This is a genomic window from Arthrobacter sp. UYCu723 (genome assembly GCF_054059215.1).
Genome location: NZ_JBSSBW010000002.1, coordinates 1 through 114294 on the forward strand (window position 1 = coordinate 1; position 114294 = coordinate 114294).

Consider the following 114294-nt stretch of genomic DNA (forward strand, 5'->3'; position numbering starts at 1 on the left):
CTGGTGGTTCTCTGGGGGTCGTTCATTTTTTGGGCGCTCGTTTTCAATATCGTCGCAGGTCAGCGTCTTATTTGGTGGCATAACGTGCACCGTTGGTGTGGTGCACGTTTGTCCACGCATCCTATTTTTTGGTGTTGAGGCGGGTCATGAGTTCCCGGTTCGCGGCTCGCGCGGCGGTAAGATCCTGATCCCGTTCCTCGAGTTGCAGTTTCAGATCGAGGTTCTGCTGCTCGAGCCCGGTGATGCGCTGGTTCAGTTCGTCGAGGTCCAGTGGCGCGCCGAGTCCGGATTCGCGCCAGACTTGTTCGCCGAGCGTCTCGGATAGCCGCCGTTCCAGTGTCTGTATGTGGGTTGCGAGGCGGTTGCCGCGCTCGTGGGCGGCGAGCAGGTCCGCATGCAGCGAGGCCAGGCTGACCGCTGCCCCCTGTGTGGAGTCGTGGTTAGGCTGCGCCTGGATTGTGTGCAGCTGTGCCAGCAGGTCGCGGTGTCGGTAGAGGAATGTGCGGTCAACGCCCGCGGCGCGGGCGATGGTGGCGACGCTGATCTCGTTGCCGGAGGAATGGGCCTTGGTGAGGGCTGCAACGACGCGTTCGCGGCGCCGCGTGGTGTCGGCGCGGCGGCCTTCGATGGCGGCTGCGGTTTTCACAAGCGCGGGAGCCTTGGGATGCTCACGACACTGGCCTCGGGCGGACATCGGGTACCGGCTGCCGGATCTGGGGCATGCCCAGAGCCGTGGTGCGGTGGCGTCGCACGATGGTTACGGCCTGCTCGATCTCTGTCCGGTCGGCGGGCGCCAGTTGGTCCAGCCCGGCTTCGACTTTAGAGATCAGCCGGCGGATGCGGGTGATCTCGTTCTCCGATGGCAGGGCTTCGGTGCGGGCCCATTCCTCCAGGTCCTGGGTGGCCAGGAGTTTCTCCCGGTTGCGGAGCAGATCATCGAGGTGGGCCTGCAGATCGGGCAGGTAAGAGACGTCGGTGCGGAAGTGATCACAGCCGACGCAACGGAACCGGTAGGGGCAGGCGTTTCCGCCGGCCTGGACGTTGGACGGTTCGGTGCAGAGGCCGAACGGAACAACGACCTCTCCGACAGACCGGCGGGCGTGGTCAGAGTCCAGCAGCTCCTGGGCCTGACGCCAGATGCGTTCGCCGTGCCGGTTGAACTGCATGGCGGTGACCCGGTCCACGGCCTCGCGGCGGCGGCCCTGGCCGACCTGGTAGTAGCCGCTGGTGGTGTCGAGTTTCCGGTGGTCCATGAGCTCACGCAGCACATCGATCGGCACTCCCGCGTCGGCGTGCCGCTGGGCGTAGGTGTGCCGGTAGGCGTAAAGAACGATGAGGGCCTTGTCGAATTCGGTGTCGTCAACGGTCCTCAGGACCGGCATGTTCGTGATCCAGACGCGGTGGTGGAACGCGAGGCTGAACGCGCTGAGGGACCTGTCACCGCCGGGATTGCGCCGGTCTGTGGGGAGCAGTTTCAGCTCACCGACCGGTGTGTGGGGGTAGCGGGCCCGCACCCACTGCTGCTGGGCGGTGATCACCTCTGCGGTGTTCGCGTTGATGGGGAGCCGACGGCCGAGGCGGCCGGCCTTGTGATTATCAAAGACCAGCACCGCAGATCCATCGGCATCGCGGGCCAGGCAGTCGAACGCCAGTGCCGCAATTTCCTCGGGTCTTCTGCCGGTGTCGATGGCCAACTCGATCCCGGCCCTCATCGGCGGGGATGTCAGCCGGTCGAGGTGGGCGCAGATCTGCCGCATGATTTCCGGCGGCAGATCCCGTCCGGATTCGGCGGCTTCGGGTTCAGCGGGGATGTCGGCGGCGCCGATGGTGAAGTCCTCCCCGAGGCCGGCGGCCAGGGTGCCGGGGCGGGTCAGACCCAGGGCCCGTATCGTGGAGAGCACGTGCCGGACCTCGCGGATGGTGCGGAGCCGGGCATCGGTGCTGATCTGACCCGTCGAGGCCAGATAGGCAAGCCGGTTCAGGAATGTCTCGATGTCGGCGCGGCCAAGACCGGCGGGAATCCGGCCTTGGTCCGGGCGCATCCGCAAGGCCTCCGACAGCCGGACCAGGGCGTTCACGTGGTGACGCACCGACAGGCCCGTGGTGCTCCGCCGGCCGGGGCGGATCCGTCTTCTGGGCAGGTCATCGATGGCCCAGCGTTTGGCGGCTTCCCGCAACCACGGCTGGCTCAGGCCGGTGAATGACACGGTGCCGGAGTTGCCGAAGACCGCCAGGTCCCATTGGTCTAGCAGGATCTCGGCTGCAGGGGTGCTTAAAGCGCGGCGGGCGTGTCTGGCCAGGGCATGGACCAGCCCGGCGAACTCCAGTGAGCGGGTGGGTGCCAGGCGGTAATCGGCGATCGTGTCGACCTGCTGGCGGCGCAGGTCATCCCCGACCGCGCGCAGCTCCGCCTCTTTGGTCCGCACCTGGTCCAGACGGCACCGTTGCTGCAGCCCGAGCAGCACCTCGATCACCACCAGCGGTTCCAAGCCGCGCAGGCTCACCTGCCCGCCGGTCCCGATCGGCGGCTCGATCCGCCGCCATAGCGCCTCGTCGGCTCCGGGGTTCTTGGCTTTGAAGACGCGCAGGCGGATTTGGTGGGCGTCACAGTAGCGGCCCTCGAGGTGGCGGCGCTGTCGCGGGCAGGCAGCCACCGCGCACGGCGGACAGGCCTCCAGCGCCCGGGTCCGCGGACCGGTGAGGAACTCTGCCAGCCCCAGGCCCAGGCTCTGCTGCTGATCGAGGTGCCGACGACATAACCGGGCCGTTCCCGAGGCCCATTCCCGGGCGCACCCGGCCACCCCACACATGCCAACGCCGCGGTCGGGGCGGTCCTTGGCCGGAAGCAAAGCGATTTCCTCAAGGACCAGCCCCTGCCGGGCGAGCCGGTGCCGGCAGCCTGTGCAGATCCCACCCCGGTGCGGGGCTGTCACCGCGCAGCCGACCGCCGCGCAGACCGGGCGGCCCAGCAGCAGGTGCGCCGGCGGCAGGAACATGACCAGGGAAACCGGATCCCAGCCGATCTCAGCCAGGAATTCCGGTGCGATCAGATCCGCGAGTTCAACGGCGGACTGTCCCAACCGGTACGGGCCGCTGAACACATGCCCGGTACCGCCGGAAATGTACTGCGGCGGGGGCGTCTTTGCCACGCTGATTGCAGCCGTCACCGGTTTTCTCCTGCCTGTGTCCCGCGGGGGCCGGGCACCCGTTCGACTGCATCGCGCAGTCTGGCCGGATCCGGATGCAGGTAGACCTGGGAGGAGCTCATCGAAGCATGCCCGAGCAGCGCCGCGATCTCATCCAGGGTGCCGCCGGCATCGGCCAGATTGCTGCCGAAGGCGTGCCGCAGCTGGTGCGGGGTAACCTGCCGGCGCAGGCCTGCGCGCCTTCCGGCTGCAGTAATCAGCGCATTGACCGCGTCCGGCGGCATCGGAGCACCGATCGGGGCACGGAACAGGTTGACCAGCAGGAAATCGCTGCCGCCCGCCTCAGCGACGGCCAGCCGCTCAAATACATAGGCATCCACGGCCTGCACGGCCAGTGAATCCAGCGGCACGACACGTGTCCGGCGGGACTTCGCCCAGGCCCCGTTCATGTTTTCGCGGCGCAGCACATGCAGGTGTGCCCTCGGCACCGGGCAGCCCAGAAGCTTTGAATCGGCGAGCATATGCGCGTCTGAACGGCGCAGCCCGCAGAGCTCGCCGCGGCGCAGTCCGGCTCGCGCCATCAGCAGCACGATCAGCCGGTCACGGGCCGACAGGCAGGCGGCGATCAGTGCCACGATCTCCGCGTCACTGGCACGGTCCACGCCGGCATCAACCTCGTGGAGCCGGTGACGGGCGCGCATCCGCCAGGCCATGGCCCGGTCCTCGCCCCGTGCCTGTCCGGGCAGGTCACGATCATCGGCAAGTTCGTAGATCAGCGGCAGCAAACGGCCGGGCGCGTCACCACTGGTCACCGCATGCACCACGAAGCCGCGGACGGCGGTCAGCACCGTGTTGATCCGGCGTGCCCCGCGTGCCGGGCGGTGGCCCGGACCGGCCAGCACCACCGCTGTCCGCTCACCGTCCCCGGCCTGCGCCCCGGTATGACGCAGCCAGATGATGAATAATCCGAGCTCTCCGACGCCGGCATGCCAGTGCTGCCCTTTGGCCAGGCACCAACGCAGGAAAAGTACGATCCCGCCGGCATACGAACGGGTCGTCAGCTCCGAGCCGTCACGGCCCAGGCGCAGATGCCGCAGGAAAGCGTCCGCCTCCGGCACGACAACCAGATCTTCATCGAGGACAGTCCAATATCGAATGCCCGAAGGCAGAAGCACCGCGAAGACCCGCACGATTGTCCTTCCAGAGAACTGGAAAACCTAAACGCGACTATGCGCCACGTGCACCGCACCCCCGGGGATGTGTGGCGCCACGGCGAGGCGTGTCGCTCTATGCAACGTCCCGCAACACCTCTGAGACCCCCAGAGAGAATCTGGCACGGTTGTAGAACTCCTCGATCCAGCGGCCCGTAGCCCGTATTGCCTCGTGTCTGGTTGCCCAGCGGCGGCGGTCGTAGAACTCGGTCTTTAGAGTGGACCAGAATGATTCCTGCATGGCATTGTCCCAGCACACCCCGGTGCGTCCAACGGATTGGCGGATGCCCAGGCCGGCGCAGACGTCGTTGAGCTGGGTGGAGGTGTACTGGGTGCCGCGGTCGGCGTGGAACACGAGCCCCTCCGGGCCTCCGCCGCGAAGGATGTAGGCCATGCGGAGTGCGCGTTCGACCAGGTTGCTGGTCTGGGTCGAGTCCATCGCCCAGCCGATCACCCGCCGCGAGCAGGCGTCCCTGACCGCACACAAATATAGCCAACCCTGGCCGGTGCGCAGATACGTGATGTCCGGGATCCAGACCGCGTCCAGGGTACCTGTATCCCACTTCCTTGCCACCAGATCCGGGATCGAATGGACGGGTGCGTCACCGATCGGCGCGACCGGGCGGAACCGCCGTGGGGAGATCCCTTCCAAGCTTTGCCGGCGCATGGACGCGGCCACGGTCTTCCGGTCAACACCGGTCCCGTTGCGGGCCAGTTCGGCGTGGATTCGCGGCGCCCCTTAAGGCATCAAAACCGTAGAAACTTGTTCCGTGTCGGGGAACATGCTTTCCGCCCTCTCAGGCCCTGAGCTGGTAGCCACGAAAGCGGTGGGCCTGACGTGGCCGCAAAATGAACATGGTGGGCGACAAAGTCGCCCACCATGTTTTTGATGCTTTCGAGTGTCACTCCGTGGCGCGGGCGACCATCCTGCCGCCCTCTCCACAGGTGCTACACCCGCTGGTTCCGCCTATGCCGGGGAACCGGTGGCCGGTGGCACCGGAGGGGTGAGGAGGGATGGGAGGTCGTAATCGCTCGTGTAGGTCAGGAAGCCCAGGTGGGCCTCGTAACGTACCAGAATGTCCTCCATGATCTGCTGCTGCGTTACGCCCATGAGGTCATAGCCCTCCGAACCGGTCTGCGCAAAGACCTCCAGGCGGTAATAGAAATCGGTTTCGCGGTTCTTATGCCGGCCGAACTTCGGCACTGAGGCTTCTACAGCCTGGAGTTGATAGTGGAAGTCGCGGTGGTCGGGGATGGTGACAACGAGCGCATGGCTGGGGACACCCGTGTGTTCATCCGGGATGGAGTGCAGGTTTGCGTCAAGGCCTTGCTTCGTGAACTCCTCCAGCGCTTCGGCCAGCGCCGGTTGTGCAGTGACTTCCAGAAACGCCGCCACCTCGTTCTTGGGCGGGTAGGAACGAATTTTTGCCAGCCGCTGCCCCCAGGTGCGCGCTGGCACCTGGCTGCCTTGCACCGCCGTCGAACTCCGACGCAGCAACCGGCCCTCACGTTCTGCCCGCTCCATCCGCAGCGCCTTGGTGAATGAGGCCATCACCAGCCAGGCAATAATCGTCACCGGCAGGCCGAAGATCAGCGTGGCGTACTCCATGGTGGTCACGCCGCCGGCCACCAGCATCGCGATGGTCAGCAACGCGGTAATCAAGGCCCAGAAGATCCGCAGCCACTTGGCGCCATCCTGGGTCGCATTGGTGATGGTGGAGGAGAAGTTGGACATCATCATGGCGCCGGAGTTGGCGCTGGTGAGGTAGAACAACATGCCGGACAGCGTGCCCAGCCCGATCAGGAGAGGCGCTCCGGGGAACATCCCCAGCAGCGCATACCAGCCCTCTTGCGGGCTGCTAATGGCCAGCTCCGCGAATTCCGTGTTGCCGGCCAAAACCTCATGCAGGGCGCTGTTGCCGAAGATGCTCACAACCAGGAAGTCGCACAGTACCGGGAAGGTGATGGCGGCGATGACGAACTCCCGCAGGGTACGTCCACGTGAGATGCGGGCCAGGAACAGCCCCACGAAGGGACCCCAGGCCAGCCAGAAGGCCCAGAAGAACAGGGTCCAGCCGCCCATCCATTCCGAACCGCCCTCCTGGTACGCGAACGTCTGGAGCGTACGTTCGGGCAAGGTGAAGACAAAGCGGCCGATGTTCTCCACCAGGGAGTTGAGCAGGAAGGACGTCTGGCCGGTCACCAGCATGTAAAGCAGCAGGGCCGCGGCGCTCCAGATGTTCAGCTCCGCGATCCAGCGGATCGCTTTGTCCACACCGGACGTGCACGCGGCGATGGTGAGGACGACGGCGACAATCACCAGGGCGATCTGCAGTGCCAGGCCCTGTTCCAGGCCAAACATAATGGCGATGCCTACGTTCAGCAGCACCACACCGATACCCATGGCGGTCGCCACACCAAAAACGGTCCCTACCAGGGTGATGATATCGATCGTGTCGCCGATGCCGCCGCGGACGCGTTTGCCGAGCAGTGGATACAGGGCTGCGCGGATGGACAGCGGCATGCCCCAACGGTAGGCGAAGTAGCCCATGGCCATGCCGAGCAACGCGTACATGGCCCAGCCCGCCACACCGTAGTGGAACATGGTCCACACCACGGCCTCGTGGGCTGCCTCGGCCGTCTGGCCTGCTCCCGCCGGCGGTTTCATGTACTGGGTGATCGGTTCGGTCACGGAGTAGAAGAGCATGTCGATGCCCACCCCGGCGGCGAACAGGTAGGCCACCCATGTGAAGAGCTTGTACTGGGGACGGGAGTGGTCCGGGCCCATCCGGACCGAGCCCACCTTGGACAGGGCAACCCAGAGCACAAACCCGATGACTACGGTGACGGTGAGGACGTAAAACCAGCCGAGGTTCTGCGCGATCCAACCCACCACCGTCTTCATGGTGGACTGGGCGTTTGAGGGCACCAGCATCGCCCAAATGGAGAAAGCAATAATAACGGACGCAGCGATGATGAAGACACGCCAGTTGACCTTGGGCGGGCTTTCCTTTACGGGCTCGGCGGACGCCGTTTCTGGCTCTTTGTCAGTGATGATGGTACTCAAAGGTCCAACTCCAATTCTTGGTCTATGCCGCGTGAAACGCAGCACATCATGATGGTGTTCGCGGCCTTCTGCTGGTCGGTCAGGTTGAGATCCCGAGGCTGAGGTGCCGCTCGAAGTACTGACAGGGAACAACCTCCGGCGGATGCCTTCAAGGCACTGGCTGGGGACGTTTTTCCTTCTTTTTCGAGGGTCTCCAGCAACGGAATGCCGGCCGGAACTTCCAATCTGATGCCGCTACGAGCCAGGTTCACAGCGAACCGTTGGCCCTCGTCAATTTCGGATACGCCGAGGGTGTTTGACTTCAGCGGGCCATTCGGCCAGCCAAAATCCCGGACATGCGTCAGGACACTGTCCAGGAGGGCAGGCCAGCCCACAGACGTAGAAGTGGGTTCCGTCCGGGTCACGAACTCCTAATGCGGGAGGTGAAAATGAACCCGGTCACAGATGGCGGGTTGACCGCCGGTGAGTGCCCAGCACCGCCTTTGGTTGTGAGGACGGAGCTGATCTATTCGGAAGGGGGCTAGCTGAACCGTGAGTGAGTAGGCACGTAATACGGAACAAAAGAAGGCCGCGGATTACGGCTACCCGATTCGGGCCCCGCGCCTGTCGCCGGCGGCATGGGCGCCGAACGCGTGGGTGGATGCTTACGGGTTGAAGGTGCGGTCGCCGGCGAAGAACCCCAGGCCATACTCAGGGGTCTCGAACTTGACGGTGGTGCCCTTGGGGAAGAACAGCACATCGCGTTCCTTCGCGTGCGTGACTTCTCCTGTGGTCTGGTCCGTGAGGATGAATTCACCCTTGATGACGACCTTCATTTCGTCGTAGGTGTACGTGTACACCAACGGCTCCGAAGCCTCCAGTTCGAAGAAGCCGGCACACATGACCGACCCCTCGGGGTTGTGGAGGGAGTCGCCGATCGCAGCGACCGTCCCCGGCTCGTTCATGGACGGCAGTCCAATGAAGCCGTTTTCCACTTTGTGGATGGATCCGGCCTTGCTGAGCGCACCTACGAGGGTGGTTTCCATGGTTTCTCCTACTAAAAGTGTTGTGAAAGATTCGTCAGGGCTGTTCATCGAAGTCAGAGCTGGTTCAATCTTTGTGCATACAAAACTGCGTTGAAGAACCGGGCCGGAACGCCGCTGGGGCTCCGTGAGGGATCGCCCGCGAACCCGAAAGTTTTGATTTTCATCGAGTCGGTCGAGCTCTGCTTTGAGCCCTATCGATGTGATGCCAATCACCTTGTTCGTCCCACAAACTTTGACATGGACAGAGGTTCAAGTCAATCGTTCAATCCGAAGATTTTTCAAACTTTTCTGCCCAAACAGAGGCGGGCGGGAAGGCTGCAGAGTTGGTGGGGCCACATCGCGGATGGATCCGACTCCGCTCGGCCGGTTGCGCACAGGAGTCCACGAATTGACGCAAACTCTGCCGCCGAGACCATTACGTTCCGCGAAAGGCCTCCGGATTTTGGCGACAACAAGGGCAGCCCCTGCAGGACCCCGATACGAGTGAAGACTCTAAGCCGTTGTGTTTGGGCGCCTCTTCAGCCGATGTCATGACTCGCCCTGTTCAGCCTTGCAAGCGAAATCCAGGAGCGGCGGGCGCGGCCCGCCGACGCTCCTGCCGACGTTGTTCCCACCGAACGATGTAAAGCAGACATGACCACTGCAGCATGAGCCAGACCGCGTAGCGCCCTGCCCAGCGTGGCCCACCCTGGGCGATGGCGCCGGTGCAGCACTGAAGATGGCGATGGCCGCGGTGCTGGATCCGCGAATCACCGCCGAGTGGCCGGCCCGTGTGTGGCGGTCGTGCTGGTGGTGGCCGAGCAAACCTCTCCAAACGAGGGGTCTGCGCTGTATTTCGCCGAGCAAGTCCTTTCGCCCCACCAACAATCAAGAGCGCTGCAGCAACCGCACGCGAGCCAACCCAAGCTTTTCAACTGCAGGTCATTTTCAAAACATCTAACATGAACGCTTGACTTGAACACATGTACATGTAACGGTTGTCACAGCACGGTGATCCACCTCACGGTGACGCGATGTAACTGACATTCACCGGGCATGTCTTTGTAAAAGATTTCCGACTATTGAAACGGTTGAAGCCATGAATGATGCAGGCACCATTCAGGCCCCGGCAGTGTCGACGGGGCCTGCAATTGATTTCTGGGCAGCGAAGCCCTTGGAAGCCTTGGGAGGCGATTATGGGCGGCTGCGCTGCCGGTTCATAAACGCCCATCCGGTGGGCAGTTGGGATGACTTTGTCCTCTCGGAGTGGACGCTGGATTCCTGTGCCTGGGAAGACTTCCACCCGCACAGTGAAACTGCTTTCGTACTGGAGGGCGAACTCCATATTGAGAGCCAGGGCAAGACTGTCATCCTGAGGCCGGGCGATTCGGCGCGAGTCAATCCGGGCGGCCTGGGACGGTACTGGGCACCCGTGTATGCGCGGATGATCACCATTTATGGCCCCAACCCCGAAGGCCTGGAATCGCACTCCTTCCGGTACTCCGAAGTTTGATCCCGACGTACCACTAATGACGGGACGCCCCGCCTAACGCCGAAACCCTTCAGCGCCGCGGTTCAGGGCGATCTGGTCCGTAATGAAATAAGACCTCTGTCAGCAGTAGAAGTTCGATAGCTCCTTGAAAGGCAAAACAAATGACGCAACAGACAGCCTCAATCTCCGCAACCCTCATCCGCGATGCGAAGAATGCTACGGAGCTGGACGATTGGGGCCCCTGCCCTGAAGCGACCGGTCAGCAGATGGACACCCGCGGAATCTACCTGTGGAAAGACGAGAACGGTGCCGAATCCGGCATCTGGGAATGCACCGCAGGACCCTCCCGCTGGGTACTGGAAACGAACGAATTCGTGCACGTTCTTTCAGGCTCGATGACCATCACGCCGGACGGTGGCGAGCCCGAGTTCGTTAGCCCCGGGACCACCGTGTTCATCCCCCGCGGCTGGAGCGGTAACTGGGAAATTCACGACACGCTGCGCAAGCTCTACGTAATTTTCTGACACCGACGAGAACCGGCCTACCCAGGCGAAAACTCAACTAATAGCTATCAAAAACGAACAGTTCCAAAACAAAGACGAACGGTTCTGGCCGATATATACAGTTCTGGCAAAGATAAGTCAGAGTTTCACAACACTATCCACAGGAGAGATCATGGAAACCACAACACTAGGAACGTTCACCAAGGCCGGATCCATCCACAAGGTGGAAAACGGCTTTATCGGACTGCCGTCAATGAACGTCCCGGGCGTCGACGCCGCCATCGGCGACTCCCTCACTCACCCCAACGGTTCGGTCATGAGCTCCGGATTCTTCGAGCTCAAAGCCTCCGAGCCGCTGGTCTACACGTACACCTGCGACGAAATGAAGGTTGTCGTGAAGGGTGAATTCATCCTCACCGACCGGGCGACAGGAGAAGTGACCCACGCCAAGGAGCGCGACGTACTCTTCTTCCCCAAGGGAGCAGAAATTACCTTTGAAACCCCCGACTACGGCCTGGGCTTCTTCACCGCCCACGGCTCCATGTCATCCTAGGGAGCCTTCAGCGACCCGGTTCAAAGCTGCCGCCATCAAGCGGTGATGAACCAGCAGATCACAGGAACCGCTCCTTGCCCCTGCAGCAACAGCTATGCACCCACCTGCTTGTAGCTGCAGGGGCAAGGACGTCCGCGGCGCGCATCTGGCGCTGATCTTCGCTAGGGACTACAGAAGAACAATTGACTTGACCGTGTGTCCACGTCAAGGTAGTTACAAATTAGTGATCCACATCACAAGGAAGTGTTGACCGTGACTAGTCAGACAATCGAGTCTTTGGAAGTCCTCATCGACAGGCCTGAAGAACTTTACGAAGTGCTCAATGAGGCAGAGGCCCTGCTCCTGCAAGCAGCAATGGCCCATGGGTCCGCCGGCATTAGGGTCACCCGGCATGATCCTGCCCGGTACACATTCGAACTCAGCGACACGGTTCCGTTTGGCGAGACCTGGGAGCAGACAGGCCAGTGACCGGCGTCGCCGGCCTCGCTATCGGATTGGTCCGTGCAGCAACAATGTCTCGTCCTAGCGGACAAGCCCGTGCTCGGCCTGCGTCCCGTCAACCCCTCAGCCATCGTCCTCGAACTCCAAGCAGGCAAGTTCCAGCCTTCAGACACTCACCAGTATTACGCTGACTGACTCAACTTTCGCTCTCAGGGGGATTGACCGTGACGCAGCCATGACCCATTTCACCGTCAACTCGTCCATCGAGAGGTTCCCCGCCTTCCGCTTGAGTCAGTCCACTAGATGCTGCTGCTAAACAAACAACGAGGAGAGAATTGTGACTTCAGGGATGAATCGAGTAGGAGGGTCCGCCTGGGACGATGTCCAAGTTGGAGACAAGGTGCAGCTGGTCGGCAGCGGGCGCCCAGAGTATGTCGGATTAGTGGACGCCCGGACAGCGGACGGTGACATCATTTGGGTCCACGACCCTGTTGATGGCCGCCGTCTGTTCCACATTCAGGATGGCTTCGAACTACAGCTGGTCGCATCGTGACCGAACTGTGTTCTGATGACTGTCACTACTGCTCAGGACCGGACGCCGACTAGCAGCCGCCGGTTAACGGGATGCCTATTTCCGGAACAGAATAGATTATGGCGTATCGCCAAAGCTTAGGCAGGCCCTGAGAAAAATTTCAACAAGAAAGTCGGAGAAGCCGGGATCGGTTAATGCCCTGAATGAGGGCCGGTGGTCGACGTGGCTTCCTTCGTTGATGCAGTCGTTAACCCGGATGCTGGAGGGCGCTGGCTCAGCAGTTCTTACTACCGCAGCGCGGGGTAAGGACGCCGCGAAATGAGGGCGGGAAACAGCCCCTTCTGTAGGTACCCCCTATTTCGAAACGCCGATAACAGCGCATATGACAACTGAAGTCGTGGCTGTGGCCTGGAATGCGAGATCGCCGCCCATCTGCTCAGCCGGGCGACAACCGTTGTCCGAATGCGTAACCCTGCTCTGCCCTTCGGAACTGCTACTCCGCAGCGCCCTCGTCAAAATCTTCCGGCACAGGAGGGCTGCTAGCCTTCGCACTCGATGCAGTAAGAGTGGCCGTTGCTTTCGCGCGCCAGTTGGGACCGGTGCCGAACGAGAAAACAGGAATAGCAGGTGAACTCGTCCGCGGCTTGAGGAATGACCTGAACGACGAGCTCCTCAGCGACGATCTCTCCCCCGGGAGTATGGCCCTCATCAAGCGCATCGGATTCGTCCAGCTCACTGACGACGCTGCGGGCATCCGGGGCATTGGCAGACTGCAGTGCCTCCAGCGAACGGTCTTGGGATTCCTTGACGTCGGAACGGACTTCGTCGTAATCGGTTGCCACTTTGGTAATTCTCATTTCTGCTTTGCGTGTTCGTTTCTGACGAGACTGCAACGTACACCAATTCGCCGATGTTCCCGCACTCGGCGCTTTCGAGTCTATCTATCGCGAGGGTGACACGCAGCGTGGGGTGCTCCCGTCCCGGAGTCTTCTGGCTGGCCGCGTCCTCAATTGGCGAAGCTCCGGTCAAATAGCGGTTGACCGGAGCTTCGGTACATTATGCATCCCTGCACCTTAGGACTACCTGTGAACGCCCGAAACAGTTCTATTGGTTCGGGTCCGGTTCCGTCCATTCGAGTGCGGCGACGATATGACCCTCGTTGGGGAGTGCCTGTTGCTCCGCCGGAGGAAGCTTGTCGTAGGTATACGCCGCGACGGCCATGGGTGATGTGGAGCGGCCGAGGCTGTACCGGACGCTGCGGTCGTTCTTGGTGCCGCAGATCAGGATCCTGACGGTGACGGCGGTGGGCTTCGCGGCGGAGTTTGTCATCGACCAGGGCGATGGAAAGTTGAGCTTGCCGGGTATTCCGGCTGGAACTTTCCGGTCTTAAGTTCGATGACGAAATAGTTCGTTGACCGCACTAAACCGAGTGTCGCTGAAAATCATCGCCTGCACAGGACCTGGAACAGGCTCTTACTTCTTCGGCTTCGTGCGTCTCTTGTGCACCGGGGGGACGTCCAGCTGCGGCACAGCCCGAAGCATGAATCGGTCGAAGTGGGGCACCGTGAATCCGGCGTAGCCGTGCGAGGGAGTGTACAACAATCCCATATTGATGAGCTCTGACCGGGTGGGGGCCAGCTGGGTGGATTCACGCCCCATGACTCCGGCCACATCCGCGGCCTTCTGGGAGTCGGGGCCGAGCTGCGCCATGGCACGCATGTAGGCAATCTGAAGCTGTGTAGCTCTGTCCAGCCGGACCCGGAAGAACGAGGAGTCCAGTTTTGCCTCGTATGCGTCTTTCGCGTCCTCAACGTCTTCCAAGGTGATGGAGTCGCCGTCTGCGACTGCCCACACCTGGTACCCCAGTTCTTGCACGAAGTATGGGTAGCCTTCAGTGAGGTCGAACGCCCGGACCAGTGCATCGTCTTCGAAGTGCACATGTTCGATGTGCGCTGGCTCGGCCAGCGCTTTCTTGGCATCTTCGAAATCCAGGGATCCGAGTTTCGGGAACTTGAAGAGCCGCTCGGCGTAGGATTTTGCGTCGCCGGCAAGCTCGGCGATCTGGGGCAATCCTGCACCGACAAACGTTACCGGGAGTTTTCTCTGCACCGATTTGTGGATCGCTTGGATGACGGCTTCGAGTTGTGATTGGCTCAGGAACTGGACCTCGTCGAACAGCAGCACCAGGCCCGTCCCGTGTTCCCTGGCGGCTTCGCCTATCGAAACCAGGACGTCCGTCAGGTCCAGGGTAAGACTGCCGTGATCGGCAAATCCTTCGGCGGCGTCGACATCGAGTGACAGGGTCGGGATACCCGAGGAAGGATCGATGGAAAGGCTGAAGGACTGCAGGACTTGGGCAGCCTTCCGTGCTTTGTCTCCCCACTTGGCTCGTGGTGAAATCTGGTAGAGCGCGGCCCGCAGCTGCGAGTAGATAGTCCGGCGGAAGTGGTCGTCATCGTGTTTGCTGGCCTCGAGCTCCAGCACCTTCCATTTGAACTCTTCTGCTATCTGACGGAACTCCCCCAGCAAAACGGTTTTGCCCACACCGCGAAGGCCGGTGACGATCATGGATTGATTGGTGCGGCCCTTGTCGAGCCTCCGCAGGAGGATCCGGAAGTCCTCCAGGAGATCGTCACGGCCGATGACAATCTCCGGCGTCGCACCCGCGTTCGGAGTGTAGGGGTTGTTCACTGGATCCATGTCACGAATCTTACAAGATTTACTTCACTTTATTGGTTTCTAATAAAGTGCGTATTTTGCAATAAAGTAATCCGGGGCCGGGCTCGAAGCTTACCCAAATGCTGTGCGGCGTGGCTTCAGTGAGTCCTCGGTGTCCTTACAGAATCACTGGTTCGGTGGTTCAACGGCGGATGGAAGCCGTGGATGCTTTTCACGGGAGAGAAAATCCAAAAGTTCAACCAGGCCCGGGTAGGCGTTGATCAACTGCGGCGGAAGAGGTTGGCCCCGCTCCTCGATGGAATAAGTCCACCCTGCTGGTGTTGCGCGGATCACATTTGATCTATGGTTATTCGGGGTCGCCACAGCGTCGTGGCACCCAACATAGAGCGGAGAATTTTCGTGACGACAGACAAGCTTCGGGTGCTGGTCCGGGTGGACCTCGACTGCGCACAGGCCCAGGTTGCCGCGCAGGGTCATGTGACATCCAAAAGCGTGCACGGCCTGTACGACGTCATGAAGCGTGCCAACTCGCTCACCGAGGGCATGACCCTGGAGCTTGATATGACCCGGGCCCACATCGAGCCCGACGCGCTGGAAGAACTCCGGGCCTGCTCGAGGTCCCACCATCTGCCTGCCCGCGTCGATCCATTCCAGTCCGACTACAAGCTGAGCATCCTCGCCCCTGAGACCGCGGCCCTGGCAGCAACAGCAACGGCTACCCAGGCAGCCTGACCGGCAACAACCAACTCCCCACATAAGGGCAAGAAATCCAGATGACCCGCTGGCTACTGCGTCTTGAGGAATGGATGCCCTACCCTTCGCATTCGATGCAGTACGCGTGCGAGTTGGGACCGGTGCCGGACAAGGAAACAGGAGTAGCAGGTGAACTCGTTCGCGGCCTGGGGGATGATCTGAACGATGAGCTCCTCGGCGACGATTTCTTCCCCGGGGGTTAGGCCTCATCGCCAGTGGCGGGGCCTTTTCCGGCCGTTCCGCGGCGGAACGTTCGCCCAGGACCGACCGCCTGCCCGGCAGGCGAGGCGGGCTGTCCTTCGGTATGCGCAGCCGGGACCATCGGAAAATCATCGCTTACGCCCGGGCCAATGGCACGACATTTCGCTCGTTCATGGATCACTCGCGACGCTGAATCGGCGGAGAAAATCGAGGGAGTGAACCCGCAACCTGCACCGGGACGACCCTGGAACCGCGCTGGACCTCACGATCGGCCTGCTCAGCTGCTCCACGGTTGAGGGCATGTGGCGGCACGTCCTTGCGCCGGCGCTGACCGGGCCCGGCTCTCGTCAGCCCACGCGGATGCCATTGTCAGCGAGGAACTCGCGGGCACGGCCCATCTGCCGGTCGGTGGAGAAGGCGTACCACTGTTCGCTAAGGTCCTCGCCGTGGACCACGTCGCGGAACCGGCAGAAGGCGCCTTTGCCCTCGATCGCCCGCTCCAGCCGCTCCCGGAGTGCCTCATCCTGCTGCTGCTCGACGAAGGCAGCCATATCCCGCCAGCCGTTCCGCGAACCGGCGCGGTCGAGCCGAAGCCAACGGTCCGTCTCCTCCTCGACGTCGATGGCGGAGTCCTCCCCGACGATCATCGGGTCAGTGGCGGTGTCGTCGTACACCTGCCCGGTGCGCAGGTCTAGGTAGCCTCCGGTCGACAGGTCGGGATCCCCTTCCAGCACGGTGCTGAGCATGTCGAGGTCTACCGGCACCACACTGCCTGTCAACGGCACGCGGCGCAGAGACGCCAGCAGGTCCTCGGCCAGCACCCGGTCACCAGCGCCGCCGCGCCAAGTCAGCCGGTTGATGACCGACAGTGCCACCGGCTCGGCCTCCTGGCGACTGCGCTCCAGCGCCATCGGTATCCCGGCCCCAACCTGTTGCAGAGCATCATCGATGTCCCGTCCCGTCACCGCCGCGAGGAAGCGAGCCGCATCTGCCGCCGCGATGGCTACACGCAACTCGGACAAGTCCAGCCCAGGCACCTGCACCTGTGCGGGCCACGCGTGCAGCAGCATTGGGTGCGGCCGACCCGGTTTCCCCGGCGCCCGGCCCTCCCCGTCGTCGGCAGCCCACCGGCGCCCATACTGGTCCGGGATGCTGCCCCAGCCCCAGTACGGCAGGGGGACATCAGGACGAACACCCAATACCTCCAGCGGGTCGACCTTCACCTCCCCGACCAGCCATCGGTGCGTCCAGGCGTCACCGAGGTCGAACGTGAACTGAAACTCGGCCCCCGGCTCCAGCGTCCGGACGACCTTGGCAGCAGCAATGTCAATCGGTGCAATGATCGGCCCGCCGATCGATCCGGCCATCTCGGCTCCCGTCTCTTCATCAGTGATTACCCGGCCGTCGGCCAGGGTGAACATTGACAGGTGCGAGCGGTCCCATCGGGCGAAGGCATCGTTGATGGCATCGGCGAGATCCATGAAGGTATTCGACGGTCCGACCGCGAAGATACGCCCGGGCCACGGCCACAGCTCCTCACCACGACCACCGAGCAGTTCCACCGTCACCGACAACCAGTTTCGTGCCATACCCCAAGAATGACACGCACCACGGCCCTTCCGCAGTCGCGTTACTGCATGGCCGCGGCCGCCCGCATCCGTATGTCTCCCGCCCGTCGAGTCTCAAAAACTACCGCGATAGCATCTCCTGGATGGACAAGGTGCAATCGCGGAAAGGTGCGATCCCCACCCCGACCGCGCTGCTAAGCCGTCGGTATCCGCATGAGGCTCGTGAAAACAAACGTCATCGCGGGCTTGCCAGCCCCGGCAGCCAGGGCGTTCCTGCGCCGGACCAGGTTCGCAGACTTCGATGAGGAGTGGGCCTTGTCCCTGCTCTCATCACATGGCGCTGCCGGCCCGCATTCCACCCTCCTGGGCCTTGAAGCCGCGGGGTACATCGAGCGTGCCACGCACTCCCACGGCAACCATCGGTGGTGGAGAACAACAACGCTCGGGAATGCCCTCGCCATGGCCAGCTTCGGGAAACCGATCACACGCAAAACAGCGGACCGGCTGGTCGCCGAAATGGTCGAGCGGGCCAAAGCCTACAACGCCGATCCCGCCAAACCCTGCTTCGTGCAGCGCTTGAGGATCTTCGGCAGCTACCTCGACACAGCGGTCGATCCCCTCGGCGACGTGGACGTGGAACTCGTCCTCGGCCAGCGCACCACTGACCCGCAAGAACTCCTGAGATACGGCACCGCCAGCGGACGCTCATTTTCGACCTTCACTGATCATCTGCTGTGGCCACGCAAGGAAGCCGCACTCATCCTGAAGAACCGCTCCACGGCCATCAACATCACCATGGAGGATATTGATCAACTCACAGACAAGGCCACAATCATCTACTCCATAGCCACCGATGAAACCATCACCCCTCCCCCGCCCCTTGGTAACAACCACCACGGCGACGGCGAGCCAAGTCACCGAGCCGCCGGACCTGCGTGTCAGCTGCATCCAACCCGCCCGGCCCACTACAGTCAAGGCATGCCGAGAGGACGAATGGAGAGCACAGCAGGGGCTGCGCCCCTGCTGGCAGGCCAAACATCGATCGATGACGTCCTTGAGCAGCCGTACGACCTGACTCCCCAACTCCCCCTCCATTGGGCCGCACTTCTCACAGGCCAGCGTCTTCACGCCGCCCGAAACTCTGGAGGAGCCCCGAACTCTTCTCCGAACGCGGAAGCCGGGAACGACCACGCTTGAGGTCGCACCGCCCGCCATGTTGTTGGAGGCCGATGACCACCCCGAGGTCATCGGCGGCCGCGTCCCTCGCGGTCGCCCCCGTAAGCGGCACCAAAACAACGGCACCGGACCTCCGAAGGTCCGGAGCTGTTGTGCTTTCGGTTCAGCGCCTTACAGGGTGGGGCCGCGTCGTCCGTGGTCGGGTCCGGCGCTGGGGCCGCGGTGTGCAGCCTTACGCCGTGCTTGCTCCGCGGCCTGTTCTTCCTGGGCCTTACGGATTTGGGCCAGTTTCTCGGCAAAGTCGTTGCTGGCCGGGGGCCGCTTTTGTTGTGCATCGGCCAGCCGTTCCTGCCACGACTCCCTGGCGTCCGGGCCGGCAGCTTCGCGGGTGGAGCGCTCTGCCTCCCGGCGTGCGGAAATGTCCTTCAACGCCTCGTCGACGGCTTCCGGAGCCTCCGGCGCCGGTGCACCGTGGCGGCCGGCCAGGGTCTCACGGACCTTGCGGGCCGTACCGGCAATCTGTTCTTCCCGTTCCTGTTCCGGGGTCAGGGTGAAGTCCTGTGAGCGTTCCTCGCGCAGGACGTCCACGACGCGCTCTGCCGGTGTCGGTTCGGTGGCCACCGTTGCCTGGACCTCGGCGGCATCGGCCATCAGTTGGGCGTCCTCGGCTGACAGCGGTTCCTTGGAGGTCTGTGCGGAGTATTTGTGCATGGCGGTGACGCGGGCGGCCAGCTCGGCACCGGTTCCCTTTTCGGTGTACTCGGCGGGCAGAACCGTCGTTTCCGTTTCCGGGATCCGGTAGGTGTCCCGGAAGGCCTTGACCTCCACGGCCAGGTCCCGCCATTGCTGCTGCTTTTCCGTGTCGGAGGGCACGGGGCCAAGGGCTTGGGCCCAGGCCGGCGGTTCTGCGGCCAGCTGGGATCCGAGACGCTTGACCTCCTGGGCCATGACCTCGCGGCAGTCTTCGAGCTCCTTGCGCCAAAGGGCTGGGGTGTCCTTGTGGGTGATGACGTCGGCCGGTGCCATCCATGCCGGCAGGCCATCCGGGGCGGGGGCCGTGGTCACGGGTTCGGACAGTCGGCGGCGGAGCATCTGCTCTGCCTCGATCCGGCGGAGGATCTGGTCGGCTGCACGGATCCGGGGCGTGTTTTCGTCCCGGGTGTAGTTGGTGACCGCGCCGCGTTCGTAGGCTTCGTCGGCACGGACGGGCTCAGGCATCAGCTCCCGCAGTGCATTCTCCTTCTGCAGGGATCCGGCGAGCCAGCGGGCCTTCGCGGCCGCGGAGGGATCGTTGATTGTGTCCTCGATGCGGAGCTGTTCGTTGGCGCGGGTGATCCGTGCCTGAAGGTCATCGTCGCTGACGTGGCCGTGAAGCCGGGACTGCCAGGGGGTTTCCTTCGTCTCGGCCAACCAGGTCCGAGCCAGGTCCCGCCTGTCCGGTGCAGGGGCTCCGGGGTTCTGGGCTGTGTTGGCCTGGGCGCGGATCATTTCACCGGTTGCCCGGCGCTGGAGGCGTTCGAGTGCTTCATCGCTGATGGCTTCCAGGTGCCGGCGTACGGGTGCTTCGGCGCGGGTGGGCCAGTAGTCCAGTTTGTCCTCCACGCGCCAGGCCAGGACGGCTCCGGCGTCCTGGGATTCCTCGAAGGGATCCCGGGCGGCGTCGGTGAGGAGGTGGGCGATGTTGAAGTCTTCGTTCTCGGCTTTGCGCAGGTGGGTGGCGATCGCTCCCCAGGCGTCCGAGTCGATGAACGGCTCTGCAGCGCCTTCGCCCAGGATGTTGCGGGCGGTGTTGGCCATCCGCAGTTCGTTGGCCTGGTCCTCAAGGTCTTTGTAGACGTTGACCATGTCCGGAAGTGCCCGGGCGGCTGCGTGGGCGGCGTCGATCTGCTCGTGTGCGGTGAGGTTCCCGTCGACTGTCACCCGCCGGAAGGCACTGATAGCCCGGATCCAGCACTATTTTGAGGAGTCCGAAGGAACGTACGGGTATCGCCGAATCCACGCGGACCTCGCGGCGGAACAGACTGAATGTTCGCCCGAGCTTGTCCGGCAGGTCATGCGCCACCAGGGCCTGATGGCCTGCCAGCCGCGGCCATTCCGGGTGACCACCGAGGCCGACGCGTTGGCCGCGGCCAACATGCCGGACCTCGTCAAACGTGACTTCACCGCCACGCGTCCCGGGGTGAAGTTCGTCGGCGACATTACCTACATCCACACCTGGCAGGGGTTCATCTGCCTGGCCACCGTCATCGACTGCTACTCCAAAAAGGTCGTCGGCTGGTCGATCGCCGATCATATGCGCACCGAACTCGTCGCCGACGCCCTCAACAACGCCGCCGCGACCACCCTGATCGAGCCCGACGCGATCTGGCACCCCGACCGCGGCAGCGTCTATACCTCGGCCGCGTTTCGGACGTTGGTGACCACTCTGGGAATGCGCTCATCGATGGGACGCACGGGCGTGTGCTGGGACAACAGCATGGCGGAATCGTTCTTCTCGATGCTCAAGAACGAGCGCGTTAACCGGCTCTCCTGACTCATCCGTGGGCTTTTTGCGCGCGCCTTAACGGAAGCACGCCGCTTTCCGTCTAGGTTTCTGACTGTCTAAGGAACAGAAACTTTTGGAACGGGAAAACGGCGTGCAAGATGCAAGACTATGGCGAACTCTGCTCGGTGTCGAGAAAACGGTTGTGGAGTCCATTGATTTGGATGACGGTGGCGGGTTCTTGATCGCTTCGGTCCGGCCTACCGGCTCTATGCGGAACCGGTGCGGCATCTGCGGGCGCCGGAGCCCGAAATACGACCAGGGTCAGGGGAGGCGCCGTTGGCGCTCCCTGGACCTGGGCACGGTCCAGGTATGGCTCGAAGCCGGCGCCCCGAGGGTCCGCTGCCGGGACCACGGCGTGAGCGTGGCAGCCGTCCCGTGGGCCCGGCACCAGGCTGGCCACACCCATGATTTCGATGCTCAGGTCGCCTGGCTCGCCACCAAGTCCTCCAAGACCGCGGTCACCGCCCTGATGCGTATCGCCTGGCGCACCGTCGGGGCGATCATTACCCGGGTCTGGGCAGATACAGAGAAAGAATTCGACCGCTTCGCGAACCTGAAAAGGATCGGCATTGACGAGATTTCCTACAAGCGCGGACACAAGTACCTGACAGTGGTCGTGGACCACGATTCCGGTCGGCTGCTCTGGGCCGCACCGGGCCGCGATAAAGCCACCCTGCGCACCTTCTTCGATGCTCTCGGCGATGAACGCTCCGCAGCCATCACGCACGTAACCGCGGATGCGGCCCCCTGGATCGCCGCCGTTGTCACCGAACGCTGCCCGGACGCCGTCCAGTGCGCGGATTCATTCCACATCATCAAGTGGGCTACCGAGGCTCTCGATGAAGTCCGCCGGACGGCTTGGAACGAGGCCCGCAGAGCAGCCCGGGCCAACGAGCCGGCAAGAGGCCGGGGACGGCCGCCGGCCGGGTCCCCGGCACGCCCCGATAGCGCCCTGGCCGCCGGGGTCAGGAACTCCCGGTACGCGCTATGGAAGAACCCTGAAAACCTGACCGAGAAACAGCAAACCAAGCTCGCCTGGATCGTCCAGACCGACCCCCGGCTCGGCCGTGCCTACTACCTGAAGGAAGGACTTCGCACGGTCTTCAAACTGCCCTTCGACGAGGCCGCCGAAGCGCTCGACAAGTGGGTGGCCTGGGCGCGGCGGTGCCGCATCCCATCCTTCGTGAAACTGCAGCAGTCCATCGTCAAACACCGGGCCAGTATCCTGGCCGCCATCGAGCACAGGCTTTCCAACGGGCGCATCGAGTCCATGAACACCAAGATCAGACTCATCACCAGAATCGCCTTCGGCTTCAAATCCCCAGACGCACTCATCGCCCTGGCCATGCTCAGCCTCGGCGGTCCCAAACCAGTGCTTCCCGGCCGAAATTAGCCCACGGATGAGTCAGGAGAGCCCGTTAACCGGACTGTTTACGCGACCAAATCACAAGCAGGCAGCGACGTTATCCGCTACATCGAGGGGTTTTACAACAGCCGGCGCCGACACTCCGCGCCCGGTTACCGACGGCCCAACGAAGTCCACTATGGTTATCAACAGCCAGCCCTGGCAGCGTAGAAGAATCCACCAATTCCGCTGTCCCGAAATCCTCGCAGCAGCTCACACGGCTTCCCTCCGTTGTGCTTGCGCTGCAGGCGCTTCACCTCCCGCATGCTGGCCCGGACGATGAAGTCCGACACGCTTGCATCCCCTTCTCCTCCTTGCCCGCTGCTACAAAAGCGGCACGGACCTGCCCCGCCTGATCCTCCGTGTAGTAGGGCGTGAACGCCGCAATCTTCTTTGGCTTCGCCATCAGCAGGGCACGTTCTCAGCCATGGGGGATCCTGTCGTCGGAGGGTGGGGCGGGGCCTGTCGGTGCCAGCGTATCTGCTGGCCCCGGAAGGTGAAGTGGTTAGAACGGGGGTTCGGTGTCCGGGCCGGCGCCCCAGCCACCGCCGGCGTTGCTCGTCGCCGGAACGCCCCAAGGGTCATCCTGCGGGACCGCCTGTGCAGGTGCGTTGCCGTTGCCCTGGTAGCCACTTCCCTGCCCACCCTGGTTGCTGCGCTGGCTGCGGTTGACCTTGGCGTTCGTGTACCGGAGGGACGGACCGATCTCATCCACTTCGAATTCGATCACGGTGCGCTTCTCCCCCTCCTTTGTCTCAAAGGACCGTGACTTCAGCCGCCCGGTGACGATGACACGCATGCCCTTGGTCAGGGACTCGGCCACGTTCTCGGCCGCTTCGCTCCACACCGCTGCCCGGAGGAAGAGCGTTTCGCCGTCCTTCCATTCACTGGAGGCCCGGTCGAAGGTCCGGGGCGTGGAGGCGATCGTGAAGTTCGCGACCGCGGAGCCCGCTGGCGTGAACCGCAGTTCGGGGTCGTTGGTGAGGTTTCCGATGACGGTGATTGTTGTTTCCCCGGCCATGATGGTGGGTGCTTTTCGGGAGGTCTTCCGGGTGTCGTGGTGGTCCTCAATCCCCGTCCAGTCCGGGTACGGGAGATACGACCGGCTTAGGTGTTTTGGCTGCGCCGGGTCTTGGCGAGGGCGCGGTAGGTGGTGATGTAGGGCCTCGAACGGTCCGGGAGGTCAGGTGGGGCCCCTTCCTCGCAGCTCAACGCCGGGGGGTTCCGCTAATGGTTCGTTTGGCCCCGGTCATCCTTGTCCAGGGTTTCCGGCACGATGCGCTGCAGGAGCGCGTCGTGGGCCTTTTGCAAGGTCTCTGCCCGGGCCTCAGCCGCAGCCACCCTGGCCGATGCATCCGCGGCTGCGGCGCTGGCCTGTTGCTCGGCCGCGCGTGCCTGCGCCAGTTGCGACTGAATCGCTGCAGCGTGGGTTTCCAGTGCGGTGACCCGGGCGGTGAGCTCGGTGACGGCGGCGTCTTTCTCGCCGGTGACCTTGTCCAGGTCAGCGACGAGCTCGGAGATCTCCAGGCCCAGATCCTTCCTCTCCTGCGCCCAGACCGCTTCCGCAGCGGCGTGCCGCTCATTCGCCAGTGCGGATGCTTCGGCCCAGCAGGTCCCGGCCAGCCGCGCGGCCTGTTCCAGCACCGTTGCCGGCGTCGCGGCGACCTGACCTCCCGCGGCCTGCTTCTCCTCCACCCACTCTTTCAGGTAACGGGTGGCGTCGGCGTTGCTCACACCCGCCGCTGCCCGCACCGTCGAGACGGTAGGCCGGCGCTCGGCACTGATCTGCTCCGAAGCAGCATACACACGCTCTTTCACACTCAACGCCACGGCGATAACCTCAAAAAGTAGTAGTAGGAGTAGTAGTAACAAAACTACTATTCCTACTTCTCGATGGCAATACCGCCCCCAACTTCGACGGCTTTGTCAGCCCTTCCGCCCCCCGGCAGCTCATCGGCCCGGGCGGCGGGACCCAATAGCTCCGCCGTCGTTGGGATCCACGTTGCTGGCCCGTCGTGCGGGGCGGCCGTGGCAGGATGGGCTCCATCATGGACAGGCGGTTACGGCGCGCTCCGGACGCAGAATGGGTGTTGATGTACCGGCTCGGACTGAGCCGGAAACGCATCGCTGACCTCGTGCGCGCCGAACCTGCCACCGTCGGGTATCACCTGGTCGTCGCCCGCCGCCAGGACCCGGGCCTCGAACCCGCACACAAGTTCCTCGTTGGGTGAGTCGCCCGCTGGCTGCACATAATCGGGACACTTCTTGTATCCAATCAGCTTGGAAGACAGGGAGCAGACCGATGAATATTGATGATGAAATGACGGTGGGCACGCTGCTGGCGGCCTTGGATGAGCATCTGCGGCGGGTCCGCGGCGTGTGTCCGGGAACGCGGCGCAACTACGCCAAGTACGTTGGTGAATTCCTGGTGACCGTGTTCGCCGATGGTGCGTCGGATCCGAGGCTGATCCGCCCCTCAGACGTGATCGCTTTCGTCGGTGGGGCGCCAGCCCGCTACCGGTCCAGGACGGTGGAGTCGGCAGCAACGTCGTTGCGTTCGTTCTTCAGGTTCCTGCGCTCGGAGGGCCTCCGTGAGGACCGGTTGGACGATGCGGTTCCGATGGTGCCGCGGCGCTAAACGGGTCTTGTCCGGCACCTGGATTCGGGGACCTTCGAACAGTTGATTGCTTCCCTGGACTCCTCTTCGCCTCGTAGGCTGCGAGACCGGGCCATCATCCTCTGCTTGGCCCGTCTGGGACTGCGGGCAGGTGAGGTCGTACAACTGCAGCTGGAGGATCTCAATTGGTCCAACGCCACTTTGCGGATCCGTGCCCGAAAGACCGGTCAGGGCGCATTGCTGCCGCTGACCAACCAGGTCGGCACGGCGCTGGCCGGATACCTCGCGGTCGCCCTGAGACCGGCTGCCGCGAGGTATTCGTGCTGCATAGGCTGCGCCCCGGTGCCTTGGTGCCCCGAACAGTAGCAGCATCGTGAGACGTGCGGTCGAGCATGCCTTGGACAATGCGGGCATCGACGTACCGACACGTGGGTCCAATCTGCTGCGTCACTCTCTGGCCACCGAGCTGCTTGAACACGGGGCCGGGCTGTCAGAGATCGCTGACGTGATGGGGCATTCCTCGCTGTCCACCACCAGGATCTATGCAGCGGTCAATGTCGCTGCGTTACGCGAGGTCGGCCTGCTACGCCACCTTGTTCGGGCTGATCGCCTGCACCGGTCTGCGGATCAGTGAAGCGTTGGCCCTGGCCTGTGATGACGTGGACCTGGCGGGAGGCGTGTTCACCGTGCGGGCCGGGAAACGCGGCCGGAGCCGGCTCGTGCCCTTGCATCCCAGCGCGTTGGGATGCAAGGGCGAGTAAGCCACCGAGCGCGAACGACGCTACGGCCGGCCAAGCGGGGATCAGGCGTTCTTCCGCACCGACCGCAGCGACCGCAGCGACCGGGTCAGCTACAACGCCGCCGAGCACACCTTCACGTCTTGCGCCGGCAGCTGGGCTGGACCGCCGTCGGGCGCACCCCGGGCACCGCGCATCCACGACCTGCGGCACCGGATGGTGGTACGGCGCATCGAGGCCTGGCACGCCCACGGGGTCAACGTCGATGCCAAGATCCCGGTGTTGGCTACCTATATGGGTCACGCGGAAGTGCGGAGCCTCTATTGGTATTTCTCGGCGTCCCCGGAACTGATGAGCATCGTCGTCTCTAAGCGTTTCGAAGCATTCGCCGCCCCAGGGCGGGTGCATCATGAGGACCCCGCAGATCGGATTCCCCATCTGGGCCCGGACCCGGGACGGCGCCGAGTTTCGGGCCTACGTAGTGGTTCCGTTTGGCGGTTTGCTGGTGTTTTTCGGCGGCCAGCGGGAGCGTTTGAGGGTGTGTTCCGGGCAGGGCGGCTGCGCCCAGACCAGATGGGTGAGCAGGTGCCTGATTTCGGGCAGGGTGAGGGCTATGAGCTCACCATCTCCGAGACGGGAGCCCCCTTTTTGACCGGGTGGCGGTCAGGAAGGCGTGGGCGAGCATGGACAAGGTGATGTGCCGGTGCCAGCCCGTCCATTGCCTGGCCTGGTAGTGGTCCAGCCCAGTTTCGCCTTTGGAGGTCTGGAAAGTTTCCTCGATCGCCCACAGGGCGCCGGCGACCCGGACGAGTTCGGCCAGCCCAATGCGCTTGGGACCGTGGCGGATGTAGTACGCCAGGATCGGCCTGGGTGCGCCGGGCGAGCAGCCAGTGCTCACTTTTCGGGTCGTTGCCGCCGTTGATCCGGGCCCTGGCCCAGGCGTAGCGGCGGTCCCCCTTGGCGCCTTGGCCGGCGGACCGGGTCCGCCAGGCCCGCCAGGACAGGGAGGCGATCAGTTCATCGGGCACGGAACTCGGCGCCGAGGGCGCCGGTTTTGGCAATGACCCGTTGGTTCATCGGCAGGGAACAGAATGAAAGCGACTGTAGTACTACGCCACCACAGGCCTCAGGCTCCAACCCACCTACTCACCTTCTATTTTCCGATCAGGAACAGGCACTTGGCGCTGTTCAGTTCTTACTCAACCCCCGGTTTCTGTACTTACACCTAAACAGAGGTTCCACGGGACCGATGGAAGAGCGATTCTCCGTTCAATCTGACGGGATCGGGAGAGGGTTCCGCCGACCAGGCTGGCCGTGTTGGTAGCGATAACCACTTCGTTCTGGTCCACGATGCACGTGTTTGACGGCAAGGACCGAAGGAACGGGTCGAATCCAGCCTGGAGCCCTCTGACGAGGATGTCAACGGCAGCAACACCAACCATCCTGCCGTCCCTCATGACTCGCTTGGTGAAGGTGACGAGGTGCTCGTTGGATCCGAGGGCGTCCACGTAAGCGTAGCTGGCGTGGACCTTGTCATCAGCGTCATTCCCGGGCCACCACGGTGCTGTCGTGTAGTCATAGAACTCCAGATCCAGTTCCATCCGCTGCGGCGATTCCGGACCCGACGGGATGTAGCACCAGATGAAGCCCATTTCGCCGAAGAAGGACGGATCGGCCACGAATCCCGTCCCGTACACAGCCGGCATGGCCCTCGCTAGACTCCGGCGCGCCGCGTCGTAAACGTTAACCAACTCATCTAGCTTTCCGTTTTTCGCGCGGTCAAGGTCGGCCTGGACGGCCTCTTCGACGGTCTTGATCGACGCGGCCACGTTCCCTTCGAGGCTCACAGCGAACAATTCGACGGCTGAAACCGAGCGATCAATGTCTTCGTTCCCGGGCGGCGACCCTGGTGGCGGAGGTTCCATGGACATCCGCAGGTCGATGAGGCGGTTCATGTCCCGGCGCACATGGTCTTCGGCGAGGGCTCGTGCTCGAATGGTGTCCCCGGATCGGATTGCGTTCACGATCACAGTGTGCTCGTTCCCCGCCGCGCGGCGGCGGTCAGAATCGCTGGCCCATACCAAGGCCCCGACTTCAGCCTGCATGGCCATCTCCTGACGGGTGAACAGAACGGATCCCGATGTGGCCGCAAGCTCTATGTGGAACCGACTGTCCGCTCGCGTCATTTCGGCGGGTGTGCGTGCGGTCTCGATCATAGCCGCCATCGAAGCGAGGCGCCCGGTGGAGACCTGCTGCGACCGGCCTGCCGCTGCCGTGGCAGCTGATCCCGCCAGGAAGGCGCGATATTCTCGGATGTCGCGCAGGTCTTCAAGGGAGTAGGCGGCAAGGGCGTCCAGCTGAGCCCTGGCAATGTCTCCGATGTTCGCCCTCACGAAGCTGCCGCCGCCTTTGCCACGCCGTGTTTCGAGAAGTCCCAGATGACGGAGCTCGGCGAGGGCGGCACGCAGCGTCAGGGTAGAGACGCCCATCCTTGCAGCCAGATCGCTTTCGCTAGGGAGCTGGGCTCCGTCTTCGAGTACACCCAGCTCAATCGCATAACGAAGCCGGCGCCCGATCTCTTCGCCACGCTCCAAGGTTTCCAAGGGTGCGAATGCGAGTTGCTCTCTCCAGCTGGCCATGGACGACGCTCCGAGTCTATGTGGTGAGCTAATACATTGACCTTTAACCTTCAATGTCTATTGACATTTAACATTAAAGGTCTACAGTCAAGTGTATCAGAAGGGAACGGGACACCAGTCCCGGACCGCACATTAGGAGTCGAGGGTCATGATGGACAGCATTCCCCAGCCTGGCCGGATTATCGGCCGCACCTGGGTGCCGGAGCAGCTGCACGCCTTGGCCTTAACGGACAGGGAAGCCCAGCGCCATGTCGAACACATGAGCGCACGGCTCGCGCTGGTTGACCGCGCCCATCTGGTTGACGCTAACCGCATCAGGGCGATGGTCGTGGAGAGCATGGGCGGCATCGCGGGAACCTACTACATGGTCGCCGCCCTGCTCTTGGCGGAGCTGGCCATCACCTACCCGCAGCAACTGACGGACGCCCAGTACAATCTGCTGCTCTCTCCCCTGGAGGCCGCGGAACAGGTAGCTGCTGCGGGTACTCGTCTCCCGGTGGCCGCCTGAGAACAGCGAAGCCGGTGGGCATGCATAGTTCTTAGCCTGAATCCACCGGTTGGGTTTGGGCCGGTCCGGCGTTTTAAACCGGAAATGCCCTTCTGATCAGGGAAAATAGGACTTGTCTAGAGTTCCGTTTTCGCCTTGCAGAGGAGCATTCCGTAGATGCAACTTTTCCATACCCAGTCGGCTATTTCCAGCGCTTTTGATGATCCGAATCTCGTGTCGGCCGCGGGGCTGGTCCCGGTCATGGGTCTGGCCGGGAAAACCGGGCTCGGGGAACTGGTCGATGAGCATCTGAAACTGCCGGACTATTTCGGTGCCAACGCGGGGTTGAAGGTCACGGCCCTGGTCGCCGGGATGGTTGCCGGCGCCGATTCCATCGATGATATGGGACTGCTGCGCCACGGTGGGATGGGGAAACTGTTCAAGGGCGCCTACGCGCCTTCGACGCTGGGATCGTTTCTGCGGACGTTCACTTTCGGCCATGTCCGCCAGCTCGACGCGGTCGCCTCCCGCTGGCTGCCCGCATTGGCCAGGGCCGCCCCGGTCACGGCCGGGATCGACGCTCTGGCACTGGTCGATATCGACGACACGGTCAAGGCGACCTACGGCTATCAGAAGCAGGGCGCCGGTTACGGGGACAACGGCGTCAAGGGCCTGAACGCGCTGATCGGGACCGTCACCACCAACGAGGCCGCACCGGTCATCACCGGGGCGCGGCTGCGCAAAGGCGCCACCAGTTCGGCGCGGGGCCGGCAAATTCGTGGCCGACACCCTCGCCACCGTGAATCGGCTGCGTTCGGCGGACGCGGACGGCATGGTGCTGCTGCGCGCGGACAGCGCGTTCTACAACCACGCGGTTGTCACCGCCGCGGCACGGGCCGGCGCGAAAGTCTCGATCACGGCCCGGATGGACCCGCACGTGAAGAAAGCCATCGCGAAGATCCCGGACTCCGCGTGGGAGAAGATCAAATACACCAATGCGATCTTCGACGAGGAATCCAACACCTGGATCTCCGATGCCGAGGTCGCCGAAATCGGGTTCACCGCGTTCATTTCCAAGAAATATGAAGACCGCGTTGCCGGCAGGCTGGTGGTCCGCAGGGTTCCGGAACTGAACCCCAAGGCCGTCACGGGTCAGGAAACCCTGTTTCACACCCACCGGTTTCACGCGTTCTTCACCACCGTCGCCGCAGACGTCCTGGACACCGTCAAGGCGGATAAGACCCACCGCGCCCACGCGGTGATCGCGCAGGTCCATTCCGATCTGCGCGCCGGTCCGCTGGCCCACCTGCCCTCCGGAAAGTTCAACGCCAACGCCGCCTGGCTCGCCGCCGCGGCCATGGCGTTCAACCTCACCCGCGCCGCGGGCACCCTCGCCGGAGGGCATTTCGCCAAAGCCACCACCGTGACGATCCGGACCAAAATCATCAACGTCGCCGCCCGGACCGCATCTTCGGCCCGGCGTATCAGACTGCATCTGCCCGAAAACTGGCCGTGGCAGGACGGTTGGGAAAAGCTCTTCGACACGATCTTCCCGCCGCCCAAACCGGCCTGAACCCTGTCAATCCAGCCGATACGGCGCAACCGAAAGAAACAGTGGAACACCACCGGACAGCGAGGTCCTGCCATCCACCCTGCCCCCGGCCCGAAAACAAGACTGAATCAGAATCCGGCCATCAGCGACAGCCGACCGGTGGATTCAGGCTTAGCGGCGAGCAACCGGCATGGCCAGCACCTGCGGCCGGAAAGGTCCAGTGAAAGATTCCGCCGGGCCCAGACACCGGCGAATACAGACCACTTGAATATCGGCCAACACCAGTAAGTGACCCCGAGTGGATTTCGTGCAGCATACGGACTCGGCGCCCCTGCGAGACCGCCGTCCCATTTCGGACAACAAAGTCCACCCGCGCCCTGGCCGATGAACTCAGCCGGACTGGACATCGGGTCTCGGTGTGGACGGTGGCGAACCAGCTCCAGGGGCAGGGATTCAGCCTGCAGGGTAACGCGATACAGGTCGAAGGAACGGTGCACGCCGACCGTGACGCCCAATTCAACTACATCAACAACCAGAGCGCGGAACATATCAACGCCGGGGTGGCCGGCCATCAGTGTCGGCACCAAGAAAGAGGAACTCGTCGGCCCGTTCATCAACGGTGGGAAGACCTGGCGCTCCGGCCGGGGGCCTGGTGTGACGATCTAGAATTGGGACTCCAAGAGCGTCGGGGTGCGCCCTTACGCGGCGGTGCTGGATGTGATGGGCATTCCGGCCGTGGGCACCATCATGAACTTCATCGTCCTGACCGCCGTACTCTCCTGCCTTAACTCCGCGTTGTACACCACTTCGCGCATGCTCTTCGCCCTGACCAAAAACGGCGACGCACCCAAGTTCTTCACCAAGCTGTCCACGGGTGGTGCCCGCCGGGCCATCCTGCCGGGCACCACGGTCGGGTATGTCTCCGTGATCTGTGTGTACCTGTGGGGCGACGTTGTGTTTGGGTTCCTGGTGAACTCGTACGGCGCGGCGGCACTTTTCGTCTATCGCGTGATCGCCGCTTCACAGGTGGTTCTGCGCAACAGGCTGGGCCGCGAGGACCCCACTGCCTTGAAGCTGAAGATGTGGCTGTTCCCTTGGCTGAGCTACGCTACGATCGCGCTTATGCTGTCGGTGATTGTGGCCATGGCCATTCTTCCCGGTACCCAGTCCCAGTTCCTGATGAGTGGCGTGACACTGATCGTGGTTCTGCTCAGCTTTGAGGTCCGCAGAAGTTTTGGCAACCGTCCAGGAGATGACGACGATGCTGCTGCCGCGCTGTCCGAGACCAAGGAACCGGTCCCGGGAGCAGCAGGCCAGCGAAACGAACCTCACGCTGATTCGGTGAAAATCGCCGGCTGACTCCTGCCCGGAGCAGTTCCTCCCGCTGGCGCCCTCAATCCCAGAGCCAAATGTGATTAACTGAGGCACATGGCATCGCGTATCGAGGACTATGCGCTTCTTTCCGACATGCACACCGGTCCGCTTCTATCGCGCACTGGCAGCTTGGACTGGCTCTGTTTCCCCCGCTTCGACTCTCCCTCCGTTTTCGGGGCGCTCCTGGGCACCGAAAACCACGGCCGCTGGCTGTTGGCACCCGCAGGCTCGGATGCCCACGTAGTCAGACGGGAGTACCTCAATGGCACCTTTGTACTGCAGACCGAGTGGGATGCCGACGGCGGACGGGTGCGGATTACCGAGTTCATGCCGGTGGAAGGCCAGCGTGCCTCGGTGGTACGGAGGGTCGAGGGTCTAGTCGGCAATGTCCGGATGTACCAGGAACTGAAGATCCGGTTTGGCTACGGCGCGGTCCGGCCCTGGGTCGGCCGGATGGCGGACGCTCAGGGCATCGAGGTGCTGCTGGCGGTAGCCGGACCGAATGCGCTCATGCTGCACGGGGATGTGCTGCCTAACGCCAGTGGCGATATGCATACTGTCGATTTCACTGTCGCGGCCGGAGAAAGGGTTGATCTGGAACTTGCCTGGTACCCCTCCTACCGCCCGGGCCCGACCCGGATCGACGTCGACGCGGCACTCGCCCAAACCGTGCATTTCTGGTCCGACTGGGCCTCCAGGTGCCGTCAGGAAGGCGACTATGCGGCGGCCGTCCAGCGCTCTCTGCTGGTCCTGCGCGCACTCACGCACGAGGAAACCGGGGGCATCGTTGCCGCTCCTACCACCTCCCTTCCGGAGGAGTTCGGCGGCGCGCGCAACTGGGACTACCGCTACTGCTGGCTACGTGATGCGGCCCTGACGCTGGAGGCGATGCTGGCCCATGGTCAGGCGCAAGGGGCCCTGCATTGGCGCAATTGGCTGTTGCGCGCCGTCGCCGGGGATCCAGAGGACCTCCAGATCATGTATGGCCTGGCAGGGGAGCGCGAACTCGAGGAGCGACAACTGGCGCATCTGCAGGGCTATGAGAATTCCGCTCCGGTGCGCATCGGCAACGGTGCCGTCGGGCAGTTCCAGGCGGACGTCATCGGCGAGGTGATGGTGGCATTGGAGAAGTTGCGGCGTGCCGGCGGCACGGAGGACCTTTTTTCATGGCCCCTGCAGCGTGAATTGCTGGGATTTCAGGAAAAACACTTCGAGCGGAAGGATCACGGCATTTGGGAGATGCGCGGGGAACCGATGCACTTCACGCATTCCCGGGTGATGATGTGGGCGGCCTTCGACTGCGGCGTCCGTGCGGTGTGCGAGCACGGACTGGACGGGCCGGTGGAGCGCTGGACGGCAGCGCGTGAACGGCTTCGCCAGGAAATCCTGAGGGATGGGTTCAGCACCCGGCTCAATTCCTTCACCCAGGTCTATGGCGGCTCTCAGGCGGACGCCTCGCTGCTGGTTATTCCGCAGGTGGGCTTCCTCCCATACGACGATCCTAAAATGCTGGGCACCGTGGCGCAGCTGGAACGCGAGCTGATCGATGACGGTCTAATGCTGCGCTACCGCACCGAAACCGGGGTAGACGGCCTGGAACCCGGTGAACATCCGTTCCTGGCCTGCTCCTTCTGGCTGGTGGAACAGTACGCGCACAGCGGGCGGAAGGCGGAAGGTAACGCGCTGATGGACCGTCTGGTGGGTCTGACCAACGAGCTGGGTCTGCTCAGCGAGGAATACGCGATCAAAGCCGGCAGGATGGCCGGGAACTTCCCGCAGGCGTTCTCCCACCTTGCCCTGATCCGGGCTGCGGATGCCCTCCACGGAGCGGAGCGGCTCAGTGCGCCCGCTGCCGTGCCCGCAGCGGGCGCTTAGCTTGTTATTTAACCTTTTGGACGAGGATGAGTTGGGCGGCGTGTTCGCAGACGCGCGGCATGTCCTTCAGGATCACCTGCAGTGCGCAGTCGTTGGCGATCCATTCCGGGAAGAGGTCCGCTTCCTCCGGACTGAGAGTGAGGGTGACAGTCTTGCCGCCGGTCTTGGCGGTCCATTGGTAATAGGGCATGCGGCCTGCCGGGTTTTCGCTGCGGTGGCGGACCACGCTGCCGCGCTGGATCAGACCCAGATCCGCCGATGAACCCCCCGCCGGGGTCGAAGCCGTTTGGAACAGTTGAATGAGATAAGGCCTCCGGCGAGAAGACTCTCCGCGACCACCATGAAGACATACATAACAGCGAGAACGACCCCTCCTGGGTGTCCATGCCGCCGCCGGGTGTTAACACCGGGTTCCGGACCGGGCAAACAGTCACTGCCTGACTCCTGGCCTGCTCACTCCTTGATGGTGTCGTCCGCGCTGTCGTCGTCTGCCGCAGGCGCCACCGGCGTGATGGGACCTGCGGCCCGCGCTACCGGCGGGGTGAGTACGGAAGTGCTGTCGTGCTGGCCCAAGGAGGTAAGGAAGCCCAGATGGCCCTCGTAACGGGCCAGGACATCGTCGATTATTTGCTGGTGGGTTACGCCCATCAGGTCGTAGCCCTCGGAGCCGGTCGGTGAGAAGACTTCCGCGCGGTAGTAGACGTCCGCTTCGTGGAACGTACGCCCACCGAACGTCGGCACCGGGGCTTCCACGCCTTGGACCTGATAGAGGAAGTCGCGATGGTCCAGAATGGTGACCACCAGCGCGTAACCGGAAACTCCCGTGTGTTCGTTCGGGGCAATGTCCAAGGTGGCCTGGTGACCCTGCTCGATGAACTCCCCTACCAGCTCGGCCAGGGCGGGCTGCACAGTGCGTTCCATGAACTGGGCTAGCTCCTTCTTCGAGGGGTAGGACCGGATCCCTGCCAGCCGCTGGCGCCAGGTGCGGTCCGGCCCGTGGCTGCCGTGCACAGCCTTCGACTGCTGACGCAGCACCTGGCCCTCACGTTCTGCCCGCTCCACCCGCAGCGCCTTTGAGAAGGAGATCATCACCAGCCACGCGATGATCGTCACCGGCAGGGCGAAGATCAGCGTGGCGTGCTCCATGGTGGTCACCCCGCCTGCCACCAGCATCGCGATGGTGAGCACCGCGGTGAGTATGGCCCAGAAAATGCGCAGCCATTTAGCCCCGTCCTGGGACGGGTCCTGGATGGTGGAGGAGAAGTTGGACATCATCATGGCGCCGGAGTTGGCGCTGGTGAGATAGAACAGCATGCCGGACAACGTGCCCAACCCGATCAGGAAAGCGGCGCCCGGGAACATCTCGAGCAGCGCATACCAGCCCCGTTCCGGGCTGTCCATAGCCAGTTGGGCGAACTCCGTGTTCCCGCCCAGGACCTCGTGCATGGCGCTGTTGCCGAAGATGCTCACGACCAGGAAGTCGCACAGCACGGGGGCGGTGATGGCGGCGATGACGAACTCGCGCAGCGTCCGGCCGCGTGAGATACGGGCCAGGAACAGGCCCACAAACGGCCCCCAGGCAAGCCAGAACGCCCAGAAGAACAACGTCCAGCCAGCCATCCACTCCGAACCGCCCTCCTCATACGCGAACGTCTGCAGGGTGCGGCCGGGCAGGGTAACGGTAAAGCGGCCGATGTTCTCCACCAGGGAGTTGAGCAGGAACGAGGTCTGGCCGGTCACCAGGATGTACAGCAGCAGGGCCGCGGCGCTCCAGATGTTCAGCTCCGCGATCCAACGGATCCCCTTATCGACGCCGGAGGTGCACGCGGCGATGGTCAGCACGACGGCGACAATCACCAGAGCGATCTGCAGGGCCAGGCCTTGCTCCAGACCAAATATGATGGCGAAGCCGACGTTCAGTAGCACCACGCCGATGCCCATGGCCGTGGCCACCCCGAAGACAGTGCCCACCAGGGTGACGATGTCGATCGCGTCGCCGAGGCCGCCCCGGACACGCTTGCCCAGCAGCGGATACAGGACTGCCCGGATGGACAGCGGCGTGCCCCACCGGTAGGCGAAGTACCCCATGGCCATGCCGAGCAGCGCATACATGGACCAGCCCGCCACACCGTAGTGGAACATAGTCCACACCACGGCGTCCTGGGCTGCGGCCGCCGTTTGACCTTGTCCTTCTGGCGGGTTCATGTACTGGGTGATGGGTCCGGTCACGGAGTAGAAGAGCATGTCGATGCCCACCCCGGCGGCGAACAGCTGGGCCACCCATGTGAAGAGCTTGTACTGGGGACGGGAGTGGTCCGGGCCCATCCGGACCGAGCCCACCTTGGACAGCGCCACCCACAGCACAAAACCGATCACTACAGTGACGGTGAGGACGTAGAACCAGCCGAGGTTCTTCGCAATCCAGGCCACCACCGTTTTCATGGTGCCGTCCGCGTTGGCGGGGAACAGCATCGCCCAGAGAGAGAAAGCGATGATGATGACTGAAGCGATGATAAACACGCTCCAGTTGACCCTGGGTCCGCGGTTCACAATGAGTTGGGCGGACACCGGGTCACGGTCTTTGCCAATGATACTCAAGGGTCCAACTCCAATTCTTCATCGTGGCTGCGTTATAAACGGCACATCATGGTGGTGTTCGCGGCCTTTTCCTGGTCGGTCAGGTACTGATCCCGGTGCTGAGGCGCCCCTCGAAGTACTGACAGGGAACATTCCCCACAGATGCCTTGCCCCTGCCGCAACAAGCTGATGATGCATAGCTGTTGCGACAGGGGCGAAGACACTGCGAGGGCGCGAAACCTGAACACGATCACCGCTGGCGAGCCCGATGTATGGCCAGAGAGTCGCCAGCGCTGTCTTCAACTTGGAGGACCGAGATGGTGTATTTGGATGGGGCGCTGCCTCAACCGGTGATTAAGTATGCCTTGGCTCCCCGGCACATAGGAAGGCAGCGGGTCCGTTGATCCGGTTCGTAGCCGCCGCCTGCTGGCGGCGTCTACGAACCGGATCGCTTAATGCTCCTTAGGATGACATGGAGCCGTGAGCGGTGAAGAACCCCAGACCGTAGTCGGGGGTCTCAAACTTCACTGTTGCTCCCTTGGGGAAAAACAAGACGTCGCGCTCCTTCGCGTGCGTCACGTCCCCTGTGCTCTGGTCGGTGAGGATGAATTCACCCTTCACGACGACCTTCATTTCGTCGCAGGTGTACGTGTATACCAAGGGCTCGGAGGCCTTGAGCTCGAAGAATCCGGAGCTTATGACCGAACCGGCGGGGTGGGTGAGGGAGTCAGCGATGGCGGCGTCACATCCAGGGATGTTCATTGACGGCAGTCCGATGTAGCCGTTTTCTACTTTGCGGCGGCAACTTCCTTGACCAGTTCGTACGGGGCCTGCAGTTCCTTGGCCGCGAAGTTGAGCTCGTCCTCGGGCAGGGCGGCAAACCTGGTATCTGGCGCATGTGCCCGGCGGCGTTGGAGACGTCGCCGGTGCCCGCCTCGCCCTTGGAACGGATCATGGCCGCGCCTTCGTTGATGCGGCGCAGGGCCTCACCGAGGTTGGTGGCGCCACAGACGAACGGAACCTTGAAGTTCCACTTGTCGATGTGGTGGACGTAGTCGGCCGGAGTCAGGACCTCGGACTCGTCAATGTAGTCCACGCCCAACGACTGCAGGACCTGGGCCTCCACGAAGTGGCCGATCCGGGCCTTGGCCATGACCGGCACGGAGACGACTTCGATGATCTTGTCGATCATGTCCGGATCCGACATGCGGGACACGCCACCCTGGGCACGAATATCGGCCGGAACGCATTCCAGAGCCATGACTGCAACGGCACCGGCGTCTTCGGCGATGCGGGCCTGTTCAACGTTGACGACGTCCATGATGACGCCGCCCTTGAGCATCTAAGCCAAACCGCGCTTAACGCGGTTGCTGCCGGTGCTCCGCGGAAGAGGTATCGGGTGATTAACGAAGGGTCTCTTTCCTTCAAACGTCGTGCGGTTGGCGGAAAGGTCCACGACCTGGCCTTCGCTGTCCCCCACGGCACCTACGAGTGACTGGATGAGGTCCCCGCCGAAGGAATCATGGGCATCTTCCGGCGCCGTGACGAGCAATTCCGTGGGCCCGAGCCAAAGGACGCGGATTCTGTCCCCAGCGACGGTTTCTCCACTGTGCAGGGGCAACCCGCCGGTTACGAACCCAATCCGGCTGCCGGCGTCGGAGTCCGGGTCGACCCGGATCCCCACCATCGTTTGGAACGGGCACTCCTTCAGCGTCACACTTCCGGAAATGGAGCCTGCGGCCATGGCACCTGCGAGGTGTGATGCGGGGCTGCGGCGGACTTCCCGGAGTCCATTGATATCTGCAAGAGCTGCGGTGTCAGCCATCTTTGCGGGTCCCTTCAGCGTCGAAAAGTACGGTTTCAGCCACCACTACATCAACCAGCTGGTCGCCGGCGGCGGCCACGAGGGTTTCGCCGATGCGGTTGCGGCCGTTCTTGATCAGGGCGAGGGCGAATGATCGGCCCAGGGCCGCGCTGTGGTAGCTCGAGGTTACGAAGCCCTCCATGGGGACGGGGCCATAGGCGGGGTTGACGGTGATGCCCGCCTCCACCAGCTGGGTGCCTTCAGGGAGCCGGATGGTGCCGTCCACGGGCAGGACGCTGACCAGGTGTTTCCGGTCCGTGCGGCCGGCGTCCTTGCGGGCGAAGGACCGCTTGCCGATGAAGTCTTTGGCCTTGGAGACCACCCATTCCATTCCGGCGTCCTGCGGGGTGACGGTGCCGTCGGTGTCCTGTCCGACGATCGGGTAGCCTTTTTCGGCGCGAAGGACGTGCATGGTTTCGGTGCCGTACGGGGTGATGTTGAATTCCGCGCCGGCGGCCGCCACGGCTTCCCAGGTGTTCAGCCCGTACCAGGACGGGATGTTGATTTCGTAGGCCAGTTCGCCGGAGAACGAGATCCGGCAGATCCGGGCCTGGACGCCGGAGGCGAGGGTCGTTTCCTTGAAGGTCATGAACGGGAACGCTTCGGCGTCCAGGCCGCCGTCGGCTGCCAGTTGGGGTGCCAGCTTGGCGAGAACGGCGCGGGATTTTGGCCCGACGACGGCGATCGTGGACCATTGCTCCGTGACGGAGGTGCAGTGCACGTCCAGCTCCGGCCATTCGGTCTGCAGCCATTCCTCGAGCCAGTCCAGGACCTTGGCCGCGCCGCCGGTGGTGGTGGTCATGAAGTACCGGTCTGGGTCGAGGCGGAGCGTGACGCCGTCGTCGAAGATCATGCCGTCCGGGGTGCACATGACACCGTAGCGGGCGGAGCCCGGCGCGAGCTTCTTGAACGCGTTGGTGTAGATCCGGTTCAGGAATTCACCGGCGTCCTTGCCCCGGATTTCGATCTTGCCCAGGGTTGTGGCGTCCATAAAGCCCACGGATTCACGCACCGCGGCGCACTCGCGGAGCACGGCGGCGTCCATGTCTTCCCCGCCCTGGGGGTAGTACCAAGGCCGCTTCCACTGCCCGACGTCCTCGAACAGGGCACCGTGGGCGACATGCCAGGGATGGATGGAGGTAAGGCGGGCCGGGTCGAAGAGCTCCCCGCGTTGGCGGCCGGCCAGGGCCGAGAAAGCCACCGGCGTGAACGGTGCCCGGTACGCGGTGGTGCCGATCTCGCCAATCCCGGCAGTTTCTCCTGTGCCTTGCTTCAGGGCCGCGGCGATGACGCCGATCGCGTTTACCCCGGAGGTCTTGCCCTGGTCGTTGGCGGTGCTGATCGAGGTGTAGCGCTTGACGTGTTCCACCGAGCGCATGCCGACGCCGGTGGAGCGCAGGACATCCGCCACGGACTGGTCGCGCTGGAAATCAACAAAGTGGTGGTGCCACTCCCCCGGGCCGTCCTCCTGGCCGGGGACCAGCCAGAGCTGGCGGGTCGGCGCCGAGGCGCACGGCGCCGTCGGCGTTGACGGCTCGACGTCGGATTCGAACCCGACGGCAATGACCGCCGCGGCACCGGCGGAAATGCCTTCTGCCAGGCAGTCGGCAAGTTCGTAGCTGCCACGGCCAGAACCGGCCACCTGCTGGTTCGGGACAACACTGTTGGGCACGAACGCTGCCAGGTCCTCGTCCCAGCGCAGTCTGCCTTGCCGCTGCGAGTGCAGGTGGACCACCGGAGACGGCCAACAGATCGCGAGAGCAGTTGGTTCGGCGAATCAGCGCAGCTCGTCTACTACCTTTTGTCTCAGGCGACTCTTGAAATTCCGAGGCGGTGCGGCGCTAAATACTTTCCAGGCAGTAGCCGGCGAGGGCCAGCGATCACCACCAGCAAAGAAGAAGACTTGATAACGGCTTGGGAAATGGAAAAGATTCAACATCTTCATCTAGAACGGTTGACTTGAACGTCTGTTCATGTCAAAATATTCACAATATCGTGACATATATCACAAGGAAGGTGTTTATTGTGCCAAGTCAGACCATCGAGCATTTGGAAGTCCTCGCTCCCACGCGGGGTCAACTTCACGAGTTGCTCAACGATGCAGAGGCCACGCTCCGGCAGGTGGCAATGGTGCAACGGTCTGCCGGCATTCTGGTCACCCGCCATCATCCTGGCCGGTACACGTTAGATCTCAGCTCAACGGTTCCCTTTGGGGAGACCTGGGAGCGGAAACTCTCGTGACCGTCGGGTGACGGCCGCCCTGCCGGGCCGTCACCGTGGATCCATTCCACCTGGTCTAGTTGGCCACCGACATGCTCACCGGGGTCCGCCAACGGGTTTCCCGGGAACAAAACCGGCGGCGGTGGCGGGGGCTGAGGACGGACAAGGCCTGGGCCTGGGAAGGCACAGGGCCGCGCCTTCCGCCGGCCGCCTGTCATTGATGAACCCCTCTCCTTCTCAGGCGGGGTAGGCATTAGAAAAGGAGAGTTCAATGAGCGAGAAATTGCGTTGGGGCGTCCTGGGCAGCGCCCGCATCGTCCGCAAGACAATTCCGGCGTTGCAGGAAACGAAAAACGGTGAGGTCGTAGGTTTCGCTTCCCGCACCTTGGAAAAGGCTAGGGAGTACGCCGACAAGCACGGCATCCCACAGGCGTTTGGCTCTTATGAGGCGCTGCTCGCGTCCCCGGACATCGACGCCGTCTACATTGCGCTGCCGAACGCACTGCACCTCGAGTGGATCCTAAAATCCTTGGACGCAGGCAAGCACGTCCTCTGTGAAAAGCCCTTGGCGATGAGCGCCGCGGAGTGCGAGGAGATTACGCGCAAGGCCGACGAGACCGGGCTCAAAGTCCTAGAGGGCTTCATGTACCGTTTTCACCCGCGTTTCGAGAAGATGCAGGAGCTGCTCGCGGCCGGTGCCGTGGGCAAATTGACATTTGTCCACGTTGGTCACTCCTTCGATGCGGGCGGGGACGACAACATCCGCTGGTATGCCGGTCTCGGCGGCGGCGCACTTTTCGATACGGGGTGCTATTGCGTCAACATGAGCCGAATGGTCACGGCGCAGGAGCCTGCTCAAGTCGCCGCCTTTGGCAACTACCGCGACGCCAACGACGGCGGCCTAATTGACACCAGCATTGCGGGCATGCTGCGCTTCCCCGGCGGCGCAACCGCGCTTTTTGATACCGGAGTGAACCTCGAGCGCCGTAACTTCTTAGAAGTGACGGGCACCGAGGGCCGGCTCTACCTCGACAATCCTTTTGGGCTGTTGGAGGAAGAGTCGGTCCTGGAGGAGCATCACTTCGGGCAGGACACTACCCATCACAAGTTCAAAGGCGAAAACCATTTCGTACGGATGGGCGAACACTTCGCCGACAGCGTCCTAAACGGTACGCCGCTCCGCTACCATCTCACGGACGCGGCAAACAACGCGCGGGTGTTGGAATCTCTCAACAGGGCGGCGCGGAAACACGAGGCGTCTGAACCGAAACCGCATTCTGGCGCTGGCCCAGGCGTCAGCTGACAATTTGACGCTCGAGCCGGAGCAAAACTGGTTTGCGGCCTCCGCTGATCCAGCAAATCGCCCCAAACTGCTGTTGATGCCACAGCCAATCTTCCTTTCGGACATCCTCGGGCAGTCGGGCCCTGGAGAACTTCGCCTTGAGCCGAGAAGCGTGAGCCGTGCAGGGGGCAGTCCCAGGATTTTCGGCAACGTTCCAGCCGAGGAGTCCTCCAGAGTTACATTTATCTTTTGACGGGCGATTCCACAGGCGATGGGCCCGAAATCCATTCCAGAGTGCCGAGCAAGAAAGAAGCCGCATCCATGACCCAGCTCAATGAACGCACCATCCTTGTCTCCGGAGCCGATACCGCTGACGTGAGCCGACCTTTGCGACCCGTGATCGGGCAGACGTTTGACGCTGTCCTGTTCGATATGGATGGCACTCTCATAGACTCGACCCCCGCGGTGCGTCGGGCCTGGCTCGCATGGTGTGCCGAACGTGGACTCGATCCATCGTTCCTGGACGGCGCCCACGGCCAGCCGGCCCGGGACATTGTGGCTTCCCTGGTTCCGACCGAGGACTTCGACGAAGCCTTTGAGCGCATTCAACAAATCGAGATCGCCGAGGTCGGCGGCATCACCGTCCTTCCGGGAGCCGCCGAAGCGCTCTCGGCCATCGGGGAATATCGCAAAGCGATTGTCACCTCGTGTACGCGGCCCCTGGCCACGGCACGAATCAAGGCTTCCGGGCTGGTGCCACCCCGCGTGGTAGTCACCTTCGACGATGTCGTGCGCGGCAAACCGGACCCTGAACCCTTCGCGCTAGGCGCCCGGCGGCTGGGTTTCGACCCCGCCCGCTGCCTCGTCGTCGAGGACGCAGCGGCTGGTCTGCGCTCCGCGCATGATGCCGGGTGCACGACCCTGGCGGTGGCGGGTACACACGCAGCGGCGGATCTGAATGCAGACCTCGTCATTACCAGCCTGGTTGAGCTCGAATTCTCGGCAACGGCCGGCGGCATCCACATCGCGCGGCGCGCGTCCGCAGGCGAGTAATTCCCCCCCGTTACCTTCTTAGTAGCCCCTCAATAAGCAAGAATCGGGGTTGTTGGCCTGTCGGTCCCGGCATGATTATTTCCCCCAGTCATTAATGATCCGGGGGGTGTTGTCACCGGGGTCCGATAGGCGCCAGGGGATCGCTAATGGGGACACGACCAGCGCCGTAGGGATGGGCGTCAGCCGTAACGTGGATGCCGGACCTTGCCGCCGCAGGACAGACCAACACCGTTTGATTCGACACAAATTCTGGGAGGTTTGCGTTGATCAAAGAACACGAACTCGTCGACGTCTTCATCGGCGTTGACGTTGGCAAGAGCAACCATCATGCGGTGGCACTGGACCGGGCCGGGAAGAAACTCCTTGACCGGGCGCTGCCCCAGGACGAGGCCAAACTACGCTCCATCATCGCCTCGCTGGCCGGGCACGGGAGGCTGTTGCTCGTCGTGGACCAGCCGGCAACCATCGGCGCCCTGCCCGTAGCCGTGGCACTGGCCGAAGGCATCATGATCGGCTACCTGCCCGGGCTGGCCATGCGCCGGATCGCGGACCTGCACCCGGGCGAGGCCAAGACAGACGTGTTAACCGAACTAGTCGGGCCCTCCCGGGAGAATCGTAGGCGGCGCCGGTTTGCATCGGCTAGGTTCTGTTCTCATGGTCAACGACGAGAACGTTCCGCGGGTACTGTCCGGGCTGGTGGTGCCGCCTTCGGGTTCGCTGAAGGCAACCGGCAATCCGTTCGAACCGTATCGGCTGGTGGACGGCGCCGGGGAGACGATAGGGCCGGCGGCGGCATTCTTCGCCGAGCTGGTAGCCTGCGGGCGGCCGGCGACGACGTTGCGGTCATATGGCATGGACTTGTTGCGTTGGTTTCGATTCCTTTCGGCGCTCGGAATGGTGTGGGATCAGGCAACCCAGGTCGAAGCGCGTGATTTCTGCCGTTGGCTGCAGGTGGCGCTTAAGCCGGTGCGACCTCATTGGCGATACTCCGATGCCGGCGGGCCGGGTGCCGACGCGACGCCCGGTGCGGAGAAAGAGAATCCCGGGCCAGGTAAGGCCCCCGTCGGCGACCGGTATGCCGCGGTAACGGTTGCGCATTGTGAGAGCGTGCTGCGTGGCTTCTACGACTTCCATTTGGAAGCGGGCACCGGGCCGATGCTCAACCCGTTTCCCCTGGCCCGTGCCCGTGGAGGCACCCGGGCGCGGGCGCATCACAACCCGATGGAACCGTTTTCCGGGCAGCGCCGCGGCCGCTATCGGCCCAAAGTTATGACCCGGGCCCCACGGGCGATCCCCGATGACCAGTTCGATCAGTTGTTCGCCCGGCTGGGGTCGCATCGGGACCGGGCATTGGTCGCGTTCTGGGTCTCGACAGGTGCCCGGGCCTCGGAGCTGCTTGGGGCCACGGTGGCTGACGTTGATCCTGGGCAGCAATTGATCACCGTGCTGCGCAAGGGCACCGGTGCGTTGCAGCCATTGCCTGCTGCGCCGGACGCGTTCCTCTGGTTGCGTCTCTATCAGGCACAAGTGTCGGGCCTTGTTCCGCCGGGCAGGGATGAACCGTTGTGGTGGACGTTGCGGCGCCCGTTCCGTGCCTTGACCTATGACGCGGCGCGGGCGATGTTCGATCGGGCGAATGCATCGCTGGGCACGGACTGGTCGCTGCATGACCTTCGCCACACGGCCGCCTACCGGATGGCCCAGGATCCGAAGATGCCGTTGACCGACGTCCAATGGGTCCTGGGTCATGCATTTTTGTCTACAACGCAGCGGTATTTGAACCCGGTGACTGAGGACGTGATTGCCGGAGTGCTTGCCTTTCATGCCCGGCAGCTCCTGCGTGACCCGGCGCCGACACCTGCACCGGGTTACCGGCCTGAGAGCCTGCAGATCCTGTTCGGAGGGAACCAGCCGTGACGGGCAGCGGGCAATTACTCGCCCCGCCGGTGGTCAGTGGTGCGGCGGCCACGGCAGTGGGGCAAACGGGGGCGCAGCTGATGGCCGCGTTCCCCGCGCGCGGGGTTGACCCGTCGTGGCCTTCCACCTGTGATGATCGTTCTGCTGTGCTGGCCCGTGTGCTCGCTGCACCGTTCAGGCTGGAGAATCCGGACAGCCAGCGGATTCGCCGGACGGGAGTGCTGGCAGTGCTGGGCTGGCTGGCCGATTTCCCCGGCGGGAACTGGCAGCAACGGTGGCAGGCAAGCGGCGCGGAGGCTGTGTCCGACTGGCGGGACTTGTTCATCGGCGAGGCCGCCGGCCGGGGGCGGAACGCTCCTGGTGAGCCGGCACCCCACCTGAGTATCGGCCTGATGGTGCTGATCTGCGCTGACGTGATCCGTCCGGGCCTGGACTGGCTGTTGCGTTTCGCCCCGGCGCGTCGGGGATTGACCACCGAGATGGCCCGCACCCGCGACAGCAAGGCGTTCGCCGACTTGAACCAGGCCTGCACCGAAGCACACCTGGAGCCGCAAACCAGCCAACAGGCCCTGACCCGGATCGCTATCATCATGGCCGCCAAGGGCGGGCCGGTCTCGGCGGTGAGAGTCGGAGACTGCGTTGAGCTGCTCGCCACCGTCACCGGTATCGGCACCAGTACCCGGCTGCAGACAAACGCGCGCAGCCCACTGTTCTATCAACTGCTGCGGCACCATGTCTGGGGCGAGGATGCGCCCGCCGCCATTGAAATGTTCTCCGGCAACGGGCAACCCACGTGCGAGCAGCTGATCGACCGCTACAACATCAAGTGCCGACCGGTCCGGGACGTGCTCGTGGACTACCTGCGGGAACGCCAGATGGCGATGGACTTCTCCTCGCTGCAACGCACCGCCTACCTGCTGGGCAAATTGTTCTGGGCCGACCTGGAAGCCCACCAGCCAGGGATCGATTCACTGAAGTTCTCGTCCGAGGTCGCCGCGTCATGGAAAAAGCGGGTCATGACCCGTGCCCGCACCAGCACCTCCCCGAACGGCGAGCAGATCCACAGGACGTCGGCACGACTGGATGGGCGCAGCGTCTTTTCTGCCGTGCGCGCCTTCTACCTCGACCTGGCCGAGTGGGCCGATGACGACCCTGCACGGTGGGGTCCCTGGGCCGTGCGTTGTCCGGTCAGCGCCACGGATGTCTCCCACAAAAAAGACCGGCTGGCCCGTAAATCACGCACGGACCAACGCACCCGCGAACGGCTGCCGGTGCTGCCGGCACTGATCTCGTGGGTCCAGGCCGAACGGGCACGCACGAGGGATCTGCTGGTGGCCGGCGAACGCACCGCACCCGGTGGACTGTTCACCGCTGCAGGCCAAACGCTGCGCCGCACCGCTATGAAGACCGAAACCACCGGTCGGGTCTGGGCCGAGGACCCGGAGGGCGGACCACGCCGCGACCTGACCTTCGAAGAGCATCGTGGTTTCTGGACCTGGGCCATGATCGAGGTGCTGCGCCACACGGGCATCCGCATCGAAGAACTCGGAGAGCTCTCACACCACAGCCTGATCCAATACCGGCTGCCCGACACGGGGGAACTGGTTCCGCTGCTGCAGATCGCCCCTTCCAAGACCGACGCCGAGCGAATACTGGTCATCTCACCCGAACTCGCTGATGTGCTCTCCCAGATCGTCTCCCGGATCCGCGCCGGGCAACCCCACGTCCCGCCGGTAGTGTCCTACGACAAAAACGAACGCGTCTACAACCCGCCCTTGCCACTGTTGTTCCAATGGCGTCGGCGCCTGGACAACCGGGCGGTTTCCGAACGGGCGCTACGCAGTTACCTCGACCACGCGCTGCAGGAACTCGGCATCAACGACGGCGGCGGCAGCCCGATGCGCTACACCTTCCACGACTTCCGCCGCATCTTCATCACCGATGCGATCATGCACGGCATGCCACCGCACATCGCCCAGCTCGTCGCCGGCCACCGCGACATCAACACCACCATGGGATACAAGGCTGTCTACCCCGAAGAAGTCATCAACGGCCACCGTGAATTCATCGCCCGCCGCCGCGCGCTACGTCCCAGCCAGGAATACCGCACCCCCACCGATGCCGAATGGGCCGAGTTCATCGGCCACTTCGAACACCGCAAGGTTTCCGTCGGTGACTGCGGCCGCTCCTACGACACGCCCTGCATCCACGAGCACAGCTGCCTGCGCTGCCCGCTGCTGCGTCCCGATCCCACTGCCAGGCCCCGCCTGGCACAGATCCGCGACAATCTCATCGAGCGCATCGCCGAAGCCGAGTCTCACCGCTGGCTCGGAGAAGCCGAAGGCCTCAAAGTCAGCCTCGCAGGGGCACGGGCCAAACTGGCCGAAATGGACCAGATCACCGAGCGCCGCAACACGACCCAACTCGGCATGCCCACCTTCACCCAAGCCGCCGGCCGCATCAGCCAACCCGGCCCCCGAAAAGGCCCGTAATATGCAGATTCCCATGCAATTTCTTAGTTCGGAGAAGACGTCTCTGACGCGGCCTGGCTCGCTCAGCTCGGCGCGCACGGGCTGCTCCGGGCCTCGTTCGTCCCCCCGGAGCCGATCCGTGAACTGCGGGACCTGACCCGGGCCCGGTCGATCGCCACCCGTGACCGGACCCGCGAGATCCAGCGCCTGGAGAAGTTCCTGGAAGGCTCCGGGATCAAGCTCTCCTCCGTGGTCTCGGACCTCACCGGTGTTTCGTCCCGGGCGATGCTCGAGGCCCTCATCGAGGGTCAACGGGACCCGGAGGTCCTCGCCGGCCTCGCCAAAGGCACCCTCCGCTCCAGAATCCCCGAGCTCGTGGAGGCCCTCACCGGCCGCTTCAAAAGCCACCACGCGTTCATGGCGCGGTTGCATCTGGACCAGATCGATGCCCAGTCCCGCATCATCGACGCGCTCACCGAGCGGATCGAGGAAGCGATGGAGCCCTTTCGTGCCGCCAGGGAATTCCTGGCCACCATCCCCGGAGTCTCCCTCAAAGTCGCCGACGTGATCATCGCCGAAACCGGCGCGGACATGTCCCGCTTCGAAACACCCGGCCGGCTCGCGTCCTGGACCGGTGTCTGTCCCGGCTCCAACGAATCCGCCGGACGGATCAAATCTGCGCACATCCTGCCCGGCAACAAATACCTCAAAGGCGCCCTGGGCATCGCGGCCCTATCCGCTTCCCGGAGCAAGAACACCTACCTGGCCGCAAAATACTGGCGCGTCGCCGCCCGCCGCGGACCCATGAAAGCCATCGTCGCCGTCGAACACTCCATCCTCACCGCCGTCTGGCACATGCTCGCCGACGGCGAATGCTACGAGGACCCCGGCGCCGACCACTTCACCCGCCTGGACCCGATCAAAGCCAAGAACAACGCCATCAAGAAACTCAAGAGCCTCGGCTTCGACGTCACCATCACACCGGCCGCCGCAGCCTGACAAGCCTTACTTTCGTATCAGACGGGGTGGAGCGGACGCCTAGAATCCGGAGGAATCTCAATGATGTTGTCAACGGATGTTGGCGGTGCCGATCGGGTGTCCCGGCCGATGCGTGACCGGGCAACCCGAGGCGACAGTCGCGTAGTTTCTTTTTGGTTAGGCAACCGCGGGAAGCGGTTTAGCTGGTCCACCCCAGTGGCATGGATGATGTTGTCGCGGTGCCGATCGGGTGTCCCGGCCGATGCGTGACCATGATGTTGTCAACGGATGTTGGCGGTGCCGATCGGGTGTCCCGGCCGATGCGTGACCGGGCAACCCGAGGCGTTTTTAGCTGGTCCAGCCGGGGTACGGTTTCCGGTCTTTCCCCGGCAGCTCGGCGGCCGTGGCGGGGAGGTTGTCCGGGCCGTGGGACTGTCCGGACTTCCAGTGGAAGAAGACTTCGGCGGTGATCGCTTCGAAGCAGGCGCCCTGGGACCGGAACCAGTGCGTTGAGGTGTCTCCTTCGACGTAAGTGCCGTAGCCGAACAGGTCCCGGTTCCCGGCGCGGGTACGGGCGAGGGCGAAGATGATGTAGGGCCAGGATCCGGCGTCCCATCCCTCGCTGCCCCAGTTCGGCAGGACCGACCAGGCGGTGCCTTCGAGGGTGTCCATCCAGTCGTAGCCGTCCCCTGACCGGTCGTCGGAGGAAAGGTCCGGGGCGGTGACCGGCTCGGCGGTGTCGGCCGTGTGGGTCATGGTTGTTGTGCTCATGAGGTGATGCTCCGTTTCGCTCGGGCGGGGCGGGTGCCTGAAGAACGGGCTTCTCTCTCCCCCACCATGTTTTTTTGCCTGCTGGCGGAGCATCGCGTCGCTGTGCCCGACGGAGCCGGGGCAACCCGAAGGGCAAGCAACGGATGAGTTGTGGGAGGAAATAAGCGCAGCGCCGAGCACAAGGCATCCGCTGCGCGGCCGTCCGCAGGACGGTTGAGCCGGTGGAGCGGGCACGTAGAATCCGCAGGACAGCAGCAAAAAAGGTCAAAGAAATGCTTGTGCTGTCCGAGCGCAGTGAGGCTCCTTCGATTTCGTCGCGGCCCTGGCCTTGTCCTCGATGAGGACTCGAAATGGTGCAACTATGCGGAACATGAGCTGCGGGAGAGCACCAGCACCCGCCGGCAGCTGAGGTGGCACATATCTGGCAGCCCGGATGATTTCACCTGAAACCCCCTCTTCGACTCCGCACTAGCCGGTCTCCGGTGCTCCCATCGTATGCCGGCAGGCGTCCCTGACTTTGGCGACGAGGGGTGAGTCTGTCATGTCGTTGCTGTAGATCAGGCTGACGCGGGAGATGGCGCTGGTGTCGTTGATGTCCAGGTAGGCCAGGCCGGGGATGGCGAAGGCACGGAGCGATTCCGGGACGACTGCGATGCCCAGGTGGGCGGCCACGAGCCCGAGGATGGTGGGGAACTGGACGGCTTGCTGGGCGAGATCGAAGTCGACGTCGGCGGCGTGGAGCAGTGCGGCGATGTGGTCGAAAAGCCGCGAGATGCGGTCCCGCGGGAAGGCAATGAACCTCTCACCCTTCAGTTCGCTAAGCCCGACTGAGGTGCGGGGCGCTAGGGGGTGGTCTGTCGCGACGGCCACCACGAGGCGTTCATTTTGCAGGAGCGTCGTGCCCAGGCCCGGCACGGTCCGGACTTCCCGGGCGATTCCGGCGTCCAGGGCTCCGGCGGTTATGAGCTCGATCTGGGCGTCGGTGGTTTCCTCGCGGAGCTCGAGGTCGATGCCGGGCCAGTGGGACCGGAGTTCCCGCACCACGGGTGGAAGTGCCGAAATGGCCGCCGAGGAGACGAAGCCGAGACGCAGCTTGCCGATTTCGCCGTCGCGGGCCTGCCGGAGGGCCGCGGTCATGGCCCCGTACTGGCTGAGGACTTTACGTGCGTGCTTCAGGAGCATTTCGCCGTCGGCGGTGAGCTGGACGTTGCGGGAGTTGCGTACGAACAGCTGGGTCTTGCATTCCTCTTCGAGCTTGCGGATCTGCTGGCTCAGCGGCGGCTGGGCCATGTGCAGCCGCTCGGCGGCGCGGTTGAAGTGCAGTTCTTCGGCCACTGCGACGAAAAGCTCCAGGCGACGAAGGTTCATAAGAACAAGACTAAACGCATATTGATGAGCGTCAAATAGATACTTCAGCAGACGGCCTTGCGGGTCTACCGTTGATCGTGAGGACAGTCACAGATCAACAAACACTAAGAGGTTCGAGAATGCCCGTCATGACCAAGCCCGCCAGCAGCTTCATCAACGGCAGTTGGGTTGAAGGAACCGGGGACACGACGTCCCGGTTCAACCCGTCGGCACCGGAGGAAGCGGTCACAACGTATCACCAGGCCGGTTCCGAAGAGCTGGCGCAGGCGATCCAGGCCGCTACCGACGCCGCACCGGCGTGGGACCGGCTGGGGATTCTGGCCCGGGGCCGGATCCTATCGGCTGCGGCCGCACTGATCCGGGAACGGGCCGAGGAGATAGCCCGGGTCATGACGGCGGAGCACGGCAAGACCCTGGCGGAGTCCAGGCTGGAGGTCGACGCGTCCGCCGACACGTTCGAGTACCACGCGGGCTCGGCCAGGAACCCTGTCGGCACCGAATACCCGTCCAGCCACCCCGACGAGCGGATCCTCACCGTGCGGCGCCCGCTGGGCATCGTCGGGGTGATCACCCCGTGGAACTTCCCGCTGCAGATCCCGGCGTGGAAGATCGCCCCGGCACTGCTGCACGGCAACACGGTGGTCTGGAAGTCCGCCAGCCACACCCCCGGAGTGTCGGTCCTGCTGATGGACATCCTGGCTGCGGCCGGTGTTCCGGCCGGCGTCGCGAACCTGCTCCTGGGCCCGGGTCCGCTGGGCTCTGAACTCGTGTCCCATCCGTCCGTGGCGGGCGTGACGTTTACCGGATCCGTTCCGGTGGGCCACCACATCCGCGGGATCGTCTGTGGCCGCGGCGCGAAACTGCAGATGGAACTCGGCGGACACAACGCGACCCTGGTTCTGCCCGATGCCGACGTGGAGCTGGCCGCGTCCAGCGCCGTCAACGCCGCGATGGGTTCCAGTGGGCAGAAGTGCACGGCCACCCGGCGGATCATCCTTGTCGGCGACGGGCACGAGGCGTTCCTGGCCAAGGTAAAGGAGAAGGTCGCAGCACTTGTCCTGGGTCCCGGCACCGACCCGTCGGTGCAGATCGGCCCCGTGGTTTCCGGCTCCGCCCGCGATGAGATCAATGCCGCGATCGAGACGGCCGTCACCGAAGGCGGGGAAATTCTGGCCCAGGCCACCGCTCCCGCCGGGGAGGGGCACTACGTCCTGCCTACCGTGTTGACCGGGCCGGCGTCGATGACGATCTGCCGCGAAGAGGTCTTCGGCCCTGTGGTCACTGTTCTCCGCGCAGCCACCCTGGACGAAGCCATCGCGCTGGCCAACAACACCGACTTCGGCCTCACGGCCGCGGTCTTTACCAGCGATGAGCGCGCCGCCCGGCAATGCGTGACCTATCTGGACGCCGGCCTCGTCAAGGTCAATGCGCCCTCGACCGGGTCCGAACTGCACGCCCCGTTCGGCGGGATGAAGGATTCAACCTTTGCCGGCCCCCGGGAACAGAACAGTACCGTCGCCGCGGCCTTCTTTACCCACGAAAAAACGGCTTACCTCCGCCTGGCACCAGCGAAGGCATGATCATGACACTTCAGGACGAACGAACCGCACACGGGCTCCGGACCCCGGAGGAAGTGCTCGCCGGTACCGACATGAACGGGGCCTGGGCCACCCGGCACAGCTTTGCCCGCACCATGCTCCGCCGCGCCGCGGCCCGGGGATGGTCCGTGGCCAGGACCCGCCTGGATCTGGACGCCGACGCCCGGGGCACCGCCGTCTACACCGTGGAGGCCGAAGGCCGCCAGCTGACGTTCATCGCTTTCTGCCGCACCCTTCAGGAAAGCGAACGCACCGACCGGGTCATCGCCGATGCCTGGGACGTGACCGCGGCCCTCATCGAAGGGGACCTCACGCCCGAGCGCGAAGCCGAACTGCGGCTCAACGTCCCGGTCCAGGAACGCGGCCGGGTCGACCCGGACACCATCGTCCTTACCCGGGCGAACCGCAGCGCACGCTTCTTTGACTACGTCAGCGACTGCCTGGCGGCCGGATCCCAGCCCGACGTCGAGACCATCGGCCCCAGCCCGTACCTGATCCGCAGCACCGCGTTCTACGGCAACGGAAAATTCGGACTCAAGGAATTCACGGACCTCCCCGCCGACCACCCGCTGGCCGTGCCCTACCGGTCCCAGATGCTCACCGCCTGGCTGCTGCGGGAACTGAGCATGGACATGGTTGAACACGTCGCCGCCGCCAAAGCCTCCGCGGCCGGAACCACCGCGGTCCCGCTGGACCCGGAATGGGGCAAATACCTGGGACTGGGCAACGCCACCGGCCTGGGCATGGTCCCGTTCGTGATCAACCACCCCGACTACCTGGACGCCTGGTGCCGGCTGCGGGAACTTCCGCTCGCCGCCGGACTCGGCCGGGACTACGCACCCGGGCACCCGGACCTTGCCCGCGTCGCGGACCTTCTCGCCCAGGCCGACCGCCACCTTGCAGAGAAACACGCCCTCAACACCGCCCCGTTCCTGCCCACCGATGCGATCCGGCCCCAGCTGCAGCAACTCCTGAACGAGCTGCAGACCCACACCGCCACCGCGACGGAACCGGCACCGGTCCTGGCACGCCTCCACGACACGGCCGCCAGCCTCAGCCCGGAGGCCCGCGGGATCTTCGCCTCCATCGTGATCGAACTCCGTACCGACTTCGACGAGGACGCCGAATCCCTGCTCAGAGTTAACGGCACCACACCGTTCGAGCCGGCCATGCGCTGCTGGGAACTGCAGCAGCTGCTGGAGACCAACTACGCCTGGTCCCGCGGCTACGACTTCACCGATCCCGAGCGGACGCGGTATTACTGGTTCTCCTCCGCAGCCAACGAAGAACCCCGCCGTGCCCTGCGCACCTCCCGGCCCGCCGGCACCGCCGAACACGGCACAGACATCGCCCGCCGCATCAATGCCCTCGCCACGGACCTCGAGCAGTTTCCGGCCCATCAGAGCATCGCGGAATTCCTCCTGGCACACCCCGGCCACCGCTTCGCCGCCGCCCGGGTCCAACAGACCCGGCCCTATCTCTACGGGGAGCTTCAAGACAACCTCATCGACGGCGAATTCCTGCCCCTGAGCACCCAACGCTTCCAGCTGGCCAGTTACGGGATGAACAACTTCAGCCCGCAGTCCACGGACTGGCTGCGGGTGACGTTGTTCAGCGGAGCCCCCCGCGCCGTGGATATCAACCGCGGGACGGACGAGGACGACTGGCTCTTCCCGACAGCACCGAAGGGGCCGGAACAATGAGCCTGCACGAGCAGCTGACCGTCGTGGACGGGCTGCAGATCAGCAACTGGAGCCGCCCCGTCCTGGAAGAACTGCGGACCGGCGGTGTCAGCGCGGTCAACGCGACCTGCGCCGTCTGGGAAAACGCCGCGGACACGCTCCGGTCCCTCGGTCAGTGGCTGGACCTCGCCAACCGCAACCCGGACCTGATGTTCCTCGCCTCAACCGGGGCAGACATCGAAACCGCGAAGCAGCAAAACAGGATCGCCGTGTTCCTCGGGTTCCAGAACGCCAGCCCATTCGAAGACGACTACCGCTACGTAGAGCTCTTCCACCGGCTCGGGGTCCGGATCGCGCAGCTGACCTACAACAACCAGAATCTGATCGGCAGCGGCTGCTTCGAAGCCGACGACGCCGGCCTGACCCGCTACGGGCGGGTGATTGTGGAAGAGATGAACCGGGTCGGCATGCTCATCGATCTCTCCCACGTCGGCTACCGGACCAGCCGCGAGGCCATCGAAGCGTCCTCGGTGCCGGTCTCCGTCACCCATTCCAACCCGCTCTGGTTCTTTGACACCCCGCGGAACAAACCCCACGACGTCATCCAGCCCCTCGTGGACCGCGGCGGGGTCATCGGCTGCTGCCTCTACCCCACCGTCAGCGGCGGTGAACACGTCACCATCGAGAGCTTCTGCACCATGGTGGCCCGCATGGTGGACCACTACGGTCCCACCAGCATCGGCATCGGCAGCGACTGCACCCGCGGCTGGGACCAGGAATTCGTCGGCTGGCTCCGCAACGGCCGCTGGCAACCGACCGCCCCCGAAAATGCCCCCACCTGGCCCCTCTGGCCGGACTGGTTCACCGGCCCCCAGGACTTCCCTCGGCTCACCGACGGCCTCGCAGCAGCAGGCCTCACCGACCACACCATCGAGGGCGTAATGGGCGGCAACTGGGCCCGGCTCTTCACCAACGTCATGGACACAACAAAGGAACACGCGCATGTCTGACACCATCACCGGCCCAGCCCCCGACGGGCAGCAGACCGACCGCACCATCGCCGTCCAGCCCCGCGAAATCAAAGAAGCGGCCTTCCGGTCCCTCTGCGCGGCCGGCGCGGACCCGCTCGAAGCCCAGGAAGGAGCCCTCGCAGTCCTCCGCGCCGAAGCCGAAGCACACGCCGGCCTCCGCCTCCTCGAACAACTCCTGGACGCGGACTGGGCCACACCCCTCCGGCCGGCACCGGCCAGGGACACCTCCTGGGTGGGCGGCACCCTGCGCGAGCTGGACCCGGACGGACAGCCTCCCCTGCGGACCGCCCTCCAGCTCCTCGACCTCGCCGGCGACGCCCCGGACGGCGAAGTATCCGTGACCCGCACACAGGACACCCGCATCCCGGCCCTGCTCTGGAACGACCTGGTGCTGAGGCGCACCGCCTCCCTGGGCCGCCGCATCATCATCGCCACCGCCCACGCCGGGACGGCACCCGATGACGGCGACGCCACGGACTACCTCACCGTCCGGGACGGGGAACTTTCGACCACCCGGACCCTGGCATCGGAGGCGGTCACGGCCCTGCTGCCACCAACCAACCAGGACAGCACCCTCGTCATGGTCCTCCCCGAGCAGGTCCACACGGATCCGGACACAACGTTCGTCCCGCCCAAAGCACTGAAAGTGCGTCAGAAAGAATGGCAGAGCATGTACCAGCTGTCCCGCAACTACCTGGTGCCGGACGCATGAGCGCCATCACCCGGACCCAGTTCACCGACGGCAAACCGCGGCCGTATTCCGCCTCCGCCGCCACCGCCGGCATCATCTACCTCTGCGGGCAGATACCGGCCCGGGACGACGGCACCGTCCCGGCCGACATCGCAGGCCAGGTCGCCCAGGCCTTCGACAACCTCGAAGCCGCCCTCACACAGGCCGGGTCCAGCCTGTCCGACCTGCTCAAGCTCACGGTCTTCCTCGCCGACCTTGACGAGTTTGATGACTACAACGCCGCCTACCTCACCAGGCTCAGCGGCCACCCCCTGCCTCCCAGGACCACCGTAGAGGTGGCCCGGTTCAGGGGCGAAAAACGCATCGAGATCGATGCGGTCGCAGCCGTAACAGCCTGACCGGACCACGGCCACGGATCTGTTGGGTTACCAACGTCGTTTTCCCTCTTCCCAGATCGGAACCACCATGCTCTCCCACGCACCAGCACCTGCGTCTCAAATGACCATCGATTCAGCGCCGCTGAACTCCTTCCACAAACGCCTCACCCTCTTCAGCTCAGGGGGCCCATTCCTGGACGGCTACATCCTGGCCATCATCGGCATCGCCCTGGTCCAGGTCATCCCGGCCTGGCAGATGAATGACTGGTGGAACGGTCTCATCGGCGCCTCCGCCCTGATCGGTGTCTTCCTCGGCGGGCTCGTTTTCGGCAACATCACCGACAAAATCGGGCGCAAGCTCATGTACACGATCGACCTCATGGCCATCATCGTGTTCTCCATCGCCCAGTTCTTCGTCCAGGAACCCTGGCAGCTGTTCGTCCTGCGGCTGCTCATCGGCATCGCCGTCGGAGCCGACTACCCCATCGCGACCGCCCTGGTCGCCGAATTCGTCCCCGCCACCTGGCGTGCCCGGCTCCTCGGCGGGCTGAACGCCATGTGGTTCGTCGGCGCCACCGTCGCCGCCTTCGTCGGCTACTGGCTCCTCTCCTTCGAAGACGGATGGCGCTGGATGCTGCTCTCCTCCGCCGTGCCCGCCGTCCTGATCCTCATCGCCCGGGCCACCATCCCCGAATCCCCCCACTGGCTCGTCGGCAAAGGCCGCCACCAGGAAGCCCTGGACATCCTGAAGAAAACCATCGGCGAAGGCGCCACCCTGGACGGCATCACCGCCCACGACCCCAACGCGGCCAAACTCAGCAGCGCCCAGGCCTTCAAACTGGTCCTGACCGGCGGATACCTGCACCGGGTCATCTTCATCTCCATCTTCTGGACCTGCACCATCGTCACCCTGTTCTCCATCTACGCCTTCGGACCCCAGATCCTGGCCCTGTTCAACCTCCAGTCCGGCGACGAAGCCAACATCGGCTACGGCCTGATCAACCTGTTCTTCCTCGTCGGCAACGTCGCCGCCCTCCTCGTCGTGGACAAACTCGGCCGCCGGCCCGTACTGATCTGGGGCTTCATCCTCTCCGGCGTCGGACTGCTGTTCCTCGCGATCTTCCCGACCGCACCCCTGGGCCTGATCGCACTGGCCTTCGCCTTCTACGCCATCTTCAACGGCGGCCCCTCGATCCTGGAATGGATCTACCCCAACGAACTCTTCCCCACCAAAGTCCGGGCCACCGCCGTCGGACTCTGCACAGGAACCAGCCGCATCGGCGCCGCCATCGGCACCTTCGCCACCCCGCTGGCCCTGACCCACCTCGGACTCTCCGGCACCATGTGGATCGCCGCCGGCATTGCACTGCTCGGCGCAGCCGTCAGCTTCTTCATGGCCCCCGAAACCAAGGGCCAAAACCTCGAACAAGCAGCCGCCCTCCACACCTAAGAGGACAGAAAACCAAACAAGAACGGGATCAGCCGCCCCCTGAGCGTGCAGATCCCGTTCTTGTTTGGTTGGGAGGAAATAAGTGACCAGGCGGTTTAGGTCATCGCTGAGCACTGATAGCCGGGCGAATCCGGCAACCGGCGATCACACATCGACGCAATGTTCCCTCTTCGCTCCCAGACTGCCTCCTTGGTAGCGGGTCACCCTCAGGAGGAGCGGGACGAGACTCGTCCCGGCGGGTGCTCTCCCCAGTCACAATCCTTGGAATCCTTCTGCTATGTACAGCACCACAGGGTCGGTGTAACATTCCACTACTACGTGATGCAAGTCACGTGACCTGAGAGCAGCAGGCAGGGTCGTAATGAGCTGGCATCGATCGATGTCGGCTCTTTTTTTGTGGGCGGGCCCCGATTGCAAGCCAAGGGTAAGTGTGACCAATTGTCTTTCGGAAGAAATTTTCCGCATTACGAAAGTCGGGGTGGCTATGGGTGGCAAGATTATTCTTGGCGAAAATCAGTACGGCAAGGCAGAAGTCCGTGTCGTCAGGATTACCAGGGACACCAACCGTCACGAGATCGAAGACCTGAACGTCACCTCACAGCTGCGGGGCGACTTCGCCGCGGCCCACCTTAAGGGCGACAACGCCCACGTCGTGGCCACGGACACGCAGAAGAACACCATCTACGTCTTCGCCCGCGAGGGCATCGGCTCACCGGAAGCGTTCCTGCTGCGCCTCGGCGAGCACTTCACCTCCAGCTTCGACTGGGTCACCGGAGGTCGTTGGGAAGCAGAGTCCTACGCATGGAACCGCGTCCAGGCGCACCGCAGCGAACACGACCACTCGTTCGTCCGCAACGGCCAGGAAGTCCGCACAGCCGTCCTGGTCCGTGACGGCGCCACGAGCCACCTCATCTCCGGACTGAAGGACCTGACTGTTCTAAAAACCACCCAGTCCGGCTTTGTCGGCTACCCGAAAGAGAAGTACACCACCCTTCCCGAAACTACCGAACGAATCCTGGCCACTGACGTTTCAGCCCGCTGGCGGTTCAAGACCGGCGCCGATGTCAACGCACTGGACTTCAACAAAAGCTACGGCGACGTCAAGGCCCTCCTGCTCGAAGGCTTCACGGAGAAGTACTCCCATGCCCTGCAGCAAACCCTGTTCGACATGGGCACCAAAGTGCTAGAGACCCACTACGAACTCGACGAGATCAAGTTCTCCATGCCCAATAAGCACCACTTCCTCGTTGACCTCACCCCCTTCGGCCTCGAGAACCCCAACGAGGTCTTCTACGCGGCCGACCGCCCCTACGGCCTGATCGAGGCAACCGTCCAGCGCGAAGACGCCACCCCCGCACCCGCAGCATGGTCCGGTATCACCGGCTTCTGCTAAAGCCCCACAGGTTCTGCCTGCGAGGGCCGGATCTCACCACACTCAACCAGCACCGCACCCGGGCGGCAACGCCCACCCGCCAGACACCCAACCGTAGCCAGATAACGACGTCTGACACGAACCAAGAAAGCCCGCCATGACCACCAAAAACTCCTTCAAAGCCGGCAAGTCCCGCGGCAAGCGCCCCGCCTCACAGCGGCCCGAAGACGAACGGCTGTCCATCGGCAGCAGCTTCGCCTACGGATTCCAGCACGTCCTAACCATGTACGGCGGCATCATCGCCGTGCCCCTGATCGTCGGGCAGGCCGCCGGCCTGCCTCCGGCCGACATCGGCATCCTGATCGCGGCTGCGCTCTTCATGGGCGGGCTCGCCACCATCCTACAAACCATCGGCATCCCCTACTTCGGTTCCCAGCTGCCCCTGGTTCAAGGCGTCTCGTTCGCCAGCGTCGCGACCATGGTCGCCATCGTCACCGGTCCGGGAGGGATCCAGTCCGTCTTCGGGGCCGTGATTGCCTCAGCAGCCATCGGTCTGCTGATCGCCCCGGTCTTCTCCAAAATTGTCCGCTTCTTCCCGCCCGTAGTGACCGGAACAGTCATCACCACCATTGGTCTGACCCTGATGCCCGTGGCAGCGAACTGGGCCATGGGCGGGAACCGGAAAGCTGAAAACTATGGGAGTATCGAGAATATCGGCCTCGCGGCCATCACGCTCGTCCTCGTCCTGGTCCTAAGCAAGCTTGGCAACGCCACACTCTCGCGTCTGTCGATCCTGCTGGCCATGGTCATTGGAACCGTGGTCGCCGTCATCACCGGGATGGCGAACTTTTCAAAAGTCGGCGACGGGCCGATCTTCGCTTTCCCCACACCATTCCACCTGGGCGCCCCCACCTTCGAAGTAGCCGCGATCGTCTCCATGGTCATCGTCGTCCTCGTCATCCTCACCGAGACCATGGCAGATATCCTCGCCGTCGGCGAAATCGTCGGAACCAAAGTTGACTCCAAACGCATCGCCGCCGGGCTCCGGGCCGACATGGGATCCAGCCTCATCGCCCCCGTTTTCGGCTCCTTCACCCAAAGCGCCTTCGCCCAAAACGTCGGGCTCGTCGCCGTCACGAAAATCAAAAGCCGTTTCGTCGTCGCAGCCGGCGGCGTCATCCTGGTCCTGCTCGGCCTGCTCCCGGTCCTGGGCCGTGTCGTGGCCGCAGTCCCCACCGCAGTACTCGGCGGCGCAGGCATCGTCCTCTTCGGCACCGTCGCCGCCAGCGGCATCCGCACCCTGGCAAAAGTCGAATACCGCAACAACATGAACCTGATCATCGTTGCAACTTCCATCGGTTTCGGCATGATCCCCATCGCCGCACCGACCTTCTACGACAAATTCCCCAACTGGTTCTCGACAATCTTCCACTCCGGCATCAGTTCCGCCGCCGTCATGGCCATCCTGCTGAACCTCCTCTTCAACCATCTCAAAGCAGGCAACTCCGAAAACCAATCCGTCTTTGTCGCCGGCACCGGCCGGGTCATCAAAGAAGAAGACCTTCAAAACCTCGAGCACGGGGACCGATACGAAAACGGCAAACTCATCGACTGCGACGGCAACGAAGTAACAATCGCATCCCGGCCACAGAACGAACCCCGCTAACGGCCCGACACCCGGTACGACACCCCAACCCCACCTAACTGGCGGTGCAGACAAACCCATACCTGTGGGCTCCTGCACCGCCAGCGACGTCTCCTGGCCCGCCCACCACAGGCACAGCTCATCCTCCGCGGCTGAAAGCCACCAGCATGAACCGGCAGCCCCGAACCAACGAGGATCACAACTCCCGACCGCGTTTGTTCCGTGCGGCCGTATGGTTTTGTGAGACAGCTTGTTAGGAGTCCTTTCTCGCATGACCGAACGTAAGAAGTACACGCAGCAGTACAAGGATGATGCCGTCGAGCTGGTGATCTCCTCGGGCCGGCCGATCGCTCAGGTATGCGTCGATATCGGCGTCAACGAGGGAACGCTGGGGAACTGGGTGCGGACGTACCGGGCGGATCATCCGGAGCGGTTCAGCGGGGAGGAAAAGGCGCCGGTGTCCTGGGATGAGCACCAGAAGGCGTTGGCCGAGATCGCCAAGCTGAAGCAGGAGAACGATTTCCTGGGAAAAGTCAGCGCCTTCGTTGCAGCGAAGCAACGGTAGAGGATTTCTACGAGTTCATCGAAGCTCAGAAGGCGAACCATCCGATTGCCTGGTTGTGCCGTGCCCTGAAGGTTTCCCGGGCCTCGTTCTACCGGTGGCGCAACCCCAAGGGCCCGTCCCCTCGGGCGGTGCGTCACCAGAAGCTGGTCACCGAGGTCACTGACCTGTTCAAGAAGGAAGAAGGCCGGGCCGGCAGGGACCAACTGGCCCTGATGCTCAACGCGAAGGGCGTGGCAGTATCCGCCGCCCACGGTCGGGGCCATCATGCGTGAGCACGGTCTGCGGGCCGCCCGGACCCGGGCCTGGAAGAAGACCACCGAGCAGGATCCGCAGGCGAAGACCGCGCACATCCGCAACCACATGCTCGACGAAAACGGTCAACGCGATTTCACGTCCACGGTGCCCGGGACCCGCTTGTGCGGGGACATCACGTACCTGCGCACCGGCGAGGGATGGCTGTACCTGGCCACCGTGATCGATCTGTGCACCGGCATGGTCATTGGCTGGTCGATGGCCGGACACATGCGCGCCAGCCTGTGCACGGATGCCCTGGCCATGGCCCGCGATCACGGCCGCCTCGCTGCCGACGGAGCAGTCTTTCACTCCGACAGAGGCTCGCAGTACACCTCGTCCGAATTCCAAAAATGGTGTGGCGGGAACGGCGTCACCCAGTCCATGGGCGAGGTCGGCGTGTGCTGGGACAATGCCGTGGCCGAAAATTTCTTCTCGCACCTGAAGACGGAGATGTACCACCACCACACCTTCGCCAGCAGGCTCGCGGCCAGGACCGCAGTCATGGACTACATCGAAGGCTGGTACAACCGCCGCAGGCCCAACCGCCGGGCCGGCGTCATACCACCGGCCAGAGCTCTCGCAAATCATCAGACCGCCGACCACGAACCCGTGGCCGCGTAACCCGAATCAACGACGAAACTGTCTCAAAAACTTGACGAACGCAACACGCCCTACGGGGCCTCCTTGATGTCAGAGCCGTGCCCGGCGCAGGGACATCTCGTCCATAGCCCGGCGGCCCAGGCCGCAAGGTCCGCGGCCCACCAGTATGTGCTGTCCCAGGACAGAAACAGGCTCCCCACGACGACCGTCCCGAGTGTGTCCCTGGCCAGGCCGTAGAGCGGCAGGAGGGCCGCGAGGATGAGGGCCCAGCGCGGATTCTTCCCTCTCAGCCACCAGTAAATGAGCAGCATGGTTGAGCCGTAGACGAGAGAAACGGTGATGTAGAAGTCCAGGCAGGCCGAGCACCAACCCGGGCATCGTGTAGTGCTAGAAACCGGCTGCGCCGGCCAGGGCGTCAGCTGCCAGGTTCAGGATCCCGGCGACCCAGCCGACGGCAAGCACCCGGCGCCAGACCCTGGGCGGCGGCTTCACCAGCCGGCAGACAAGCAGCAGGATGTCGGCCGCTATGAACGGCAGAACAACCCTGAACAGCACCAGGCCCATGACCGGATTCTACGGTCGGCCGCCTGTCACGGTCAGTCCTCGCACGGCTTCACAGATTCGTGCCGGGCCGGCGTCATCGTCACCGACCTGCGGCCCACCGGCAACCAGTCACATCTGGCACTGTTCGAGAACGCCCGCGAGGAACGACGCATCGGCACCCTCCTGGAAGCTGGTCCTGCGGCCGGGCCCAGGATGCGGCGGCATCCGGCGAACCGGCAGAGCGATGGCGGATCGCTTTTGCTCACGGTCGGCATCAGGCGAGTAGCCTTCGCGGTGGTCGATCTTGAAGGACTTGATGTGGGCAACGTTGAGTAGTTCGGTGCCGTCGGAAGTCTTCAGGAACGTCGTCATGGCTGTTCCTTGCGGTGGTGCGGGGCGGATTCGCACCCACAGGAAGCGGCCTCGGACAACCCAGCCCGGAACCGCTTCACCGTGGCCTTGACAGGCGGGTACTACATATCAGCCGACTGGGCGCCCCCTGGGAACCCCTGTCGGCTCGGGATCGAACGGCTGCCCGTCGTTGTACAACTCTTCCAATCTGCCTGACTCCTGATCGATGATTGCGCAGATGTAATCAGATAGGGATCGGTACCCGGTGAGGTGTCGGGTGCGGACAAACGCATTACGCATCCGTTCCCCCGACTCTATGGACTGGTCAAAGGCAGTCTTCTTCCGAGCCGGCTTCTTGGGAACTGGCTGCCCCTCCTGTATCTGTGCAGCTGCCGCTGTGGGCTGAGCAACCGATGCCTGCTTCCCAGTAGCGGCCATAGGAGACTGCGGAGCCGGTACCAAAGTGACCGGATTCTGCACGGGTCGTTCCGGCTGCGCGAGAGCCTCCGGAACGGCGCTCGGGGCCCATGGAGAGGGTGCAGCTGGAGCAATGTGGGCCTGAGGTGCTGGCGCTGGCACCTCAGGTGCTGCCAGATAGTGCTGAACAACTGGCCCTTCTGCCGACTCCGGGGCCACAGACGTAACAGCGGCACCGCGTCCGGTCAGGTCCGCGATAACGCTGGTGCCCGAAGCTTTCTTAAGTCCGTTGCGACGAAGCCTGCTTAGTGGATCCGCGCTTCCGCCCCTCCCCTGGGCTGGCTGCTGGCTCACCTGTCAGCCGCTTTCATGACATTCCCTGCCAGCTCGATCATGTCGACGCGTATTGACCGACCTGCGGAGCCAAACGATACGAGCGGTCTGGCTTCGGCCTGCGCTTTGGCATACTGCTCCCGGTCCGGGATCTCCGGTGAGAGGACTAGGTCACCGTAGTCATTGCGGACTCGCTCGATCCAGTGATGCTGATCGGCGCGGTTCTTGCGGACCTTGTTTATGACCACCCCGATAACGTCGAGGTCATCATTGAGGTTTTCCTGGACTTCACCGATTGTCGTAACGATCTCCGTAAGCCCCTCTACAGAGGAAACCCTGGGTTCGGTAACCAAGAGAGCATGCGTGGCAGCAGTGAGTGCGTTAACGGTCAGCAGCCCCAAGGACGGTGGGCAGTCAATGAGTACGACGTCGTAACTGTCCAGTGCCCCCTTCAGCGCCTGTTTGAGACGTCGCTCAGAGGCAATCATCGAGTCTCGCTCACGGGAAGCGAGCATCCGTTCCGAGGCGATCAGATGGATGGGCGGGAAAACGTCGCCCCGGGCCTCGTTGGGCTGCCAAGCCTCCCCCGGCAGCATGATGGCGTCGGCAGCTACTCCAGGCTCGATCTTATGGTTGTTGGTCGGATCGCCGAACAGTACGTCATTGAGGGTGAACTCAGGTTCGGTCACGCCGAACGCTGACGTGGTGTTTCGCTGCGGGTCTGCGTCAATGACTAGAACGCGGCGGCCCATCATCATGGCAAGGACCTCGGCAAGGTTTGTCACAACCGTGGTCTTGCCGACGCCGCCCTTCTGGTTGCAGACGGCGATGATCTTTGCGGACATCTCGAACCTTCCAAATGTGAGTCACTTTCGGGCACCAGTGCATAGCAGGATCGAAAGCCACGTATGGCAGAAGGATCGGGCCGGCACCGATGGTCTTAACCATAGACCGCGACATGTCTGAAGTGTGGGAGGGTTCGCACGGGGTACCGAAAAAAACAATGCCAACATAGGTATCAAAGGAACTAATGCCAATATAGGTACCTTTCAATTAAAAGCCACTTATGGAAGTAATGCTTCCTTAGTTACCATTGCTTCTAGTGATAAAAAAGGTACCTATTAACAAAAAACGAGGGTGCTTGAAGCAGGAAGTAAGGTAAGAACGGTACCATTTCTGGCATTGTTATCTTTGCTGGCAACGATAACAATGGTATTTATGGGTGGTTGTGTTCCCCGCCCCAGAGGATCAACCCCATGGTCCGGCCACCCCCTGGATCAGCTAATGGTACCTTTGATTCCGTTAGTACCGCCGGCTAGATTTCCTTCCTATACACTGGCCCAGCTGGGGCTCCACCCACTCTCATGAGACGTGGTCGCCCGCGCGGTCTATGGCAAGTTGGGTGGACACACCCGTGCTAAATACAGGGGATCAGGACGTGCAGCCGGGCTGCACGTCCGCCCCGAAGGGTAGGGCAGGTACCTTTGTTACCGTTCCTACTCTCCGTCATCAGTGGGTAGACCCCATTGTTCGAAACAAAGCCACTAATGGTAATATCGGTATCATTAAACGGCTCTGTTGCCATCGTCCATTTGTGGGAAATAACGGTAACTGCACGGACTTGGTCTGTTGGTAATAATGGTACCTTTCGGTCGATATGGTGTCGCCACTGCTCTACTCGGCGGCTGAAACGCTGGCATTAATTCCGTTGTTACCGTTATTTCCTGGATTGTCAATCGTGGTACCTTTCTTACCCTTCATTCCGTTAGTTACCTTTTCTGGGACTGCCGACGTCACACGATCTGAGGGGACGGACGAAGTAGAAAAAGTTTCCGGGTCGGGCGTGTCGTACCGTCCGGAGGCCACGGAAATCGGATCCTGGTGGGCCGAGTGAGGCGCCTCCTTGAAGTCTCGGACCAGGGTCCGTATCCAAGCTCCGTAAAGGTACCCTTTATTTCCGATATTTCCATAGCCCCGATTGATACGGGACGGTGGGGGACGGCTACCGTACAGAGCAACGCGAGTCTAAAGGTACCTTTGTTTCCGATGATTCCATTCCTACCCTCCAGGATTTCTCGGCGTCCGAGAGATCTTGGCATTCTCCGCAACATCGCGAGCTCCATGATGCACACCGGTAACAGGGAGATGCTTGTGCCATCAGTGGGGGAAGGTTGATCCGCCAACCACCACGCCACCCAGGTTCACGGACTGACTCAATTTGATCAGGGACATGCCGGCCGCAGCCCGTTAGTTTGACTGAAACTTCTTGTCCTCGGAGACCGTCGTCGTCGCCTGCACAGCGCTGATGATTGGCATGCATCGTTAGCTGCAGTTCTTCGTCCAGCCGCGGAGGCTACACGTCACTTCCATACACAGCCGGAAGATCAGAAGTGACGACTTCGAGGTGAGGAGTTTGATCCATCAGGCGCGTCCGCCGGCCAGGGGTGGGCCCGATCATCGATCTGGCCCGTTCAGCAGTCGTTCCAGGCCGTCCGAGTCCAGGGTGCGGGCAGGTGGGTAGACCCCACCTGCAGAGCTTAGATCGGGGTAGAGCGCTCGAAGTGAGTTTTTGGTGGCTGCCGTGGTCAGGGTCGGCGCGGTAGTAGTGTGCTGCGGACCGCCACTACTACCTGTAGCTTGGGAAATGTCATGTGTTTCTACAGCTCTGGCGATGTATCGCTGAACGGTTCTGACAGTCTTGCCTACAGCCTTGGCAATGACCGCCAAGGAATGTCCGGCAGCCCGGAGGCTGTGGGCCAGTATGGCGCTGTCACTGGATAGTTCTTGGCGTTTCCGGGTGGCTTTAACGGCGTTGACTGTGGCTGCCGCCCGCTTCATCTCTGTGACCGCCCGTCCGCCCTTCCTTCCCATCTCGGCGAGCCATGGATCGGGAGGTCCGTTCCGGTCCTTGCCCTTGCCTCGGAGGACTTGGCGGACGGCCGACGAGGCAAGCTCCTGGACTTCACGGGTCGGCAGCGGTGAAGGCAGCTCGCGGTTCAGGTTCCCCGCGAAGGCGACGGCGTGGTCCAGTGAGGGGCTCATTCCCTGATCACTGAAACGGCGCCATAGTTCGGCGCGCGTCGCGTAGAAGAGTGCATTGTTGCGGCCTCCCTCCACGGCGCGGGCCGCTACGGTGTGGCTGCCGTCGAAGTTCTGCCTTCGTGGGGCCCAGGCCGTGAACTCCGCGTCGAAGGGGTCCTCGTAGGACTGCATGTGTTTCAGGAGTTCACCGAGCACGTATGGCTCAAGGCGTGATCCAAACCGGACATTCCCGGCGGGGGAGTGCGCCACTGGATTCCGGACCAGGAAGCGAGTGAACGCGGCATCCGAGCCCGTCAGGGTATCCAGGGCAGCCTGGATGGATTCGGCGTATCTGACCGGGTGATCGCGGGCGTCGGGGCCTCTGTGTACCGGGTCGATCATCCAGCCAGCCTGTGCGTGTCCGTTTAGCGGGTTCTGGATGATCCAGTGGGGTTCGGGAACGGCTGGGTGCATGAGCCACACTTCGGCGTCCTCGCGGTCAACATCAACAACTAGGAAGTTGATGAAATCGCGCGGGTTGATCTGGACGAAGGCGAACTCGCGCAGGGACTTGCCCCGATTGGGGAAAGCTGCGTCCTTGCTGTGGCCGCCACGAAAGTGGCGGATCCTGTGATGCTGTGTGATGGCTTCTGCGACGGTGCGTGGGTCCTCTTCAGGGCGGTCGAAAATGGGTACGTCGATTTGGACGCGCCCAAATGGCCTTCTTGAAGAGTCCACACGTGCGTGTAGACTAAGAGCCATAACAAAGGACCTCCTGGGTCACTTGTTACGGAGAAGGCCTCGTGAGAGAACTTCCTGAATTGCTCTTCACCCGGTAGCCGGCAAGCAAGGGGTGCAGAGCGTAGATTTCTTAGAAGGCCCGCCTCGGCGGGCCTTCTTCATTTATGAGGCAATCTGCCTGATAGGCAATTCCTCCTGAAGGCGTAGGACGCTGAGATCCATGGACTTGAGTTTGTCATCAATGACTGAGGCAACGAACTCGCTGACCGTCAAGCCCTCGAGCTTGGCAGCGGCGGGCAAAAGATCGGCGTTGTCGGCCGGAATGCGGGTACCGACGAACTTACGGTTACCCTTACTCCTCTGACCGCCCCCGCGGTTTCCTGAAACAGCCATGATGTCCACTATCCTTTGAATCTCGTGCCAAACTCCTGTCTCGTCCGGCGGAACCGGATTAGCAGGTGGGCCTGGCATCTGCGATTTCTAGGTCGAAGTTAAGGTCCGATCACTCGGTCCTTGTATGAACTACAGGCCTGTAATCTTTCCGACTTGGTACGAACCTACCACCTGTTACAGGCTTTTCCGATCACCTGTTACAAGCCTTTCGCAGGAAACTTTTTCTAGTCAAATCGGTAGGAAAGGTACCTTTGTCGGCGAGGGCAGCCTGCGCGACCCCGCAAAGGCAGAGGCCCGGACTCTTAGAAACAAAGGTACCTTTGGCCGAAGCGGACTGTTGGCCCATGCGCACAGGGGCTGGCTTCCCTCAGCGCAGCCGGTAGCCGACGAATGTGGCGCCGGTAACAATAGAAGTAAAGGTACCTCTTCCACTCTGCAGAACGCTCGCTCGAGTTCAGCAGAATCCGCGGAGGTTAGCAGTATTCGCAAAACTCGCCCTGAACTTTGGTAAAAATACTTTCCTGACGGCGTGTCGGCGCGTCGCGAAATGACTTTCACAGCTGTCCGGGGCTTGAGGACCAATGCTCGGGAAAGTCACGCTAAGCCGATCTCCGGTGGTAACGATGGTGGCCTCGGTTCGTTGAGCCTGTGTGGCTAAACATAAATATTTGACTGCGGCCGAGGAGGCCTCGTACGGGCGATTCGAGGCGCAGGCCCCGGAACAGGCGGTGTTGGAGCGGTTCTTCTTCCTGGACGACGCCGATCTGGATCTCGTCGCGAAACGGCGCGGTGATCGCAACCGGCTCGGGTTCAGCCTCCAACTGGTGACCGTCCGACACCTGGGCACGTTTCTGGAGGACCCCCTCGATATACCGACCACGGTGGTGGATTATGTGGCCGGACAAGTGGGGGTGGCCGATCCGTCCTGCGTGAAGAGGTACCTGGAGCGGCGGCCGACGCGGTTTGAGCATCAGGCGGAGATCGCCGAGGTATACGGTTACGTTTCCTACGCCTCGGCGGAGGCGGAGTTGATGGGGTGGTTGGACGGACAGGCGTGGACGACCGGGGATCAACCGAGGCCGCTGTTCTACGCGGCGGTGGGATGGTTACGGGCACGGAGAGCGCTGCTGCCGGGGGTCACGACGTTACGGGACGAGGTGGCCAGCGTCCGCAAGAAGGCGGAGACCAGGCTGTACGCCGCCCTGGCGGGGGCGGTGACCGGCGAGCAGGCCCTTGAGCTGGAGAAACTGCTGCAGGTGCCCGAGCGTGGCCGTTGGTCGCAGTTGGAGATGTGGCGCAAGGCGGGGAAGAACACGACCGGGCGCGGCATGGTCATGGCGCTGAACCGGGTATCGGAGATCGCTGGGCTGGGACTGGGCGAGGTCGACGTGTCCGGGGTGCCCACGCGGCGGTTGATTGCTCTGGCGAAGGAGGGCAGGAACGAGACGGCGACCAAGCTTGACCGGTTGCCGTACGAGAAGAAGATCGCCACACTGCTGGCCACGGTGCGGTGGCTGGAATTTAGCGCCACCGACGACGCCTTGGAACTGTTCGATGTATTCATGTCCAACGAGCTGATCGGGCGGGCAAACAAGGCCGCGGAGAAGGCCACAATCAAGCGGGCGCCGATGGTCGCGCGGCACGCCCGGGTACTCAAGGCGGTGGTGGAACTTCTGCTCGAGGCCGAGGGGGCGAGTGAGACCATGCCGTTGGGCTTGGTGTGGGAAATGATCGAGCACCAGGTGGGCTCCCGGGCGCAGATCGCCGCGGCGGTGGAGGGAATCCGGGAGATCATCCCGCCGCCGCAGGCCGAACCGGAAGGGCAGTGGCGGGAGGCGGTCGTGGAGCGGTACGCCACCGTACGCGGCTTCGCCAGGATGCTGTGCGGGGTGATCGGGTTCGCGGCGACCGCCGACGCACACAAGATCCTTGCGGCGATGCAGGACCTGGCGAACCTGCTGGACCTGCGGGAGACGGTGAAGGTGCCCAAAGGGTACCTCGATGCCCGCAAGGTCGACTTGTCGGTGGTGCCGAAGGGCTGGTGGCAGAAGCTGGTGTTCCCCGCCGGCAGGCCCGAGGAAACGGTGGACCGCAACGCCTACGTGTTCTGCGTTCTGGAGCAGTTCCACACCGCGCTCAAGCACCGCGACATCTTCGCGGCCACCTCCGACCGCTGGTCAGATCCCCGGGCCCGGCTACTGTCGGGCCCGGCGTGGGAGAACGCGAAGGGCCCGGCGCTGAGCGCATTGCTGCTGCCGGAGCAGCCCGACTCTCTGCTCGCCGAGCATGCGGGGACCTTGGATGCGGCATGGCGGACGGTGTCCGGCGGGATGACCGCTGGCGGGGACATCACCGTGGACACCGACGGCCGGATGCACCTGGGCAAGGACGACGCCCTGGATGAGTCGCCCGGCCTGAAAGACCTCCGCAACCGCGTGGCAGGCATGATCCCGCGCGTGGATCTCTCCGAACTGGTGCTCGAGGTGATGGGCTGGCACCCGGATTTCACCGCCTCCTTCACCTCCGCAGCCGGCGTGTCCTCCCGGCTGAGTGACCTGCACGTCTCGGTCGCCGCGCTGCTGACCGCGCACGCTCTTAACATCGGTTTCGGGCCGGTGATCGCCGATGCTCCGGCGCTGACCCGGGCCCGGCTCTCCCACGTCGACCAGCACTACCTCGGCTCGGACTCCTACGCCGCAGCCAACGCGGTGCTCATCGAGGCCCAGGTCGCCAGCGACCTGGCGCAGGCGTGGGGCGGCGGGCTGGTCGCCGCCGTCGACGGGATGCGGTTCATCGTGCCGGTCCGCTCCGTCGACGCCCGCCCAAACCCGAAGTACTTCCACCGAAAGAAGGGCGTGACCTGGCTGAACATGATCTCCGATCAGTCCGTCGGGCTGGCGGCCAAGGTGGTGTCGGGCACGCCGAAGGACACCCTTCACTTCGTGGACCTGCTCTATAACCCGGACGGCAGCCAGCGGCCCGAGGTGCTGATCACCGACCAGGGTTCCTACTCCGACATCGTGTTCGGACTGGTCACGTTGCTGGGGTTCGACTACCGGCCGGTCCTCGCGGACCTGCCCGACGCCAAGCTGTGGCGGATCAACCGCTCAGCCGACTACGGCCGGCTCGACAGGACCGCCCGGGGAAAGATCGACGTTGGGAAGGTCCGCCGGCATTGGCCGGACATTTGCCGGATTGCCGCTTCGATCCACACCCGCGAGGTCTCCGCCCACGATGTGATCCGCATCCTGCAACGCGACGGCCGTCCGACCGATCTGGGCGAGGCGGTGGCGCACTACGGGCGGATCTTCAAGACCCTGCACGTCCTCACCTTCGTCGATGATCCGGCCTACCGCCGGGAGATGAAAGCGATGCGCAACCTCCAGGAGGGCCGCCACGCCCTGGCCAGGCACATCTTCCACGGCCGCGAGGGCAGGCTCCACCAGGCGTACCGTGACGGGCAGGAAGACCAACTCGGCGCCCTGGGCCTTGTCTTGAATTGTGTGACGTTGTGGAACACGGTCTACCTTGACCACGCCCTGACCGCGCTGCGGGAACAGGGCTACCCGGTGCTCGATGCCGATGTCGTCCGCCTGTCGGCGTACGTGCGGCGGCACATCAACGTCCACGGCCACTACTCCTTCCAACTTCCGGACCTCGCCGGCGGCCGTCGCACGCTGCGCGATCCCGACCACCGCGACAGCAACGGGGAGTAAGAAGAGCCTGAGAGGCAACGGAACGAAACCGGACCCTTCAGCCCCGGCCGGGCTGAAGGGTGGCGGCCCGTTGACGGCGTCGTTTCCAGGCCCACAGCAGAACCAGCAGGACCAGCACGGCGAAACCTGCGAAAACAGCGGGCCAGAGCAGACCCGGGGGGTCTCCGACGCCGACCGGCGCCGCGGCGGTGCTCGCCGCGGCGGGGAAGGTGATGGTCGCATCAGCGGATTCGGTAAGCAGCCCGCTTTTAAGTTCCAGATGGGCATTCCAGGGGCCGGCCGGCATCCCGGAGTCCAGGGTGACTGTCACGTCACCGGCTTCGCCCGGACGCAGGGTGGTTGAGGTCTTGGCCGCGAACGGTCCCCCGCTGAGGCCGCCCGGACCCCCGTTCAGCGTAAGCTGGCCGCCGATGTCCAGGGCGCGGCCACCGGTGTTGCGCACCCGGGCCGTGACCACGGGCAACGACTCCGTGCTGCGCCCGGCAGTCAGCGTCTCGATGTGCATGGCCGAGGCCGGTTCCCCGCCCGGGCCCACGGACAGGTAGATGCGGATCCCGACACGGTTGACGGCGGTCACCGACCCCGACGCCGCGGAACGGACCTCCGCCCACACAACCCCGAAGCGTTCACCCTCGGAAGCGTCCCTGGGCACCGTGATCGTCACCGTCAACGGCTGGGCTCCGCCGGCCCGCAAGGGAAAATCCTGTTGATCGACCGATGTCCACGTAGTCAGATCATCGGTCGTACGGTCCGGCGCTCCGGTAAAGGTGCCGCCGTTGACCCGGGCCGCCGCTTCGTAGACGGAGACAGCGACCTGCTCAGCAGTGGTATTGGAGACCTCGATCCTGCGGTGGATGGTGGTGCCGGGCGGAAGGTGGTCCACGATGTAGATCCGGGCACGCGGATCATCTGCCCGGTTCACGGGCACCTCCAGCAGGCGCACGCCGATCATGCCGGGATCCGGCGCGGCGGACTCTGCCGTCGCGCCGGCGGCAGGAACCATCAACGCGGCCAGCACACACAGGCCCAGCCAGGCCCGCCACACAGAGATCCCCGCTCCGCTAGGCCACTGAGTGTGTGATGGTCCCGGTGTAGTCTCCCGCGATCGCCTGGGCGGGAACACTGACAACGATGTTCGGATTCCACGTCGCGGAGTTGCTGCCGACAGTCGCGGAGGCGGAAAAGGCGGTCAGCGCCGTGGCCGACAGCGCCGCGGTACCCGTGGCCTGGCCCGGGAGGAACACGGCGGTGCCGGTCGTTGCGGTGGCCGTTCCGGAAGAATACGTCACGGTCGTGATGGGCGCCGCACTCGTGGTGGTGCTGTTCGTGAATGCCGTCGAAGTGGCAGTCGCCGTCCATGTCGCCGCCAGCGCCGCCCGGCTATCCGTGGCAGTGACCGCACCCAGCGCGGCCTGAACCGTCCCGGCCGCTGCCCCCGTCCCCAGAACCGTCGAGGTAGGGGCGCTGATACCAATGGCTCCCCCACTCACACTGAAAGTGGTGCTTGTATCCGCAGCCGTGGCCGCACCCGCAGGCGCCGCGAACATCCACGCCGCAGCAACGGCAGCTACCGAAATTTTAGTCACCAAAGAATTACGTACGTTCATGATATTCCCCCAAGTAAGAACCAAGAGACCTCCAACGGAGAGCCGCCGGCAGTCGCTCTTTCGGCTCAACACGGTTTCCCGGCGTTGATGGCACGAGCGAGACCGTCCCTGCCACTCAGACAGTACGCGAGCTTAAGCGGACGTTGCAACACCCCTTTTGATTCGAGGTGTTGACCGTGTGGTCGAAGAAACAACCGATTCCGGTCCGCTCGGCCATCGCCGCTGGCACCGCCCCCGGCGTGGTGAGCGTCCCGGCAGTCAACGATGACCTTGCTTTGGGCCGGCTCGTCACCATACCGCTGACAAAACTGTCCCTGCGAAGGCCCCTCACAGCGATCTGGCAGACCGGGAGCCTGCCACCCTCGGGCCCCGCCCGCGGGCTCGCAGCAATCGCGGCCGCCCCGGTTCCCCGGACACGGTGATTCGGCTCCTCGTCTCGAACTGCGAGACTGACGGCGGGGAGGGCCAAGGCACATCGCGTTGGGAAAGCTACGCGCAAAGCCTTCTGCAGAAACGACCCCAAACCGCCATTCTCAACTAAGAATCAAAGACACCCTCCGTAGCGTCAGCCCGGTATACGTCAAACCAGCCAGACCACTTGTCACCTTGGGTCAGCTATAGGAGTACCGGGCCATTAAGGGGTGTCGGAAAACGACCATCTACCGACACCCCGACCCTGGCGGCGACACGCCGCGAAATCCATGTCGAAAACCTGTGACTCTTCGTTGGGAATGGCGGTTAATTCACAGTTGGGGATGGCGGTTCTGCCGGTCACCGCAGGGTGGCGTCGCAGGTACGGGACACCGTTTCCCGGCTGGGCCTGCATTCGCGGATGAGCTGGGAGGGCCCTGCCCTCGATACCTGCACGCTGTTGCTCCTTGATCAGCGAGCGTTCGAACTCGGCGAAGGCGCCATGACCGGGAGCTAGGGGCCGCCATCGGGGAATCCGGCTCTTCGCGGTTCGTGGGGAAATGGATCTCTGAGATGAGCATCATGCCGCCGTCCGGACGGCACTTCTCAAGAGAATAACTGATTTGTAGTTGGCGGCGTTGCGGTACCCGCGGGCGGTGCGCTTGATGTTCTTGATCGAGGTGTTGTTGGCCTCGACCTTGCCCGTCGTGGCGCCGGTGATGATCAGCACCTCGATCTCTTTCCACCACCGGCAAACGGTGCGGTAGAGCCACGCCGCAGCTCGGGCACCCCGCCGGCTGGTCGGTTTCGACAATGACTTGCCGGCGGCCGGCCGCGACGGTGGTGGAGATGACGCGGTAGTCGGGCAGGTTGAAGAGGATGGTGGCAGCGTCGGCTGCGACCCCGGTAGGCTCGTTCAAGGCTCGTGGTCCTGTTCCAGGTTGAATGCTTAGACACACTCATCCCAGCAGGGCCACGGGCCCCTTTGTCTTCAACGACACGAACTCAATTCCCCACCAACCACGAAGAGCCGGGAATCCCCTCCGAAAACACGTCATTGAGCATGGCTCTGACAGCGCTCGAGTGCGGGCAGAAACCGCTCTTCATTTAGACCAGGGCTTCCAGTACCAGCATGTCTCGTGGCGGACTCTTCTGATCAGCGCCGGCGCCGTCCAATCGATGTCCCGCAAGGGCAATGCTACGACAACGCTGTGATGGAAAACTTCTTCGGACACCTCAAGGAAGAGCTCTTCCACCACGTCCGATTCCTCAGCACTGACGCACTGGCAGCGCAGCAAAAGGAATACATCCGCTGGTACAACACCGAAAGAATCTCGACAAAGCTCGAGGGTCTGAGCCCGGTGCAATACCGTGCTCAGACCCTCGCGGCTCAAGGTCTTGCTAGCCACTCCAACTTCGGGGACCAGTTCAAACCCAGACCGGGACCCCTTCACCCCGCCCTTGACAGACGAGCACTACATATCAGCTGCGCACGCCCGAGCTGGAGTAACCGATCTGAATCTTCGAGCCCGTCGGCAGGGAGCCGCGAGCCTGGTTCAGGATGATCTCGATCATGGTGACCGTGACGCTCGAGGACGTCTTGACCACCTTGTGCAGCGTGACCTGGCCGAGTCCCGGCACCTGAACCACCGTATTGGGGGCAACGGAGGCGTTGATCCCGGCAAACCCCTTGATCTTCAGATTAGTGAAGGTCGACGTATCGGTCAGGGTCACTGAGCCGCCCGAGGGAGCCCGGCTGGCCGAGGTTTCCGCCTTGATGGCGTCGACCGTGATCAAACCACCGAGGACGTTCAAACCCGCGAGCGTGTTGGTCACGGAGGCCTTGAGCGTTGGCGTCAGTGTTCCCGTGGTGTTGGTCGTGGCCGCACCCGCGGTCAGGACACCAGGGATGGTGGCTCCGGCAACGTTTGCCGTGCTGGTTCCGCCTGCGCACTTCACCGGAACGTAGGCCGTTGCGCCGGATCCCACCAGGCCGTTCAGCAGTGACGCCTTGGTGCTGAAGCCACTACCCGTGAGGTAGCCGGCTTGCGGTGGCGTGAGCCGGGCCGTGCTGACGCCGAGTCGGATATCCGTGCCGACCTTAAGACCGGGCAGGCCGGCCTTGAGGATCTGGACCCGCACAGCGGTGGTCGACACCTGATACGTGCCGTTGACCAGTCTTTTCTCCTGACCGTTGAGCGTGATCGTGCCGACCGAGCCAAGCGGCGGGACGTTGAGGTCGATGATGGTGTTGGGGGCCGGGTTAACGCCAATTGGCAGACCCAGTACCTTGAGGTTGGCAATCGTCGTCTTGTTGGCGCCCGAGAACGTGCCTGCGGTGCTCTTGTCGGCCGAGCTCTCGGACGTGATGGCGCCGGCTGTGATCAGTCCACCCAGCAGGTTGGCCCCTGCTACCGTCGAACTCGCTTCGGCCCGTTTGCCCGTGGTCGTCAGGAGCGTCCTGACGCTTGTCGTGGCGACACCGACCGTACCGACTGCTGGGACATTCACGGCCGCAGCGTTGTTGGTGGACGTTTTGCCGGTGGCCGAGGTGCATGAGATGAGCGAGTAGGCCGTCGGACCCGAAACGAGGGATTTGTCGGCATTGACAATGTAGGATCCGTAGGCCGAGACCGAGAACCCGGTCTGAACCTGCGTGGGCGTGACGCTGGAGTCGGTGGCTTGGGCGGAGGCGAGAGGCCCCGCAGCCACTAGCGCGAGCGCTCCCATGAATGCAACCAGTATTCGTTTCATATTTCTCCCCCGAAGTTGTAAAAGATTTATCCTGTCGTGGTGTTCACAATGGCTGCTGCGGGGTGGCTCCCGTCCAGCATGAGTGACATGCAGACCAAGAAAGACATGGCCAGCCGCGTACGCAACTTATCAGCAAAGCGAAGCATGATCCGCCAATAGAATTGTCTGCGCCGGACCGGCCCGTTCGAATACGCTGTGATCCTAACCGCAAATCCCACTGGAGACCTAGTAATTTCCATATAATTTTTTTGTACTCGCGTGACGGAGTCAGTAGCGGGGTAACTCGCGGCAGTTTTAACCGGGAACGTGTCATATCGGACCTGACTCCTAACGGACCTCCTGAGTGGTTGGTCGAAGTTCCGAGGGCGCGATTCGACTCTTGGTGTCCCGCCCGGACTAGAAGTAGCACCTGAAGATGGAGGTCACGGATACCAGTGACAGGACGGTATCCCAGTCGGAATGCTGTCTGAGGGGACGAATTGAATTCGCCGTGGCTTCTCGCCTTCGACTGAGTGGTGTCCGATGTCGCGACGACCATACGTGGTTGCCTCCATCAGACCGACCACCAACGCAGTATCGAGCAGGGCATACAGGAGCGGTGATTTCCGTCGTCGATCTTGACCTGGGGACGCCTAGCCTCGGTTTTTCATGAGGTGGCGCTCGTCGGGGTGTGTTTAAACAACGAAAAGTGCTCCTGGGAAAATGTAGTTACCAGACAACACTAAATTCCGTCCGGACAGAAATATAATTCCGTCTGGAGAGAATTATTTCTCTCGGCGGTCCCGTATCGCTTCATCGAGGCTAAGCCACCCACACCCGCTCTCTTCCGTCCTGATTCAAAAACGACCGTATCTGCTACAAATGAGCCAACTCATCAAAGTGTCGGTTTCAGAAGTCGGCTGCACTGGATCCCGCGGAAGTACGGGGCGGGTGCAGAGGACTGTTGACATCGGGTTGTCAGAAGTCCTGTGCACCGTCATCCAAATGTTCAGAAGTCTCGTGCACCAACAGCAGCAGCTACGGAGTTGAAACCTTGACGGTCTTCGTTGCCGGGACCCAGCGGTAGAGGGTAGGTACAGAGACGCCGAGGTTCTTGGCGACTTCCTTGGGCGGCGTGCCCTCGCTGAGGAGCTTTCGTGCGGAGCGGATTTTGGAATCCGTCATGACGCGTTTGCGGCCACCGACCCTGCCTTGTTCCCTCGCCGCCCGCAGGCCGGCCTGGGTACGTTCGACCATAAGCTCCCGTTCCATCTGGGCCAGCGATGCCATCACGTTGAAGAAGAAGCGCCCGGAAGCGGTCGTGGTGTCGATAGCGTCAGTCAGGCTGATAAAACCAATGCCGCTTTCGTTCAGGCTGCTGGCGAAGTCCAGGAGGTCTTTTACGCTCCGGCCGAGACGGTCCAGCTTCCAGACGATGAGGGTATCGCCCTCCCGGAGCGCATCCAGTGCCTTGGCGAGACCGGGGCGGCCGGCCTTGGCCCCGCTCATCGTGTCTTCAAAGATGCGGTCGCATCCTGCGGCCCGCAGCGCATCGCGCTGGAGGTCAAGATTCTGGTCCCGTGTGGAGACTCTGGCGTAGCCGATACGGTGTGCGGCCATATGGGTTTCTCTTCTCAAAACTCGATTCGGGCTCCTGGCTCGACTGTACAGTTTCGAGAACTATTTATGAGAACCATGGGCCCTGGGGCGGCTTTTCGTCACAATGGCGGTTTCCCGCAGAACGGCGTGGCTTTCCGGCTCCGCACGGGAAGCGCCGTCATTCTCGATTTCAAGGTGTTCTTGAAATCCTTCGTTTAAGAGAACCAATTCAATGGGGAGCACACCTCTGCGGGGCATCTCACCAACAGTCCCGAGAGCGGCTTTTCAGGCACAGGGGGGCTGGATTCGTGGCGAACCAGCGGGGATGACCACAGTCGCCGGCGGGTATTCCGGTCTTCCCAGAACCTTGAAGCGGGCTCATGGCCTTAGCCTTGATCCACCGATCGGCAGCCGGTCCCGGGCGTAATTCCGGGCTGGCTGCGGTGAGGTGTTTGGGCATGGTGGATCATCCGGCCTCGCTGTCGGGGTGTTCCACTGGTGGTCCTGGTTGCGCCGTGTGGCTGGTTGGTGTGGGTTCAGGCCGGTTGTGGCGGCGGGTAGAGGTGCTCGAAGAGGCCCTGCCATGCTGTTTGCCAGGGCCAGGCTTCGGGGAGATGAAGCCGGATTTTCCGGGCGCTGGTGGCGATGCGGGCCGGGACGTGGATGAGTTTGCGGCGGATCGTGCCGGTCCGGGCCTTGCCGAAGGGGCCTGCGGCGAGGAGCCCGGCGGCGCGGGTGAGGTTATAGGCCATGACCGCGGCAACCAGCCAGGCGGAGTTCGCCGCGAAAACACCTGAGGGCATATGAGCCAGCGCACTGTCCTTCAGATCGGCGTTCACCTGCTCGATCTGAGCGTGTTTGCGGTGGGTTTGGTCCGCGGCGACAGTGTCCAGAACCTTGGCGTCCACGGTGGTGAAGAACGCGTGGTGCCGATGGGTTTCAAACAAGGTGGGTTGTCCGTCGCTGGCTTTCTTGTTCAGTTCCGGGATGCGGCGCACCACCAGCCGGCCGGTGACCTGCTCGGCCTTTTTCCGGGAGGAGAACGCGGTGAACACGGTTTCGGCGACCTCAGCCTTCGAGACCCAGGTGTTGGTGGTCTCGTCGAAGACCGCGTCGGTGTATTCGATCATTTCCCATGCCGTCTCCGGGATCCCGGCGATAGCCCGTTTGACGGCCGGGTCCATGCGCACGGTCACCGAGACCTCGGCCCCGCCGGCCAGCGCGGCGGAAACCGCTGCATGGCCATAGAAGGCCGAATCGAACCGGCAGAGCACCCGCCCGCGACTCTGCCCTCCGGTCTGGAGGCCTTTGAGCGTGGACAGGGCATCGGTGATCAGGCGTTTGGCTCCGCGGGCCGAGTTCGCCGCGCCCTTGCGCAGCCGCTGGGCCGCGATTACCGGGGCGGTGTCTTTGGTGGAGACCGTGGCCAGCAGGGCGTTCAGGCCGCGGACCCCGGAGTACCCGTAGCCGGAACCCTGCTTGGCGTAGCCGTGGACCTCGATGATCGTGTCGTCAACATCGACGAACACGAAGTCCTCCGCCCCGGGGCTCCCGAGCAGCGGGGCCCGGGTCCCCAGGCCGGCCAGGAAACGGGAGGCGACAGCGTCCAGTTGGCGCACGTGCCCGAACGTGAAGGACCGCAGGAACGAGCCCAGGGTCGAGGGCGCGTAGCAGGCGGTGAAGAGCCGCTTCATCCCGCCGTGGCGCAACAGGGTCATGTCATCAATCGAGTCTGCCCCGGCGACCATCCCGGCGACCAGGGAAGCGACTTTCAGCCCGGCGTTCGCGCCCTTATCCGTCGGCACCGTCAGCCAGTCCTGGGCGAGCTCGTGCAGCCCGGCGTCCCGGGCCAGCGTCATGACCGGCAGCAGCCCGGCAGCCGACACGAGATTGGGCTCGTCAAAGGAAACCGACACCGCGGATGGTTTGTGGGAAACTTGCATCTACGAGATGGCCTCTTTTCGGTGAAAAATGAGTTCTAGACAAACTTCATTTTCCTTGAAAAGGCGGCCATTCTCGGTTTAAAACGCCGACGTAGCCCCAATCAACATCGGTGGATCAAGGCTTAGTACCTACCCCTTGTAGCCGCTGACACGTGGGCGTAACGTGCCCATCACAAAGCTCGCCCTTGGAGGCCTCCATGTCCTCGCTGCTACGCCGCGCTATAGCCTTGGCATCGATCTTGTCCGTCGGACTACTCGGGCCCGTCGGCCTCTCGGCTTGCACCGCCACCGAGGCACCGCCCCCCGCATCGACTACCGAGACGCCGCCCCCCGCATCGACTACGGAGGCTCGCACGGTCCCACCGCTGCCCACGGTTTCACCGCTGCCGGACAGCGGCGACATCGACGCTGGTACATACCTCGTCACCAGCTTCGCAGAGAATTTCGAGATCACCGTCCCAGACGGCTGGTCGGCCGACGGCGATGGCCTGGGAAAGGACGACCCGGATCACCCGGATGATATGGCGGTTTTCGTGGGTTGGTGGCCCTCCGACCATGTGCCGACGGACGCATGCGCGTGGCAGGGCGCGCTCGTCGAGGTCAATCCGTCGGCTAAGGCCTTCGTCGACGCGATGACGGCCCAGACGTCAACGTCCAGCACCCCTCCCGTCGAGGTCGTGGTGGGCGATTACTCCGGTGTCGAGTTCGACCACTCCGTCGAGGGCGACGTGGACATCAAAGCCTGCGACAACGGTCAGTTTTGCGTTCACTCAGAATACTCGAACCTATGCACCCGCTGGTACTCGACCGCCGCTGAGCGGGAAACCTACCGGGTGGTCAACCTGAACGGCCAGCGCGCCATGTTCTGGGTGGTTCAATTCCACGAATCGATCAATCCAGAGCTGACCAGAGAAGCACGCACCGTCTTCGACTCGATCGTGTTCAAGGTCCGACAGGTTACCAGCTGATGCGATAGGCGATCCCGCCTGCGGGGCGCCGACCCCGCCTCCGTCATTTTCAGAAGCTGACTGCCACTGACTTCCCCGTGATTTCGGGGGTAGTGCGGATGACTTCTGAACACTGGCTGCTCGATACTCCTCTGCACTAACGCCGCTTCTGCTCGATACTCCTCTGCACTAAGGTCACTTCGGCCACGGCACTCTGCCGCCCAATGGCTTTAGTGCAGAGGACTTCTGACATTCAGTGCAGACGACTTCTGAAAATGACACAAAGAGATTCAATGCCCCCGCGATTCTTGTAGCGAAACTCTGTGCCGGTTTCTATGTGCCGGTTCTTCTGCTAATTGACGGGTATTGGTACATTTGGGCGCATGGGACATCTGTTGGGCTATGCCCGTGTATCGACCGGTGATCAGGACGCGGCTCTGCAGCAGGATGCGTTGAAGGCTGCCGGTTGCTACCGGATCTTCACCGACACGGCTTCCGGGTCTCTGGAGTCCCGGCCTGAACTGACGAAGGTTCTGGATCAGCTCCGGCCCGGGGACACGCTGGTTGTGTGGCGGCTGGACCGGCTCGGCAGGTCCATCCGGCATCTGATCGACCAGCTGGCCGATCTTCAAGAGCGTGGCATTGGGTTCCGGTCCCTGCAGGAGGCAATCGACACTACGTCTTCAGGCGGACGTCTTGTCTTTCACGTGTTCGCGGCACTGGCCGAATTTGAGCGGGATCTGATCCGTGAGCGGACCAACGCAGCCCTTCAGGCTGCGCGGGCGCGCGGGCGCGTTGGTGGCCGGCCCCAGTTGCTGACGAAGGACAAGCTCCGGACCGCCCGCCGGATGTATGAGCAGAAGGATATGACGGTCGAGAAAATCGGCGAGGTTCTGGGCGTCAGCCGGACCACCGTTTACCGGGCACTCCGGCGCGAGCCGGCCCCTGCTGCGCCGCGGCGGCGTTCAACAGCCACACAGAAAACAGTCCGGTGACGGCCGGAGGCAGCGGCACCCTCACCGGGGACACTGCCTCCATGCCTGATCAGACAGCGTTGGTGCGCTGGCAGATCCTGCGCCGGCATATCGAAGAGGGCGTGCCGCTGACGACCCTCGCGGCACACGAAGGCATCGGGCTTCGGACACTGCAACGCTGGCACGCGGCCCACAAACGCGACGGCATCGACGGACTGGCCACAGCCAACCGCGGGACCACCCGACGCAGGAGCACCCCCGAGCTAGTCGCACTCATTGAAGGTCTGGCCCTGGTGAAACCGCCTCTGCCTATAGCTGCCATCGCCCGCAAAGCCAACCGCGTCGCCGCCGGCCACGACTGGCCGCCCCTCTCCTACAGCACGGTCCGCTCCATCACCACGGGCCTTGACCCCGGCATGAGAATGCTCGCCCAGAAGGGAACGGCCGCCTACCGGGACACCTATGAACTGGCCTGGCGGCACCGGGCCGAACGCCCCAATGCCATCTGGCAGACAGACCACACCGAACTGGACATCCTTGTCCTGGACGCAAACCTTAAACCCGGGCGTCCGTGGCTGACCACGATCATGGACGACTACTCCCGCGCGATCTGCGGCTACATGCTCTTCCTTGGAGCACCGTCCGCCCTGAACACCGCGCTGGCACTGCGGCAGGGAATCTGGCCCAAAGCCGGCACAGGGTGGCCGATGTGCGGGATCCCCGACGTTCTCTACGTCGACCACGGCTCAGACTTCACCAGCCATCACCTGGCCCAAACCGCGAAGGACCTGCACTTCGAAATCACCTACTCAACGGTCGCAAGACCCCAAGGGCGGGGAAAGATCGAACGGTTCTACGGCACCATTAATACGGAGCTGCTGGCCGAACTGCCCGGACGCCTGGCCCGCGGGCACCCGCACCCGGCGCCGGTACTGACACTCAAGGAGCTGGACACGGCGATCAGCCGTTTCATCTCGGAGGACTACCACCAGCGCGAGCACCCCGAGATCAGGACAACACCGCATGATGCCTGGGTAGGTGATGGCTGGCTGCCCCGGCTTCCGGCATCCATGGACGAGCTGAACCTGCTCCTGTTGACCGTGGCCAAACCCCGGATCGTCCACCGCGACGGCGTGCACTTCCAAGGACTCAGATACGTCTCGCCCCTGCTGGCCGCCTATGTCCGCGAACCCGTCGTTGTCCGCTACGACCCGCGGGACGTGACCGAGATCCGCGTCTTCCACAAAAACCAGTTCATCTGCAAAGCCGTGGACCCCGACCACGAAACCTCCACCCTCACCCTGAAGGACATCCAGGCCGCACGATCGGCGCGCCGCAGGGAACTGCGCGGACAAATCAACCAGCGCATCGCCGTCGTGGCCCGGCACCTGCCGGACCTGGCATCAGCGAAACCGGCTCCCGCCCCGGCCCCTGTTGATCAACCCAAGAAGCGCCCGAAGCTACGCACCTACCTGGAGGATGACCGATGACAATACAAAGCTTCATTGCCACCAAGGAGCACCGCCGGTTTGTGGAGTTCGCGGACGCGGTGCGCCGCCAGCATACGATCGGCATCTGCTACGGACAGGCCGGGATCGGAAAGACGCTCTCCGCCAGACGCTACGCGAACTGGCACAAGGCGCAGAAGCTCCTGGAGGAGTGGGGACCCCGGGAAGAATCCGATCACCAGGTCTACGCCGCACTCGCCCGCTCACGCACCGTCTTCTACACCCCCGCCGTGCTCACCACACCCAAACAGATCCACGCGGATATCGAGCACACCAACTCACGCGTGTCGATCTGCGTGGACCAACACCTGTCAGACATTGGCAAGGGGACAGGGCCCCACACCCGCGTCAACAAATATGTCGAGCTGCTCATCATTGACGAGTCTGAGCGGCTCAACGCCACCGCGCTGGAACTGCTGCGCGACCGCTACGACCGGGACAACATAGCCCTGATCCTCATCGGCATGCCCGGGATTGAAAAATTGTTCAGCCGCTACGCACAGCTCTACAGCAGGGTCGGCTTCGCCCACGAATACCGCCCACTCGCACAGGAAGAACTGAATTTCGTCCTCGAGCGCCGATGGCACAAACTCGGCCAGACCCTGAACCCCGAAGATTTCACCGATGCCCAAGCCATCGCCGCCGTCGCCCGGATCACCCGAGGCAACTTCCGCCTCATCGACCGGCTCTTCACCCAAATCGAACGGGTCATGAAAATCAATGAACTCAGCACCATCACCGACGACGTCGTTGAGGCCGCACGCTCAACCCTCGTCATCGGAATCAGTTAGAACCGCCAAACCGAACTGTGAAAAAACCGCCATTGCCAACTAACAGTCACAAAAACCCGCGCCGGAAATCAACGTCGGCAAACCCTGCGGTACGGGTATTATCGACACATGTTGATCGGATATGCGCGCGTCTCCACCGCCGACCAAAACCCCGACCACCAAACGGACGCCCTCGCCCGCGCCGGCGTCGACCCGGCCAACATTTACCTCGACCACGCCAGCGGTGCCAAAGCCAGCAGGCCCGAGCTCGACAAGGCCCTCGCCTCCGCCAACCGGGCCGGTGACCAGCTCGTCATCACCCGCCTCGACCGACTCGGCCGGTCGGTACTCCACCTCGTCACCCTCGGCGCAGATCTCCGGGAACGTGGTGTGGGATTACGTGTCCTCGAGCAAGGCATCGACACCACGACCGCGGAAGGTCGGGCAATGTTCGGGATGCTCTCCGTCCTCGCCGAACTCCAACGAGAACTCATCATCGCCAACACCCGCGACGGCCTCGCGGCCGCCCGCGCCCGCGGACGAACCGGAGGAAGACGCCCCAAACTCACCCCCGACCAGGCCCACCACGCCCAACAGCTCTACGACGCCGGGGACCACACCGTTCAACGCATCGCCGATCTGCTTCAGGTCCCGCGCTCCACGATCTACGGCCACCTAAACAAAACAAGCATCGGACGACGCCCCACCCCAGCCCGGTGACCCGGCGTAACAGCGGTACCGGCCAGAACCTCTAATACCTGGCCCCACCGGCTTAGCGTGACTTTCCCGAGCATTGGTCCTCAAGCCCCGATGCGCGAACAGGACCAGCGCACCATCGCCGCCGCCGAAGAACACCAAGCGCGGCAGCTGCAGGAACGCTTCGACGCCCAGCGTGCAGCAGCCCGGGCCCAGCTGGCGCCGGTGGCCCGCGAGGACTGGTGGGACAAAGCCACCCCCGAGATGATCGAACGCGTCCACGAGACCGCCACGGCATGGAAGGCCTACGACCCCGAAGCTGCCCAGGCAGCAGAGAAGATCAGCGAGCAAGTGCAGGCCCGCTACGGCATCGACGTGAACAACACCGGCGCCGACGAAGCGTCCGTTTCCGAGGCCCTTGCCCGGGCACAGCAGGCCCGCCTTGAGGCCGAAAGTGAACGGACCAAAGCCTCGGCCGCGCGCACCGATGAAGTAGTGGCCGGCGCAGCAGTTGCCGGCGCCAACCGACAGGACCGGGCAGATAGAAGCGTACCGGCGTGGGACTCCGCCGAACGACGCCAGCAGCTGGCCCAAGGCCTGGAAGGCAAGGGCGACCGTGAAGCCGTAAACTCACGGCTCCTGGCAGACAAGCACCAGGGCACCCACCCCTCGGCTGCTGTTGCGCAGAAACCGTCGCTGGCGAAGACATCAAAGATCTCCAAGCAGAGCGGCAAGGGTCGGCTACTGGAACGCGGAGGACTCGAACGCTGAGACTCCCAGGTACGAAAGAGGGGGACCGCCCCCGGTCGTTCCTCTTCCTCTCTTTGGGCCTGAATATTTCGCTGATGCGCCGCTCACTTAGTTAGCAGGCGCCCGGGCCGGACATCAAAGACCCGACGCCGGGCGCCTGGGAGGGCGGCGGCGTTGCAGCCTCGGTATGGCCGCTCGGACGGCTAGAGTCGGATCCACCGAGGGAGAGGAAGGCCAGTGCCTGTTGCTTTGTACGCTGAATTTACGGTCAAAAACGGTTCGGAGGACCGGGTCGCGGAAATGATGGCCGAGCTGACTGCCAGGGTCCGCGGGGAGAGTGGAAACCTCGTCTTTGACCCGCATACCCGTCGTGGAAATCCGAATGCCTACTTTGTGTATGAGATCTACCGCGACGAGGTGGCGTTCCAGGCGCACATCGCCGCGGAGCACAGCAAGATCTTCAACGCCGAGCTGGGCGGCCTCATCGAAGAAGATGGCTCGCAGCTCAGCTGGCTGACCCCAGTGGCGGCAATCGCATACTAGGCGCTCTCAGTCCTGGGCCCCTTCGGCGCGGGCGTGGCCCGAAGCGGCGATGATCGCGTGCAGGTCAGGGACGCCGCGGCCTTCCAGGGTGGGCCAGATGGTCAGCCCGTCGGCGGCGGCCAGCGGCACAAGGTGCGGAACACCGAGCGTCGGCAGTCCGGCTGCCCGTGCCGCGCGGGTTCCGGGCAGCGAGTCCTCGATGGCTAGGACGCGCCGGCTGGACAGCCGCGGCCGGGTGCGTTCGAGGTGGCGGAACGCGGTCTGGTAGGCCTCGGGATGCGGCTTGCCCTGCGAAACCATGTCCCCGGTGACGGCTAACTCGAAGCTGGTGGCCGGAAAGTGGTTCAGGATGTCGCCAACTATGTGGCGGTGGGACATGGTCACGAGCACGCACGGCACGCCGTGTGCCCGGAGGCCGGCCAGCAGCTCCGCGGCACCGGGACGCCAGTGAACGCTTTCGCTGATGCGGTCCCGGACGCCGGCCGTGACCCGCCGGGCGATCTCTTCGAAGGACAGGCGAACGCCCGCGCGTTGCAGGGCCTTGATCGAATCCGCCTGGGAGCGTCCCATGATCGACAGGGCCTGGGCCTCGGTCCAGGTTCCGCCGAAGCTCTGGACCAGTTCTGTCTGCACCGCCGTCCAGTGGTGTTCGGTGTCCACCAGCGTGCCGTCGAGATCCCAGAAGACCGCCTCGAGCTCAATCTCCTGGCTGCGGATGATGGGTTCCACGCTGCTCCTTGCCTCTGTGCCCGGTCCGGGATGGGCTGCATCGGGTCATTCCGGCGGTGAACTATGCTGGGTGAATGGCCCTAACGGATGATGCGATCGCCAGAATCAAGGACATGATTCTCACCGGCGAGTTGTCGCCCGGAGACAAACTCCCTCCGGAAAATGACCTGAGTGAAAAGCTGGGGCTCTCCCGCAGTTCCCTGCGGGAGGCCGTGAAGGCCCTCGAAACCATTAGGGTACTGGATGTCAGGCGCGGTGACGGGACCTATGTCACGAGCCTCGAGCCGGCCCTGTTGAAGGAATCCGTGGCGTTCATGGTCGACCTCAGCCGTGATTCGTCGGTCCTTGAACTGCTCGAGGTGCGGCGGATCCTGGAAGCCTCTGCGGCGTCGCTCGCGGCGCAGGCAATCTCGCCGGAGCAGCTCGCGCTGCTCCACAAGGAGATCGACGACGTCGACGTCGACTCCGCGGAAAACCTGGTCGAACATGACCTGAACTTCCATGCGCTGATTGCAGAGGCCTCGGGCAACTCGTATCTGGCCGGCCTGCTTTCCGGCCTCAACAGCCGCACCGTACGGGCACGGGTGTGGCGCGCGCTGACCCAGGAAGACGCTGTCGCCCGGACGCTCGCAGAGCACCGGGCGATCGCGGACGCCCTGGCGAACCACGATGCCGACCTGGCCCGGGCGCTCACGATCGTCCACGTCAGCGGCGTCGAGCACTGGCTCAAGCGCTCATTGCCAGCCAAACAGGACCGGCCCCGGTCCTAGCTGTTCACGCTCATCCGCGCGGATTCGGCTTCGAAAACTTCGACGGCGGCGGCCGTCAGCGGATCCGAAAAGAACTTGTGCCATGTGGCCGGTGCCAGGGTGAAATGTGAGACCCCCAGCTGTGCCAGCGCCGAGATCTGGGCCGTCTCCCGCAGGCTTGCCACGAGGAGCTTCAGCGGCGAGGCTCCGGCGGTGATGCACTGCTGGATGGCTGCGATTTCTCCGGTCCCGTCGCGGCCCGCGTCGTTCATCCGGCCCAGGTACGGGGCCAGGAACTCTGCGCCGGCGGCCATGGCGGGCAGCGCCTGCTCCCGCGCGTAGACGGCCGTGACCAGCACCCGCACGCCCCTGGTCGCCAGCGCCCTGGCTGCCGCGACGCCATCGGCGGTGGCGGGAACTTTCACCACGAGATTGTTGCCCAGCGAGTGGATCCAGGCGCCACGGTCCTCCAGCTCGGCTCGGGTGGAACCCCAGGCCTGGACGAATATCGTGCCGGCGCCGGCCGCGCCCGCCCAGTCAACCAGCTCGGGAATCTGTCCGTTTGGCAGCCCTGCTCCGGCGAGGATACTGGGGTTCGTGGTCAGGCCCGCGAACAGGCCGCTGCCCAACAGCGGTTCGGCCTCGGCCCGGGATGCCGTGTCCAAATAGAAATGCATCGGTCCTCCTAGTCCTTGCCGGGGCCGTAGGCGACGCCGGCATGCAGGATGACGTTTGCGTATGGGGTGAACTCGCCGGAGCGCACGGCCGCGCGGGCCGCGGCCGTCTTCGCCTTGAACTCGACATGCGGGACGAACTCCGGGACGACGCCTGCCGCCTCGAGGCGCTCCAGGATCTGGGCCAGCATCGCCGGGCTCGCTTCGCGGAGCTCCTCGGCGAGGGTCGCACCTTCGATCACAACCTCCGCGAGCACGGCATCGAGGACATTGAGGAACGGTGGTTCGGAGGGGAAGTAGGCCAGGTCCACGCGCTCGACGCCGGCGGGGATGGGCAGGCCCGCGTCAGTGACCGCGAGGGTGTCTGTGTGTCCGGTCTCGGAAACGATGCGCGAGAGCTGTCCGTTCAGGATTCCGTGGTTCTTTCTCATGCGGGTACTCCTAGTGGCTGGGGTCGTTGTCGGAAAGGAAGAGCTCGACGTCTGCAGCGGAGGGCAGGCTGGGGGAGGCCCCCTTCTTGGTGACCGCCAGTGCGCCCGCGGCCATCGCGCGCCGGATCGCGTCGTCAATGGGCAGGCCGGCGGCGAGGGAAGCACCGAGGTAGCCGGAGAACGCGTCCCCGGCGGCCGTGGTGTCCACCGCGGTGACGGGGAAGGACTCGAAGACGGCCTGCCGGTCGGCGGTGACGAGGACTGCCCCGGCGGAGGCGAGGGTGATGATGGCGCCTCCGGTTCCCTGCGCCAGGAACCATTCCCCGGCGCGAATGGCGCTGGTCTGGTCCGTGACCGGAATTCCGGTGATCAGGCTCGCCTCCGTCTCGTTGGGCGTCACGTAGTCCACGCTCGCCCAGGTCCGCTGGTCCAGTGCGGCGGCCGGCGCCGGGTCCAGGATGACCGTCAGGCCGGCGGCCCGGGCGGCCCGGACCGCGTGTGCGGCAGCTTCCAGAGGGATTTCCAGCTGGGTCAGCAGTACCGACGCCCTGGGCGCCAGCCGGGTGATCGCGGCGGTGATCTGTTCCGGCCCCAGATGGTCATTGGCTAGCGGCACCATCACAATGTCGTTTTCGCCGGAGTCGTCCACCCTGATGTGCGCGATCCCGGTAGGGGCCTCGACCACGCGCAGTTCGCTGGTGTCGACGCCGTAGTCCTCCAGCCCTCCTGTGACCAGCGGCCGGAAGAGGTCGTTGCCCACGCACCCCACAATGAAGGAGGGCGCACCGGCGAGTCCTGTCGCGACGGCCTGGTTGGCGCCTTTACCGCCCAGCAGCAGGGTGAACTCCTCGCCGAGGATGGTTTCCCCTCTTTTGGGCAGTCTTTTTGAGAAAGTCGTGACGTCCGCAGTGATGCTTCCGACAATGATGACGCCTTCTCGGCCGTCGTCTCCCTCGTTTGTCATATGTTAGTCCTTATAGGTCAGATGTTTAGTGCTTTTCTATGGAGGCGACCGACGTCAGCTGGCTGCGGATGAAGCCGTTGGCGTGGGCGCCCAGATCGGCCGAATCGTCCCACAGGTTGCGCCACACGCCCAGGGTGTTGCTCAGGTGATCGTCCACTACGGCGGAGGAGAAGGACTCGAAGACCACCGGGCCGTCGTAGCCAACGAGGGCCAGGCCGCGGAAGAAGGCGCCGAAGTCCACGCTGCCGGACCCGAGGTAGCCGCGGTGGCTCTCTCCGATGTGCACGTAGCCCAACTTGTCGCCCGCCGCGAGCACAGGGCTCAGCAGGTCCGGTTCCTCGATATTCATGTGGTAGGTGTCCAGATGCAGGTAGACGTTGGGGTGGCCGATCTCCTCGATGAACGCCAAGGCCTGCCGGCCGGTGTTGAGCAGGTTGCTTTCGTACCGGTTGACCACCTCCAAGCCGAGGCGGATGCCGAGTTCGCCCGCGCGCTCCGCGACCCGCCGCAACGCCTCGGCGCTATTGCGCCGGCCGGCCTCGGTGGCGGGCCTGGAATACTTCCGCATGGCACTGTAGATCACGCCGCACAGGTAGTCCGCCTCGAGGTCATGCACGATCTCCAGGCACTTGTTCAGGATTTCTTCGCCCCTTGCGAACACGGACGGATCCTCGCTGCTGAGGTCGCTCTGCGCCGTCAGGCCCAGCGAGGCGGTGGCGGCCAGCCCATGCTCCTTGAGGGAGCGGGAGGCCTGCTTGGGGTCGAAGGACCAGGGGTCCATGAGCGGGATTTCCAGCAAGTCGAAGCCCGCTTCCGACGTCATGCGCGCTGACTTCGCGAAAGAAATCGGGTCCAGCGAGCCGTTCCAGACCAGGCTGTGGCAGCCAATCATCATATGTTTCTCCCATAACGATTGCTAAACATCCGACCAAAGGGTGTGTTTTGGATCATATTTGACCTTACTATAGTTATGGGCCGACGATAGATACATCACAATACAAGTTGAGGCCGGCAGTGTGCCGGCCGTCGTCCGAAATCCACGAGTACCGGCCGCAAGGCATCAGCGTTATCTCCGAAGAAGTAGGTGAACAGTGGGTGAACCACTACTGAAGGTCGAAGGGATCAGCAAAAGCTTTCCCGGCGTCCAGGCTCTGAGTGATGTCCACTTCGACGTCCATAAGGGCGAGGTTATCGCTTTGGTCGGCGAGAACGGCGCAGGAAAGTCCAGTCTGATGAAGATCCTGTCCGGCATCTACCAAAAGGACGCCGGGACCATCTACCTCGAGGGCGTTCCGGTCCAGATTGACGGCCCGCGGCATGCCCAGGAGCTCGGCATCATCATCGTCCATCAGGAAATGAATCTGATGTCCCACCTTACGGTGGCCCAGAATATTTACATCGGCCGCGAACCGAGGCGCCTCGGCGGCCTTCTGCTGGACGAAAGAAAACTGAACCGGCAGACCGCCGAACTGCTCGGCCGGCTCGGGATCAAGGAATTCGCCCCGACCGACCTGGTCGAGAACCTCACCGTAGCGAAACAGCAGATGGTGGAGATCGCCAAGGCGCTGTCTTTCGACGCCAAGGTCGTCATCATGGACGAGCCGACGTCGGCCCTCACCACCTCGGAAACCGAGACCCTCTTCCGCCTGATCGGTGACCTCCGCGACCGCGGCGTCGGCGTGATCTACATTTCGCACCGGATGGAGGAGCTGAAGCGGATCACCGACCGCATCACTATCCTCCGCGACGGGAAGTACATCGCCACCATGGACACCGCGACCGCCAACCAGCACGAGGTAATCAAGCTGATGGTGGGCCGTGAGATCGACGAGAACGCCCGACCGGAAAACGTCCGCCGGGACAACGCGGACGACGTCGTCCTGCGGGTGGAAAACCTCAGCACGCGGAAGCTGCTCAAGGATGTCAGCTTCGAACTGCGGCGCGGTGAGATCCTGGGATTCTCCGGACTGATGGGGGCGGGCCGGACCGAACTGGCCCGGGCCATCATCGGCGCGGACCGGATGTCCGCAGGGCAGATCTTCGTCAACGGCAAGGAAGTGAGGATCGGCCAGCCTGCCGACGCCGTTAAGTACGGGATCGGCTACCTGTCCGAGGACCGCAAGAGCCTGGGCCTTCTGCTGGACCGGGACGTGAACACCAACATCCTGCTGTCCTCGCTCGGCAACTACACGAATCCGGTCGGGTTCATGAAGTCGGGCTCGGGCAAGGGCACCTCACAGAAATACATTGACTCGCTCCGGATCAAGACGCCGTCGATGTTTGCGACCACGAAGAACCTCTCGGGCGGCAACCAGCAGAAGGTCGTCATCGCCAAGTGGCTGGCCCGCGACTGCGACATCCTCATCTTCGATGAGCCGACGCGCGGCATCGACATCGGTGCGAAGGAAGAAATCTACCGCTTGCTCAACGACCTGGTGGCGCGGGGCAAGTCGATCATCATGATCTCCTCGGAACTGCCGGAGGTTCTCCGGCTGTCCCACCGGATCATGGTCATGGCCGGAGGCCGCATCACCGGGGAAATCGACAGCGACGGTGCTGATCAAGCAACAATCATGGACTACGCCACACGGGTGGAGCAGCAGGGAGCGGAAAAATGAGCGAAATAAAGTCTGTACCGCGCACGGAGGCGCCCGAGGGCGCGGACAAGCGCGAATCACTCCGGGGATCCTTCCTGCGCCAGCGGCTGCAGCAGTCGCTGGCATTCGGAACCTTGATCGTCCTGCTTGCCTTCTTCTCCTTGGCCAGCAGTAACTTCTTCACTTGGACGAACATCTCCGGAATTCTGCTGTCAACTGCGGTGATCGGCATCCTGGCGTTCGGCACCACACTGGTGATCATCACCGGAGGAATTGACCTCTCGATCGGAACGGGCATGACGCTGTGCTCGGTGGTCACGGGCCTCTTGCTGGTCAACCTCCAGTTCCCGCTGGTCATTGGCGTGCTCGGCGGTATCGCGACGGGCGCCTTGATGGGCCTGATCAACGGTCTGAATGTTTCCATCCTGAAGCTTCCGCCCTTCATTGCCACCCTGGCCATGATGCTGATCGCCCAGGGCCTGGCCCTGGTCCTTTCCGGCGTGCGGCCGATCTACTTCAGCAAGGTCCAGGGTTTCAAGGACATCGCCCTCGGCCAGCTCATCCCGGGCCTGCCCAACGCCGTCCTGATCCTGCTCCTGACCGGCATTGCGGCGTACCTGGTGCTTGGCAAGACGCTGATGGGCCGCTACACCTTCGCGATTGGCAGCAACGAGGAAGCGACCAAAATTTCCGGCGTCAACACCGGCAAGTGGAAGATCCTCGTCTACACGGTCGCGGGCATCTTCACCGGTGTGGCCGGCGTCGTCATCGCGGCCCGCCTCGACTCTGCGCAGCCGCAGCTGGGATCCGGCTACGAGCTGCAGGCCATTGCCGCCGTCATCATCGGCGGAACCTCGCTCCTGGGCGGCCGGGGTTCGGTCTTGGGCACCCTCATCGGCGCCCTCATCATGAGCGTTCTGATTAACGGCCTGCGGATCATGTCGGTGCAGACCGAGTGGCAGACGGTCGTGGTGGGAATCGTGATCCTCGTGGCGGTCTTCACCGACTCGCTGCGCCGCCGCCGGGAGGCTTAGGCGGGGCACGTAGCGCCGCCACTAGGCGGGCGGCAGGATCACGGGAAAATTAGTTCGAAAAATAACTTGTATCTACCTGTACTTAACGTTTGAAACCAACAACAATGGTCAAGGGCGGCAATGTTGCCGGCCCGCTCACTGGATGGAGATCTACATGAAACTCGGTAAAAAGGCCCTCGCGGCGGGCGTCCTCGCCGCAGCTCTCTCCTTGACAGCCTGCGGCGGCGGCTCCGGCAGCGCGACCCCCAGCGGAGGGGGCGATGGCGGTACCCCGTACGTAGCTATGATTTCCAAGGGCTTCCAGCACCAGTTCTGGCAGGCTGTGAAGAAGGGTGCCGAGGACAAAGCCAAGGAGCTTGGCGTCAAGGTCACCTTCGAGGGCCCGGCTGCCGAAACCGAAATCGATGCGCAGCTGCAGATGCTCCAGGCCGCTATCGATAAGAAGCCGACGGCGATCGCTTATGCCGCGCTGGACCCGGAAGCCTGTGTCCCGGCGATGGAGCAGGCGAAGGCCGCCAACATTCCGGTGGTCCAGTTCGATGCCGGCTGCAAGAGCGACTACCCGGTGAACCTTTCCAAGACAAACAGCATGGATGCCGGCGCAATGGCGGCCGACCACATGGCTGAGCTGATCGGTAAGAGTGGCGAGGTCGCCGTCGTCGGCCACAGCCAGATCAACAGCACCGGTGTGGAGCGCCGCGACGGCTTCCTGAACGCGATGAAGGCCAAGTACCCGGACATCAAGGTTGTCGACGTCCAGTACGGCGACGGCGACCACCTGAAGTCCGCTGACATCGCCAAGGCGATGATCCAGGCCCACCCGAACCTCAAGGGTCTCTACGGCACCAATGAAGGCTCGGCCGTCGGCATCGTCAACGCCGTCACCGAACTTGGTCTCAAGCCAGGCAAGCTCACCGTCATCGGCTTCGATTCCGGCAAGGCCCAGCTTGACGCGATCCGAAGCGGTCTGATGGCCGGCGCTATCACGCAGGATCCGATCGGCATGGGTGCCGCCACGGTGCAGGCCGCGATTGACGCCTCCAAGGGCAAGTCCCTGCCGAAGGTCACCGACACCCCGTTCTACTGGTACGACAAGAACAACATGGACGACGCCAAGATCGCCGCTGTGCTTTACCAGTAGGTTGCTTCATCACTAAGGAGTGCTGTAACAGGCATTCACACGAAGAGGCCCCGGATTTCTCCGGGGCCTCTTCGTGTGCATCGCTGAGATGCCTGGCTGGATTTCCGCGGCACCCGGCCAGCCGGCCCATGACATGACCGTGCCAAATGGCAAACCCGATGGCCGGATCGTCGCCCGCGAGCCTAGCCAGGCTCGGGGCCGGTGTGCCACTGCAGCACCCGGGCGGCGTTGTCGACCAGGATCCGCTCTGCAGCGGCGGCGCCGACGCGGTCCGCCAGCCGCGGAACGAAGCGCTTCGGGAGGTAGGCCAGGCCGGGCATTCCGCCGTAGGAGACGTACCGGGTGCGGCGGGCGACGTCGCCGCCGAGGAGCAGGCGGCTTCCGCCGCCGCCGGCGATGACCTGCCCGGCGAGGGTGATCAGCTCGGAATCCGTGCGGCCCTTAGGGCGGGCCATGCCGTCATAGCCCAGGTAGGCGCCGCGAGAGGCCAGCTCGAGGTGCAGCCCGGCGTCGGGGTTGCGGTCGGCGTGGGCCAGGATCACCCGGGACTCCGGGACGCCGGCGGCAGCCAGGAGGTCGAGCAGTTCGTGGGCTGCCGTGCAGAACTCCAGGTGCACCATGACGGGGGCGCCCGTGACGGCGTGGGCCACCGCTACGGCCGCCAGCACGCGGCGTTCAAAGGCCGTGATGGACCAGTAGCCGATCCCGGCCTTCAGCAGCCCCGCGCGCACCGGAGCCGGGCCGGGGCCGGAAGATTCCGCCAAAGGTTCCGCGGACTCTTCGGGTGTCCCGCAGCCTGCCGTGAGCTCGGCGGTGAACCGCCGGGCAAGGTTCTCTTCCCGTTCCCCGCGGAGCCAGTGCTCCGCGGGGTAGTGGGCCTCCCGGTGGGCACCGGTGGTGGCGACAATGTGGAGCCCGGTTGCGGCGGCGATGCGTGCCGTCGCCGCGGGATTGCGCCCCAGGCCGAGCGGGGTCGCCTCCACCATCGCCGCCATGCCGGCGCCGCGCAGCAAGGCTGCCTCCCGGCCGGAAAGCAGCTCGTCGTCCAGCTCGTCCCCGGGAAGCAGAGGAGAGGACTGGAACAGGTGCTCGTGGTAGTTCGTCGGTCCGAGCGACTCCGGCTCGATGTCTCCGAGGACGGTGCGGACGAAACTCATCTCGCGCTGGCCGCTGCTTCGGCCAGCTGGTCCAGCAGCTGGTCGGTGAGTTCGACGTCGAATACCTCGGCGATGACCTGGCTCCAGCCGTGGATGAAGTAACGCCAGCCGTCAACGACGGTGAGCTGCCGGCGTTCCGCCTGTTCGCGGGCCTGGGCCAGGAACTCCAGGGAGCCGCGGTAGTTGAACTCCCACACGATCGCGTCCCGGGGGAAGTCGACGCCGTCCGGGACAGGGGATCCCGGACGGTCCTTGCCGAGGCCGCTGGCGTTGACCACGAGGCTGCCCGCCGGGGCTTCGGCCATCACGCGCGCGGTGTCCTCAGGGCCTTCGCTCAGCCGGTACTCGAAAAGACCGGCTGGGAGCTGGCCTCGGGCGTGGACGTCGGCCAGGTGCTGGAGGCGGACCGGGCTGGTGTCGGTGCAGACGATTTTCTCGGGCGCGTCGGTGTGACCGGCCAGGTACCAGCTCAGGGCGGTCCCGGCGCCGCCGGCGCCGAGACAGATGACGTGGGCGCCGGTTTCCTTGAAGTGGCCCGGCGGCAAGAATTCCTCAAGGGCCAGGCCCACGGTGATGGGGTCCTTGGCGTGGCCGATCAGCCGGCCGTCCCGTTTGGAGATGCTGGAGATCTCGCCGCAGAGCCGGCCGAACTCGTCGATCTCGTCGAAGAGGTCGTGGGCCGCCTGGTACAGGTCCATCTTGTGGGTGGTGACCAGCGCGCCGCGGTGGTTCTTGTCGTCGCGGATCCGGGTGACCAGCTCGCGGTACTGTTCCCGGCTAGCCCCCAGGGGGAGGTCGTGGCCGGAGAGCCGGTCGGTCGGCAGCTGAAGGATCCGCGCCCACTCTGGAAATATCTTCATGATCGAGGATCCCGAGGTGGTCACGCCGACAAATCCCATGTAGCCGTTCATGCCATCGCCCTTTCCAATGCGGCGCTGAAGTTGAGGGCCTTCTCGCGGACCAGGTCATACCGTCCGGCAGCGAGGTCGGCGGTGGAGCAGAGGTCGGAGCCGGCGCCGACGGCGACGGCTCCGGCGTCGAACCATTCGCCGATGTTGCCGGGGGTGACCCCTCCGGTGGGCATCAGCGGCACGTCCGGCAGCGGGCCGCGGAGCGCCCGGAAGTAGGAGGGTCCGCCGAGGGAGGCGGGAAAGATCTTGACGACGTCGGCACCCAGGCCCACTGCGGTGAGAATCTCGGTGGGCGTCAGTGCGCCGGCCATGACGAGGGATCCGGTGGCCTTCATTGCCGTGACGGTCTCGGCGACGGTGCCGGGGCTGACCAGAAACTCCGCGCCCGCGTCGACGGCGTCCTCGGCCTGGGCACGGGTGAGCACGGTGCCGGCGCCCAGATAGATCCCGTCGCCGTATTCGGCGCGCAGGGCGCGGATGACGGCGGGGGCGTCCGGGGTGGAATAGGTGATCTCCAGTCCGGTCACACCCCCCTCCAGCAGGGCGGCGGCGCCGCGGATGGCGCTCTCGGTGCTGGGGGCCCGCACGACGGCGAGGATCCCGGTCTGCCTGAGTTTGAGAAGGTCGGCCATTAGTTCACTTTCGTAGGAGTCGGGCTGACGGGGTTGGGCGGCGTCCGCCCTTCCAGGACGGCAAGCAGGTTGTCCACGGCGATGGATCCCATGCCGTCGACGGCCTGAACGGTCTGCGCACCGAAGTGCGGAGTGATGACCACCCGCGCCGCGAGCTGCGGATCAAGCACGGGGGAGTCTTGCCCGCTCGTGTCGCCGCGCAGGGTGTCCGCCGCGAAGGCTGCGAGCACTCCGGTGCGCAGGGCGACGGCGACCGCCTCCTCATCTACGAGTTCCGGACGGGCGGTGTTGACCAGGACGAGCGGTTTCGCCGCGCCGGCCAGCCAGGCCGCGTCGATGAGCTGCTGCCCGCCCGGGGCGTGCAAGGAGATCACGTCGCATTTCGCCGCCATGCCCGCCAGCTCCAGCGGTTCGGCGCCGAGGCTCCGGATCAGTTCGGGGCCCATGAAAGGGTCCGAGGCGTACACGGTGGAACCGAAACCGGAGAGCAGGCGTGCCACGATCTGCCCGATCCGGCCGAAGCCGACCAGGCCCACGGTCAGCGAGCCCAACTCGCGGCCCCGGATGACCGACCAGTCCCGGTTCCGCACCCGGCGGTCACCCTCCGGAACGGTGCGCAGGACGGCCAGCATCAGGGCCAGGGCGTGCTCGGCGACGGCGTTGGAATTGGCGCCGGGGGTATTGGTGACCACCACGCCCCGCGCTGCTGCGGCCTGGACGTCCACGGCTTCGAAACCCACCCCGTACCGGGCCAGGACCCTCAGCCGCGGCGCCGCATCCAGATGGGCTGCGGTGACCTCGCCTGTTCCGGCGATCCACCCTTCCGCCACGGCCAGATCGGCGCCGATGGCGTCCAGGGAGTGGTCCGCGGGGCCCCGCCGGACGGTGTAGCCGCGGCCTTCCAGCCGGGAGACCAGGTCTTGTTCGCCGGAGGAGAAGGAGCGGGAGGTGACGAGGATGACCGGCATCAGTGCTTCCCCCGACGGGTCGGGAACCACGGTTCCAGCTGGCCGTAAGCATCGAGGAAGGTCTGGTGGCTGGCCGCGTAGCGTTCGTGCGCTTCGCGGTCGGGCTGGAACTCGGCGGTCACCCGGGACAGCTCCCGGGCGACGCTGAAGTCGTCCACGAGTCCGAGTCCCACGCTGGCGGTCACGGCGGCGCCGAGGCTATTGGCTTCTTCGACGATGCTCCGCCGCCGGACGGTCACGCCCCAGACGTCGGCCATGATCTGCAGCCAGGTGTCGCTGGCCGCACCCCCGCCGATGGCGTCGATCCGACTGATGGCTGCCCCGGCCTCGTTGAAGGCGTTGACGCAGGTCCCCAGGTTAAAGGCCACGCCTTCAAGGACCGACCGGATCATGTCAGCTCGGCCGTGGTGCATCTCGAGGCCGACGAAGGCCCCCGCGGCCTGGGGGTTCCAGTATGGAGAGCGCTCGCCGAGCAGGTGCGGCAGGAAGTAGAGTCCCGACTCGCTCGCGGTTGCGCCGGCCGCTTCGGCAATGAGCCGGTCAAAGCGGTCTTTCTCGCCGCGGTCGGCGAACAGTCCGACGGCCCACTGGAGGGACGCTCCGCCGGCCTGCATAGTCGCGGTGGGGACGTACTTCCCGTCGATGACGTGGTCGAACGTCATGGTCCGGCGGAGCGGGTCGATCAGCGGCGCGGCCGTGACGATCTGCACCCACGAGGAGGAGCCAAGGTAGACGTACGCCTGGTCGCCCTCGGAGACGACGCCGGCGCCCACGGCTGCCACCGGGCCGTCACCGCCGCCCATCACCACCGATGTAGCGGTGTTGAGGCCGGTGGCGGCCGCTGCCGCGGCCGTGAGGGGGCCGACGACGTCGGTGGACTTGAGGATTTCGGGAAACAGTGCGGGATCGATCCGGGCGGCGGTCAGCATCCGTTCGGACCAGGTTCCGGTGGTCTGGTCGTAGGCGTTCGTGGCGGAGGCATCGGAGTGGTCCGTTGCGAGCCGCCCGGTGAGCCGGTGCACCACGTAGTCCTTGGCGAGGCAGACGTGGCGGACGCGGCTGAAGACCTCGGGTTCGTTGTCCCGGACCCACATGACCTTGCTCAGCGAATACGTGGGGTTGATCCGGTGACCGAGCATGGCGTAGGCCTCCTGCTCGTCGAAGGCTTCGGCCAGTTCGTCGGACTGGGCGACGCTCCGGTGGTCGGCCCAGATCAGGGCGGCCCGGACCGGCGCGTAGTCGCCGTCGAGGAGCACGGCTCCCATCATCTGTCCGCCGACCACGAGGCCCTGCACCGACCCCGGATCAACGCCGGTCTCGGCCAGCAGCTTCCGCGTGGCCTGGACCACCGCGTTCCACCAGACATCGGGATCCTGCTCGGCGCGGCCGCCGGCAGCAAAGTGCGGCTCGTAGCTGATGGTGACGGCCCTGAGGAGGGTTCCGTCAGCCTCGTGCAGGGATGCCTTGTTGCCCGTCGTGCCGAGATCGTGAGCGATGATCATGGGACCGGTCCTTCCGTCTTAGGCCTGTGCTGCGAAGAAGGGTGCGAACTCATGGCCCGAGTCCGCGGAGTAGACGCGCTGGCCCATGCCGTGCTCCAGGACCCAGCCGTAGTCGTGGCCGGCGCAGCCGGGGTAGACCGCGAGGAACTTGTAGGGCTCGGAGCCCACGTTGATGCTGCGGTGGGCCCAGCCCGGCGGGATGTAGCCGATCACGCCGGGGGCCATGTCCACCCAGGAGGTGTTCTCGCCGTCGAACATCAGCAGCCCGCCCTGCCCGGAGATGCCCAGGTAGATCTCGCCCTGGTGGTTCGGGTGCTGGTGGCCCTTGGTCATCCAGAACTCCCCGGCGGTGGTGCCGGGCTCGATCGTGGTGATGGACTGCGGGAGTTCCCGGTCCGCTTCCGGCACCGGGGTGGAAACCACGGAGTAGACCACGGGATTGCCGTTGGTGACAGCCTTGTTCCAGGCGTCCTTGTCCGCGAACAGGCCTTCCAGGTCCGACATGCGGCGTTCCAGCGTGGGGCCTTGCGGCGACAGGGTGCCGGCCTGCGCGTCGAAGCGGATGGTCATGGGCGGAACGGGGGGTGTAATGAATTCGCTCACGGGCAAAAGTCTCCTGAGAATCAGCAAATAATCCGTTGCCGATGCGGCAACCTGTAATTACAGGTTACATGCCAAGCGGTTCCTTGGGAATCACCAGGAGGAGCTGGCCCACGCGGCCCGCGGAGCTCAGCCGGTGGTGACGCGGTGGAAGCCGGCCGTGCCGGAGCCCGCCGAGGCTGCGTCGATGACAACCTCAAAACGGCTCTGGTCCCCACGGTGGTGGGCAATGAAGAATTCCAGCGGCCGGTCCGCCGCGTCGTAGACGATGCTCCGCAACTGCATGAGCGGCGCGCCCTTCACGATGCCCAGCGCCTCGGCCTGCGTCTTGTTTGCCACGGTCGCCTCGACCGAGCGGATGCCGTGGTGCGCGCGGATGCCGTTCCTGGCCAGCACGGCGTAAAGCGACTGGTTGCGCAAGTCGGCACCGAGCACGACCTCGGCCATGTCGCCGGGAAGGTAGGTGGTGGTGAGGGACCATGGGGAATCTTCAACATAACGGAGCCGCTCGAGGACGACGACGGGTCCGCCGGCCGGGATCCGAAGCGCCTCGGCCACCGTGTCGTCGGCAGGGACCACCTCCCGGCGGCGCACATCGCTGTAGATGCTGCCGCCGCGGGACTCCACGTCCGCGTAGAGGCCGCGGAGGGTGTGGACCAGGCTTTCGGAGACCTTGCGGGGGGCCACAAAGGTGCCCTTGCCCTTGACCCGCTCGATCACGCCGTCGTGCTCGAGCTGCCCCAGTGCCTGCCGGACCACGGTGCGGGAAACCCCGTACAGCTCGCACATGCCGTGCTCACCGGGGAGACGGTACCCCGGGGCCAGCTTGCGGTTCGAAATTTCCAGGGTCAGCTGGTCGCACAACTGCCTGTACATCGGCAGCGACGCGTCCTTGACCATCTTGGCCGGGGAGGCGTCGCTCGGCACCGCAGTGGCGGCTGGGGGTTTTGTCATGGAAAGCGCCATTCTGTGCATCCGGCGTCGGCACGCCTGAAAGACATCTTAGACCCGGCCATCCCGGGCCCGTGGCGGGATGGAATCAGGCCACCGCGCCGCGGCGGTATACCCGGTGTGATGTGGCGGCGAGGATGTCATCCTGTTCGGCCGGGCTGAGCGTTTCAATCAGTTCCTTGAGCACCTGCCAGGTGGGCTGGTAGCCGCCGGCGGGGACCGACACGGGCCAGTCGCCGCCGTACATGAGGCGTTCCGCTCCGAACAGCTCCAGGGCTTCGTGGAAAACCGGTTCCAGTGCGGAGGCGTTGTATTCCGCGCCGGGAATACGAAGGCCGGACAGCTTCGCCACAGTATTAGGGTGGGCCGCGCATGCGGCCAGTTCGAGTCGCCACCGGGCCATCGCATCAGGATCGGCAAGCGGCGGCTTGCCTAGATGGTCCACGACGACGGTGAGGTCCGGGAGCGCCTTTGCCAGTTCGGCTGTGGCTCCGAGGTGGCGCGGGAAGGCGTCCGGGATGTCGAAGGGCAGGCCGGCCGCAGTAAGCAGGGCGAGCGATTCGCGGACCGGGGCAAGGGCAAGGAAGTCGTCCCGCGGATCGTCATGAATCAGATGCCGGACCCCGCAGAACTTGTCTGATTCCAGCCACCGGTCCAGCTGAGCTCCGGCGCGGGAGGGCGAATCCAGCTGGATCCAGCCGACCACGCCGCGGATCCAAGCTTCCGCGGCGGCGGTTTCGAGCAGGAACCCGGTGTCCTCGAGCGTGTCGTCGGCCTGGACGAGGACCGCTTCCGCCACTCCGGCAGCGTCGAGCTCCGCACGTGCCTGGGCGGCGGTGAAGTCCTGCTTCAGCTCCGGCACTGAATCCAGCCACCGGTACCGGCTGCGGCCGAGGCTCCACAGGTGCAGGTGCGAGTCAACCGTGGGGAGCCCGGTCACCGGGGAATCAACCCCTCCGCTTCAAGCGCGTCCCAGAGGGCCTGGGGGAGCGGCCGGCCCATGCCGGCGATGTTGGCACTGATCTGCTGCGCGCCACGCGCGCCGATGACCACGTTGCGCACGGCCGGGTGCCGCAGCGGGTACTGGATGGCGGCGACGGGCAACTCCACCCCGAACGTGGCGCAGACGGCGGCGAGGCGCCGGGCCCGGGACAACAGCTCCCGCGGCGCCGGTCCGTAGTTGTAATGGGCGCCCGCCGGAACTTTCGCCTTGGCCAGGATGCCCGAGTTGAACACTCCGGCGGCAACGACTCCTACGCCGCGTTCGACGCACCGGGGCAGCAGTCCGGCCAGGGCGGGCTGCTCAAGTAGTGTGAAGCGGCCGGCGAGCATGACCAGGTCCAGTTCGGTGCGGTCGATGAGCGTGTGCAGGGCTTCCGCGGAGTTGGATCCCACCCCGATGGCCCGGACGAGGCCCTCGCGCTTCAGCCGCTGCAGGGCCGGCAGGGCATTTTTGAGCGCTGCGTCCATGTCATAGGCGTCGGGGTCATGCAGGTAGAGGATGTCCACCCGCGCGATGCCCAAACGGTCCAGGGAGTCCTCCAGGCTCTGCCGGATGCCGCGTTCGGTGAAGTCCCACCGCCGGGTGCTCCGGGCGGGGACGGCGAAGCCCCCGGTGTCCAGCTCGCCGGACTGGTAGTCCGGGTTAGGCTCCAGCAGCCGGCCGACTTTGGTGGAGATAACGAACTCCTCCCGGGGGCGGGTGCGGAGGAATTCGCCGAGCCGCCGTTCCGAGAGCCCCAGACCATAGTGCGGCGCCGTGTCGAAGTAGCGGATACCGCCGCGCCAGGCGGCCTCCAGGGTACGCCGGGCGGCGTCGTCGCCCATGCTCGAATACAGGTTCCCGAGAGCGGCGGCGCCGTAGCCCAGCGGGCCGAGGGGCAGTTGTGTCATTGCCGTGCAAGCTCCCACACCATCGGGATGCCGCGGTCCTCACCCGAATAGTCGTCCTCGACCTCAAGGAGTTCGGCCATTTCCGCCTGCCAGGGGATGTTGGCAGGATGAGCGGCAAGGAACCTGCGCATTTTTGCGTAGTCGTCGACCTCCACCACATGGAAAAGCTCACATCCGCTGCGCCAGATCCGCCAGCTGTGCACGCCGATCCCGCGCATGGCGGACGCGAGCTCGGCGGGGATCCGTGCGTGGATCCGGTCGTAGTCGGCCTCACGGCCGGCCTTGAGCCGGGTGTGCAGTGCGATGCGTTCCGGGGCTTTGCTCATCGGATCAGCCTGCCACAGCTTCAACCGGAGCGGCCCACGCCGGACCGGCAGGGAAGGCGAACTCCGCCAGAGAGTGCGCTTTCATTTCGCTCCCGCCGCCCGGAGCTGCAGGCGGCCAGTAGCGGCCGCCGTGGACGTCGACCGGGACGACGAAGTGCTCGTGGAGGTGGTCGACGAATTCAATCATCCTGCCCTCGAGCTGCCCGGAAACGGCCACGTAGTCGAACATGGAGAGGTGTTGGACGGCTTCGCAGAGACCCACACCGCCGGCGTGCGGGCAGACCCGGACCCCGAATTTCGCTGCGAGGAGCAGGATAGCGATGTTCTCGTTCACGCCGGCCACCCGTGCAGCATCGAGCTGCAAGACCTCAAGGGACCCGGCCTGCAGCATCTGCTTGAACACCACACGGTTCTGGACGTGCTCCCCGGTCGCCACCGGAATCGGGGCGATGGCACGGGCGATCGCGGCGTGGGCCAGGATGTCGTCCGGGCTCGTCGGTTCCTCCACCCAGGCGAGGTCGCGGTCGCCGAGACCGCGGATCCAGTCGATGGCCTCCGCGGTGTCCCAGCGCTGGTTCGCGTCCACGGCAATCTTGATACCCGGACCGCAGGCGTCCCGGGCAACGCGCAGGCGCCTGACGTCATCCTCGAGGTTGGCGCCCACCTTGAGCTTGACCAGCGGGAAGCCGTCCGCGACAGCCTCGCGGCACAGCCGGGCGAGCTTGGCGTCGTCGTAGCCGAGCCAGCCCGGGGTGGTGGTGTATGCCGGGTAACCGGCCCGGAGCAGCTCGGCCTCACGGCCCGGGCGCCCGGCCTCGGCGCTGCGCAGGAGATCGAGGGCCTCATCCGGGGTGAGGGCATCGCTGAGGTAGCGGAAGTCCAACAGGTCAACCAGGTCCTCGGGGGACAGCCGGGAGAGCAGCTGCCACAGCGGCAGACCGGCGCGTTTCGCCTTCAAGTCCCAGAGGGCGTTGATGGCGGCCCCGATGGCCATGTGCATGATCCCCTTCTCGGGTCCCAGCCAGCGCAGCTGCGAGTCGTGCACCATGGAACGCCAAGTCCCGCCCATGTCCTCCAGGAGCTCCTCGGTGTTCCGGTCCCGGAGGTACGGAATGAGGGCCGTGAGGGCGCTGGCCACCACTTCGGTTCCGCGCCCGATGGTGAAGACAAAGCCGTGGCCCTCGAGGCCGTCGCCGGCGTCGGTGCCGATCACCAGGTACGCCGCCGAGTAGTCCGGGTCGGGATTCATGGCATCCGAGCCGTCCAGGGACGAGGACGTCGGAAATCGGACGTCACTGACCGTGACGGCGGTGATGGTACTCACGTGTGAACTCCTCATGCTCCGGGCAGCGCCGGGGATGTCGCGCCGCCCGGTCGGACGGTGAGTTCGACAATAAACATCGGATGTATGGCTTGTCAATGACGGTGTGATCTGTATTGTGGTATTCGACACCTTTCCGCGCGGCCTATCCGGCTGCCGGGTTAGCACCGGGCAGATTTGCCCGATTTGGAGGAAGTGTGAAGTTGGTTCGCTTGGGCGCCGCGGGTGCGGAACGCCCCGCCGTCATTGCCGTCGACGGCGCCGGGATAGAAAATACATATGATCTATCTCCGCTGACCCCGGACATCTCCGGCGAGTTCCTGGCCGGCGGGGGAATCGCGGCTGTCCGAAGGGCCCTGGACCGCGGGGAGCTTGAGCCGCTGAACGCGGCCGACCTCCGGATTGGCGCCCCGATTGCCCGTCCGTCCGCGGTCATCTGTGTGGGAATGAACTATGCGGCGCATGCCGCGGAATCCGGTTCGCTGCCGCCCGAAATTCCCATCATCTTCCTCAAGACGCCCAACACCGTCGCAGGCCCGGATGACCGGGCGTTCATCCCGCGCAATTCCACCAAGACTGACTGGGAGGTCGAACTCGGGGTGGTGATCGGCCGGCGTGCCAGCTACCTCGGGTCGCCGGCGGACTCAGCAGCTCATATCGCGGGCTATCTGGTCGCCAACGACCTGTCCGAACGCACTTTCCAGATCGAGGAATCCGGCGGCCAGTGGTCCAAGGGCAAGTGTTCGCCGGGATTTTCCCCGCTGGGGCCGTGGCTCGTGCCGGCAGACGAGGTCGATCCGGGCAGGCTCCGGCTCCGCAGCTGGGTCAACGGGGAACCGCGCCAGGACTCCAGCACCGCTGACATGGTCTTTTCGGTCGAATTCCTGATCCACCACCTGAGCCAGTACTTGGCCCTTGAACCCGGCGACGTCGTCCTCACAGGCACCCCCCAGGGTGTCGCGCTTTCCGGCAGATTCCCGTACCTCAAAGCCGGTGACGTCGTCGAGATTGAGATCGAGGGCCTCGGCCGGCAGCGGCAAGTCTTCGCGCAGTCCTGAAACGGCGGCCGATGCAGCCGCCGGCGCCCGCGGGCAGGGCGCACCCCCAATAAGCGTCTTTTGAAAGGAAAATCATGGCAACGGAGATGGATGGGCTGGTCGCGATTGTGACCGGCGGCGCCTCCGGCATCGGCGCGGCCGCGGCCGCGCGGCTTGCCGCCGCCGGAGCCTCGGTGGCGGTCCTGGACCTGAACCCGCAGGACGCGCCAGAGGGGCACTTGGCGGTGCGTTGCGACGTGGCTGACGATGCCTCCGTGGTCGCGGCAGTCGAAGCGGTGGCCGGGCACTTTGGCCGGATAGACGTCGTCGTCAACAATGCCGGGATTGGCGCCCAGGGCACCATCGCCGACAACGACGACGAGGAATGGCACCGCGTGTTCGACATCAACGTGCTCGGCATGGTCCGGGTCAGCCGCGCCGCGCTGCCGCATCTGCGCCGCTCGCCGGCTGCCGCGATCGTCAATATGTGTTCCATCGCGGCCACGGCGGGGCTGCCGCAGCGGGCGCTGTACGGCGCCAGCAAGGGCGCGGTCCTGTCCCTGACGCTGGCGATGGCCGCGGACCACATCCGCGAAGGCATCCGGGTCAACTGCGTGAACCCGGGCACGGCCGACACCCCCTGGATCGGCCGCCTGATGGCCCAAAGTGACGATCCGCAGGCCGAACGCGCTGCCCTCAACGCCCGCCAGCCCCATGGCCGCCTGGTCACTGCAGACGAGGTGGCGGCCGCCGTGGCCTATCTCGCCTCGCCGGCCGCCGGCTCCACGACCGGAACCTCGCTGGCGGTCGACGGCGGGTTGCAGGGCCTGCGCTTGCGACCGGCAACGTGACTGACCAGCCGGCCTCGGGCCGTGCGGTGCTCGGCGTCGACATCGGCACCAGCAGCAGCAAGGGCGTCGTTGTGGACCTGGACGGCCGGGTGCTCCGCTCCGCGTCGCGCAGCCACGAGGTAAGCCGGCCCCGTCCCGGCTGGGCCGAGATGGACGGGCGTCTGTGGTGGGAGGAATTCACCGCGATCAGCCGGGAACTACTGGCCGGCGCGGACGAGGACATCGTCGCGGTTGGGGTCAGCGGCATGGGGCCCTGCGTCCTCGTCGCAGACGAGGACGGCACCCCGCTGCGCCCGGCGATCCTCTACGGCATCGACTCCCGGGCCACCGAGCAGATCAAGTCCCTCACCGCCCGGCTGGGCGGGGACGACGTCATCATGGAGCGCTGCGGCTCCGTGCTTTCCACGCAGGCCGTCGGGCCGAAGCTGGGGTGGCTGGACAAGCATGAGCCGGAAACCTTCGCCAAGAGCCGCCGGCTCTTCATGCCCTCGTCCTGGCTCGCCTACCAGCTCACCGGCGCGTACGTGCTGGACCACCACTCCGCCAGCCAATGCACGCCCCTCTACGACACCCGGACGCTGGAATGGTATCCGCCCTTCGCCAGCCAGATCGCCCCCGGGCTGGAGCTTCCGCCGCTGCTCTGGCCCGGCGACACCGCCGGGTACGTCAGCGCGGAGGCCGCCGCCGACACCGGGCTGCCCGCCGGAGTGCCGGTCATCGCCGGAACCATCGACGCCTGGAGCGAAGCCGTCAGCGTGGACAGCCAGAACAACGGCGACCTGATGCTGATGTACGGCACCACCATGTTCCTGGTGAACACCGTGCCGGACCGGGTGACCTCCCCCCAGCTGTGGGGAACGGTGGGGGCCTTCGAGGGAACGCGCAACCTGGCCGGCGGGATGGCCACCTCCGGGGCGGTCACCTCGTGGCTCAAGGAACTCTTCGGTTCCCTCGATTTCCCGGAACTGCTGGAGCTGGCCGCCGCGTCCGGCCCCGGCGCCAGGGGACTCCTGATGCTGCCCTACTTTGCCGGCGAACGGACTCCGGTGGCGGATCCGCAAGCCCGCGGCATCATCGCAGGGCTGACCCTCTCGCACACCCGAGGGGACCTGTACCGGGCTGCGCTGGAGGCCACGGCGCTGGGCGTCCGGCACAACATCGAATCCATGGAGCTTGCCGGAGGAAATATCCAGCGCATCGTGGCCGTCGGCGGCGGAACCCAGGGCGAGCTGTGGACCCAGATCGTCTCCGACGTGACCGGTCGGCCGCAGCTCATCCCGAGCCAGACCATCGGCGCCAGCTACGGTGCCGCGTACCTGGCCGCACGCACGGTTGCCGAGGTCCGGATCAGCGAGTGGAACCCGCCGGCCCGGACCGTCCACCCGGACCCTGCCGTGACCGCAGACTACGACGAGCTGTACGACCTCTACTTGCGGCTCTACCCAGCCACCAAGGACATTGCCCACGCCCTCGCTGGACGCGAGGAACGACTGAGCCCCCATAACCTCGAAAGGGACCCCACGCCATGAGCAGCTACACTTTCCCGACCGTCGCGGAAACCCCCGCCGCCGAGCCGAACGCGGTCTACACCATCAGCAGCGGCGACCTGCGGATCGCGGCGAACACCAAGTGCTGGCCCACTCAGCAGCAGCTCGAAGGGCACTTCGCCGCCGCTGTGGAGTCGCTCGGCTATAAGGTTGCCCGCGCGCACGGCGTCAACCCGGACACCGGGCACGGCTTCATCGACAGCCAGCGGATGGGCATGGAGGTCTTCAAGAACATCCCGCCGACGGCGCCGGTGGTGGTTGTCGAGGCCGTCTGGCAGTACAGCCACCACGTCCTCGCGGGCCTGCGCACGCACCGCGGCCCGATCCTGGTAGTGGCCAACTGGGCGGGCGACTTCCCCGGCCTGGTAGGGCTGCTCAACCTCACCGGGAGCCTGACCAAGGCCAAGGTCGAATACTCCGCACTGTGGAGCGAGGACTTCACCGACGAATGGGCGGTGGGCAAGCTCAAGTCCTGGCTCACCTCCGGCAGCATCACCCACGACACGAGCCACGTCCGCGAACTGCCGCCGCTGGCGGACACGGAAGAGGTCCGGCTGGGACGCGCCCTGGCGCAGCAGCTGATGGCCGACAAGGCCATCATCGGCGTCTTCGACGAGGGCTGCATGGGCATGTACAACGCCATCATCGACGACGAAATGCTCAACCCGCTGGGCATCTACAAGGAGCGGCTCTCACAGAGCGCCCTCGTGGCCGAGATGCAGAAGGTCCCGGACGCCGAGGCCGACGCGGTGAAGAGCTGGCTCGACGACGCCGGACTGACCTTCCACTTCGGCACCGACCCGGCGACGGAGCTGACCCCGGACCAGGTCCACAGCCAGCTCAAGATGTACATCGCGGCGCTGCGGATCTCGGACGATTACGGCGTCGACGCCGTCGGCATCCAGTACCAGCAGGGCCTCAAGGACACCGTTCCGGCCTCGGATCTGGCCGAAGGCCTGCTCAACAATGTCCAGCGCCCGCCGGTCTACTCCCGCGACGGCGGGCGGGAGCTGTTTGCCGGCAAGGCGCTGCCGCACTTCAACGAAGTGGACGAGGGGGTGGCCGTCGACGCGCTCATTACCAACCGGATCTGGACAGCGATGGGGCTCGATCCCGCCACCACGCTGCACGATGTGCGCTGGGGCGCCGACTACGACGGCGAGTTCGTCTGGGTCTTCGAAATCTCCGGCTCCGTGCCAGCCTCCCACAACGGCGGCTACGACAAGTCCTACTCCATGCGCCAGCCCGAAATGTTCTTTCCGCTGGGCGGCGGCACCCTCAGCGGTGTCTCCAAGCCGGGGGAGATCGTCTGGTCCCGGGTCTTCATCATGGACGACCGGCTGCACGTGGACCTCGGCCGCGGCCACGTCGTCGAGCTCCCGGAGGAGGAGACCCGGCGGCGGCTGGACGCGACCGACCCGCAGTGGCCGATCATGCACGCCGTCCTCGACGGCGTCAGCCGAGATCAGCTAATGGCCCGCCACAAGGCCAACCACGCCCAGGTGGTCTACGCCCCCGACGCCGAGACGGCGGATAAGGCGCTCGAAGCCAAGGCCGCCTTCTTCGCCGAGCTGGGGGTGCAGGTCCACCTCTGCGGCGACGTGAAGCTGTAGGGAAAGACGCCGCTGATTCTGCCGGTGACGGTGTGGTGTCGGAGACGTTGGAGTCGTGGCGCAGGCCCTTGACCGGCACAACCCAGAGAAGATGCTTACGGATGCGGCTTTCTTTGGCACGGATGGTGGGAGTTGTGCGTCCGATGTGGGCCGGCGCCTTGCCTAGCTTGGAGTGTATGGATCCGGCCATCCGCCGATTATTCACGCCACTGGCGGCGGTGAAGCCCGGCTAAGGCGTCGGTGGCTATCAACAAGGCCCGAGCTGCGGCACGCGCACGGACTCGGGCCCCCGAAGCCTGTGCCTCCGACCGCCACCAAATCGAAAAGGCCATTTCGTCTGGCCCGAGGAGCAGTATGAACAGCTAAGGAAGAATCATGCCCAAAGACCTCTACACCGAGTACACGGCGTTACCCGGACACGAGCAGCGTGTCGCTGCGATGATCCGCGAGCTCACCCTGGCCGCCATCGTAGAACCCGGAATCCTCCACTTCGCGGCGTACAGCCTCGAACAAGAGCCACGCAAATACCTCATCCTCGAGAGGTACATGGATGAGCCGGCGTTCGAAGCCCACATCACCTCCGAACGCCGGCGACAATTCACCGCAAATATGAGCCACTACATCGAAGACGCGCAGCCCGCGATGACAAGGCTGAGCGCCCTCCTCTAAATCACCCGAGCCATTGCGCCGATAACGGATCTAGTGGGTATCCGGTTAGCTCAGGTAGACTGCGTAAATGTCGAGACCGGACTTTCCGAAGACGATTCTGGAGTTCCAGGCGAGATTCGGCGACGAGCAGGCTTGCCTGGGCTATCTGTTTGAGTGCCGCTGGCCGGATGGCTATTCGTGTCCCCGGTGCAAGGGGGAGTCCGCCTGGCCCGTGGCGGCGCGGGGGCTGTGGGAATGCGCCGCATGCCGTTACCAGGTTTCGCTGACAGCCGGTACCGTGCTCCACAAGACCCACACTGCACTGCATTTGTGGTTCTGGGCGGCCTACCTGATGACGACGGGAACTCCGGGGATCTCGGCCAGGCAGCTGCAGCGCCAGCTCGGACTCAGCCGCTACGAGACGGCCTGGACCATGCTCCACAAACTGCGCCGCGCCATGGTCAACCCCGAACGCACCCTGCTGACCGGCGAGGTAGAGGTGGACGAATGCGAAGTCGGCGGCCCGGAGGTGGGCCGGCGCGGCGGCAGAAATCTCACGGCCCGGGCCGCGCAGATAGTCGTGGCGGTGGAGGTGCGTGGTCAGGGCTCCGGACGCGTCCGGATGAAGGTGATCCCCAACGCGTCCGGCGACACGTTGGGCACTTTCGTGACAGACACTGTGGCTCCCGGCGCCATCGTGCACACCGACGGCTGGATGGGGTACGTCCCGTTGAGGAACAAAGGCTACGACCACCGCCCGCGATCCCAGCGGGCCGCCAAAAGAGCCGGCGACCCCGACCCTGTCCTTCCCCGCGTGCACCGCGCCATCAGCAACTTCAAGACATGGCTGCGGGGAACCCACCGCTCCGTGGGCAATGAACACCTGCAGGTGTACCTCGACGAGTTCACGTTCCGCTACAACCGGCGCAGCACACCCATGGCGGCCTTCCAATCCCTGCTCGGTCTCGGCGCACAGCAGGCGCCAGCCACCTATCGCCAAATCGTCGCCCACGGTCCGGGATCGAAAAGCACAACCTGAGCTAACCGGATACCCACTACGGATCTTATGTAAGGCTAAGGAAATTCGGAAGCGGCAGACAACGCGCCCTGACACTTTCAAAGCTGTGCTATCGCAGTGTTTGGACCTGCCGAGAACTCCAGCACCTTCTCCGTTAACCGTAAATTTCGCTTGAGCTCGGGGCATAAACTGACCACAGCGGTGACTGCGCCTGCAGCGCCTACCTGCCAATATGTAATCTTGATCAAAATTATTGGTTCCGCTTGGGGTTTGAGGAGATTCTGTTGGCAACACCTGCTAGTGCGTTGGTTGGATATGCGGTGCTTCGAGCCAACTACAACGCTGAGGCACCCAGCTACTTAGACAATTTCCAGCCCTTTATTCTCAGCGTGCTGGCCAAGTCTGGAAAGCCATTCCTTGAGAAGCCTTCTATCTCAGAGACCATTCATGACGAGTTCGGGATCACCATCCCTAGCCTCGTCATTGCAAAACTGATCCGGCGCACCAACCGTGCAGGGCTAACAGAAGCAATTGGCCAAGATGCAGTAGCCCTGACCGAGACCGGGCTTAAGAGCGCGCCCGCACTTACTGAAGAGATCACGGCGGTGTCAACTCGTCTAAGCAACGTTGTCGTTGAGTAGCTTGTTGAATACTTCCCGTGGCGTGTAGAAGCCTAGAACTTTTCGTGGGCGGTCGTTGAGTTCGTCGGCGATGGAGTCCAGGTAGGGCTGGTGACTGGTCAGCTCTGTGCCCTTGGGGAGGTACTCGCGGATGAGCCCGTTGGTGTTCTCATTCGTTGGCCGCTCCCATGGTGAATGCGGGTGGGCGAAGTAGACGGGCAGATCCGTTGCCACGGTCAAGGCGGCGTGGCGGGCCATCTCGGTACCCTGGTCCCACGTCAGGGAGCCACGCATCAGGGCCGGCAGATCGTGGACCCGGTCAATGAGAACGTCCGCCAGGCCGTGTGCCTTCTTACCTTCGGGCAGGCCGAGCATGATCACGAACCGGCTCGATCGTTCCACGAGCGTTGCCACAGCGGATTTACCGCCCTTACCCACGATGAGATCCCCCTCCCACGCGCCAGGAATACGCCGGTCGGTCGCTTCCTCGGGCCGGTCATCGATGCTGACCATCCCGATGATCCGGCCGCCGGTCCGCTCACCCAGGGGCTTACGGCTTTTCCGCTTCGTGCGCTTGGATTGCAGCAGTATCCCGGCCTTGGCCAGCTCGCCTTTAGGCAGGGCGTAGATCCACCTGTAGAGGGCCTCGTGGGAGACGGTAGCGCCGTCGGCATCAGGGGATTTGGTCATGATCTCAACGCTGGGCTCTGACGCTTCCAATTGCAAACGCCCAGCGATCTGCCGTGGCGTTCTCGACCTCTCCGCCTCGCGATCGTGGCGTGGATCGAGGGCACCTATCACCGCAAGCGACGCCAACGCCGTCTGGGCACGCTCACACCGATCGAGTTCGAGACCATAATGAGAACCACCGACGCACTAGTGTAGCGTGTCGTTGATTCCTTTTGGTTTGAGTGTTTGTCAGACTTGATCCATGGTTTATCTGGCAAGGGCATTGGAGTTGCGTGACGGGGACCGGGGAGCTCTGGAGGCGCTGACTCGTGGGAAAGCATCCACCGCGACAGTGGCCCTGCGGGCGCGCACGGTCTTGTTGGCTGCCGACGGGCTGCCGAATATCCAGATCGAGAAGATCACGGGGTTTTCGGCACCCACTGTTTTGAAGTGGCGCAACCGCTATGCCGAGGGCGGGATCGAGGCCCTGTCCGATGTCCAGCGTCCGGGTCGGGAGCGGGAAATCGACGAGCTCGCACTGATCGCGGACACCCTGACCAACGACGGGAAGCCGCCGGCCGAGCTGGGGATCTCGCACTGGTCCGCCCGCATCATGGCCGAACGCCACGGAGTCTCCTTTTCCTCTGTGGCCCGCATCTGGCGCCGTTGGAAAATCCAGCCGCACCGGATCGAGACGTTCAAGTTCTCCACCGACCCCGCCCTGGAGTTCAAGCTCCGGGACGTGGTGGGCCTGTACATGTCCCCGCCGGAAAACGCGGTGGTGGTGAGCATCGATGAGAAAACCCAAATCCAGGCCCTGTCCCGCACCGGCCCGGACCAGCCGTTGTCCCCGACGCACCCGCTGCAGCAGACCCACGACTACAAGCGCAACGGCACCACCACCTTGTTCGCCGCACTGGAGGTCCTCACCGGCAAACTCACCGCGAACGCCTTCTACCCAAAGCACACCAACATCGAGTTCGTCGATTTCCTGGGCCGGGTAACCGACGCCCACCCCGGGGTTGAGCTGCATGTCATCTGCGACAACTACGCGACCCATAAGCACCAGAACGTCAAGGACTGGCTGGCCAACAACCCGCGGGTCACCCTGCATTTCACCCCGACCAGCTGTTCCTGGCTGAACATGGTGGAGATCTTCTTCGGGATCATCACCCGCCAGTGCCTCAAACGCGGGGCATTCAGCTCCGTGAAAGAGCTGGAAGAAACCCTGGAACGCTACATCGAGAACTACAACCAGGACGCCAAACCATTCACCTGGACCAAATCAGCGGAGTATCTCCTGGGCAAGATGAAACGCAAACAAACCATTAACACGGAACACTAGCGGCATAAGGAACCGAGTCACCCAAACCTTCAGCAGACCCGCTTGTCGACATTCGGCACCACCAGACCAAAAGCTGACCGCAATCCCTGGCGGACGAAGAGAGCTCCTGACTTCCCGGGGGAAGTCAGGAGCTAAGTCGGTCAGACCACATTTCCGGCCGGCGGGAGCAGAGCGCTGCCGCCCCCACGTTCCGGGTGGGTTTCGAACGTCCCCTGAAAGGCGAACGTGAACTCCAACTCCTCGCCCGCGGGCAGACGGTATTCGGGATGTGTCATCGCACCCCACGAATCGTCACCACCCACACCGCGGCGCATCAGGGCCGGGCGCAGCACAGTACGCTGGATTGGAGGCAGGTCAACGGGGTGCAGGGCGTTCTCCATCTCGAAAGGCGTCCACGGCAGTGCCGAAAACTCCATCTCACTGCAGCCCTCGAACCGCAGACCCAGTCCGCGATCGTTCGTTACCGTGGCCCATCTCACGCCCGTACGGTTGCCCGACTCCTGCGGTCGAACGTATGGGGGCAACATGTCAGCTACCTCGGCCTCGTACACGTCAACGCGTGCTCCACTCCGACGGTCGACATAGCACTCGTCGGGGCCCTCCCCGTACCAGCGCAGGTGTCGGAAATCGGCGTCGGTGGTGAGAAGCAGCCCGAGCTCGGGCATGTCGGGCATGCCTTCACCCGGCTTCACACGCAGGGTCACCTCGACGCGACCGCTACCGTGAACGCGGTAGCGCACAATGCACTCGCCTTCCGGGGTGCCAGGAAGCAGGTAGGTGAATCTCACCTCCACCGACTCGTCGTCCTTCGAGACAATGGTTGCGTTGTCGTCGGCAGACACCTTCGCGTACCGGCTAGCCAGCAGCCAGCCCCCGTCCCGGAACGGCATCCCCCAGCCACGCTCGTTGGAGGTAGGCGCGTGCCAGAAGTTGGGCTTGGGTATACCGCTGAGCAACTCGTTGCCACCATCGCGGGTCAGACCGCAGCGATACGAGACGAGGCCGCC

At 64.0% G+C, this 114294-nt stretch carries 101 protein-coding genes and 14 pseudogenes (1 of these 115 only partly in view); 58 read left to right on the forward strand and 57 right to left on the reverse strand.

Translation table 11 applies throughout. From position 1 onward, the window contains the following. Positions 1–121: 121 nt before the first annotated feature. The 7 genes and pseudogenes from ACVWZ8_RS22195 to ACVWZ8_RS22225 all read right to left on the reverse strand — a co-directional run bounded on the left by ACVWZ8_RS22195 (position 122) and on the right by ACVWZ8_RS22225 (position 8449). Entirely contained in the window at positions 122–646 is a 525-nt protein-coding gene (locus tag ACVWZ8_RS22195; RefSeq protein ID WP_456504598.1) for a hypothetical protein, read from the reverse strand. 22 nt (positions 647–668) lie between these two features. Further along, positions 669–3167: a hypothetical protein gene (locus ACVWZ8_RS22200; RefSeq protein ID WP_456504597.1), complete on the reverse strand. Its 2499-nt coding sequence runs from the start codon at positions 3165–3167 to the stop codon at positions 669–671. Then, positions 3164–4336 (reverse strand): tyrosine-type recombinase/integrase, encoded by a 1173-nt coding sequence (locus ACVWZ8_RS22205; RefSeq protein ID WP_456504596.1) that lies wholly within the window; start codon positions 4334–4336, stop codon positions 3164–3166. The genes ACVWZ8_RS22200 and ACVWZ8_RS22205 overlap by 4 nt, the downstream gene beginning before the upstream one ends. Positions 4337–4475: 139 nt before the next feature. Beyond that, positions 4476–5096: pseudogene (locus tag ACVWZ8_RS22210) on the reverse strand (IS3 family transposase); the annotation flags it as partial. Between the two features lie 228 nt (positions 5097–5324). After that, positions 5325–7415 (reverse strand): choline BCCT transporter BetT, encoded by a 2091-nt coding sequence (gene betT / locus ACVWZ8_RS22215; protein ID WP_456506148.1) that lies wholly within the window; start codon positions 7413–7415, stop codon positions 5325–5327. A gap of 5 nt (positions 7416–7420) precedes the next feature. Continuing rightward, a complete protein-coding gene (locus ACVWZ8_RS22220; RefSeq protein ID WP_456506013.1) occupies positions 7421–7798 on the reverse strand; it encodes a hypothetical protein in 378 nt (125 codons plus the stop codon). Positions 7799–8068: 270 nt separating this feature from the next. Next, entirely contained in the window at positions 8069–8449 is a 381-nt protein-coding gene (locus ACVWZ8_RS22225; RefSeq protein ID WP_456506014.1) for a cupin domain-containing protein, read from the reverse strand. Positions 8450–9527: 1078 nt separating this feature from the next. On the opposite strand from ACVWZ8_RS22225, the gene ACVWZ8_RS22230 reads away from it, so the two are divergent. The 4 genes from ACVWZ8_RS22230 to ACVWZ8_RS22245 all read left to right on the forward strand — a co-directional run bounded on the left by ACVWZ8_RS22230 (position 9528) and on the right by ACVWZ8_RS22245 (position 11444). Continuing rightward, positions 9528–9941: a cupin domain-containing protein gene (locus tag ACVWZ8_RS22230; protein ID WP_456506015.1), complete on the forward strand. Its 414-nt coding sequence runs from the start codon at positions 9528–9530 to the stop codon at positions 9939–9941. A gap of 140 nt (positions 9942–10081) precedes the next feature. Next, entirely contained in the window at positions 10082–10444 is a 363-nt protein-coding gene (locus tag ACVWZ8_RS22235; RefSeq protein ID WP_354250830.1) for a cupin domain-containing protein, read from the forward strand. Positions 10445–10595: 151 nt separating this feature from the next. Next, a complete protein-coding gene (locus ACVWZ8_RS22240) occupies positions 10596–10976 on the forward strand; it encodes a cupin domain-containing protein (protein ID WP_456506016.1) in 381 nt (126 codons plus the stop codon). Positions 10977–11228: 252 nt separating this feature from the next. Next, positions 11229–11444, forward strand: coding sequence for a hypothetical protein (locus tag ACVWZ8_RS22245; RefSeq protein ID WP_456506017.1), 216 nt, complete (start codon positions 11229–11231; stop codon positions 11442–11444). Between the two features lie 1044 nt (positions 11445–12488). Here the strand turns inward: ACVWZ8_RS22245 and ACVWZ8_RS22250 are convergent. The 3 genes from ACVWZ8_RS22250 to ACVWZ8_RS22260 form a co-directional block, all read right to left on the reverse strand. Further along, on the reverse strand, positions 12489–12791 hold the full coding sequence (locus tag ACVWZ8_RS22250) for a DUF4193 domain-containing protein (RefSeq protein ID WP_456506018.1): 303 nt from the start codon (positions 12789–12791) through the stop codon (positions 12489–12491). A 262-nt stretch (positions 12792–13053) separates the two neighbouring features. Then, positions 13054–13278 (reverse strand): hypothetical protein, encoded by a 225-nt coding sequence (locus ACVWZ8_RS22255; RefSeq protein WP_456506019.1) that lies wholly within the window; start codon positions 13276–13278, stop codon positions 13054–13056. A gap of 144 nt (positions 13279–13422) precedes the next feature. Next, positions 13423–14649 (reverse strand): ATP-binding protein, encoded by a 1227-nt coding sequence (locus tag ACVWZ8_RS22260; RefSeq protein WP_456506020.1) that lies wholly within the window; start codon positions 14647–14649, stop codon positions 13423–13425. Between the two features lie 378 nt (positions 14650–15027). On the opposite strand from ACVWZ8_RS22260, the gene ACVWZ8_RS22265 reads away from it, so the two are divergent. Further along, complete coding sequence (locus ACVWZ8_RS22265; protein WP_456506021.1) at positions 15028–15360, forward strand: hypothetical protein; 333 nt, start codon at positions 15028–15030, stop codon at positions 15358–15360. Positions 15361–15439: 79 nt separating this feature from the next. Here the strand turns inward: ACVWZ8_RS22265 and ACVWZ8_RS22270 are convergent. After that, positions 15440–15584: pseudogene (locus ACVWZ8_RS22270) on the reverse strand (DUF4193 family protein); the annotation flags it as partial. A gap of 345 nt (positions 15585–15929) precedes the next feature. Continuing rightward, complete coding sequence (locus tag ACVWZ8_RS22275) at positions 15930–17171, reverse strand: UPF0158 family protein (RefSeq protein ID WP_456506022.1); 1242 nt, start codon at positions 17169–17171, stop codon at positions 15930–15932. Between the two features lie 201 nt (positions 17172–17372). Between ACVWZ8_RS22275 and ACVWZ8_RS22280 the strand changes: the two genes are divergently transcribed. Further along, positions 17373–18347, forward strand: coding sequence for a hypothetical protein (locus ACVWZ8_RS22280; RefSeq protein WP_456506023.1), 975 nt, complete (start codon positions 17373–17375; stop codon positions 18345–18347). Positions 18348–18497: 150 nt separating this feature from the next. On the opposite strand, the gene ACVWZ8_RS22285 is transcribed toward ACVWZ8_RS22280, so the two are convergent. After that, positions 18498–20246 carry a hypothetical protein gene (locus tag ACVWZ8_RS22285; RefSeq protein WP_456506024.1) on the reverse strand — a complete coding sequence of 583 codons (1749 nt, stop codon included), beginning with the start codon at positions 20244–20246 and terminating at the stop codon, positions 18498–18500. Between ACVWZ8_RS22285 and ACVWZ8_RS22290 the strand changes: the two are divergent. The 3 genes and pseudogenes from ACVWZ8_RS22290 to ACVWZ8_RS22300 all read left to right on the forward strand — a co-directional run. Continuing rightward, positions 20236–20850 (forward strand): annotated as a pseudogene (locus tag ACVWZ8_RS22290) (IS3 family transposase); the annotation flags it as partial. The gene ACVWZ8_RS22285 and the pseudogene ACVWZ8_RS22290 sit on opposite strands and share 11 nt — an antisense overlap. Positions 20851–20962: 112 nt before the next feature. Continuing rightward, positions 20963–22264, forward strand: coding sequence for an ISL3 family transposase (locus ACVWZ8_RS22295; protein WP_456506025.1), 1302 nt, complete (start codon positions 20963–20965; stop codon positions 22262–22264). Positions 22265–22282: 18 nt separating this feature from the next. Then, a pseudogene (locus tag ACVWZ8_RS22300) lies at positions 22283–22447 on the forward strand (IS3-like element ISAar4 family transposase); the annotation flags it as partial. On the opposite strand, the pseudogene ACVWZ8_RS22305 reads toward ACVWZ8_RS22300, so the two are convergent. The 3 genes and pseudogenes from ACVWZ8_RS22305 to ACVWZ8_RS22315 form a co-directional block, all read right to left on the reverse strand. Then, positions 22423–22682 (reverse strand): annotated as a pseudogene (locus ACVWZ8_RS22305) (ParB family protein). The pseudogenes ACVWZ8_RS22300 and ACVWZ8_RS22305 overlap by 25 nt on opposite strands. Positions 22683–22781: 99 nt before the next feature. Further along, positions 22782–23297 (reverse strand): single-stranded DNA-binding protein, encoded by a 516-nt coding sequence (locus tag ACVWZ8_RS22310; protein ID WP_456506026.1) that lies wholly within the window; start codon positions 23295–23297, stop codon positions 22782–22784. Positions 23298–23503: 206 nt separating this feature from the next. After that, entirely contained in the window at positions 23504–24094 is a 591-nt protein-coding gene (locus ACVWZ8_RS22315; protein WP_456506027.1) for a DNA-binding protein, read from the reverse strand. 230 nt (positions 24095–24324) lie between these two features. On the opposite strand from ACVWZ8_RS22315, the gene ACVWZ8_RS22320 reads away from it, so the two are divergent. From ACVWZ8_RS22320 to ACVWZ8_RS22340, 5 genes are all read left to right on the forward strand, one after another. Beyond that, the gene (locus tag ACVWZ8_RS22320; protein WP_456506028.1) at positions 24325–24507 is read left to right on the forward strand and encodes a hypothetical protein; all 183 of its coding nucleotides are present in this window, start codon (positions 24325–24327) and stop codon (positions 24505–24507) included. A 71-nt stretch (positions 24508–24578) separates the two neighbouring features. Then, positions 24579–24914 (forward strand): site-specific integrase, encoded by a 336-nt coding sequence (locus tag ACVWZ8_RS22325; protein WP_456506029.1) that lies wholly within the window; start codon positions 24579–24581, stop codon positions 24912–24914. Positions 24915–24932: 18 nt separating this feature from the next. Continuing rightward, positions 24933–25259, forward strand: a complete 327-nt coding sequence (locus tag ACVWZ8_RS22330; protein ID WP_456506149.1) for a tyrosine-type recombinase/integrase — start codon at positions 24933–24935, stop codon at positions 25257–25259. A 7-nt stretch (positions 25260–25266) separates the two neighbouring features. Continuing rightward, positions 25267–25527, forward strand: coding sequence for a tyrosine-type recombinase/integrase (locus ACVWZ8_RS22335; RefSeq protein WP_456506030.1), 261 nt, complete (start codon positions 25267–25269; stop codon positions 25525–25527). Continuing rightward, a complete protein-coding gene (locus ACVWZ8_RS22340) occupies positions 25448–25654 on the forward strand; it encodes a tyrosine-type recombinase/integrase (RefSeq protein ID WP_456506031.1) in 207 nt (68 codons plus the stop codon). The genes ACVWZ8_RS22335 and ACVWZ8_RS22340 overlap by 80 nt, the downstream gene beginning before the upstream one ends. A 595-nt stretch (positions 25655–26249) precedes the next feature. Here ACVWZ8_RS22340 and ACVWZ8_RS22345 read toward each other — a convergent pair. Then, entirely contained in the window at positions 26250–26528 is a 279-nt protein-coding gene (locus ACVWZ8_RS22345) for a hypothetical protein (RefSeq protein WP_456506032.1), read from the reverse strand. 301 nt (positions 26529–26829) lie between these two features. Next, positions 26830–28269 (reverse strand): GntR family transcriptional regulator, encoded by a 1440-nt coding sequence (locus tag ACVWZ8_RS22350; RefSeq protein WP_456506033.1) that lies wholly within the window; start codon positions 28267–28269, stop codon positions 26830–26832. A gap of 148 nt (positions 28270–28417) precedes the next feature. Between ACVWZ8_RS22350 and ACVWZ8_RS22355 the strand changes: the two genes are divergently transcribed. The 5 genes and pseudogenes from ACVWZ8_RS22355 to ACVWZ8_RS22375 all read left to right on the forward strand — a co-directional run bounded on the left by ACVWZ8_RS22355 (position 28418) and on the right by ACVWZ8_RS22375 (position 33557). Further along, complete coding sequence (locus tag ACVWZ8_RS22355) at positions 28418–28777, forward strand: hypothetical protein (RefSeq protein WP_354252328.1); 360 nt, start codon at positions 28418–28420, stop codon at positions 28775–28777. Positions 28778–28933: 156 nt separating this feature from the next. Next, positions 28934–30329 (forward strand): annotated as a pseudogene (locus ACVWZ8_RS22360) (IS1380 family transposase). Positions 30330–30664: 335 nt separating this feature from the next. After that, positions 30665–30959: pseudogene (locus ACVWZ8_RS22365) on the forward strand (ISAzo13-like element transposase-related protein); the annotation flags it as partial. Positions 30960–30998: 39 nt separating this feature from the next. After that, entirely contained in the window at positions 30999–31667 is a 669-nt protein-coding gene (locus ACVWZ8_RS22370; protein WP_456506034.1) for an amino acid permease, read from the forward strand. Positions 31668–31736: 69 nt separating this feature from the next. Continuing rightward, positions 31737–33557, forward strand: a complete 1821-nt coding sequence (locus tag ACVWZ8_RS22375) for a glycoside hydrolase family 15 protein (protein WP_456506035.1) — start codon at positions 31737–31739, stop codon at positions 33555–33557. 4 nt (positions 33558–33561) lie between these two features. Here the strand turns inward: ACVWZ8_RS22375 and ACVWZ8_RS22380 are convergent, their stop codons facing one another. From ACVWZ8_RS22380 to ACVWZ8_RS22405, 6 genes and pseudogenes are all read right to left on the reverse strand, one after another. Then, positions 33562–33783: a DUF6788 family protein gene (locus ACVWZ8_RS22380; RefSeq protein WP_456506036.1), complete on the reverse strand. Its 222-nt coding sequence runs from the start codon at positions 33781–33783 to the stop codon at positions 33562–33564. Positions 33784–34010: 227 nt separating this feature from the next. Beyond that, positions 34011–36155 carry a choline BCCT transporter BetT gene (gene betT, locus ACVWZ8_RS22385; protein WP_456506037.1) on the reverse strand — a complete coding sequence of 715 codons (2145 nt, stop codon included), beginning with the start codon at positions 36153–36155 and terminating at the stop codon, positions 34011–34013. A gap of 441 nt (positions 36156–36596) precedes the next feature. Beyond that, a complete protein-coding gene (locus ACVWZ8_RS22390; protein ID WP_456506038.1) occupies positions 36597–36896 on the reverse strand; it encodes a cupin domain-containing protein in 300 nt (99 codons plus the stop codon). A gap of 35 nt (positions 36897–36931) precedes the next feature. Continuing rightward, positions 36932–37476, reverse strand: a pseudogene (locus ACVWZ8_RS22395) (pyridoxal 5'-phosphate synthase lyase subunit PdxS); the annotation flags it as partial. Continuing rightward, positions 37477–37959: a hypothetical protein gene (locus ACVWZ8_RS22400; RefSeq protein WP_456506039.1), complete on the reverse strand. Its 483-nt coding sequence runs from the start codon at positions 37957–37959 to the stop codon at positions 37477–37479. Continuing rightward, positions 37952–39739: pseudogene (locus ACVWZ8_RS22405) on the reverse strand (glycine cleavage T C-terminal barrel domain-containing protein); the annotation flags it as partial. The gene ACVWZ8_RS22400 and the pseudogene ACVWZ8_RS22405, both read right to left, overlap by 8 nt. Positions 39740–40489: 750 nt before the next feature. Between ACVWZ8_RS22405 and ACVWZ8_RS22410 the strand changes: the two are divergent. Both ACVWZ8_RS22410 and ACVWZ8_RS22415 read left to right on the forward strand, forming a co-directional pair. Then, complete coding sequence (locus ACVWZ8_RS22410; RefSeq protein WP_456506040.1) at positions 40490–41521, forward strand: Gfo/Idh/MocA family protein; 1032 nt, start codon at positions 40490–40492, stop codon at positions 41519–41521. 300 nt (positions 41522–41821) lie between these two features. Next, positions 41822–42553, forward strand: coding sequence for an HAD family hydrolase (locus tag ACVWZ8_RS22415; RefSeq protein ID WP_456506041.1), 732 nt, complete (start codon positions 41822–41824; stop codon positions 42551–42553). A 179-nt stretch (positions 42554–42732) separates the two neighbouring features. On the opposite strand, the gene ACVWZ8_RS22420 is transcribed toward ACVWZ8_RS22415, so the two are convergent. Continuing rightward, entirely contained in the window at positions 42733–42882 is a 150-nt protein-coding gene (locus ACVWZ8_RS22420; protein WP_456506158.1) for a hypothetical protein, read from the reverse strand. Between ACVWZ8_RS22420 and ACVWZ8_RS22425 the strand changes: the two are divergent. The 4 genes and pseudogenes from ACVWZ8_RS22425 to ACVWZ8_RS22440 form a co-directional block, all read left to right on the forward strand. Next, positions 42817–43131: pseudogene (locus tag ACVWZ8_RS22425) on the forward strand (IS110 family transposase); the annotation flags it as partial. The gene ACVWZ8_RS22420 and the pseudogene ACVWZ8_RS22425 sit on opposite strands and share 66 nt — an antisense overlap. A 76-nt stretch (positions 43132–43207) precedes the next feature. Next, positions 43208–44470, forward strand: a complete 1263-nt coding sequence (locus tag ACVWZ8_RS22430) for a tyrosine-type recombinase/integrase (protein ID WP_456506042.1) — start codon at positions 43208–43210, stop codon at positions 44468–44470. Further along, positions 44467–46962 (forward strand): tyrosine-type recombinase/integrase, encoded by a 2496-nt coding sequence (locus ACVWZ8_RS22435; protein ID WP_456506043.1) that lies wholly within the window; start codon positions 44467–44469, stop codon positions 46960–46962. The genes ACVWZ8_RS22430 and ACVWZ8_RS22435 overlap by 4 nt, the downstream gene beginning before the upstream one ends. Positions 46963–46998: 36 nt before the next feature. After that, a pseudogene (locus ACVWZ8_RS22440) lies at positions 46999–47940 on the forward strand (IS110 family RNA-guided transposase); the annotation flags it as partial. Positions 47941–48267: 327 nt separating this feature from the next. Here ACVWZ8_RS22440 and ACVWZ8_RS22445 read toward each other — a convergent pair. Further along, the gene (locus ACVWZ8_RS22445) at positions 48268–48690 is read right to left on the reverse strand and encodes a hypothetical protein (RefSeq protein ID WP_456506044.1); all 423 of its coding nucleotides are present in this window, start codon (positions 48688–48690) and stop codon (positions 48268–48270) included. Positions 48691–49158: 468 nt separating this feature from the next. Next, on the reverse strand, positions 49159–50058 hold the full coding sequence (locus tag ACVWZ8_RS22450; RefSeq protein WP_456506045.1) for a LysR family transcriptional regulator: 900 nt from the start codon (positions 50056–50058) through the stop codon (positions 49159–49161). Positions 50059–50186: 128 nt separating this feature from the next. On the opposite strand from ACVWZ8_RS22450, the gene ACVWZ8_RS22455 reads away from it, so the two are divergent. From ACVWZ8_RS22455 to ACVWZ8_RS22495, 9 genes and pseudogenes are all read left to right on the forward strand, one after another. Next, entirely contained in the window at positions 50187–51638 is a 1452-nt protein-coding gene (locus ACVWZ8_RS22455) for an aldehyde dehydrogenase family protein (protein ID WP_456506046.1), read from the forward strand. 2 nt (positions 51639–51640) lie between these two features. Continuing rightward, positions 51641–53359, forward strand: a complete 1719-nt coding sequence (locus ACVWZ8_RS22460) for a hypothetical protein (RefSeq protein ID WP_456506047.1) — start codon at positions 51641–51643, stop codon at positions 53357–53359. Beyond that, complete coding sequence (locus ACVWZ8_RS22465; RefSeq protein ID WP_456506048.1) at positions 53356–54348, forward strand: membrane dipeptidase; 993 nt, start codon at positions 53356–53358, stop codon at positions 54346–54348. The genes ACVWZ8_RS22460 and ACVWZ8_RS22465 overlap by 4 nt, the downstream gene beginning before the upstream one ends. After that, the gene (locus tag ACVWZ8_RS22470; RefSeq protein WP_456506049.1) at positions 54341–55081 is read left to right on the forward strand and encodes a hypothetical protein; all 741 of its coding nucleotides are present in this window, start codon (positions 54341–54343) and stop codon (positions 55079–55081) included. The genes ACVWZ8_RS22465 and ACVWZ8_RS22470 overlap by 8 nt, the downstream gene beginning before the upstream one ends. Next, complete coding sequence (locus ACVWZ8_RS22475; protein ID WP_456506050.1) at positions 55078–55458, forward strand: RidA family protein; 381 nt, start codon at positions 55078–55080, stop codon at positions 55456–55458. The genes ACVWZ8_RS22470 and ACVWZ8_RS22475 overlap by 4 nt, the downstream gene beginning before the upstream one ends. 100 nt (positions 55459–55558) lie before the next feature. Beyond that, positions 55559–56887 (forward strand): MFS transporter, encoded by a 1329-nt coding sequence (locus tag ACVWZ8_RS22480; protein WP_456506051.1) that lies wholly within the window; start codon positions 55559–55561, stop codon positions 56885–56887. Between the two features lie 484 nt (positions 56888–57371). After that, positions 57372–58280, forward strand: a complete 909-nt coding sequence (gene pucL, locus ACVWZ8_RS22485) for a factor-independent urate hydroxylase (RefSeq protein ID WP_456506052.1) — start codon at positions 57372–57374, stop codon at positions 58278–58280. A 136-nt stretch (positions 58281–58416) separates the two neighbouring features. Beyond that, a complete protein-coding gene (locus ACVWZ8_RS22490; protein WP_456506053.1) occupies positions 58417–59925 on the forward strand; it encodes a nucleobase:cation symporter-2 family protein in 1509 nt (502 codons plus the stop codon). Positions 59926–60175: 250 nt separating this feature from the next. Beyond that, positions 60176–61384 (forward strand): annotated as a pseudogene (locus ACVWZ8_RS22495) (IS3 family transposase). A gap of 50 nt (positions 61385–61434) precedes the next feature. Here the strand turns inward: ACVWZ8_RS22495 and ACVWZ8_RS22500 are convergent. From ACVWZ8_RS22500 to ACVWZ8_RS22530, 7 genes are all read right to left on the reverse strand, one after another. After that, the gene (locus tag ACVWZ8_RS22500; RefSeq protein ID WP_456506054.1) at positions 61435–61674 is read right to left on the reverse strand and encodes a hypothetical protein; all 240 of its coding nucleotides are present in this window, start codon (positions 61672–61674) and stop codon (positions 61435–61437) included. A 76-nt stretch (positions 61675–61750) separates the two neighbouring features. Further along, positions 61751–61927, reverse strand: a complete 177-nt coding sequence (locus tag ACVWZ8_RS22505) for a hypothetical protein (protein ID WP_456506159.1) — start codon at positions 61925–61927, stop codon at positions 61751–61753. A 108-nt stretch (positions 61928–62035) separates the two neighbouring features. Then, on the reverse strand, positions 62036–62278 hold the full coding sequence (locus tag ACVWZ8_RS22510) for a hypothetical protein (RefSeq protein WP_456506160.1): 243 nt from the start codon (positions 62276–62278) through the stop codon (positions 62036–62038). Between the two features lie 108 nt (positions 62279–62386). Continuing rightward, entirely contained in the window at positions 62387–62695 is a 309-nt protein-coding gene (locus ACVWZ8_RS22515; protein ID WP_456506150.1) for a ParB family protein, read from the reverse strand. Between the two features lie 329 nt (positions 62696–63024). Further along, positions 63025–63852 (reverse strand): ParA family protein, encoded by an 828-nt coding sequence (locus ACVWZ8_RS22520; protein ID WP_456506055.1) that lies wholly within the window; start codon positions 63850–63852, stop codon positions 63025–63027. Positions 63853–65461: 1609 nt separating this feature from the next. Further along, a complete protein-coding gene (locus tag ACVWZ8_RS22525) occupies positions 65462–66766 on the reverse strand; it encodes a replication initiation protein (protein ID WP_456506056.1) in 1305 nt (434 codons plus the stop codon). Between the two features lie 165 nt (positions 66767–66931). Further along, entirely contained in the window at positions 66932–67162 is a 231-nt protein-coding gene (locus ACVWZ8_RS22530; RefSeq protein ID WP_456506057.1) for a hypothetical protein, read from the reverse strand. Positions 67163–67830: 668 nt separating this feature from the next. Here ACVWZ8_RS22530 and ACVWZ8_RS22535 point away from each other — a divergent pair. Then, the gene (locus tag ACVWZ8_RS22535; RefSeq protein ID WP_456506058.1) at positions 67831–70878 is read left to right on the forward strand and encodes a Tn3 family transposase; all 3048 of its coding nucleotides are present in this window, start codon (positions 67831–67833) and stop codon (positions 70876–70878) included. Between the two features lie 37 nt (positions 70879–70915). Here ACVWZ8_RS22535 and ACVWZ8_RS22540 read toward each other — a convergent pair whose 3' ends face one another. Further along, positions 70916–71923 (reverse strand): COG1470 family protein, encoded by a 1008-nt coding sequence (locus ACVWZ8_RS22540; protein ID WP_456506059.1) that lies wholly within the window; start codon positions 71921–71923, stop codon positions 70916–70918. Between the two features lie 86 nt (positions 71924–72009). Between ACVWZ8_RS22540 and ACVWZ8_RS22545 the strand changes: the two genes are divergently transcribed. Together ACVWZ8_RS22545 and ACVWZ8_RS22550 are read left to right on the forward strand one after the other, a co-directional pair. Further along, on the forward strand, positions 72010–72294 hold the full coding sequence (locus ACVWZ8_RS22545) for a hypothetical protein (RefSeq protein WP_456506060.1): 285 nt from the start codon (positions 72010–72012) through the stop codon (positions 72292–72294). Positions 72295–72661: 367 nt separating this feature from the next. Further along, positions 72662–72907 carry a hypothetical protein gene (locus ACVWZ8_RS22550; RefSeq protein ID WP_456506061.1) on the forward strand — a complete coding sequence of 82 codons (246 nt, stop codon included), beginning with the start codon at positions 72662–72664 and terminating at the stop codon, positions 72905–72907. A gap of 569 nt (positions 72908–73476) precedes the next feature. Here the strand turns inward: ACVWZ8_RS22550 and ACVWZ8_RS22555 are convergent. Then, a pseudogene (locus ACVWZ8_RS22555) lies at positions 73477–73665 on the reverse strand (transposase); the annotation flags it as partial. 370 nt (positions 73666–74035) lie between these two features. On the opposite strand from ACVWZ8_RS22555, the gene ACVWZ8_RS22560 reads away from it, so the two are divergent. Beyond that, entirely contained in the window at positions 74036–74461 is a 426-nt protein-coding gene (locus ACVWZ8_RS22560; RefSeq protein ID WP_456503405.1) for an IS3 family transposase, read from the forward strand. Here the strand turns inward: ACVWZ8_RS22560 and ACVWZ8_RS22565 are convergent. From ACVWZ8_RS22565 to ACVWZ8_RS22575, 3 genes are all read right to left on the reverse strand, one after another. Further along, a complete protein-coding gene (locus tag ACVWZ8_RS22565) occupies positions 74379–75650 on the reverse strand; it encodes a choice-of-anchor P family protein (protein ID WP_456506062.1) in 1272 nt (423 codons plus the stop codon). The genes ACVWZ8_RS22560 and ACVWZ8_RS22565 overlap by 83 nt on opposite strands. A 1017-nt stretch (positions 75651–76667) precedes the next feature. After that, positions 76668–77249 carry a recombinase family protein gene (locus ACVWZ8_RS22570; RefSeq protein ID WP_456503407.1) on the reverse strand — a complete coding sequence of 194 codons (582 nt, stop codon included), beginning with the start codon at positions 77247–77249 and terminating at the stop codon, positions 76668–76670. Between the two features lie 515 nt (positions 77250–77764). Further along, positions 77765–79171 (reverse strand): IS1380 family transposase, encoded by a 1407-nt coding sequence (locus tag ACVWZ8_RS22575; RefSeq protein ID WP_456503408.1) that lies wholly within the window; start codon positions 79169–79171, stop codon positions 77765–77767. A 197-nt stretch (positions 79172–79368) separates the two neighbouring features. On the opposite strand from ACVWZ8_RS22575, the gene ACVWZ8_RS22580 reads away from it, so the two are divergent. From ACVWZ8_RS22580 to ACVWZ8_RS22610, 7 genes are all read left to right on the forward strand, one after another. Next, on the forward strand, positions 79369–80139 hold the full coding sequence (locus ACVWZ8_RS22580) for a hypothetical protein (RefSeq protein ID WP_456503409.1): 771 nt from the start codon (positions 79369–79371) through the stop codon (positions 80137–80139). A 362-nt stretch (positions 80140–80501) separates the two neighbouring features. Further along, complete coding sequence (locus tag ACVWZ8_RS22585) at positions 80502–81113, forward strand: recombinase family protein (RefSeq protein WP_456503410.1); 612 nt, start codon at positions 80502–80504, stop codon at positions 81111–81113. Between the two features lie 41 nt (positions 81114–81154). Then, entirely contained in the window at positions 81155–82582 is a 1428-nt protein-coding gene (locus tag ACVWZ8_RS22590; RefSeq protein ID WP_456503411.1) for a Mu transposase C-terminal domain-containing protein, read from the forward strand. Beyond that, the gene (locus tag ACVWZ8_RS22595; RefSeq protein WP_456503412.1) at positions 82579–83391 is read left to right on the forward strand and encodes an AAA family ATPase; all 813 of its coding nucleotides are present in this window, start codon (positions 82579–82581) and stop codon (positions 83389–83391) included. Before ACVWZ8_RS22590 ends, ACVWZ8_RS22595 begins: the two co-directional genes overlap by 4 nt. A gap of 108 nt (positions 83392–83499) precedes the next feature. Further along, positions 83500–84090: a recombinase family protein gene (locus ACVWZ8_RS22600; RefSeq protein ID WP_456506063.1), complete on the forward strand. Its 591-nt coding sequence runs from the start codon at positions 83500–83502 to the stop codon at positions 84088–84090. A gap of 90 nt (positions 84091–84180) precedes the next feature. Next, on the forward strand, positions 84181–84837 hold the full coding sequence (locus ACVWZ8_RS22605; protein ID WP_456506064.1) for a hypothetical protein: 657 nt from the start codon (positions 84181–84183) through the stop codon (positions 84835–84837). A gap of 216 nt (positions 84838–85053) precedes the next feature. Beyond that, positions 85054–85359, forward strand: a complete 306-nt coding sequence (locus tag ACVWZ8_RS22610; RefSeq protein WP_456506065.1) for a putative quinol monooxygenase — start codon at positions 85054–85056, stop codon at positions 85357–85359. A gap of 6 nt (positions 85360–85365) precedes the next feature. On the opposite strand, the gene ACVWZ8_RS22615 is transcribed toward ACVWZ8_RS22610, so the two are convergent. Then, positions 85366–86088, reverse strand: a complete 723-nt coding sequence (locus ACVWZ8_RS22615; RefSeq protein WP_456506066.1) for an HAD family hydrolase — start codon at positions 86086–86088, stop codon at positions 85366–85368. 74 nt (positions 86089–86162) lie between these two features. On the opposite strand from ACVWZ8_RS22615, the gene ACVWZ8_RS22620 reads away from it, so the two are divergent. Further along, positions 86163–86858, forward strand: coding sequence for a FadR/GntR family transcriptional regulator (locus tag ACVWZ8_RS22620; RefSeq protein ID WP_456506067.1), 696 nt, complete (start codon positions 86163–86165; stop codon positions 86856–86858). Here the strand turns inward: ACVWZ8_RS22620 and ACVWZ8_RS22625 are convergent. Genes ACVWZ8_RS22625 through ACVWZ8_RS22640 form a run of 4 tightly spaced genes read right to left on the reverse strand, consistent with a single transcriptional unit; the run spans position 86855 to position 89801 of the window. After that, on the reverse strand, positions 86855–87514 hold the full coding sequence (locus ACVWZ8_RS22625; RefSeq protein WP_456506068.1) for a transaldolase family protein: 660 nt from the start codon (positions 87512–87514) through the stop codon (positions 86855–86857). The two genes, ACVWZ8_RS22620 and ACVWZ8_RS22625, sit on opposite strands and share 4 nt — an antisense overlap. An 8-nt stretch (positions 87515–87522) precedes the next feature. After that, entirely contained in the window at positions 87523–87942 is a 420-nt protein-coding gene (rbsD, locus tag ACVWZ8_RS22630) for a D-ribose pyranase (RefSeq protein WP_456506069.1), read from the reverse strand. A gap of 10 nt (positions 87943–87952) precedes the next feature. Further along, a complete protein-coding gene (locus ACVWZ8_RS22635) occupies positions 87953–88906 on the reverse strand; it encodes a ribokinase (RefSeq protein ID WP_456506070.1) in 954 nt (317 codons plus the stop codon). Between the two features lie 25 nt (positions 88907–88931). Continuing rightward, positions 88932–89801, reverse strand: coding sequence for a sugar phosphate isomerase/epimerase family protein (locus tag ACVWZ8_RS22640; protein ID WP_456506071.1), 870 nt, complete (start codon positions 89799–89801; stop codon positions 88932–88934). Positions 89802–89997: 196 nt separating this feature from the next. Here ACVWZ8_RS22640 and ACVWZ8_RS22645 point away from each other — a divergent pair, with 196 nt between their 5' ends. The 3 genes from ACVWZ8_RS22645 to ACVWZ8_RS22655 all read left to right on the forward strand — a co-directional run bounded on the left by ACVWZ8_RS22645 (position 89998) and on the right by ACVWZ8_RS22655 (position 93678). Beyond that, positions 89998–91524, forward strand: a complete 1527-nt coding sequence (locus tag ACVWZ8_RS22645; RefSeq protein WP_456506072.1) for a sugar ABC transporter ATP-binding protein — start codon at positions 89998–90000, stop codon at positions 91522–91524. Beyond that, positions 91521–92537, forward strand: coding sequence for an ABC transporter permease (locus ACVWZ8_RS22650; RefSeq protein WP_456506073.1), 1017 nt, complete (start codon positions 91521–91523; stop codon positions 92535–92537). Before ACVWZ8_RS22645 ends, ACVWZ8_RS22650 begins: the two co-directional genes overlap by 4 nt. A gap of 154 nt (positions 92538–92691) precedes the next feature. Then, complete coding sequence (locus ACVWZ8_RS22655; RefSeq protein WP_456506074.1) at positions 92692–93678, forward strand: substrate-binding domain-containing protein; 987 nt, start codon at positions 92692–92694, stop codon at positions 93676–93678. 182 nt (positions 93679–93860) lie between these two features. On the opposite strand, the gene ACVWZ8_RS22660 is transcribed toward ACVWZ8_RS22655, so the two are convergent. The 11 genes from ACVWZ8_RS22660 to ACVWZ8_RS22710 form a co-directional block, all read right to left on the reverse strand. Next, on the reverse strand, positions 93861–94835 hold the full coding sequence (locus ACVWZ8_RS22660; RefSeq protein ID WP_456506075.1) for a phosphotriesterase family protein: 975 nt from the start codon (positions 94833–94835) through the stop codon (positions 93861–93863). Then, positions 94832–95746 carry a shikimate dehydrogenase family protein gene (locus ACVWZ8_RS22665; RefSeq protein ID WP_456506076.1) on the reverse strand — a complete coding sequence of 305 codons (915 nt, stop codon included), beginning with the start codon at positions 95744–95746 and terminating at the stop codon, positions 94832–94834. The genes ACVWZ8_RS22660 and ACVWZ8_RS22665 overlap by 4 nt, the downstream gene beginning before the upstream one ends. Continuing rightward, positions 95743–96378: a bifunctional 4-hydroxy-2-oxoglutarate aldolase/2-dehydro-3-deoxy-phosphogluconate aldolase gene (locus tag ACVWZ8_RS22670; RefSeq protein WP_456506077.1), complete on the reverse strand. Its 636-nt coding sequence runs from the start codon at positions 96376–96378 to the stop codon at positions 95743–95745. Before ACVWZ8_RS22670 ends, ACVWZ8_RS22665 begins: the two co-directional genes overlap by 4 nt. Beyond that, complete coding sequence (locus tag ACVWZ8_RS22675) at positions 96378–97346, reverse strand: 2-hydroxyacid dehydrogenase (RefSeq protein ID WP_456506078.1); 969 nt, start codon at positions 97344–97346, stop codon at positions 96378–96380. Before ACVWZ8_RS22675 ends, ACVWZ8_RS22670 begins: the two co-directional genes overlap by 1 nt. Further along, positions 97346–98848: a xylulokinase gene (gene xylB / locus ACVWZ8_RS22680; protein ID WP_456506079.1), complete on the reverse strand. Its 1503-nt coding sequence runs from the start codon at positions 98846–98848 to the stop codon at positions 97346–97348. Before xylB ends, ACVWZ8_RS22675 begins: the two co-directional genes overlap by 1 nt. 18 nt (positions 98849–98866) lie before the next feature. Further along, positions 98867–99451, reverse strand: a complete 585-nt coding sequence (locus ACVWZ8_RS22685) for a glucose-6-phosphate isomerase family protein (protein ID WP_456506080.1) — start codon at positions 99449–99451, stop codon at positions 98867–98869. A 126-nt stretch (positions 99452–99577) separates the two neighbouring features. Beyond that, positions 99578–100402: a GntR family transcriptional regulator gene (locus tag ACVWZ8_RS22690; RefSeq protein WP_456506081.1), complete on the reverse strand. Its 825-nt coding sequence runs from the start codon at positions 100400–100402 to the stop codon at positions 99578–99580. 85 nt (positions 100403–100487) lie between these two features. Beyond that, positions 100488–101339, reverse strand: a complete 852-nt coding sequence (locus ACVWZ8_RS22695) for an amidohydrolase family protein (RefSeq protein ID WP_456506082.1) — start codon at positions 101337–101339, stop codon at positions 100488–100490. Next, positions 101336–102292 carry an aldo/keto reductase gene (locus ACVWZ8_RS22700; RefSeq protein WP_456506083.1) on the reverse strand — a complete coding sequence of 319 codons (957 nt, stop codon included), beginning with the start codon at positions 102290–102292 and terminating at the stop codon, positions 101336–101338. The genes ACVWZ8_RS22695 and ACVWZ8_RS22700 overlap by 4 nt, the downstream gene beginning before the upstream one ends. Beyond that, positions 102289–102618, reverse strand: a complete 330-nt coding sequence (locus tag ACVWZ8_RS22705; RefSeq protein WP_456506084.1) for an L-rhamnose mutarotase — start codon at positions 102616–102618, stop codon at positions 102289–102291. Before ACVWZ8_RS22705 ends, ACVWZ8_RS22700 begins: the two co-directional genes overlap by 4 nt. Positions 102619–102622: 4 nt before the next feature. Further along, positions 102623–103942: an enolase C-terminal domain-like protein gene (locus ACVWZ8_RS22710; protein WP_456506085.1), complete on the reverse strand. Its 1320-nt coding sequence runs from the start codon at positions 103940–103942 to the stop codon at positions 102623–102625. A gap of 194 nt (positions 103943–104136) precedes the next feature. On the opposite strand from ACVWZ8_RS22710, the gene ACVWZ8_RS22715 reads away from it, so the two are divergent. The 7 genes from ACVWZ8_RS22715 to ACVWZ8_RS22745 all read left to right on the forward strand — a co-directional run bounded on the left by ACVWZ8_RS22715 (position 104137) and on the right by ACVWZ8_RS22745 (position 111294). After that, positions 104137–104997 carry a fumarylacetoacetate hydrolase family protein gene (locus ACVWZ8_RS22715; protein WP_456506086.1) on the forward strand — a complete coding sequence of 287 codons (861 nt, stop codon included), beginning with the start codon at positions 104137–104139 and terminating at the stop codon, positions 104995–104997. Positions 104998–105071: 74 nt separating this feature from the next. Continuing rightward, positions 105072–105827: an SDR family NAD(P)-dependent oxidoreductase gene (locus ACVWZ8_RS22720; RefSeq protein WP_456506087.1), complete on the forward strand. Its 756-nt coding sequence runs from the start codon at positions 105072–105074 to the stop codon at positions 105825–105827. Beyond that, the gene (locus tag ACVWZ8_RS22725; protein ID WP_456506088.1) at positions 105824–107356 is read left to right on the forward strand and encodes an FGGY-family carbohydrate kinase; all 1533 of its coding nucleotides are present in this window, start codon (positions 105824–105826) and stop codon (positions 107354–107356) included. Before ACVWZ8_RS22720 ends, ACVWZ8_RS22725 begins: the two co-directional genes overlap by 4 nt. Continuing rightward, on the forward strand, positions 107353–108987 hold the full coding sequence (locus ACVWZ8_RS22730; RefSeq protein WP_456506089.1) for a fucose isomerase: 1635 nt from the start codon (positions 107353–107355) through the stop codon (positions 108985–108987). The genes ACVWZ8_RS22725 and ACVWZ8_RS22730 overlap by 4 nt, the downstream gene beginning before the upstream one ends. A 375-nt stretch (positions 108988–109362) precedes the next feature. Then, positions 109363–109656, forward strand: coding sequence for a putative quinol monooxygenase (locus ACVWZ8_RS22735; RefSeq protein ID WP_456506090.1), 294 nt, complete (start codon positions 109363–109365; stop codon positions 109654–109656). 67 nt (positions 109657–109723) lie between these two features. Continuing rightward, a complete protein-coding gene (locus ACVWZ8_RS22740; RefSeq protein ID WP_456505508.1) occupies positions 109724–110674 on the forward strand; it encodes an IS1595 family transposase in 951 nt (316 codons plus the stop codon). Between the two features lie 263 nt (positions 110675–110937). Continuing rightward, positions 110938–111294, forward strand: a complete 357-nt coding sequence (locus ACVWZ8_RS22745) for a hypothetical protein (RefSeq protein ID WP_456506091.1) — start codon at positions 110938–110940, stop codon at positions 111292–111294. Here ACVWZ8_RS22745 and ACVWZ8_RS22750 read toward each other — a convergent pair. Beyond that, positions 111271–112074, reverse strand: coding sequence for an IS30 family transposase (locus ACVWZ8_RS22750; RefSeq protein WP_456506092.1), 804 nt, complete (start codon positions 112072–112074; stop codon positions 111271–111273). The genes ACVWZ8_RS22745 and ACVWZ8_RS22750 overlap by 24 nt on opposite strands. Between ACVWZ8_RS22750 and ACVWZ8_RS22755 the strand changes: the two are divergent. Both ACVWZ8_RS22755 and ACVWZ8_RS22760 read left to right on the forward strand, forming a co-directional pair. Continuing rightward, positions 112018–112158: pseudogene (locus ACVWZ8_RS22755) on the forward strand (IS3-like element ISAar45 family transposase); the annotation flags it as partial. The gene ACVWZ8_RS22750 and the pseudogene ACVWZ8_RS22755 sit on opposite strands and share 57 nt — an antisense overlap. A gap of 46 nt (positions 112159–112204) precedes the next feature. Continuing rightward, a complete protein-coding gene (locus ACVWZ8_RS22760) occupies positions 112205–113287 on the forward strand; it encodes an IS630 family transposase (protein ID WP_456503742.1) in 1083 nt (360 codons plus the stop codon). A 140-nt stretch (positions 113288–113427) separates the two neighbouring features. Here the strand turns inward: ACVWZ8_RS22760 and ACVWZ8_RS22765 are convergent, their stop codons facing one another. Continuing rightward, positions 113428–114294, reverse strand: the end of a protein-coding gene (locus tag ACVWZ8_RS22765; protein ID WP_456506093.1) for a glycoside hydrolase family 2 TIM barrel-domain containing protein. It continues 2121 nt past the right edge of the window; 867 of the gene's 2988 nt are visible here — the last part of the coding sequence; the start codon falls outside the window, past its right edge; it ends in the stop codon at positions 113428–113430.

Bases quoted from the DNA above. Each gene is read 5' to 3' on its own strand.
- ACVWZ8_RS22225 (WP_456506014.1), bottom strand. From the start codon at position 8,449: ATGGAAACCACCCTCGTAGGTGCGCTCAGCAAGGCCGGATCCATCCAC.
- ACVWZ8_RS22230 (WP_456506015.1), top strand. From the start codon at position 9,528: ATGAATGATGCAGGCACCATTCAGGCCCCGGCAGTGTCGACGGGGCCT.
- ACVWZ8_RS22235 (WP_354250830.1), top strand. From the start codon at position 10,082: ATGACGCAACAGACAGCCTCAATCTCCGCAACCCTCATCCGCGATGCG.
- ACVWZ8_RS22240 (WP_456506016.1), top strand. From the start codon at position 10,596: ATGGAAACCACAACACTAGGAACGTTCACCAAGGCCGGATCCATCCAC.
- ACVWZ8_RS22255 (WP_456506019.1), bottom strand. From the start codon at position 13,278: ATGACAAACTCCGCCGCGAAGCCCACCGCCGTCACCGTCAGGATCCTG.
- ACVWZ8_RS22260 (WP_456506020.1), bottom strand. From the start codon at position 14,649: ATGGATCCAGTGAACAACCCCTACACTCCGAACGCGGGTGCGACGCCG.
- ACVWZ8_RS22275 (WP_456506022.1), bottom strand. From the start codon at position 17,171: ATGGCACGAAACTGGTTGTCGGTGACGGTGGAACTGCTCGGTGGTCGT.
- ACVWZ8_RS22310 (WP_456506026.1), bottom strand. From the start codon at position 23,297: ATGGCCGGGGAAACAACAATCACCGTCATCGGAAACCTCACCAACGAC.
- ACVWZ8_RS22320 (WP_456506028.1), top strand. From the start codon at position 24,325: ATGGACAGGCGGTTACGGCGCGCTCCGGACGCAGAATGGGTGTTGATG.
- ACVWZ8_RS22325 (WP_456506029.1), top strand. From the start codon at position 24,579: ATGAATATTGATGATGAAATGACGGTGGGCACGCTGCTGGCGGCCTTG.
- ACVWZ8_RS22340 (WP_456506031.1), top strand. From the start codon at position 25,448: ATGTCGCTGCGTTACGCGAGGTCGGCCTGCTACGCCACCTTGTTCGGG.
- ACVWZ8_RS22350 (WP_456506033.1), bottom strand. From the start codon at position 28,269: ATGGCCAGCTGGAGAGAGCAACTCGCATTCGCACCCTTGGAAACCTTG.
- ACVWZ8_RS22355 (WP_354252328.1), top strand. From the start codon at position 28,418: ATGATGGACAGCATTCCCCAGCCTGGCCGGATTATCGGCCGCACCTGG.
- ACVWZ8_RS22375 (WP_456506035.1), top strand. From the start codon at position 31,737: ATGGCATCGCGTATCGAGGACTATGCGCTTCTTTCCGACATGCACACC.
- ACVWZ8_RS22390 (WP_456506038.1), bottom strand. From the start codon at position 36,896: ATGAACATCCCTGGATGTGACGCCGCCATCGCTGACTCCCTCACCCAC.
- ACVWZ8_RS22400 (WP_456506039.1), bottom strand. From the start codon at position 37,959: ATGGCTGACACCGCAGCTCTTGCAGATATCAATGGACTCCGGGAAGTC.
- ACVWZ8_RS22410 (WP_456506040.1), top strand. From the start codon at position 40,490: ATGAGCGAGAAATTGCGTTGGGGCGTCCTGGGCAGCGCCCGCATCGTC.
- ACVWZ8_RS22415 (WP_456506041.1), top strand. From the start codon at position 41,822: ATGACCCAGCTCAATGAACGCACCATCCTTGTCTCCGGAGCCGATACC.
- ACVWZ8_RS22420 (WP_456506158.1), bottom strand. From the start codon at position 42,882: ATGATGGTTGCTCTTGCCAACGTCAACGCCGATGAAGACGTCGACGAG.
- ACVWZ8_RS22430 (WP_456506042.1), top strand. From the start codon at position 43,208: ATGGTCAACGACGAGAACGTTCCGCGGGTACTGTCCGGGCTGGTGGTG.
- ACVWZ8_RS22445 (WP_456506044.1), bottom strand. From the start codon at position 48,690: ATGAGCACAACAACCATGACCCACACGGCCGACACCGCCGAGCCGGTC.
- ACVWZ8_RS22450 (WP_456506045.1), bottom strand. From the start codon at position 50,058: ATGAACCTTCGTCGCCTGGAGCTTTTCGTCGCAGTGGCCGAAGAACTG.
- ACVWZ8_RS22455 (WP_456506046.1), top strand. From the start codon at position 50,187: ATGACCAAGCCCGCCAGCAGCTTCATCAACGGCAGTTGGGTTGAAGGA.
- ACVWZ8_RS22460 (WP_456506047.1), top strand. From the start codon at position 51,641: ATGACACTTCAGGACGAACGAACCGCACACGGGCTCCGGACCCCGGAG.
- ACVWZ8_RS22465 (WP_456506048.1), top strand. From the start codon at position 53,356: ATGAGCCTGCACGAGCAGCTGACCGTCGTGGACGGGCTGCAGATCAGC.
- ACVWZ8_RS22470 (WP_456506049.1), top strand. From the start codon at position 54,341: ATGTCTGACACCATCACCGGCCCAGCCCCCGACGGGCAGCAGACCGAC.
- ACVWZ8_RS22475 (WP_456506050.1), top strand. From the start codon at position 55,078: ATGAGCGCCATCACCCGGACCCAGTTCACCGACGGCAAACCGCGGCCG.
- ACVWZ8_RS22480 (WP_456506051.1), top strand. From the start codon at position 55,559: ATGACCATCGATTCAGCGCCGCTGAACTCCTTCCACAAACGCCTCACC.
- pucL (WP_456506052.1), top strand. From the start codon at position 57,372: ATGGGTGGCAAGATTATTCTTGGCGAAAATCAGTACGGCAAGGCAGAA.
- ACVWZ8_RS22490 (WP_456506053.1), top strand. From the start codon at position 58,417: ATGACCACCAAAAACTCCTTCAAAGCCGGCAAGTCCCGCGGCAAGCGC.
- ACVWZ8_RS22500 (WP_456506054.1), bottom strand. From the start codon at position 61,674: ATGCTGCTCATTTACTGGTGGCTGAGAGGGAAGAATCCGCGCTGGGCC.
- ACVWZ8_RS22505 (WP_456506159.1), bottom strand. From the start codon at position 61,927: ATGGGCCTGGTGCTGTTCAGGGTTGTTCTGCCGTTCATAGCGGCCGAC.
- ACVWZ8_RS22510 (WP_456506160.1), bottom strand. From the start codon at position 62,278: ATGACGACGTTCCTGAAGACTTCCGACGGCACCGAACTACTCAACGTT.
- ACVWZ8_RS22515 (WP_456506150.1), bottom strand. From the start codon at position 62,695: ATGGCCGCTACTGGGAAGCAGGCATCGGTTGCTCAGCCCACAGCGGCA.
- ACVWZ8_RS22520 (WP_456506055.1), bottom strand. From the start codon at position 63,852: ATGTCCGCAAAGATCATCGCCGTCTGCAACCAGAAGGGCGGCGTCGGC.
- ACVWZ8_RS22530 (WP_456506057.1), bottom strand. From the start codon at position 67,162: ATGGCTGTTTCAGGAAACCGCGGGGGCGGTCAGAGGAGTAAGGGTAAC.
- ACVWZ8_RS22545 (WP_456506060.1), top strand. From the start codon at position 72,010: ATGTTCGGATTCCACGTCGCGGAGTTGCTGCCGACAGTCGCGGAGGCG.
- ACVWZ8_RS22565 (WP_456506062.1), bottom strand. From the start codon at position 75,650: ATGAAACGAATACTGGTTGCATTCATGGGAGCGCTCGCGCTAGTGGCT.
- ACVWZ8_RS22570 (WP_456503407.1), bottom strand. From the start codon at position 77,249: ATGGCCGCACACCGTATCGGCTACGCCAGAGTCTCCACACGGGACCAG.
- ACVWZ8_RS22575 (WP_456503408.1), bottom strand. From the start codon at position 79,171: ATGCAAGTTTCCCACAAACCATCCGCGGTGTCGGTTTCCTTTGACGAG.
- ACVWZ8_RS22580 (WP_456503409.1), top strand. From the start codon at position 79,369: ATGTCCTCGCTGCTACGCCGCGCTATAGCCTTGGCATCGATCTTGTCC.
- ACVWZ8_RS22585 (WP_456503410.1), top strand. From the start codon at position 80,502: ATGGGACATCTGTTGGGCTATGCCCGTGTATCGACCGGTGATCAGGAC.
- ACVWZ8_RS22590 (WP_456503411.1), top strand. From the start codon at position 81,155: ATGCCTGATCAGACAGCGTTGGTGCGCTGGCAGATCCTGCGCCGGCAT.
- ACVWZ8_RS22595 (WP_456503412.1), top strand. From the start codon at position 82,579: ATGACAATACAAAGCTTCATTGCCACCAAGGAGCACCGCCGGTTTGTG.
- ACVWZ8_RS22600 (WP_456506063.1), top strand. From the start codon at position 83,500: ATGTTGATCGGATATGCGCGCGTCTCCACCGCCGACCAAAACCCCGAC.
- ACVWZ8_RS22605 (WP_456506064.1), top strand. From the start codon at position 84,181: ATGCGCGAACAGGACCAGCGCACCATCGCCGCCGCCGAAGAACACCAA.
- ACVWZ8_RS22620 (WP_456506067.1), top strand. From the start codon at position 86,163: ATGGCCCTAACGGATGATGCGATCGCCAGAATCAAGGACATGATTCTC.
- ACVWZ8_RS22625 (WP_456506068.1), bottom strand. From the start codon at position 87,514: ATGCATTTCTATTTGGACACGGCATCCCGGGCCGAGGCCGAACCGCTG.
- rbsD (WP_456506069.1), bottom strand. From the start codon at position 87,942: ATGAGAAAGAACCACGGAATCCTGAACGGACAGCTCTCGCGCATCGTT.
- ACVWZ8_RS22635 (WP_456506070.1), bottom strand. From the start codon at position 88,906: ATGACAAACGAGGGAGACGACGGCCGAGAAGGCGTCATCATTGTCGGA.
- ACVWZ8_RS22640 (WP_456506071.1), bottom strand. From the start codon at position 89,801: ATGATGATTGGCTGCCACAGCCTGGTCTGGAACGGCTCGCTGGACCCG.
- ACVWZ8_RS22650 (WP_456506073.1), top strand. From the start codon at position 91,521: ATGAGCGAAATAAAGTCTGTACCGCGCACGGAGGCGCCCGAGGGCGCG.
- ACVWZ8_RS22655 (WP_456506074.1), top strand. From the start codon at position 92,692: ATGAAACTCGGTAAAAAGGCCCTCGCGGCGGGCGTCCTCGCCGCAGCT.
- ACVWZ8_RS22660 (WP_456506075.1), bottom strand. From the start codon at position 94,835: ATGAGTTTCGTCCGCACCGTCCTCGGAGACATCGAGCCGGAGTCGCTC.
- ACVWZ8_RS22665 (WP_456506076.1), bottom strand. From the start codon at position 95,746: ATGAACGGCTACATGGGATTTGTCGGCGTGACCACCTCGGGATCCTCG.
- ACVWZ8_RS22670 (WP_456506077.1), bottom strand. From the start codon at position 96,378: ATGGCCGACCTTCTCAAACTCAGGCAGACCGGGATCCTCGCCGTCGTG.
- ACVWZ8_RS22675 (WP_456506078.1), bottom strand. From the start codon at position 97,346: ATGCCGGTCATCCTCGTCACCTCCCGCTCCTTCTCCTCCGGCGAACAA.
- xylB (WP_456506079.1), bottom strand. From the start codon at position 98,848: ATGATCATCGCTCACGATCTCGGCACGACGGGCAACAAGGCATCCCTG.
- ACVWZ8_RS22690 (WP_456506081.1), bottom strand. From the start codon at position 100,402: ATGACAAAACCCCCAGCCGCCACTGCGGTGCCGAGCGACGCCTCCCCG.
- ACVWZ8_RS22700 (WP_456506083.1), bottom strand. From the start codon at position 102,292: ATGACACAACTGCCCCTCGGCCCGCTGGGCTACGGCGCCGCCGCTCTC.
- ACVWZ8_RS22705 (WP_456506084.1), bottom strand. From the start codon at position 102,618: ATGAGCAAAGCCCCGGAACGCATCGCACTGCACACCCGGCTCAAGGCC.
- ACVWZ8_RS22720 (WP_456506087.1), top strand. From the start codon at position 105,072: ATGGCAACGGAGATGGATGGGCTGGTCGCGATTGTGACCGGCGGCGCC.
- ACVWZ8_RS22730 (WP_456506089.1), top strand. From the start codon at position 107,353: ATGAGCAGCTACACTTTCCCGACCGTCGCGGAAACCCCCGCCGCCGAG.
- ACVWZ8_RS22735 (WP_456506090.1), top strand. From the start codon at position 109,363: ATGCCCAAAGACCTCTACACCGAGTACACGGCGTTACCCGGACACGAG.
- ACVWZ8_RS22740 (WP_456505508.1), top strand. From the start codon at position 109,724: ATGTCGAGACCGGACTTTCCGAAGACGATTCTGGAGTTCCAGGCGAGA.
- ACVWZ8_RS22760 (WP_456503742.1), top strand. From the start codon at position 112,205: ATGGTTTATCTGGCAAGGGCATTGGAGTTGCGTGACGGGGACCGGGGA.